Source organism: Marinobacter sp. UBA3604 (assembly GCF_002375325.1).
GTDB lineage: Bacteria > Pseudomonadota > Gammaproteobacteria > Pseudomonadales > Oleiphilaceae > Marinobacter > Marinobacter salarius.
Window position 1 is genome coordinate 1 of the sequence record NZ_DFMB01000037.1, and the last position, 96536, is coordinate 96536.

The window sequence follows — 96536 nt, forward strand, 5'->3', positions numbered from 1 at the left end:
TCCTGGAAGGGATGAACAACAAGGTTAAGGTCATCAAACGGATGGCCTATGGCTACCGGGACAACGACTACTTCTTCCTTAAGATAAAAGCAGCGTTTCCCGGTAAAGTGCGATGAACCAAAAAAAAGCCTCAGGCGGATTCGGATGAAGCCATCATCCAGACGCTTTTAAGCGCCGGCCCCGAATCGGTTACCAAACATGCCACCGTGCTTTCCCGGGCGGGCAAGGTTCTACAACAGGGCAGCGGCGAGTGGGTGTGCCGCTTCGCAGGCCTGACCGGTGACACACCAACCTGTCTGGATTCGCAGTCCCGTGCCTATTTCAAAGCCCGCTTCCAGGGTAAAACACCACAGGTCGAGCGCATTGGCCTCACCTACATGCTGCATGGCATGACGACAGACACCGGCATGCAGATGCCCCCGCACGTCATGGTGATCGTTCCCGACCCGACCGATCTGAAACAATTCCCCACCACGCCGCAAAGTGGAGCGCCCTGGGTCATGAAGGCGAATACCCCGTACGCACATCTGATCATACCGGTCGGCGGGCAGTCGATGGGCGCAATCACCCAGCCATCGGGCCAATGACTTTGGTATGAACGATAACGCGGCACAGACAGTCGCGGCTGCGGGTGGCGCTGAAGATATCCGCGCTGGCGATCGTCGCCTTTGATATCGGTATGGGCGTCACGATGCTGGTCGTGGCTTTTGTGCTGGGCTATCAGCCCACCACCATCGCGTTCTGGTTCGTCATGTGGGGTGGGTTACTGCTGGGTTTCATGACCGCCTACCCGATGGTGCGTTGGCTGCTCGGGCGAGGTGTCACGACGCCGGTGTGGCCAGTTCCGCCTGCACTTTCGGGGTTCTGAGCATCACACAGCCGCTGTTCAAAAAGGGCGCCTCCGCAGAGGCCTCGTTCGCCTTCAGCTTCGCTTCGACCAACCTGGTTATCAAGCTGGGCCTTCTGGTCTATGGCAAATTGGGCTGGCCGTTGTTGGTAGCCGAGCGGCTAGGTGGCTCCCTACTGGTCAGCATCCTCATGGAGCTCGTGTTCAGAAAACTTGGCTGGATTCCACCACGCCTAAGCGTTCAAGAGCTTCCTGGAAGTAAAATTTGATATCACGCTGGTAATGACTGTGTTCGTACTGCTTGGTACCTTTATTCTTCAGATGCTGAGGTATCCAACGTCGAACCGCTAGTTGGGCTGGGTTTTACCCTCGTAGTGAGAGTGACACTCAAGAATGCATTTGAAGCAGTATGGTCATTCAAGCATCCTCAACATTGAAGCGCTGCGGGGGAGCATCCTGATAGTGGTACACTTCTGTTTACTCAACGAATGTCAAGTCCGGATTTGAACGATGATAAAAATTGGCCAGGTCGTGCAGGCGTTGGCCATAAGCGCCGATACCCTGCGTTACTATGAAAAAATCGGGCTGATGCCCGGGGTTCACCGCAATAATGGTGGTGCGCGCTTATACAGCGACAAGGATCTTTCCCGTTTGCGATTTATTAAGCGGGCACAAAAGATGGGTTTCAGCCTGGATGAGATCGCTGGCCTTCTCAGCTTTCGGGACAATTCCAAAAATGCGAGACCCAATGTACAGAAATTGGCTCGTCTTAAGTTGGCCGAGATTGAACATCACCTGTCCGAGCTGGAAGCATTGCGAGATGAGTTGCGTTTGCTGACCAACCTTTGTGGAGCAAGTACTGATGGTTGCCCAATACTCGAATCGTTTGAACGGGCATATGGCTCCTGATACGTAAGCGCTCCTCCTGCCATCCTCACCCAGCACGATCACGCTCTTGCGGTTAATCCTGTGACGATTCCCAGCAGCGGATCTGATCGATTCCTCGGTATCGGTCGCAGGGCGAACCGGTCTGAACGCAGAGAGTGTTCTGTGCCGCCTGGTATTAAGGCAGCCATTGGGTTTCAGCTATGAACAACTGGCCTTTCACTTGTCGGATTCAGTGACCTATAGAACCTTTAGGGGGTCACCATGAAACGATTGCTGGCAATGCTATTCACTGATCCTGTTGCCCGGAGTTGGGCTAGCGGCCCCTGAGGCCAGGTTCTGGGCGACATGGCAGTCCTTCACATTACCCCGATGTCATCCGCATAGCGCTTGCTTTTGAAACCGAACTGTTTTTAAATACGAATGTAAACGATTACCATTTAAATCGTATTGCTTGCGGAGCTTATGTGCTTACAGTTAACCAGACACGCCAGAAGGTCGCCCAGGGCCGCTCGGCGTATGGACTACTTAACGCGGTGCCAACACCATGGATGGTAGAGATGATCGGCCATGCCGGCTATGACTTTGTCATACTGGACACCGAGCATATGTCCACGAACCCGGAGTCCCTCGAACACATGATTCGTGCCGCCGAGTGTGCCTCCGTCACACCTCTGGTGCGAGTGCCTGGGGTTGATCGTGCTGCGATTGCCCGAGCTCTGGACAGTGGTGCACAGGGGATCGTTGTTCCCCGTATCCGCAATGCCGAAGAGGCGCGCGACGTTGTTCAGATGGCGCGGTACGCGCCTGCGGGGCAACGTGGTATTACCGGCGGCCGGACAACAGGTTTCGGAACCCTCCCGCTGAAAGACTACCTCAGGCAGGCCAACCAGGAAGTCCTCATTGTGCTCATGATTGAGGATCAGGAAGGCATCGACAACCGCGAAGCCATCCTGGGTGTTCCCGGTGTTGACTGGGTGCTTCCGGGAGCGGTCGATCTGTCGCAATCACTGGGCTGCCCGGGTGACCCGTTCCATTCGTCTGTCAATCACGCCATCGCGGAACTGGCCGAGAGTTGCCGCGGGCGTCCAGTGGAATTTTGCGCTTTGCCCCGAAGTCCTGACCAATTGACGGAATGGCAGGAGTGGGGAGCAAGAGCCTTTCTCCTGGGAGAAGACCGCAGTTTGCTCTTTAAATACCTCAAGTCCCACCTTGCGACCTGCCGTGCCGAGTCGAGCCCGCCGTCTCCCTGAGGCAACCATTCTTCTTCAAGCCTGACAAGAGTTTTCTATGCGCGATACCGTACTTTTTCTTGCTCATGTTCCAACGGAAGCCTTGAATCGGGGATTCCTGCCTGCTGCCCAGTCGATGGGGCTGAAAGTGATCCTGCTGACAGACCAGGCGGCGACTCATCACCACTATTTCAGTCAACCGGACCTTCCCGCCTATCCGGAACAGATTCTCCAGTGTGATGTATTTAATCCCCTGTCTGTTCTCGATCTTCTCTCAGAACTCCCGGCCCCCGTGGGCGTGTTTTCCAACAGCGATCACCTGCAGACGGTGACCGCCCTGGCCGCAGCCTACCTGAATCTGCCGGGCAAAGACTGGCAAACCTGTTACCGGGCAAAAAACAAGGCAGCCATGCGCCAGTACCTGAAAGCGCTCGATGATGGCGCATGCTGGTTCAGGGCTGTGAATGATCAGACATCCCTGGGGAAGGTGATCGACGACGTTCCATTCCCGTGTATTGCCAAGCCCCGGGAGGGGGTTGCCAGCCTCAACGTCAGGCGCCTGGACAATGCTGCGCAACTGCAATCATTCTGTGATCAGTTCTGGCAGGAACAACCCGGGCAACCCCTGCTGCTGGAAGAGTTTCTGTCAGGCCCTGTTCACACTCTGGAAACCATTGGGGACGGAAACAGCCTGATTGCGCTCGGAGGATTTGAAGTGCAGCTTTCCGAGCCTCCCCATTTTGTCGAACTTGAAGCGGCGTGGGTGCCTTACCAGCCTGAAAGGCCTCACCTTCAGGAGATGTTCAGGCAGGTACGGCGCTTCGGTGTGGGCCTTGGCTCCTGCCATTCCGAATTTGTGATAACCGACAATGGGCCAAGACTTATCGAGATCAATTACCGAACGGTGGGGGATGGCCGCGAATTCCTGCTTGACCGTATGACGAATCATGGACTGTTCCATGCCATCCTTCAGGCCCATGTTGGCAACCCTCTTGAATTATCCCCGCCCACGCAGGCGGCGCAGATACGTTATCTCAGTGCTTCTACCAGCGGGCGGGTTCGCCGTTCAGCTCCTGAGCGCAGGGAGCCGTGCGGTGACGGCATTGCCGAGTTTGAGCCGTTGAGGGAAGTGGGTGATGACGTCCGCTTGACCCACTCAAACAAGGACTACCTGGGTGTGTTGCGGTTGTTTTCGAGCGATCCCTCCCGGGTGAAGGATACCTTGGCTGAATGGGCCACCGACCTTGAAGCAGAGTGGGAGATAGGCTGATGATCAGGAACACCGCTCTGTCTTCAACAGACCCCGGGCAGTATCTGACCCAGAGGCTGGTCGATGCCCTGATCCGCGAAGACGTGGCCGGCTGCCAGAGCGATTCTCAGGCAGTTGGGGTAGACAGCGTGCCCGGCTCCCCGGGAACGCCGGCGACCTGGTTACGGTGGACGCTGGCGCAAGGCATCCTGTGGTTGCCGGTCAATCCCGCAACCTTCATGCAGCGTTGGCAGTGGAGTGGCGACCCGCTCATCTGGCAGTCCGCAGACCAGGCCGGAAGCGTGTCAGAAGTGAATCACTACGAACAGGTTTTGGCGTGCCTCACCGCGGACGAACACGATGACTCTGGGGAGCAGTTGGAGGTCTATGCCGATGAGTGCAGAACGGCGGAGTCTCACGCCTCCTTCTGCCACGAGGAGCAGTCCAGGTGGTTTGACGAAATCCGCCATCAGGGGCAAAGCTGGAAGGATTTTCCCCGGCTATCCGAACGCTTGCTCCACTTCGATCGCCTCGCGGCTTTTCTCGATCATCCGTTTTACCCCAGTGCCCGCGCCAAGAGTGGTTTTGATAAGGCGGCACTGGCGGCGTACGCGCCTGAATTTGCCCCGCGTTTCCGGTTACGGTGGCTTGCCGTCCCCTGCCCGGAAGTCACTGCGGTGGGCGAGCTCCCGGGTTGCTGGCCGGATTTCAGCGAGGTAGGACTGGATAACCGGCTTGCTGACAGCCACTACTTGTTGCCGGTGCACCCTCATCTCTGGGACACCGCGCTGAGTGACTATCTGTCGAACACAGACATCGGTGCCAGCGTCATCCGGGCGCCAACGCCTGCGCTTTGGGTTCAGCCAACATTGTCGGTACGAACCCTCCAGCTTGAGGCAGCGCCGGAGGTCCACGTGAAAGTCCCTTTGACCATTCGCACACTGGGCAACCGGAACATTCGAACGGTCAAACCGAGCACACTTTATGATGGTCATACGGTTCAGCAAATCCTGCACGAGATAGCCGGCAAGGACCCGGTCCTTAAAGGGACCTTTTCTGTAACCGACGAATCCTCAGGCCTGCACGTTGGCGATCTGCCCTGGCTGGGCTGTATTGTGCGCCGGTTTTGCGGGTTTTCCGACCAGCAGCAGATTGTGCCCGTAGCCTCCCTGTTAGCCGACAGCCCGGACGGTCGCTGCGTTGCCCAGATGATGGCGGACGAGTTCAATAGTGGCGACCTGACGGAGTGGGTGCGTCAGTACGTTGCCTTAACGCTAACGGTGCACCTGCGACTGTGGCTTGTCTACGGCATTGCACTGGAATCCAACCAGCAGAACTCCATGGTGCTGCTCACGCCGGGTCGGCCACCGCAGCTGCTTTTCAAGGACAACGACGCCCCCAGGCTGTGGCCAGACAGGCTATGCGGCCAGATGCCGTCCATGGAGTCAAAAGTCGCGCAACTCCGGGATCAACGGATCCTGGTCAATAATGAAATACCCCTGGCTCAGATGTTTACCACCATAACCCTGCAACTGAACCTGGCGGTTATCCTTGAGGGTCTGGCCGCACGGGGGCTCGGATCAAGGGGCCACTGGTATAAGGTGCTTCGTGAGGAGGTGATCAGCGTCCTCGATCAGCTTGACGAAGAGGGCGTCAATACTCAGCCAGCGCGCAAGGTGCTGCTGGAGGATCGCCAGCTTTATACCAAGTATCTTCTCAGGGCAGGCAGCCTGGAAAGCAAGTCCCGCACCGGCGCCGCTGACATCAATAAATTCTATGGCAAGCTGGCTCCAAACTTTCTCGGGCAGGAGTCATGAGCCAGTCTGTTCTGCCGGTGATCCTGCTCAGCCACTTTACCGCGGCCTTGGTGGCGCTGGGGATGCCACCATTTTTTGGGCTGATCCTGACCGACACATTTGCGGTTGAACACACCGTTTGGGTGGGCTGGTTCTATATTATCCCGACGGTTTGCACGGCGTTGGCGGCGCCGTTCTGGGGAAGAATAGCGGACCGTTTCGGCCGCCGCTGGTCGCTGCTGCGGGCCCAGATTGGTCTGGCCGTGGCCTTCGTAATCGCCGGATTGGCGCCGGGCGTGGTCACCTTTGCCATGGCACTGATGGTTCAGGGCTTTCTGGGTGGAACCTTTGCCGCATCGAGCGCATACCTTTCCACCGTTGCTCGCGGTCAAAACCTGACCCAGTCACTGAACTGGATGCAGGGCTCGGCCAGGTCGGCCATGATACTGGCGCCCATCCTTTTCGGTTTCTTCATGACCTGGGTCCCAGCCCAGCGTCTGTACCTCTATATGGCCATCCTGCCTCTTCTGTCGGCACTACTGGTATGGAAACTCGCTCCCCCGGACCCGGTTTCGGGTGGGCCTCGTGACCAGAAACATTCCCGTGAAAGGGTTTCGGCATCCGCCAGTTGGCTGCGGTTGAGATTGCTTTACTTCGGTTTCAATTTCGCGCTGGTGGCCAGTTTTCCCTACTTCATTCCCTGGACCCAGGAACGAACGGGTAGTACCGCCGCTATGGCCGGAGTTCTCTACAGCCTCCCTCATGCCATCTACCTGATTATTCTGGTCAGCCCGCTGCGACGAAGCGTGTTTTTCGGTAACCCGTGGACCTTGCCCGCGGGCCTGACACTGTTCGCACTGTCCTACGTTATTCAGGCGACGGCCGGAACAACGGCCGCCATTCTCGCCGGACGATTGGTCATGGGGCTGGGCATGACGACCTGTCTTTTTGCCCTCAACGCCGAAACCGCACGTCTTACACGAACGGAAAACGCGGGCCAAAGCTTTGGCGCCCTTGACAGCGCTGGTAAATGGGCCGGTGTCGCGGCCGGTGTACTCGCGGGTGTCGCCGCGGGTATGAGCAGCCAGACTGCGCCACTCTGGCTGGGCGCTGCGGTGACCCTTCTTACCATCACCCTGAGCTCCTACCGGGCCAACATCCCCGCCATCGACCATCATGAACGCTTGAAGGAGGAATAGAGTCATGTCATTGACAGCTTCACATCATTATTTCAGGGATCAGCACTGCGACTATCAGGCGGACCAGGCCAGCATGGAGGCCCTGCTGAATTGTTATTGCCGGGATATTGCCGAGCCCTCCGGGGAGCTGTCTGTTCAGGGCGGCGAAAGGAGCCGGTCCTGGCCACAGGGGCTTCGGGTTCGCCTGGCGCTGGAGCCTGTCAGTGTACTGCACATCGGCTTCCCTGATTCCGAAGATTCCCTGCTGGTTCTGGTTGCAGGAGGCTCACGAACGTGCAACTACCGCTACCTGTCTGCGCCATACTACAAGTCTGCGCTCAGGGGATGGCGGGTGCTGGGGCTCGAGGAACTGGGCCGGATACTGCTTCATAAAATGTCGCAGCGTTTCGAAGAGCCTTTCAACAGCGAGCTCTACCGGCAGATTCTTCTCAGCCGGAACGTCATGCGGAGCATTCTCGAATACACCCGCGTTCCCGCCGATTGGGGGCAGGGGCTGGACGCCTTCCGCTGGTCTGAGCAATCCCTGAGTTTCGGGCACCGTTACCACCCGGCACCAAAATCCAGGGAAGGGTTCGACCCGGAGGATATCCTGCAATATTCCCCGGAAATGGGCGCGGGGTTTGCCCTCTATTACTTCGCGGTTCATCCGGGCGATCTTCGCACCCGCGGTGACATTGCCGGGCCGGCCTTCGGGTCAGACGCGAGCGTAGGGCTCGACCTGCCCGACGGATGGGTCACGATTCCTGTGCACCCCTGGCAGGCACGCTACCTCATGCGCCTGCCCATCGTCTGCAGCGCTATCCGCTCAGGGCGGATCTTACCACTGGGGCAGGCCGGCCCACGGTTCTACCCAACAGCGTCGGTTCGAACGCTTTACCAACCGGGCAACCCCTATTTCCTGAAATTCTCAACCCATGTCCGGCTGACCAACTGCATTCGGAAAAATGCCGTCTATGAACTGGAAAGCGCCGTTGCCCTCTCTGCAGCCCTCAAGGCTCACCTTGCGCCTTCACTGGCGCGGTGGCGCGGATTCCGTCTACTGTACGAGCCAGCCTACCAGACCCTTGATTTTGCCGATCACCCCGAGCCTGACCGCCGGAGCATCGCGGAGGGTTTTGGCGTTATTATGCGGGACAACCTCGAACAGTATCTGGACGCAGGCGTAACACCCGTGCTGGCCGCCGCGCTGTTCAGCGACGACCGCTTCGGTCGCTGCCCGGCCACGGAGGCCGCCGGAACACTGGCTGCCGCCACCGGCGTCAACGAACAGGACGCCAGAATACGATGGTTTGAACAGTATCTCGCCTTACTCATCCCTCCGCTCTTTGAGTCGCTGTTCCATCATGGTGTGGTTTTTGAACCACACCTTCAGAACGTGGTGGTTGGTATTCGGGAGGGATACCCCGTTCAGGTCTTTGTTCGTGACCTGGAGGGAACAAAACTGGTACCGGGCCGCTGGTCAGGAGGGCTGCCTGATACCCTTGATGAACAAACGCTGGCGTCTGTTCATTACAGCCAGGACAAGGCCTGGAAGCGGATCGCGTACTGTCTGTTGGTGAACCACCTGTTCCAGGCCGTGGCCTGCCTCTCCCGGGGGGAGAACCACATCGAACTCCGGTTGTGGAACGCGCTTGCCAGTGAAGTGCGCAACTGGCTCGCAGGCACCGACGATCCCTGGGCGGCCGATGTTCTGGGCAGGCTGTTGGCCGGCGAGCCCATTCCGAACAAAAGCAACCTGATGACCCGCCTTTTCAAGCGTCCGGATCGTGAGTCGCAGTACACCTGGGTACCAAACCCGCTGGCGATGCCTCTGCCCCGAGCCGTGGACAGCAGGGGAGGGCAGTGCAATGCCTGAAGTACCTGTTTCCGTTCAGCGAGCCATCAAGGAACTGAAAGGCCAGGACAGTGACCCGCTGTGCGCCTACGTGTATGACCTGCCTGAGCTCCGCCACCGAGCGCAGGGCATAGTCGAGTGTTTACCGCCCGGTTGTGAGATGTTCTATGCCGCGAAAGCGAATCCTGCCTTACCGGTGCTCGGCGCTTTGGCGCCCTTTGTACATGGCTTCGAAGTGGCATCTGGCGGTGAGCTGGACTGGGTGCGCCGACATTTTCCAGACACGCCTGTGATTTTTGGTGGTCCCGGCAAACTGGCATCCGATATGGAAAAGGCCATCGATCAGAACGTTGAACTGATCCATGTGGAAAGCCTGCTGGAACTGCAGCGTCTGTGCGACATTGCCGGCCGCAGGCAGGCTCACCAGGACATTCTTCTGAGGATCAATCTCGAACTGGCAGACACACCCTCTACACGTCTTACCATGGGCGGTGTGCCTACTCCATTTGGCATGGAAGAAGCCTGTATACCAGACGCACTTGCGTTGCTCGGGCGGCAGGACAGAGTCAGGCTGCGCGGCTTTCACTTTCATCTGATGTCGCATCAACTGGATGAAAAACGCCACCTCGGGTTAATAACACACTATCTGGAAACCGTCCGTGCGTGGGAAGCCAGGTACGGCCTGACCATTACCGAGATAAATGTCGGGGGCGGAATCGGGATAAATTACACCCGGCCCGACCAGCAGTTTGACTGGTCGGGGTTTTGTTCCGGCCTTGATGAATTGCTTCAGGCTTACTCGGATCGTGCCTGGAAAATCCGGTTCGAGTGTGGTCGTTTCATAACCGCTCCCTGTGGTTTTTATGTTGGCGAAGTTCTGGACGTTAAGCGATGCGGCGAGGAATGGTTTGCCATCTGCAGGGGCGGCACCCACCACTTCCGGACTCCGGCGGCCCAGGCCCACGATCATCCGTTTGACATTTTGCCCACCCACGACAGGGAGGCTGCAGCCCCAGTCGTTGCCAATCATTCCGTTACCCTGGTCGGCCAGCTTTGTACTCCCAAGGATGTGTTCGCCCGCCGGGTTGATGTCGAGTCGCTCGGGGTTGGCGATCTGGTGGTATTCCGTTACGCCGGTGCCTACGCCTGGAATATTTCCCATCAGGCGTTTCTGATGCATCCCCACCCAAAAGAACATTTCATCGAGTAGTCCGGGAAGCAGATTTTGAGGAAGGAATATTCTAATTTAATTGAAATGCGAATTATTATCAGTAAAATGCGCAATCAAATTTAATAATACGTGCTGGAGAATCCAATGTCGAAGTCCGAAGTTTCAACGCCACTGCGCCGCCATCGACTGTCTGTTGCTATAGCCACGCTCCCCGTGTCGTTTCTGGCGGCTGGCTCGGCGTCCGCTTTGGCACAGGAGCAGGCTGATGCGCCCACCCAGCTACCCGGCCTCAATGTTACCGCTGACTGGCTTGGTCCACCGACCGAAGAGTCCGAGAAGACCTATACAGGGGCCCGCACGGTGGTGGAGGAGGATCAGCTCCAGGCGACCGGAGCGCTGAATCTGAACGACGCCTTGCGCCCGGTTCCGGGGCTCACGGTGCTTGATGAAACTGGCACGGGCATCCTTCCCAACATCGGTGTGCGTGGTCTGAACCCGCTGCGCAGTGAACGGCTTCAGATTCTGCTGGACGGTTACCCGATTGCCATCGGCCCCTACAGCAACGTCGGCGTGTCGCTTTTCCCGGTTACACTTCCGAGCCTGGAAGTCGTGGATATTGTCCGGGGCGGCGCCTCCGTTCATTACGGCCCCAACAACGTGGGCGGCGTGGTGAATTTCGTCACCAAACCGATTCCGGCGGAAACCTCCCAGACCCTTCGTGAGCGGGTGACCATTGCGGAAGAGACCGGCAATGTCTTTACCGATACCTATTACCGTGTCGGCGGCCGGGCGACCGACAAGCTCGACCTGCAGTTCCAGGCCAACGTCCAGCGTGGCGACGGATTTCGCGATCACTCCGATACCGAAGTGGATAACCTGATCCTGGACGCCCGCTATTATCTGAACGACCAGCATGAACTGGCCACCCAGCTGCAATACTATCGCGTCGAGGCCGAACTGCCCGGTGCCCTGACACCGCAAGCCTATGAAGAGGATCGCACCCAGAGCCAGCGCCCACATGACGGATACGAAGCGGACATGAGCCGCGCGACCTTCACCTGGACATACACGCCGGCCGATAACGTGGAATTCCAGTGGCGCAACTTTGTGCACGATGCCGACCGCACCTTCTACTTCGGCCAAAACCTCAGCGGCACCGGCCACTGGGCGGACCCGGGGCTGGATTCCACCCATGTCGCGGATTCACCACGATTGTTCACCGTATTGGGCACGGAGCCACGGCTTGCTATTCGCCACGGCCGCCACGACATCACCCTGGGTGCACGATTTGTCAGCGAGGACGTGGAGTTCGACGTTAATCGCCTGGAATTTTCCTCCGGTAACCGTTCCGTGGCGCGCGATTGGCACCTGGACACCCGGGCCATGGCATTTTACATCAGTGATACTGTGTCGTTCCTGGATGACCGCCTGACGGTGACACCGGGCCTGCGCTATGAAGATGTCGACATGGACTTCCGTGACAACCTGACTGGCAACACCGAGGAAAACAACGCTGATGAGCTGTTGCCGGGCCTGACCGTAGGCTATCAGGCGTCTGATGACCTGTTTGTCTTTGCCAACAGCCAGCGCTCTCTGGTGCCGGTACAGATTGCCCAGACCACCCGTGACGGTGCAGTTGCCAATGAAACAGCGTGGAACCACGAGCTGGGCGCACGCCTGCAGGTCACCCCCGAGCTGCTGTCTTCAGCGACCTTGTTCCGCATCGATTACGAGGATCAGATTCAGTTTAACCGTTCGACCAGTCGTTTCGAGAACCTGGGAGAAACCCGTCACCAGGGTATCGAGCTGGCAAACCGCTGGAACCTCAACAGCCAGTGGGAACTGGGCCTTGGCTATACCTTCCTCGACACCGAACAGCTGTCCGGTGACAACGAAGGCAACGAGCTGCCCAACGCGCCCACCCATAAGGTCAGTGCTGACGCGACATACAGCTACCAGGCCTGGGACACCAGCCTGAACTGGGTGTACGTCAGCGAAAGCTACAGCGATGCGGACAACACCGAAGAAGAAACCAGCAATGGCAGTGCCGGTGAGTTGCCGGATTACCATCTGGTTACGGCCCGGGTCGGTCGCGATTTCGCGGTTGGCGGTGATCGTGTGCTGAACCTTGGCCTGGCGGTCAACAACCTGCTGGATGAAGATTACTACTTCCGGGGCGTGGACGTCAGCCCGGTCGGCCGTGTGCCCCAGCCGGGTCGAAGCTTTATCCTTGAGGCACAGCTCGACTTCTGATGGCCTGCTTACGTAACCGGATCGCAACGATCCTGCTCGTTGTTTTGCTGTCGCCTGCGTCAGGATGGGCGCAGGATGAGACTATCCGGTTGACGGATGACCGCGGGGAAACCCTGCGGTTGTCCGAACCGGCGGCCCGGCCCGCTGCGATTTCGACCTTTGGGGCCGATGTCGCACTGGCACTGGAAATACCGCCGGTTGCCGTCACCGATTACGGACTTCAGGGCGTGCCCGACTACCTGGCGTCACGGTTAGACGGTGTTACGGGGCTCGGCCCCCGACATCAGCCTAACCTGGAGGTACTGTCGTCGGTCCGGCCGGATCTTGTCATCGCCATTCGCCGTTATACCGAGAAAGACGGTGACCAGATCGAAGCCATCGCCCCGATGCTGGCCCTGGACCTGATCACCGTCCAGGACAGCCTGCGGGGGGTTGAGTTGGCGGGGCAGGCACTGGGTGCACCGGCGAAAGCCAGTGCACTCAACACCCGCTTTCTTGATCGCGTTCAATTACTCGCGGACCGCAACGAACCAAAGCCTGCCGAGACAGTGGCGCTGCTGACCAGCGGTAGTGAAACTCCCTTCGTCTATTACGACCATTTTCTGCCGACGGCGCTGCTGGAGCGTCTGGGCTTCGACAATGTCGGGGGCCAGCCGCCGAATCCTGACAGCGGCATCCCACTGGGCTACCGGATCAGTCTTGAAGCCTTGCTGGAACTTAACCCGGATACCATTCTGCTGTTGCCCACCAGCCGTCAGCGCGCGTTCACGATGAACCCCATCTGGCCCTATCTCAAGGCCGTGCGCACGGGCCAGGTCTACGAAGTACCGCACTATTGGAAAGAAGGGGCCGGTCCGATTGCCCGTGAGCGTATCCTGGATGACATACAGCGCCTGCTGCTGACATCGGAACCCGACAAATGACGGGTTCCGATTCAGCCATACGCCCGATGGGCCTCTACGGGGCAACGGTATTTCTCCTCGTGCTGCTGTTCTTCGCTGGCCTGATGGCGGGCTCCCGATGGGTGTCGCCGACCTTGTTGCTGTCAGCCATCGACGGCAGCAGCGACTTGCTGACGCGCATCACCGTGCTGGAGCTGCGGCTGCCGCGCAATCTGCTCGGTATTCTCGGTGGGGCGGCCCTCGGGGTTGCGGGTGCTGTCATGCAGGGCGTTACCCGGAATTCGCTGGCATCCCCCGGCCTCACCGGCGTGATTGCCTCTGCTGCCCTGGCGGTGGTGTCGCTTCGAACCCTGAGTTCGCCGGGCGCACTGTGGCTGCCGCTGATGGCTCTTGCCGGGGGGCTGCTCGGTGGTGCTCTGACGTTTGCCATTGCTGGCCGCCGTCAGCTTCAGCCCGAGCGTGTGGTACTCGCCGGCATCGCCGTCACGTCGCTGGCCACGGCACTGACCACGGGCCTTTTACTGGTTTCCGGGGCGGAGGCGGCGGAACTGTATTACTGGCTGGCGGGTAGCCTGATGGGGCGGGGCTGGCTTCAGCTCCAGATGGTGCTGCCCTGGCTGCTGCTTCCGCTCGGTGCCCTGATTGCGATGCAGAGACCCCTCCGCCTACTGCAACTTGATGATGATCTGGCGCTTGCCATGGGACTGTCGGTCGGCCGCTGGCGACTGATTTTTCTGCTGCTGGCTTTGCTGCTTGCCGCCGCGCTGGTCGCCTTCACCGGCCCGATCGTGTTTATTGGACTAGTAGCGCCGCACATTGCCAGGCGGCTGGCCGGCAACCAGATCCAGCACTGGCTGCCCCTGAGCGCTCTGTTTGGAGGGTTGTTGTTGCTGGCAGCGGATATCCTGGCTCGGCAACTGGCCTTTCCCCAGGAGCTACCCGTCGGTATGCTGACGGCCCTTATTGGGGCCCCTTGGCTGATCTATCTGCTTAACTCGCGAACCTCACCCCGGAGCGCATAACGTGAACCATCCGGCTACGACAACGCCTCGGGCAGACCGCCGTGGAATGCAGATTCCAGGCGCCGGCCCCGTTGCCCGGCTGCTTCTGGCTGGCGGGCTCAGCCTGGTTGTTGTCATCGTCGCGGGCGTCCAACTGGGGGCGGTGGACCTGACGTGGTCCCAGGTGTGGGCCGGGTTGACCGGCGACAGCACTCAACACGTGCAGCGAGTGGTCTTCGAATTACGGTTGCCCCGTACCCTGACCGGCGCCCTGATTGGTATTCATTTTGCCCTGTCAGGGTGGCTGTTACAGTTGCTTAGCCGCAATCCGTTGGCAGAAGCCGGCATTCTCGGCATCTCCGCCGGCGCCAGCCTGGTGGCGGTCGTCGCTTTTATTATCGGAGACTGGTTGGTGTCCAGTGCCGATCCCTACAACAATACGTCGTTTGCCCTTCAGTATTTGCCCCTGTTTGCCATGGCAGGCGGGCTGGTAACAGCGCTTGCGGTGTACTTCCTGGGCATGCGGCATGGCCAGCTGTCGCCGGTCAAAATGACGCTGACCGGTGCGGTCATTGCCGGTATGTTGCATGCACTGACCACCGGTGCGCTGGCATTCTGGGGCCACGCCCATACTGAACTGGTTGCCCAGTGGCTGGCTGGCTCACTGTACGGCGCCGAATGGCAGCACCTACACACGTTGCTGCCATGGACGCTTATTGGTCTGGTCGGTGTCGGCCTGCTAGTGCGTCCCCTGGAAGTCATGCAGCTTGACGATCAACACGTTCGCACTCTGGGCCTGGGCCTGAACCGCTGGCGCGCCTTTGCCCTGCTGATTGCCACCCTGCTGGCGGCCAGTGCCGTGGGCGTGGTGGGGCCGGTTGGCTTCATTGGTTTGCTGATTCCCCACATCAGCCGACGGCTGGCTGGGGCCAACCTTCCGGTCCAACTGGTGTTGTGTGTACTATTGGGAGCGGTGCTGGCGGTATTGGCGGATTTACTCGGCCGGACGCTGTTTACACCCTACGAAGTGCCCGTGGGTGTGGTTTCCGCCGTTCTTGGTGTACCGTTCTTTCTTTATCTGTTATCGCGACAACCCTGAGGCCGGGATTCTCCATGTTACGAACCGAGCAGCTCTCTCTTGCCTATGGCTCCAAACCGGTCGTGGACAACGTCTCGCTGGCCATTCCCGAGGGTGGGATTACCTGCCTGCTGGGCCCCAACGGTTCTGGTAAAAGTACTTTGCTGAAAAGCTTTGCGGGCCTGTTGCCGGCCCGGTCCGGTCAGGTCTACCTGGACGACCAGCCGGTTGACCAATGGCACCGGGGCAAACTGGCCCTCAGGCTCGCCATGCTGCCCCAGAAACCGATCGTTCCCGATGGCATTCGGGTTCAGGATCTGGTGGCGCTGGGTCGTTTCCCACACCGCAAATGGTGGCAGCGCAACCTCACCACCGACGACAACGCAACCCTCGATGCCATGGCAATGACGGGGGTCTCGGATTTGGCGGAGCGACCGGTAGAAGCGCTGTCCGGAGGGCAACAGCAGCGGGTATGGATCGCCATGGCCCTGGCCCAGGAAACCGACATTCTGCTGCTGGACGAACCCACCACGTTTCTGGACTGGGGCTACCAGCTGGAAGTACTGGAATTGCTGTCCAAGCTGAATCGGGAACACGGGCTGACGGTGGTGATGTCATTGCATGACCTGAACCAGGCCGCACAATTTGCCGACCGGATTGCGGTTCTGGCGGACGGCCGGCTCGAAACCATCGGCAGCCCCGGAGAGGTTATTACCGAGCCCCTGATCAACCGGGTCTTTCGGGTGCATACACACGTCACAACGGGGCGGGACGGCCGACCATTCTGTTCCGGATTTGCCGAGTCTTTCCGGGACAGCGGGACACCGAACCATCACGGTCTGATCCACGGGATGGCTGAGCATCAGACCACTTAATCCGGCTGCCACCTCCCGACCCGGTTGTCGGCAAAATTCACGCTCCACACTGCTCCATCATGGCAAACGGCAACTGCCATCGCCGTGTGGCCGGGGTTCTCCGGCTCGCTGCCAAATGCGGTGAGGTAACCCCCATCCGCCGCGAACTTCTGTATACGATCATTATAGAAATCCGCCACAAAGACATTGCCTTCGGGGCCAATCGCGATGGACGTCGCGGTGGTGAACCAGCCCTTGAAAGGCCCGTAAAGGCCCAGGGCAAACGGCCCTCCCCACTTGTGCAGGAAATCGCCGCCGGCGTCAAAAACCTGGACACGATTTCCGTAGCCATCGGCCACGTAGAGAGCCCCATCCTTTCCCAGCGCCACGTCGGTGGGATAGGTAAACTCGCCGGCACTCCTGCCAGTCTTCCCGGTTGTTCCCCACTGTTTGACGAATGAGCCATCCGCGTTTAAATGTTGCACACGGTGATTGTAAAAGTCCGCCACAAACAGATCACCGTCATTGGCCACTGCAACACCTCCGGGCGCGTTAAACTGGCCAGGCCCCTTGCCGGGGCTGCCAATGATCCTCAGCGGCTCGCCAGTCAGGCTGAACACCTGAATCCGGTCGTTCATGTACTCCGGCACGTAAAGTTTGTCGTTGTGAATGGTCAGGTTCATGGGGCGCCCGAGCTCACCGATCCCATCGCCGGGTGCACCGAATTCACGCCTGAATTGCCCCTGGTGATCGAAAACCTGGATACGCCCGTTGCGGGCATCGGAGATGAAAACCTCGGTGTCTGTTACCGCAATCCCGGTGGGATCATTGAATTGCCCTGGACCACTGCCTTTTTCGCCCCAGGCAAGCGTCAGCGAGTAGGGCGGTTCCTGGTTCCAGTTGATGGCTCCGCCCGCGCAGCCAAGCAGGGTGAGTGCTGCCACCAGCCCGAGCGTACTGTAGGTGAGCCATTTACCAACGTTTCTCATGATGCCCTCAACCCCTAGAAATTGCGGCGAAAGCCAACGCGTACAATGTAATCGTCCTGAATGGCATCACCATTGGGATCTTCGGCCACCGGCAGTTGTACCGTGCCCTCGACGACCCAACGCCGGGTGATGTATTGCAAACCGGGCGCCAGCAGCCATTGGGTACCACCGGAATTGGCATCGGTACCACTGCCGATCTCGTTGCGCTCGCGGTGAATGAGATTGGATTCGAGCAGGGCGTAGGTAAAGCCTGGAGTGCCGGATACACCTTCCAGGCTGAGTGGCCAGATCCGGTATTGCAGTGAGGCGTCGAGACGGGTCTCGTCGCCGTGGGCGAAGCCTTCGTGGCGCCCGTTTTCGCGGTAGAGCAACTGCGCGTCCATCTGGTACTGCAAAGTCTGATAGGTGGCCACCACGCCGCCAAACCCATCCCAGGCTCCGTCACCAACCTGCAATGGGCGTGGCAGTTCGCCGAAACGATCGCGGTCGTCACTGTCGCCGGTTGGTGCGGTGAGCCCGAAAATCGGCGCGACCCGGAAGGTGCCGCCGGTGAAGTCGTCCTGGTAAACCGTGTAACGCCCGAACAACGAGACGTCGCCGATGCCGCCGGTATCGCGCTCAATCCGGCCCATGGGCGTGGTGACGTCCAGTGTCTTGTTGAAAAAGTAAGGGACAACGCCGAACACCGCCAGCTTCGAGGTTATGCCATAACCCAGGACACTGCCCAGAGCCTGGACCGAGACCTCTCGATCCATGGGCCCATCATCGGAACGCTCTCGTAAGACCAGTTGCTCCCGCCAGATGGTTTCACCCTGGGGCACGGGCAGAGCCGTGTTGAAGGTGTTGGGTGCGGCTTGTGCCAAGGGCACACCGGTCAGTACCAGAGCACCGACCAGCAGGGACAAGCCTATTGACTGGTTGTTATTTCGCATCACTGCCTCCTGTTTCACCTTCGGCCTCTGAGTATGAGCGCAGCGTGAAGCCGGCCTCTTCAACAGCCTGACGTGCCCGCTCCTCAGAGAAAGGCTTGCCCTCCTGAAGGGTGACACGCACCGTACTTTTTCCGATGTCCACCTCCACGCCGGTGACGCCATCCACTTTATTCAGACGTTTCTCGATGCCATAGGCACAGAAGGGACAGGCCAGGCCGTCCACGCCCAATACGTAGCTTTTGTCGGCGGCCAGCGCGGCAACGCTGAACACCAACGCCGCTAACATCAGGAACCATTTTTTAAACATGACGAATCCTCTTTTCAGGGGGTAGCTTACAAACGAGTTGGTCAATTATTCACGCTCGCGACCGTATCGAAAAACAATGCCGGGCGTTGCCACAATGAATTAATGAAAATGGCTGTCACGCTGGCTGCCATGGCCACCATCGCCCAGACCGGGTAAATCAGCCCCGTACTGGCCAGCGGAATGCCGATACCGTTGAACAAAAAGGCCAGGCTGACGTTCTGGAGCATTTTGCGATAGCCCCAACGGCTGATGTCTATTGCCGTCACCACGGCGTCCACCCGGCTGTTGAGGATGATAATGTCGGCGGCGTCAATGGCGATGTCCGTGCCGCCACCCATGGCAATACCCACATCCGCCTGCATCAGGGCGGGGGCGTCATTGATGCCGTCGCCGACCATGGCGACCCGCTGGCTTTGCTGCATGGTTCGCAGCCGGTCCGCTTTCTGTTCAGGCAGCACGCCAGCATGCACCTCATCAATACCGGCCTGTTGCGCGATGTGGCGGGCAGTGCGTTCGTTATCGCCCGTCAACAGGGCGGTGCGGATGCCCATCGACTGCAAGCTGGCTATGGTGCCGGCGGCATCGGGTCGCAGAGCGTCACCGAGTGCGATGGTGCCCAACAAAGTGCCATCGCGGGCCACCACGATTACCGTACGGCCCTGGGCCTCGTCCGCTTCCACTGCATCGGCAACGGATGTCATTTCCACGCCAGCCGCTTCGGCAAAACGCGGGCTGCCCACCAGTACCTGCTTGCCATTCACCTGCGCGGTGACACCACGACCGGATTCGGCCTGAAAATCGGCGATCTCGGGGAAGTCCACATTTCTTTCAAGTGCCGCTTCAACGACGGCCCGCCCCAGCGGGTGCTCCGAGACCGCCTCCACGGCTGCAGCCAGCGCCAGCAGCGCATCGTCGTTGCCATCCACACTGTACAGAGAGCGTACAGCGGGACGGCCCTCGGTGAGAGTGCCGGTCTTGTCGAACACCACCTTGTTCACTTTGCGCAGGGCCTGAAAAGCCTCGCCGGTGCGCATCAGTACGCCCTTGTCCGCAGCTTCTCCTGCGCCACGTACGATGGATAGGGGTGCTGAGATGCCCACGGCGCAGGGATAACCCATGACCAGCACTGTCAGGGCGGCAAAAACGGCTCGTTCGAGGGCCGGCTCGCCGCCAATCAGTACAGGGCCGACCGACCAGAAGCCAAAGGCGAGCGCCGATATGATCAGCACGGCCGGCGTATAGATCCGCAGCACGCGATCCACCAGGTGCAGCAATCCCGGCTTGAGTGCACGCGCATCCTCAATGCTGCTGATCACTTGCTGGAGAAAGCTTTCGCTGCCGATGGCCGTTACCTGCAGAAGAAGGGTGCCGGAGCCGTTGATGGCGCCGCCCACGACGGTATCGCCAGTGGTTTTCTCCACCGGTAGCGGCTCGCCCGTGATCAGGGACTCGTCCACGGCCGAACCGCCTTCAACCACCTCGCCGTCCAGGGGAATGCGTTCTCCGGGCCTAATACGTACCCGCATACCAACCTCAACCTGGTCTGCGAGCATGTCACGCTCACCGTCCTCGGTGACGACGCGCGCCGTCTCCGGCTGCAGGTCCAGCAACCGCTTGACCGATTGCGAGCTGCGGGTCTTGACGATCAGCGACAGCCATTCGGAGAACAGATGATAGGTCAGTACCATGACGGAGACGGCGAAAAACGCCGCCGTGGGATAACCTTCGGGCGATACGATCAGGCCGATGGCGCCCCCGGTCAGCCCTGCGAAGGCACCGATTTCCACCAGTACGTGCTGGTTGAGGATGCCACGGCGTAACGCCTGAAAGGCCATGTTCAACATTTGCCGTGCCACGCCAAACACCATACCCAGTGCCAGCGCACCGACGGCCAATGGCTCATGGCCGCCCAAAACGCCGGCGGTGCGTAGCGCAAGGAAGGCCAGTCCGCCAGCCGCCAACAAGGCCGTGCCCGTGAGCGCGGCTGACCTACCCTGGCCGCGCAGCACCGCGAAGCCGAACAGAACCAGGCTGACGTACACCAGCGCGGAAAGCCCGAAGGTCCAGGCCGAGGTAAAATCCACGATCAGTCCGACCGCTGCCAGGCTCATGGCCAGGGCGACGACAAACCGATTGCGTTCAATCGCCAGCGCTTGCTCCTGGCGTTCGAACGGTTCCACCTTGCGCGGGTCGCTCAGGGTGTAGCCGATCTGCTGCAAGGTACCCATCAGAACCTCGGCGCTGTTCTCCCGAGAGTCGAACTCCACCAGCGCCTGCTCGTGAGTCAGACTCACCGCAACCCGACGCACGCCGGATTTCTTGCCCAGCGCGCTTTCAATCGTGCCGGTACACAGCGAGCAGTGCAGTCCACCGATATGGGCCTTGACCCGTTGAATGTCGGGGTCCGCCGTGGATTCCAGACTCCAGGGCTGGGTATCGTCGTCAGCGGTTGTCACTGCCGTGTTCATGATGCGTCCCCTTGATGAAATGAGGTCATGTTTCAAGGGTAGGCCCCGTACCAAGATACGGAGTCAAGTGATTGAGGAATATCAAACAGGTCAAACAGGGAAAGCTGTCAAAACAGGGAGGATGTACTTGGTCTTAAGGCCTAAGCCAGCGCCAGCCAAAAGGTCCAGAGGCCCAGCACGACCATTATGGCACCGGTCCATCGTGGCATGCGTCCCGCGAGCCGCGTGAGGTGTTCAAGCCAGCGACGGCCGCGGGCGGTAAAAACAATGAATAGCAGTGGGGCTGAAAACGCCAGTCCAAACACCATCAGGGTCGAAGCGCCGAAGATAACAGCGCCATCCGTTGCACCCCGGGTAGCGGCGTCGCCGAGCAGCACCGCAAGCAAGGGGGCCGCGCAGGCCGGCACGTTCAAGCCAAACACCACGCCTAATGCGGGCCCCCCAGGGATGCGGGTAATGCGTGGCAGAAACCGGTTCACCAGCGCAATAAACCACGAGGTGCCACCACTCAGGTAAAGCAGCCCAACCACCACATAAAGACTCCCGAGCACAGCCCAGAGGCCCTGCTGCAGCCCGGTGAAGGCGGTTCCAACGAAGATGGCAATCACGCCAAGCACGGCCATCAAAGAGGCCCGCGTCAGGGCAAAAAGCAGTGTGTGGGCAATCTTCATCCGCTGTGATAACCCCTTGAGGTAACGGATGAACAATAAGTGACTGCCTACGGAGCAGGGCTCAATAAAGGCCAGTAGCCCGAGGCCGGCGGCCAGAGGCAAAGCAACTGAAAATTCCAAGGAACTACTCTGTCGTCCGTGAATTAAGCCACAGATTAACACCCGTACCCCGATACAGGGTCAAGGGTTCTCAGCTGAGTGGCACAGAATGAACCCTGACCCATAGCGGTGAGTCATCCGGCATGCGGGAGGACTATTTTCGGGTGACCGATTCAATGTACTTCGCCACGGCACTGATCTGCCGCTCTGACAGTGAGTCACCGAAGGCCGGCATGATGCCAACACCACTCTTCACCGCGTTGCTGACCTGCTCCGCCGAGGGCTTGAGCTGGTCAAGATTGGGGCCGATCTCACCGGCGGAACCGGCATCGTTCAGCGTATGGCAAACCGTGCAGGATGGTTGTGCCTGCTCCAGGAACACTTTCTTACCCAGTTCGAGCTGCTCATCCGCCAATACAGGGCCAGTGGCGAGGGCAAAGATCGTCAACAACAGTGTGCGTAATAACATGGAAAATCCTGATTCAGTCAAGGGAACAGGCGGCCCGACCAACGGACCACCACAGGGTTAATACACTCAGGAAACGGTGACGGTCACGCCATGGTCTTTCCAACTGGCGTTGCCGTAACCGCGCTCATTCTCGGTGCGGGTGGGCGGCTGGGTGTTGCCCTCGGTGTCCGTCGCGCGGCTAACGATCCGATGGTCGCCGGCGCTCAGATCCATCGCCACCACAAACGGCCGCCAGGCGTAGCGCCCCATGTCCGGACCCAGGAAACGGGCACTCTTCCAGGTCTCGCCACCGTCGGCCGACACCTCCACCTGGTTAACGGCATTGATGCCGCCGAATGCGACGCCGTAAATCAGATTCCTGCCCTTGCTGGCCGTTGTCAGCGGGGCGGTGACCCAGGATTTGACCGGCATCTCCCACATCGACGGCTGACCGGGCGCGCCTTTTTCGCCAATGGGACGAATGCGGTAGCCTGAGGCCTGGATCTTGGCGTCTGACTGCCCCTCGGTAAACGCGACTCGGTCCACGTATTTCACGTTATTGACCCCGAAATAACCCGGAAAGACCATGCGCAGTGGGCCGCCATGAGCCAGCGGCACGGGCTCATCATTCATTTGCCAGGCCAGCAGCGCCTGATCCAGCGCCCTCACCGGAACGGAGCGCTCCACCATAATGGTTTTCGGGTCCAACCCTGCAGGCAGGGTCTCGCCGCCGGTGCTGGTGATGTAGTTCATGTCCGGCTTTACTCCGCCGAGCCGGGCCACAACGTCACGCAGCGGTACGCCGGTCCACACCAGGCAGCCTGCCGCGCCGGTGCCCCATTGGGTACCGCCCGGGCCGTGCTCAAAGTAGGCTCGCCCGTTGCCCGAGCATTGCAGAACGGTGGTTACCGTCTCAACACCCATTTTTTTCAGCTCACCCAGGGTCAGGGTCTGGGGCGAATTGACGCCTTCCAACGTGATTTTCCAAGCGTTCCGGTCCGCCACAATATCAGCATTGGGGGCTGGCAGGTTGTTACGGACATACAGTTTGTCACTGTTCGTCACCACACCACTGCCAATGGCGCCGCGCTCGGTTTCGATGGTGTTGGCGCTGTGCACGATCACGTCATTGGCGTTTTTCCAGCGCACGTAATCGGGCAGCGTTTTGGGTTCCTCCGACCTGGCAAGGGGGCTTAGCCCCAGCAGACTGACGGAGGCCATGGCGCCGGCAGAGCCCAGCAGCAGGCGCCGGCGACTTATCGGTAAAGAACTTTCGGGTGCACGGCGGGACGTTGAAGACGCATCGAAAACAGACATGGTTTTCCCTCGTTGATGTTTGTTCAGAACACTTGCCGACGGTGGTCATCGGTGCCGTGAATTCGTGACAAACCTGATTTTGATTCAGTGTATTTCATGGTCAAATAATCGCCGTTGACAGCGTGTCAGGAGGCCCCCGTCGTGGATTCGCTCACCGCCGGCATATTCCCGGCTGGCGCAACCACCAGCAATCCCGAGTCCTCCATGGGTAGCCCGAGCACCTCCAACTGATCGGCCCGGGTACGAAAGTCGCCGGCTCGGGCCACCGCCTGTCGCACATCCGGATTCCGGAAGAACACGCGCTCCGAGATACGATACTGGATGACTAGGCTGTTGCCCTGGCGTATGGCGTACGCCTGGGCAGGCTCGCCCCCCACTCGGGTCATCCAGGTTGCCAGCACCCGGCTGTTTGCCCACGGCAATGGCGGAGACACTTCCGAGTTGCCGGCCTGGGTAGGCAGCTCCTCAAGGGCGACACGCTGATAATCGTTCAGCACGTCACTGACCATGGGAATCCTGTTGATATTATCCGGCGTCACGCTGGGCATCAGCAGTACCGCTGCCAGTACCAGGGCAACGGCCCAACCGCCACTGCCAATTACAACCGACGGGCGAAGGCTGCTCAGCCAGCGTTTCAGATTCGTCATGCGGCGACGACCGGATGGGCGCTTGCCACCAGCGGGGGCGTTCGCAAGGGCGATATCGAGCCGCCCGTCAAAATCGGCGGACAGTCCCGGAGTGGGTATCATCTGCAGTCGTTCGGAAAGAATCCGCTGACGTTCGACATCGTGTTGGCAGGTCTTGCATCCAGCAAGATGGGCCTCGACCAGGGCGGTGTGATGCTCATCCAACTCACCATCCGCATAGCCCGCCAGCCAATCCTGGATTTCGGCGTGCAGGTCGGACCATTCGTGGGTGTTTGTGTTTTTGAGATCACTCATGAGGATTCACCGATGTGTATTTTGTGTGGCTGGTAGCCAAGGCGCTCGGGTTTGCCTTGATCAGTCGCTTAGCGAGCAGGCGCCGCGCGCGTGACAGGCGACTCATGACCGTCCCCGGTGCCAGATCCAAAATTTGTGCGATGTCCTGATAGCTCAGCTCCTCAAAGTCCCGCAACAGAATGACCTGCCGAAAGCTGTCCGGCAGGGCGTGAACCGCAGCCATGACCTGCGCATCGCTCTGGTTTTTCAGGACCTGATCGAAGGGGCCTGGGGCACTGCAGGGATACCCATTCAACACCGCGTCACCGGTGGTCAGCACCGGAGCCAGTTGCTGCCGGCGCCCATCCCGCCGATAGTCATCGGCGACCACCCGGTTGAGAATCCTTAGCAGCCAGGCGTAGGCCGCCACGTGATCGTCCAGTTGGTCAAAGTCCCGCCAGGCCCGGAGCAAGGTCTCCTGGGTCCAGTCCTCCGCCATTTCCTGTGAGGGGGCCTGGCGTTGCGCAACACCGTACAGGCGGTAGCGCCAGGGCCGTACCAGGGTGTCGAATTGCTGCCTGCTTCCAGTGCTGCGCATGGGGCTGCCCGCTACCTATTTATGGTTACTTTACTGGAGGGCGTCACCGGATCGCCTTTTATTCCCGACTTTTTTATGGATTGCCCGGTACTGCGAGCCAGAAGGGGAACTGGCCTCCAACTGGCTCCCGGCGGACCACCTCGAGGGACTGGGTATCAATAACGGCAATGTGGTTATCCGCCGTGACCGACGCGTAAATGAACTGGCCATCGCGGCTTGCCCGAACGCCGTGGGGGCCAACGCCCACGTCGACATTTTTGACAATTTTAAGGCTCTCGGAGTCGATTATAGTGACCACGGACGCAGAAATCGCACCGGTTGCGACGTATTGCTCGCCAGGCACCACGTCGATGCCGCCATGGCCACTACCCACTTTAAAAGTTTTCAGCATGGTTTCGCTAGCCAGGTCCAGTACCCCCACGTTGCCGGTAAAGTCGCGCAGCCATAGCCGTTGACCGTTGGCGCTGATGTCAATGTTGTGAGGCGTCTTGAGACCCGGAGTGGGGATCTGACGCTGTTTTTCCAGAGCCCGCATATCCACTACCGCCAGCGCGCCTTCGCCCTGCAGCGTGACGTAGGCGAGTGTGCCGTCGGCGCTGTAAACGAGGTTGTGGGGTACCTTGCCCACTGGAATTTTCCTGACCAGTTCAAGGGTATTCATATCGATCACCGCAACGTCGCCCTGGGTCGGCGCCACGGCGAGGCCGTAACGGCCATCCGGTGAGATTTTTACGCCCTGGGCCACCTCACCGATCGGCACGCTGGCCATCACCTCACCGCTGGCGGTATTCAAAACGTAGACATTGCCGGTTTTGAAGCCGGACACCATCAGCCGGGAACCATCAGGACTCAGGGCATCGTAGTGAGCGCCCGCGACGCCGGGCCAGGCCTGTTTTGAGGGTAGGACTTTCACGATGCCGCTGTTCTGGACCGCCACATACAGAGGGTCGCGAATGGACTTTTCCAGGCTTAGTTCGGGCGCCGACCGCACGGGAGTGGCTTTGTTCCGCGACTGCTCAGGCGATTGGCCCAGCAGGGTCTGCCGCAGCTGGTAAACATCCTTGCCGGACAGGTCCTTACCCGCAATCGCTTCGATGTCTTCAGGAGTGTAGGGCTGAAACTCACCAGCAATCCGCTTTTCATTGCCGAACGCCGTCAGCACGTAATTCAGCACATCCGCCATTTGCTGGCTAGTGAGCGCACCGCCCCAGGCCGGCATGTTGCCGTTGTAGCTTGTGCCGTCGACTTTGATGGGGCCGGTCAGGCCGTACTGCAGCACATGCCCCAGATAGCGGCGGCCACCGATACCGTCAGTGGCATTGTACATTTGAGCGGTGTGGTTTTTTTGCGGGGGAAACGACCCCGGTATGCCTTGACCCTGAGCCTGATGGCAGGCAGCGCACTGCTGGTTGTACACCTCGCTGCCGCGCTCAAAGCGGGTGTTTTCCGCCGCGCTCACGGGCACACTGACACTGAGCAGGGTTGCGGCGACGAATGATGTGATGGCATGGGGGATCGGTGGACGCATATTACAAACTCCAAAGGCTAAAAGAAGTTCGGCCGGACTCATGTGCTGGCAAGACCTCTTGCCAACAAAGCACCGGTCGAAAACGATCTCTGAAGCCAAAGGCGTCACCGGGCCGGGATTTATTCCCGAAACTTTCGGCCCGGCCCCTACCCGCAGACCAAGGCTCAACGAAGGCCAGTAACCCGAGGCCGGCGGCCAGAGGCAAGGCCGCCGAGAATTCCAAGGGGTTATTCTGTCGTGTTCATGATGTTTGCGGAGTACCCCGCACCACGCACAGCCTCCGCAAGTTGTTCGTCCGAAATCCTTGATTCGTCAACTGCCACCCGGGCTTCACCGCTTTCATGGGAGACGGAACACCCCTTGACGCCGGTTTGCTGTTCGAGAACATGACGAACAATTTCCTCGCACCCACCGCAGTGCATGCCGCCGATTGAAAGCCTGATTGTCTGCATGTCTGTCTCCTCACTTATGATCGGCCCGCCTGTAGGCCCCGCATTCTGCTCCAGGGCGTCAAATATGGAACAACACTGCAACGGCCCCTGTCCGGGACAACAGTCCACAAGTGCCGCCAGCCCCTGGCGGATTCGCCGTAACTGGTCAATTTTCTGGTCTACGTCGTGCAGCTTTGCCATCGCCCGCTGGCGTACATCACTTGCGTCTGCCTGGTTGCTTTCGGCATCACGCAGCGCGAGCAGCTCAGCGATCTCACGCAGTGAGAAGCCCAGCTCTTGCGCTCGACGAATAAAATGCAATCGCTTTACCGTGGTGTCCGAGTAGATACGGTAACCACCCTCTCTGGGGCGTGGCGGCTGTTTGATGAGCTTGCGTCGCTCGTAAAAACGAACTGTCTCGACACCGACACCCACCACGTTAGCCACTTTGCCAATGGTCATGTCAGTCATGACGGCATCCTCACCTCGCGAATTCTCAGCTCACATTAGTGCCCGTACCACGGTACGGGGTCAAGAGTGCTGAACATTCCATAGGAGTGCAGGGCTTGACTCCGTAGCCGACTACGGAAGTATTTTGAAGATAGCCAGCAAAGTCATGAAAGGAACCGTCGTAATGTCAGAGTTGAAATCAGAGTCCAAATCCGGTCGCGGGTCTTTAGTCGCAGGCGGGGTCGCAGCAGTGCTCGCATCGGCCTGCTGTCTTGGCCCCCTGGTCCTGATCGCCCTTGGTGTTTCCGGTGCCTGGATCGGCAACCTGGCCGCTCTGGAGCCTTACCGGCCGTGGTTCATTGGTGCTGCTCTGGTGGCGATGGTCTTTGCCTGGCGTCGGATATACCGGCCTGCACAGGATTGCGAGCCGGGCGAGGTCTGCGCAGTACCGCAAGTGCGCACCGCTTACAAGATCACCTTCTGGATCGTCGCGTTGCTCGTACTGATCGCGTTGGCATTCCCTTTCGTCTTACCGCTATTTTACTGAGAGGCCATACATCATGAAAAAGTCCCTGATCACTGCCGTACTGTTTACGCTGTTCAGCCTGCCTGCCTTGGGGGTGCAAAAAACCGTGACCTTGTCGGTTCCCGGAATGACTTGTTCGGCTTGCCCGATCACCGTCAAAGCCGCTCTCAAGAGGGTCGATGGGGTGAGTTCTGTGCAGGTCCGTTATGAGGAGCGTGATGCGACGGTTACTTTCGACGATGACAAAACCTCTGTCGACGCAATAACTCAAGCCACGACCAACGCGGGCTACCCGTCCACACTGAAACAGTCCGGGGCGAAACAGGAGTAGTGTTTATGAGTGATAACGATCTGCACATTGCCGTGATTGGCAGTGGCGGCGCTGCCATGGCCGCCGCCTTGAAGTCGGCGGAACGCGGAGCCCGGGTGACGCTGATCGAGCGTGGCACCATCGGTGGCACTTGCGTCAATGTCGGCTGCGTGCCCTCGAAGATCATGATCCGCGCCGCTCACGTGGCCCACATGCGTCGCGCCAGTCCGTTCGACGAGGGCATTGCCGCGGTCGAGCCTTCTATTCACCGGCCCCGGTTACTGGCCCAGCAACAGGCCCGGGTCGATGAGCTTCGTCACGCGAAATATGAGGGGATTCTCGAAGACAATCCGGCGATCACTGTCCTGCAGGGTGAGGCCCGTTTTACCGACGCCAATACGCTGACAGTGACTGGAACCGACGGCACGGAACGCGAGGTACGCTTTGACAGAGCGTTCATTGGTACCGGTGCGGGGCCTACCATTCCCCCGGTTCCGGGCCTGTCCGATACGCCGTACTGGACGTCCACCACGGCACTGGCCAGCGACACCATTCCGGAACGGCTGGTTGTCATCGGGGCGTCCGTCGTGGCAGTGGAGCTGGCACAGGCGTTTGCCCGGCTGGGCAGCGAGGTGACCATCCTGGCGCGTAGCCGGCTGTTTTCCCGTGAGGACCCGGCTGTTGGCGAGGCCATTGAAACCGCGTTCCAGGCCGAGGGTATCAAGGTTCTGAATGACACGCAGGCGAGCCAGATCCGCTATACCAATGAGGAGTTCGTGCTCGCCACAAACGTGGGAGAGCTGCGCGCCGATCGGCTGCTGGTGGCCGTGGGACGCACACCGAATACAGACAGACTGAACCTGGAGGCTATCGGCGTCGAGACTGCCCGCGGGGCGATTTTAGTCGATGACGGTCTGCGTACCACCGTGCCCGACATCTATGCTGCTGGGGACTGCACCGACCAGCCGCAGTTTGTCTATGTCGCCGCCGCGGGTGGCAGTCGAGCAGCAGTCAATATGACCGGTGGTGATGCACGGCTCGATCTCAGTGCCATGCCGGAGGTGGTCTTTACCGAGCCACAGATTGCGACCGTCGGTTTATCCGAGGCCGACGCCGAGGCAAGTGGCTACGTCACCGACAGCCGTACCCTGACCCTCGACAACGTGCCACGGGCCCTGGTCAACTTTGATACCGGAGGCTTCATTAAAATGGTCGCGGAACGTGAAAGCGGGCGGTTACTGGGTGTGCAGTCCGTGGCGGGTGAGGCCGGCGAACTGATCCAGACCGCGGTGATGGCGCTTCGTGCGCGCATGACTGTCAACGAGATTGCCGATGAGCTGTTCCCGTACCTGACGATGGTAGAAGGTTTGAAGCTGTGCGCTCAAACGTTTACCAAGGATGTCAAGCAACTATCCTGCTGCGCGGGATAAGGCAAGGCAACCCTTGGATAGCATGGGCAAATGCTCTATTAGTGACCTTGTTTGATGACGTAAACTGATGCCGTAGTCAACTACGGAGTAAGCCCGCATGGTGAATAAAGTAAATCCACTGACCATCGGTGGGCTGGCCAAGGCGGCCGGTGTCCATGTCGAGACCATTCGCTATTACCAGCGGCGGGGCCTGTTGTCGGAACCCCAGCGTCCTCCCGGTGGGATCAGACGCTATGGTTCTGCCGATATCGATCGATTGACGTTCGTGAAATCGGCGCAGAACCTGGGCTTCAGTCTCGATGAGATTATCGACCTGCTTCGGCTGGAAGATGGTGCCCACTGCCAGGAAGCCAGTGTCCTGGCCGAGCACAAACTGCAGTCTGTGCGTGGAAAGATCAAAAAGCTGGTGAGGATTGAGAGTGTTCTGAGCGATATGGTCGCTCGATGTCATGAGCAAAAAGGGGACATCGCGTGCCCTCTCATTGCGTCATTGCACACCGGAATCAGCAAAGTCCCAGAGGCAGATCTCTAACCATATGATTTTATTGCTGGCATGGTACCCCCGGCAGGACTCGAACCTGCTACCTTCCCCTTAGGAGGGGGACGCTCTATCCAGATGAGCTACGGGGGCTGATCGTCAGAAGGCGGGTATGATAGCGGGCTGAGTGATGTGTCTCAAGGGCTTGCGGGAATACTTCCGGAATAGAAGGAGATCGCTATGACAGAAATTCGGTTGAAGCGTGCCTATGATGAACCGGCCCGTTCTGATGGTCCGAGGCTGTTGGTTGACCGGGTGTGGCCGAGAGGCGTTGCCAAGGAAAAGGCCAGTCTGGCCGAGTGGTTGAAGGATTTGGCCCCATCCACTGAATTGCGTAAGTGGTTTGGCCATGACCCGGCCCGATGGGACGGGTTTCGTGAAAAGTACCTGCAGGAACTGGCATCGTCCGATCGTGCGGACCTGTGCACTCTGGCATCCTACGTTGATAAGCACGAACGAATCACGCTGGTATTTGCAGCCAAGGATACAGATCATAATAATGCGGTAGCGTTGAAACAGTTTATTGAGGCGAGGCAGCTACCGGTTTGATCGGGCACAGGGGATACCAGGCGCATTGAAGACACCAGCACAGCACACTTCCAAGACACCGCCCCAGCCGTTGCGTTTAAGCGTTATTGTGCCTGTTTGGCAGGAAGCCGCCACCATTCGCGACACCCTGGATCATCTGCAGCCGCTCAGAGCGGCGGGCCATGAAGTCATTGTGGTGGACGGTGGCAGTGATGATGGAACAGCCAGGCTGGCGCAGGGTCATTGTGACCGTGTCATCCAGTGTGGCCGTGGAAGGGCGCCGCAAATGAACGCCGGCGCACAAGCAGCCCGTGGCGATGTCCTTCTGTTCCTGCACGCTGATACCCGTTTACCGGATTCTGCGCTGGCGGCACTGGAGCAATTTAATGCAAGCCGTAAGGCATGGGGGCGGTTTGATGTGCGTCTCAGCGGCAAGAGAGTGCTGTACCGGGTGATCGCCTGGTTCATGAATCAACGCTCCTGGCTGACGGGTATCGCTACTGGCGACCAGGCTCTGTTCGTGCGTCGGCCGGTGTTCGAGGCCTTGCGTGGCTTTGAAGAGATGCCGTTGATGGAGGATGTGGAACTATCGTCTCGTCTGAGACTGGTGTCACGACCTTTCCGTATTACCGATCCCGTGGTCACGGATAGCCGGCGCTGGGAACAGCAAGGTGCCTGGCGTACCATCCTGCTGATGTGGCGATTGCGCTGGCGCTATTGGCGCGGCGACTCGCCGGAAACCCTTGTTACCCTCTACCGGTCGGATGTTCGTAATGCCCGTCAATCCTGATGCTTCAGTGCTGGTTATGCAGTTTTCCAAGTGGCCGGAGGCGGGCAGGGTGAAAACCCGTCTGATGCCGGCACTGGGCGCCGAGGGCGCTATGGCGGCACACGTCAGGCTCAGTCTGGCCGTGCTCGATAATCTGGTGGCCAGTGGTTATACCGTCCAGTTCCTGTGGGACCGGGCGCTGGAGAATGCGCCCACGGGTGCTGCTCCTGTACTGGAACGGCTTGACGTTCACGGCGTTGCTCAGGCTGTACAGGAGGGCGACATCCTTGGGGAACGCATGTCACAGGCACTGGACGCAGGGTTGCGTGGCTTTGGCAAGGCGATGATTGTGGGCAGTGATTGCCCCTCCGTGGATGCGGACTACGTGCGAACAGCCGTGGCTGCGCTGGACGAGGTGGACGTGGTACTGGGGCCGTCGGAGGACGGCGGCTATGTACTCATCGGTGCTCGCCGGGTCCTCCCGGGCATGCTGGCCGACGTGGCCTGGGGAACGGAAAAGGCGTTGTCGCAAACCTGTGACCGCCTTACGCAAGCGGGTTTGTCATTCAGGTTGCTTCCGCAACGATGGGACGTGGATGAACCCGAAGACTGGCACCGGTTCACGGGCCAGTCCTCAGGTTGAGAGCTGATCAGGCGTCGGGAACAGCGCTGCGTTGCAGCAACAGCTCAACCGCGCTGGCGTTGTTTTTTGCCTCGGCTGTAGTGAACACCTGCAGTGCCTGTTTACGGTCAATGACCTGCTTTTGCAAAGTATTAACCAGGGCTTCCCGGCTCACGCGTTGTATCGCCTTGGCCAGTTTCTCCCTTGATTTGAAGTCGGTCGCGCCGCGGTCGATTTCACGCCAGTAACGCTCCGAAATCTCACCAAGTTGCCGATCCTGTTCCATCAGTTGGCTGATGACAGCCTGTTTCTCTCGCGCCAGGTCCTGCTCCGAGAGGTTGGATAACGTGTCCTTGAAAGCCTTGGAAAATTCCCGCACCGCTTGGTCGATCTGGTCGCCACTGGCTTCCGGGGATTGCACCACGAAGCCCAGCGCCGGGGTTTCCAGCATTTCGAACGGGGTAGCGTAAACGATATAGCCAAGCTGGCGATTGGTGCGGAGCTCTTCATAGAACGGGCTGCTGATAATCTGCCCCAGCAGGCGGAATACGGCGCGTTCCTCAAAGCCGGTGTTATCGCCCTGTACATAGAGGGTATAGCCGGTGTCCGGATGGTCTACCTCCAGCGGTAACAGGGTTTCACCTTCCGGTAAGGCCCGAACGCGGCTGCGCTCGACCGTTGTCAGCTCACTGTCGTCCAGCACCATGGCATGGATACGATTGGTGAGGTTAAGGGCGGACGCTTGTGTCATATTGCCGTGTGCCAGCATCACCGGGTCGACCTGGGCCAGGAACGCCTCGGCGAAGGATTTGAGTTCATCCAGCGTGACTTCCCGGGCGGCCTTAAGCTTCTCTTCTGTACTCCAGGCGCCCTCGATCAGCAGGCTCTGAATGCGTTCAGAGGTCTGCTGCACAGGCCGTTCCTTGGCCTTGTTTAGCAGTCCATCGATCATGTTTTGCCGGGCAATGCGGAAGCGTTGCTCGGTGAGTGTGGGGTCCGCTACCTGGGTCAGGATGCGGGCCATCAGGGTGTGGAGTTTGTCACTGTAACCGCCGACGCGGACGGTTATGCCCCGAAGGTGGGGGTAGATGCTGTAGTCGAGTCCCGCCAGCTGGGCGGGATAGGCCCATGCGTTCACGTTGGTGTTGATGGCATCCACCAACAGCGACGACAGCACATTGCTGCGAGCGGATGCCCGTGTCGCCGGGGTTCGCAGGCTTAGGTACACATTGGCCTTCGGCGTCTCGAACCGGGTGTCCCGGGCGTACCAGACCTCCATGCCACTGACGGTCCCCATGGAAACGGGCTGCTCCATGGTTGCGCCGTCGATCATGTCGAGTTCTTCGGGAATAAAAGGGTTGTCGAGCGGCAGGGCCAGCCTGGACACCATGGGGTTGTCGTCCCGTTGCCGAATGTCCCGGATGGCGAGGGGCTTCAGTTTCCAGGCGGCGTCGTACCACTGGGTCAGGTTGGGGTCTTCAAGGTTCGGTTCTGTTTCCAGGACGGACACCAGCACGTTATCCGGAGTAAGCCGGTTCAGAATGTTCCGGTATTTATCGGGTGCATAGCTTTCCATCATCCATGGCGCCTGGAGTACGTCCTCTGGCGCCACATGCCGCATCTGTCGCGACAGATGCATCACTTCCTGCACTGGCTGGCTCTTCTCACGGAAACGGAAATCGATCTGTGCCAGTTGTTTCATTTCTTCGAAACGAGAGCGGGAAATGCCTTCCTCGCGCACCTTGTCGATGTAGGCAAAGGTCAGTTCCAGAATGGTTTCCTGATTATCAAGGCCCTCCGGGGTCAGCGCCATGTTCAGTTCCAGGGTGGCTTCCTGGCCGGTATCCATGCCGCTACCTGCGGACAGGCTTTCCACCAGGCCAGCCTTCTTCAGCACGTCAAACAGGCTGCCCGGGCCTTCGTGGCCAAGCAGGCTGGCAACGTAGTTGGCCGGCTTGTCGCGGTAGTGGTCTTCCTGAGACGGGATGGGGAAGGTGAGCGTCAGGTTGCGGATATCCTTCAGCGCATCCGCATGCACGCGGGCGGGTAGGGTGCCTGGGCTGAACAGTGGCTCGTCGTGGACCTTCGCGTTCAGGTTGCGGTTTTCGATGCGGTCGAAGCGGCCTCGTACCATGGCCTCGAGCTGATCCAGCGATTGCGGGCCGTAGACGGCAAGCGTCATCAGGTTGGACGAGTAATGGGCTTTCCAGAAGTCGATCAGGTCCGGGCGCAGGGGGCGCTCTTCGGTGTTTTCCAGGGTAGTCAGGTTACCGACGGCAAACTGATGGAACGCGTGGTCGGGATTGCTGACGGCCTTTTTAACGGAGTAGAAGCGACGGCTGTCGTCTTTCTGTTTCGAGCTGTACTCCGAGTGCACGGCGCGGCGTTCGCGATCCACCAGTTCTGGCGTGAACAGTGGCGCTGAAAATTGCTCGGCGAAGCGATCCAGGGCTTCCTTCAGATGCTCGGCCTGTACGTCGAAGAAGTAGTTGGTGTCCTGGAATGCGGTGAATGCGTTGTGACTGCCACCATGGCTTTTGATGAACTTCTGGTACTCGCCAGGGTCAGGGTATTTTTCCGTGCCCAGGAACAACATGTGTTCAAGGAAGTGAGAGAGGCCTTCGCGGTTGGCGGGGTCATCGCCACTGCCGACGGCAACGTTCATGGATGCTGCGGCTTTGTCGGAGCCCGGCGCGGAAATCAGAAGCACCCGCAGTTGGTTGTCCAACTGCACATAACGGTACAGGTTGTCGTCGTTCGGGCTTTTTACGGGCGACTGGCTCGCCAGGGCAACCGAACTGAAGGCCAGTACCAGCGCCAGGAGAAATCCTTGCTTCAGGCCAAGGAAACCTTGGGCAAATCCATGGATGCCAGGGTGCATACAGTCTCTCTTTACGTTGAAACGTTAATGAATCAGGGCGTTACGGGTACTTTCCGGTTGTTGATCCAGGGTTTTCTTCGCCAGGCTGGCGGCTGCATCGGCATCGAGTTGGCCAGAGGCGATGCGCTCAAGAACTGTCCCCATCACCGCAACGGACTGGCGATAATCCGCAAATTCGGCCTGAAAGGCGTGATCAATGGCCTGATACACCGCCTGGATTTTCTGTTCCCGGGTGCCGGCGTCGGCGGCTGTGTCGTTGATGGCCTTCAGACAGGCACGTGCAATGGCAATGTAGCGTTCAGCGTTGGGATCGTCTTTGTGCATGTTCCGGATTCCGAAGTGCGGGAAATGTAGAAAGTGTGTAAAGAGTATAGAGACAGAAACTGCCGTTGAAGGTTCCGATTATGTCACCGCCACCGTCAGGTTTCATTTCCTTCCGGTAATGGTAAGGATTTGCGGGCAGCCTGCCCACCTTGTGCTAGTCTCAATTTCAGCGTGTCGGTTAACCGAACAGGTTCCGGCGTGTATTGCATGCATGAACTAGAGTAAACGCTCTAATTAAAACAAGAACTTACAGAGTAAATACTCTAAAAAAAATCGATACATGAGTGTTGCAATTAAGTACAATGCCGGCGTGCATCGGCGGTATAAGACTTTGGTCTAATACTCTCGATGACAACAAAGGAAAAAGACAACAACTGAGCAACAAGCAGGGTGGACTATCAATGAATTACTTTCTGACGGGTGGCACCGGATTTATCGGCCGTTTTCTCGTTGAAAAACTGCTGGCTCGCGGTGGCACAGTGCATGTTCTGGTGCGCGAGCAATCACAGGAAAAACTGGACACGTTGAGGGAGCGCTGGGGCGCGGATGAGTCCAGGGTGAAAGCAGTGATCGGCGACCTTACCAGCCCGAACCTGGGCATCGATGCCAAGACGATGAAATCGCTCAAGGGTAACGTTGATCATTTCTTCCACCTTGCTGCGGTGTATGACATGGGGGCGGACGAAAAGTCCCAGCAGGCCACGAACATCGAGGGCACCCACAGTGCCGTCAATGCGGCAGCCGCTATGGAAGCCGGTTGCTTCCATCATGTTTCCTCCATCGCGGCGGCTGGCCTGTTCAAGGGCACCTTCCGCGAGGATATGTTCGAGGAGGCGGAAAAGCTCGACCATCCCTACCTGCTGACCAAGCACGAATCTGAAAAGGTGGTTCGCGAGAGTTGCACCGTTCCGTTCCGGATTTACCGCCCTGGTATGGTGGTTGGTCACTCAAAGACCGGTGAGATGGACAAGGTCGACGGGCCCTATTACTTCTTCAAGATGATCCAGAAAATCCGCCACGCACTGCCCCAGTGGGTGCCGACGATCGGCATCGAGGGCGGGCGCCTGAACATCGTGCCGGTGGATTTCGTGGTGAACGCCATGGACCACATCGCGCACCTGAAAGGGGAGGACGGTAACTGCTTCCATCTGGTGGATTCCGATCCGTACAAAGTGGGCGAGATTCTCAATATTTTCTCCGAAGCCGGTCATGCTCCCCGTATGGCGATGCGGATCGACTCGCGCATGTTCGGGTTTGTGCCGCCGTTTATCCGCCAGAGCCTGAAGAATCTGCCGCCCGTTAAGCGTCTGACTACCGCATTGCTGGACGACATGGGCATTCCGCCTTCGGTGTTGTCGTTTATCAATTATCCCACACGGTTTGACGCCCGTGAGACAGAAAGAGTCCTCAAGGACACCGGTATCGTCGTGCCGCGCCTGGAAAGCTATGCAGCGGTTCTGTGGGACTTCTGGGAGCGTAACCTGGACCCTGACCTGTTCAAGGACCGCACCCTACGTGGCACCGTGGAAGGAAAGGTCTGTGTGATCACCGGTGGTACCTCCGGTATCGGTCTGGCGACAGCCGAAAAACTGGCGGATGCCGGCGCTATCCTGGTGATTGGCGCGCGCAAGAAAGAACGCCTGATGGAGGTGGCTGCTGAACTGGAAGCCCGAGGCGGCAACGTTCATGCCTACCAATGTGACTTTGCCGACATGGATGACTGCGACCGGTTCGTGAAAACGGTGCTGGACAATCACGGCCATGTGGACGTATTGGTCAATAACGCAGGCCGTTCCATCCGTCGCTCACTGGCGCTCTCGTTCGACCGTTTCCACGATTTCGAGCGTACCATGCAGCTGAACTACTTCGGCTCCGTTCGCCTGATCATGGGTTTTGCTCCGGCTATGTTGGAGCGTCGTCGCGGGCACGTGGTCAATATCTCATCCATCGGTGTGTTGACCAACGCGCCCCGTTTCTCGGCCTATGTCGCGTCCAAGTCAGCGCTGGATACCTTCAGCCGTTGTGCGGCGGCGGAGTGGTCGGATCGCAACGTGACCTTCACCACCATCAACATGCCGTTGGTGAAAACGCCGATGATCGCGCCCACCAAAATCTACGACTCGGTGCCCACGCTGACACCGGACGAAGCGGCGGAAATGGTGGCAGACGCCATCGTGTACCGTCCCAAGCGCATCGCCACGCGTCTGGGCATTTTTGCCCAGGTCATGCAGGCGCTGGCGCCGAAGATGGGCGAGATCGTGATGAACACGGGTTACCGCATGTTCCCGGACTCTCCGGCCGCTGCCGGCAGCCGTTCCGGCGAGAAGCCGAAGGTGTCCTCCGAGCAGGTGGCCTTTGCGGCGATCATGCGGGGTATTTACTGGTAGTATTGCCCTTGGAGATCAAAAAAACCCCGCTTCGCGCGGGGTTTTTTGTGGCTGTCTATCAAGGTGCCTCTTCTGTGTCGTCCGGTATGGGCGGCGGTGGGAAGCCACCGATTTCGCGCCAGCGGTTGACGATGCCACAGAACAGATCTGCGGTTTTCTCTGCGTCATAGGCGGCCGAGTGCGCTTCCTTGTTGCTGAACGGAATGCCCGCCAGCTTGCAGGCTTGCGCCAGTACGGTATGGCCGTAGGCCAGGCCAGCTAGCGTTGCCGTGTCGAAGGTGGAAAACGGATGAAACGGGTTGCGGCGGATGTCTGAACGCAGGGCAGCGGCGAACACAAAGTTGTGGTCGAAGGTTGCGTTGTGGCCAACGAGCACGGCTCGTTTGCAATCGTGGGCTTTGACCGCCTTGCGGATGGGCCCGAAAATCTCGCTCATGCCTTCTCGTTCCGGAACGGCTTCCCGCTCCGGGTTCCACGGGTCGATACCGGTGAAGTCCAGCGCAGACTGCTCCAGGTTGGCGCCCTCGAAGGGGTCGATCTGCTGAACGTGGGTTTCAGCCCGCTTCAACCAGCCGTCCTCATCCATTGTCAGTATGACCGCAGCGATCTCCAGCAGGGCGTCCTTCTCAGGATTGAAGCCGCCGGTTTCCACATCCACCACAACCGGCAGGAAACCACGGAAGCGGCGGGACATGGGATGCGGTTCTTTATGTTCTTCAGTCACTTAAACTCCTGGAGTCTCTGGCCAGGGTTGCCGGCCTGGTACACAAATGATTGATAAGGAACGATTAACAGGGAACGGTTGGTCGGCTGATGTTCAGACAAGCCGCCATCTCAGGCTTTCGCCGGCCTTCAAAGGCACGATGGTACCGTCAGCCAGGGGCAGTTCGTCGGGCATCTCCCAGGATTCTTTCACTAGCGTGATGGTATCGCTGTTTCTGGGCAGGCCATAGAAATCGGCGCCATTAAAGCTGGCAAAGGCCTCCAGTTTGTCCAGCACACCCAGGTCTTCGAAAATCTCCGCATACAGGGGCATGGCGCTGAACGCTGAATAGCAGCCGGCGCAGCCACAGGCGGTTTCTTTCTTGTCTTTCGAGTGCGGCGCAGAATCCGTTCCCAGGAAGAAGCGGCGGTCTCCGCTGACCACTGCATCCCTTAACGCCTGTTGGTGCCGGTTGCGTTTGAGGATGGGCAGACAATACAGGTGAGGGCGAATGCCGCCGACCAGCATGTGGTTGCGGTTGTACATCAGATGTTGCGGCGTGATGGTGGCACCCAGATTGTCACCGTCATGGTCACGCACGAATTCGGCTGAATCGGCGGTGGTGATGTGCTCCAGAACCACCCGCAAATCCGGAAACGCCTCCATGGTCGGCGCCAGTACGCGCTTGAGGAAGATCTTTTCCCGGTCGAAGATGTCGATCTCTGCGTCGGTGACTTCGCCGTGGACCAGCAACAGCATGCCGCAGTCACTCATGGCCTCCAGTACCGGATAAATGTTGCGGATGTCGGTCACACCGGATGCGGAGTTGGTGGTGGCGCCAGCCGGGTACAGTTTGGCGGCAATCACGCCCGCAGCCTTGGCATCCCTGATTTGCGCAGGCGTAGTGGTTTCTGTGAGGTACAGCGTCATCAGCGGGTCGAACCCGGTGTCGCCGGCTGCGGCCAGTATCCTGCTACGGTAAGCCATGGCCTGTTCGGCTTCCGTCACCGGTGGCGCCAGGTTTGGCATGATGATGGCGCGGCCAAAGCAACGGGCGGTGGCGGGTACGACGTCCTTGAGAATGTCGCCGTCCCGCACGTGGAGGTGCCAGTCGTCAGGACGGGTGATGATCAGTTGTTCGGTCATTTACGGTTCCGGGATCTGCTGGGGCCCGTCAAACGTGAACCCCTGAAAGAAAAAATCTGGCGAAATTATATCAGAAGCCGACAGCGATTGTTTTGGCGGGCGTCCTAAAGAAAGACTGACTTCGGCCGTTACGAGGGTAGTGAATCTTTTCTGACGGATGGATGGTATGGCACGAATTTCCGCCTTCCTGCGTGGTGCAGTGGTTTCCAGTGCGATTGGTGCACTGACGGCAGGCTCTGTTGCGGTGCAGGCCGCCACCTTTGGCGCGGGTATCGAGAACAGCCAGTGGTACCTGTCGGAGTCCGTATTCGAGTGTACTTTAGTGCATCAGGTTCCGGGCTACGGCCGTGCCGTATTCCGCCACAAGGCGGGTGAGTCGCTGTCCTTCTTTCTGGAGTCGGAAACGCCGCTCATGCGTCCTGGTCAGGCTCAGTTGGTGATGGAAGCGCCGTCATGGCGCCCGGGAACCGCCCCCCGTCCCCTTGGTCGGGTTAACGTGGACGACAGTCGTCGGCCGCTGATGCTCGAGTCACGCCTCGCCATGGTGCTTGTCCAGAGCCTGCTGGAGGGGATGGACCCAACGGTTACGCGTGAGTCCTGGTACGACGGCAGCCTGGTTCGGGTGAAAGTGTCCAACATTAACTTTGCGGGCCAGTTCTCTGGTTATCGAAGCTGCACCGCCGGCCTGTTGCCGGTCAACTACGATCAGATCAAGCGGTCCCGCATTTCCTTTGCGTCAGGCAGCACCAGCCTGTCTGAAGCTGACCGTCGGTTTCTCGACAACATTGTGATGTACATCCAGGCAGATTCCACGGTGGAAAGGGTGTTCGTGGATGGGCATACCGACAGCAGCGGTAGCCGTATCGACAATCGCGCGTTGTCCGAAGAGCGGGCCAATGCGGTGGCGGATTACCTGATCGGGCAGGGCATTGATGCTGATCTCGTGACCACCAGGGCCCATGCGGACCAATACCCGGTATCACGCCGCGCGGCAGACAACCGGCGCACCACAATTCGCCTTCAGCGGGAAGGCGAACGGCCGGACCTGCAGCAAGCCAATGGCTACGAGGCCGCAACGCCAAATACCTGACATTGCGCGCGGCAATCTCAGTGGATGGCGTTGAGCACCTCAAGGTGAGCGTTGACACTCTCGGCCAGCGCCCTCAAATGATAGCCACCCTCCAGGGTTGAGACAATACGGTCGTTGGCATGGTCGCTGGCCACGCTGGTGATCATTTCCGTCAACCAGCGGTAATCCTCTACTTCCAGGTTCAGCTCCGCCATCGGGTCCAGTCGGTGGCCGTCAAAGCCGGCGGAGACTAGCACCAGTTGCGGGCGGAAGTCCTGCAGCCGTTTCAGCCACGCTGCTTCCACGATCTTCCGGTACTCGTCTGCCGGAGTGCCTGCCTGGATGGGCGTATTGATGATGTTTTCCGCCTGGCGATGCACGTGGGAATGTGGGTAGAACGGATGCTGGAAACTGGAACACATCAGGATGCGTTCATCACCGCCCACGATATCCACCGTGCCGTTGCCCTGGTGTACGTCAAAATCAATAATCGCTACCCGCTCCAACTGGTGAAAGTTCAACGCCCGCATGGCGGCCAGCGCGATGTTGTTGTAGAAGCAGAAGCCCATGGATTTACTGCGTTCGGCATGGTGCCCGGGTGGCCTGGCGCACACAAACGCGTTGGTGAGCTGGCTGCTGAGCACCATATCGACCGCTTCAATGCTGGCGCCAGCGGCAAGTCGGGCGGCTCTCAGGGTGTCCGGCATCATGGCGGTATCGGGGTCGGTATACACCCGTCCCCTGGTGGGCTGCATCAGATCAAGTTGGTTCAGATAGCGTTCGGGGTGCACGGTCTGCAACTGGTCCCGGGTGGCTTCGTCAGGTCGCACCCAGTCGAGATCTTGCCCCAGGCCGGTGTCGGCCAGGTAACTGGTGATGGCTGCCAGTCGCTCGGGGCACTCAGGGTGCTCCGCCCCCATATTGTGTTTCATGCAGTCGTCGTGAGAGAAGAATCCCGTTGTCATACTGGTCCCGAACACTCTGGTTGTGCTTGTATTTTGTCCGATATTATCAGGGATAGACCGGGCTTTCTGCGTTTCTTTGGTCTTATGGCGGAGATAGCCGTTTTACATCGTCAGGCAAGCGCCTAAGATAAGGTGTACACACGCCCGGTCGACTCGAATCAAGGAGTGAAACTTGAGCACCCGTTATCTGGAAAGCCTTTTCAACCCGTCTTCTATTGTGGTGATCGGCGCCTCGGAACGGGCAGACAACCTCGGTGGCATGGTTCTGCGGAACCTACTCGGTGGTGGTTATCCCGGCCAGTTGATGGTGGTTAACCAGAACGATTACGACAACGTCCACGGCGTACCCTGCGTCAAGAAAGTATCCCGCATGGGGTTCAGCCCCGATCTGGCGATTATCTGTACCCCTCCGGATACCGTGCCGAAGATGATCAAGCGACTGGGCGAGGCAGGCGTCCGCACGGCTATTGTGATGACCGGCGGCATGTCCAGGAGCCACAGTAAAACCGGTCAGCCATTAATGTATTCGGTTCGCGATGCTGCGCGGGAGACCGGCATACGCGTGCTTGGCCCCAATACTATTGGGCTGATGGTGCCAGCCCGCAGCCTGAACGCCACCTACGCCCACATGGGCGCCATTCCCGGCAAGGTGGCGTTCGTGGGCCAGTCCGGCACCATCGCCAGTTCGGTAATCGACTGGGCGTTCGCCCGGGGTGTGGGTTTCTCATACTTCCTGACACTGGGCGATGGGATGGATATCGATCACGACGACCTGATTGATTATCTGGCCCAGGACAGCCAGACCCGAGCAATATTGCTGCACATTGAGAATATTCCCAATCCACGCCGCTTCATGTCCGCCGTACGTGTGGCTTCCCGCACCAAGCCGGTGATTGCCGTGAAAAGCGGCCGTGTGCCGGAATCGGAATGGTTCCCCCACGAGCTGCCCGCCGGGCTGACCCAGAGTGACCCCATATACGATGCTATGTTGCAGCGTGCCGGTGTGCTGCGAGTGGATGGGTTGGGGCAGATGTTTGATGCGCTGGAAACGCTGACACGAATGCGTCCCCTGCGGCGGGAAACACTGGCCATTATGGCCAACGGCGTTGGCCCTGGGGTACTGGCGGTAGACCGGTTGGCGTATCTGGGTGGTGAACTGGCAAAGTTGTCGGGCAAGTCGATCGATTCACTGGCGGAACTGCTGCCACCGTACTGGACCCGAAAGAATCCTATCGACCTCGGTTACGCCGCCTCACCGGAGCTCTACGCCAAAGCAATCAAGATTCTTGCCAAAGACCCGGAAGTGGCCAACGTTCTCGTGATGTACGCGCCCAGCCTGACCGAGGACAGCCTGCGGATTGCCGATGCGGTGGTTCAGGCTACCAAGGGCACGCGCTTGAACGTCTTCACCTGCTGGTTGGGGCAAAGTACGGTGCTGGATGCCCGCGATGAGTTTTATCGGGCGGGCTTACCGTCGTTCTTCAACCCTGAGAAGGCCGTTATGGCGTTCATGCAGCACGTGCGACACCAGCGCGTGCAACGGTTGCTGACCGAAACGCCGGAGTCCTTTACCGACCACCTGGCCGACCATACCCAAACACGGCGTATCGTCGTGAATGCCATTCGCTCCGGTCGGGCGCACCTGTCCAACCAGGAAGCCCGCGACGTGATCCGGAATTACGGCATTAATGCCGTCGAGACCATGTATTGCGACGATATGGAGGAAGTGCTGGAGGTCTTCGCCGTGGAGCGTCGTCCGGTGGACATCACGCTGATCCATGAACAGGCCTGTCATCCGCTTGTGGAACTCAGCCCCGGACAGCGCCGTTACAAGGGCACGGTTCAGAAACTGAACAGTGAGGGGGCGATTATGGATTCCTGTCGCTTCCTGATGGACGAATACCAGAAACATTACCCTGACAGCGGTTTTCTGGGTTTTGCGGTGCAACGTTCCTACCAGCACGTCGGTGGCATCGAGTTCAGTGTGGGGATCACCCGGGACAAGTTGTTTGGGCCGCTGGTAGTCTGCGGCGCCTCGGGGGCGCATATCAACGTAATGACGGATCGACAGATTGCGTTGCCGCCGTTGAATATGGTGCTGGCCAGGGAGCTATTGCGGCGTACCTACATGTACAAGTTGCTGAAAGAACACAGCCTGAAGCCCGAGGAGGACATTCGCGCGGTCTCGGAAACCCTGGTGACTCTGTCCCAGATTGTGATCGATATTCCGGAGATTCGCGGGCTGGAGATCTCACCGCTGTTGTTCAACGACCAGGGCACGGTTGCGGTGAACGTGGCGATCGACCTGGCGGACAAGCCGGGGCGGCCGATTATCCAGCCGTACCCCAGGGAGCTGGAGGAGTGGATCGTGCTGCCGAAGTCCGGGCGCCGTGTCATCATTCGCCCGGTGCTGGCGGAAGACGAACCGGCGCACCGTGCGTTTCATGAACTCCAGTCCCCGGAGTCCATCCGTTACCGTTTTTTCCAGTACCGCAAGCACTTCTCCCGTGAAGACGTGGCCCAAATGGTGCAAATCGACTACGACCGGGAAATGGTCTTTATTGCCAATGCGCCAAGGGAGGACGGCGAGGGGGAGGAGACCCTGGGAACGGTGCGAACCTGGACCGATGCCGACAACCTGCGCTGTGAGTTCGCGGTGATGGTGCACGACAGGATGAAAGGCGAGGGACTGGGTGTGGCCCTGATGCAGAAGATGATCGACTATTGCCGTGCCAAGGGCACGGTGGAGATGGTGGGTGATGTGTTACCGGACAATCGTCCGATGCTGCAACTGGCTGAGCATCTGGGCTTCGAGATCCACTACAACACGGAAGAGGAAGTAATGGACCTGACGCTGGTACTGAACGAGCCGGAGAAGGATTGGCAGCGGGAACGCCTGGAACAGACGTCCCACTGAATATCCAGGTTCAGCTTTCTTCCACAATCGCGGAACGGTCTTCGCCGCCCAGGGCTTCCAGCAGGCCAGGAATCAGCCTGGCCAACTCCAGGGTCATCAGTGAAAATGCGGCGTCGAAGCGTGCTGCGGCGTCATCCGCATCCACATCGTCCAGCTTTTCCTGCAGGGTGTCGCCGAATTTCAGGCGACGGATGCCCAGTTCCTCGTCCAGCACGAATGACAGGTTGTCGTCCCAGGTGACAGACAGCTTGGTCACCTGCATGCCGGCGTCCAGATGACTGCGGATTTCATCACCCTGAAGATCCAGGCCTTTGCAGCGCACCACGCCACCGTCTTCGGATGTGTCTTTCAGTTCGCACTCGGTGCCCAGCTCGATGCTCACGGGTAGATCAATGGACTCGTTCAACCAGCCGGTGAAGGTGAAGGCGGGTGCCTGCTCCACGGCTGGCGGGCGAACGGGCAGGGAACCCAGGCTTTTGCGAAGTGTTGAGGCGAGATCTTCCGCCTGTTTGGAGGAGCCCGCGTCAACAACCAGTACACCGTCTGCCGGTGCCAGATAGGCGTAGCAGCGACGGTTCTTGGAAAATGCCCGGGGCAGCATTTCCAGCGTCACTTCTTCTTTCAGTTCGTCCTTTTCCTTGCGTCGCACCTTTCGGTGTTGTTCCGCTTCAATCATTTCAGCCTTCTCGTCCACCAGTTCCTTGATGACGGAGGCGGGCAGCAGCTTCTCTTCCTTGCGCAGGGCAATCAGGTGATAGCCGCCGGCGCTATGAACCAGCAGATCGCTGTGCTTACCCATGGGCGATACCCAGCCCTGGCGTGAGGTTTCCTGGGGACCACAGGGTTTGAAGGCGTCTTCCTGGAGTTTTTCTTCCAGGGCTTCGGCGGTTATTTCGAATGGCTTGGTAAAACGGAATACGCGGGCATTACGAAACCACATGGTCCGGATCCTTGTTGGTTATTCGATGATGGTGAGAGTCTGAAAAGGGTGGGGATGATACGGCCACGGGTCCGTGGCCGTAAAGTGACAATGCTGAAAACCTCATCTTGGGCAGTTAGAGATTCATAATCTCCACCATCACGGTCTTGATGATGAACCCCACCACGCCAGCACCGAGTATGGTGAACAAAATGATGGTGCCAAACCGCCCGGCCTGGGACTTTTTGGCCAGATCCCACACGATGAATCCCATCCAGACGATCAGGCCTGTGAGAAAGACCAGCATGGCGAGCTGGGAAAAAACGGCTTCACTCATTAATGTCTCCGGATTCAGTGAACGGTTTACGGCTTATCCCGTAGGAATACCCAGCTGTCCGCATCGGACTGCTCTTCGCTGAACCGGTAACCTTCCAGGTCAAAGCCTTTCAGGTCACTGGCCTGGGTGATGTTGTTCTGGATGGCGTAGCGACACATCAGGCCCCGGGCCTTTTTGGCGTAAAAACTGATCATCTTGTACTGGCCGTTTTTCCAGTCCTTGAACTGCGGTGTAACCAGGCGACCTTCAAGGTCCTTTTTGCGAACGCTCTTGAAGTATTCGTTAGAGGCCAGGTTTACCAGCACGCCATCATCAGCCTTCAACAAGCGGTTAAGCTCATCGGTGACCTTGCTGCCCCAGAATGCGTACAGATCCTTGCCCCGGCGGTTCTCGAACTTGGTGCCCATCTCCAGACGATAGGGTTGCATCAGGTCCAGCGGCTTGAGCACACCGTAGAGGCCGGACAGAATTCTCAGCCGCTTCTGGGCAATCTCGAATTCTTTCTCGCTGAAGCGTTCCGCATCCAGGCCGGTGTATACATCACCCTTGAAGGCAAGCACCGCCTGGCGGGCGTTATCCGGTGTGAAGGGGGTGTGCCAGGTGCGAAAGCGTTCAGCATTGAGCTGGCCGAGCTTGTCGCTGATCCCCATCAGGTTACTGATGTCATGGGGTTCCAGGTCTTTAAGCTGGTCTATCAGTTCACAGGCATCCTCGAGAAAGTCCGGCTGGGTTGTCTTTTGGGTCGCCAGCGGGCTCTCGTAGTCCAGTGTCTTGGCGGGGGATATCACCATCAACATGTCGGGCTGTCCTCATCGAAGAAAATTCATTAACTGGTCACTGGTGAACGGCCAGTCCAGTTCTTCACCGGTATCGTTACGGCGCAACACCGGAATCCGGGTGCCATAGCGTTCAACCAGTTTTTCGGACTGGGCAATGTCCACGGCGTCCACGGGCACCGGCTCCGGCATGGGCGTTCTGACCAATAGGGCTTCCGCCAGTTCGCACAAGTGGCATTGGGACGTGGTGTAGAAAATCAGTTCCATTATTTCGGCTGTGCGTCTATTTGTTGGCCATTCACGTCGTGGCTGTCCTTACCCATCAGGTACAGATACACCGGCATCAATTCCTCCGGTGCTGGATTCTGGTCCGGGTTCTCAGCCGGGTACGCGGTGGCTCTCATATTGGTACGGGTGGCGCCGGGGTTAAGACTGTTCACGCGGACGTTGTGGCGGTCGTCATCCAGCTCCTCTGCCAGCATCTGGCTCAGGCCTTCGATGGCGAATTTGGAAACGGCGTAGGCGCCCCAGTAGGGTTTGGCCCGGCGTCCGACGCCGGAGGCGGTGAAAATCACCGACGCATCGTCGGATTTGCGCAGTAACGGAATCATTGCCCGGCTCAGCAGGAAAGGCGCGGTGGCATTGACATGCATGACCTTGTTCCAGATTTCCGGATCGTACAGTTCGATCGGGCTGCGAGTGCCCAGAATGGCTGCGTTGTGGAGAAGCCCGTCGATCCGGTCGAAGTTGTCTTCAATGGTCATGGCCAGCTCTTCATACTCCTTCACCGCGGCGCCTTCAAAATTCAGCGGTACGATGGCTGGTTTGGGATGACCGGCCGCTTCGATCTCATCGTAGACGGATTCCAGTTTGGAGACGGTGCGGCCGACGAGAATGACGGTAGCGCCGTGAGCCGCATAGGCCTTTGCTGCAGCCCTTCCTATCCCGCTGCCGGCACCGGTCACCATGATGATGCGTTCTTTCAGTAGGTCGGCCGGTGCTTGATAGTCCTGCATTCTGAGTCTCCATTTGGGAAATGCTGAAATAGTGCTGCCATCGGCGCTATTGTAACAGTTTTGCCAGGTCGCTGACGGTGTCCGCAATAAGGTCGGCTTGCCACAGGTCAACGGTTTCCGGCTGCTCGATATAACCGTACCGAACCGCAATGGTTGTCATCCCGGCGTTGCGCCCGGCCTCGATATCGCGCTCATGGTCGCCCACGTATACGCCCGTTGTCGGTTCGACGCCCACTTCCTTGCAGGCAAGAAACAGAGCTTCTGGATGCGGCTTGCGGTGGGTGACATGGTCGGGGCAGACCACTGCTGCACAGCGGTTTGCAAGTCCCAGGGCTTCCACCAGCGGAACGGCGAAGCGAACCGGCTTGTTGGTGACAATGCCCCAGGGGATACCCCGTGCTTCGAGGCTTTTCAGCACGTTGTCCATGCCCTCGAACAGAGTGGTTTCCACGGCGACGCCGGCCTCGTAAAGGTCGAGAAACGCGGTGTGTTTTTCCAGGTAGTCGGGATGGTCCGGGTCGAGCCCGAAGCCAATCTTGATCATGGCCCGGGCCCCGTTGGAGACAGAGCGCCGGATATGCGGTGCGGGCAGGCCTGGTAAACCGTGAGAGAGTCGCAGCTCATTCAGGCAACGAATAAAGTCCGGTGCGGTATCGATCAACGTACCGTCCAGGTCAAACAGGACGGTCGACGGGGTTGCTGGCATGGCTGACTCTGGGGGTGTGGCGTTCACGACGGCGTACCGTCCTCTCGTGTGTCCATGGCGTGCATCATGTAGTTCACGTCCACATCCCGCCCCAGGCGGTAGGCTTTGGTAATCGGATTATAGGTCATGCCGGTCAGGTCGCGGATGTCCAGGCCAGCGTGGCGGAGATGGTCGGACATCTCGGACGGCCGGATAAACTTGCGCCACTCATGGGTGCCCTTGGGCAACAGGCGGAGCATATATTCCGCGCCGACGATGGCGAACAGGAACGATTTTGGATTGCGGTTGATGGTAGACACGAACAGATGCCCGCCCGGTTTGAGCATGGTGGCGCAGGCGCTGATCACCGACGCCGGGTCGGGTACATGCTCAAGCATCTCCAGGCAAGTCACCACATCGTATTGGCCCGCGTGTTCCGGGTCTTGCGCCAGCTCTTCCACAGTGATCTGACGGTAGTCCACCTCAATGCCGCTTTCCATACCATGGAGTCTGGCGACGGATAGCGGTGCTTCTCCCATATCAATGCCGGTGACATGGGCGCCACGCAATGCCATGCCCTCGGAGAGCAGGCCACCACCGCAACCGACATCCAGCGCGCGCTTACCGGCCAGGGGCGCGCGTTCATCGATGTAGTTGAGTCGCAGGGGGTTGATGTCGTGCAGAGGCCGGAATTCGCTGGTGGGGTCCCACCAGCGGCTGGCCAGTGCCTCGAACTTGGCGATTTCGTTCTGGTCTACGTTGTGGTTACTCATGTGCCGTTCTGCCTGGTCGCTGAGAGAGTGAGCGTCAACTGGTTTGCTGTTCGCGAATACGGTCGGCCCAGCCCTGGACGCGTAGCATCAGGTCCGGGACGTCAATGCGGGTGAGTTTGCCTTCCTGCACCTGGGGTACGCCGTTGATCCAGCTATGGCTTACCTGGCGGCCATGGTTGCTGTAAACCAGATGGGAGGCGGGATCATACACTGGCTGCAGGAACGGGTCGCCGAGATCCACGGCGATAATGTCCGCCAGTTTGCCAGCGGCCAACGATCCCAGCTCATGATCGCGCCCAAGAGCTCTGGCGCCCTGGATGGTCGCCATAGCCAGTGCCTCGTGGGCGGACAGTGCCGAGGCGTCGTCTGCGACCACCTTGGCCAGCATGGCGGCGGTGTTAAGCTCGCCGAACAGGTCCAGGTCATTGTTACTGGCCGCGCCATCCGTGCCAATGGCGACATTGACGCCGGCCTTGCGGAATGTTTGCACCGGGCTCAGGCCGCTGGCCAGTTTCAGGTTGGATTCCGGGCAGTGGATAACGTGGGCACCGGTCGCCTGGAGCAGCGCTATGTCTGACTCATCAATCTGCGTCATGTGCACGCACTGGGTGTTGGTCCCGAGTACTTTCAGCTCCGCCAGGCGGGCAGTAGGGCGCTTGCCGGACTTTTCCATGGCGTCCGCAACTTCGAAGGCGGTTTCATGCAGGTGAATCTGGATCGGGGCACCCGTCGCCTCCGATAGCGCTACGGCTTTTCTCAGTGGCTCGTCGGATACGGTGTAGGGCGCATGGGGGCCAATGGCCGGCATGATGAAGGCGTTGTCCTGCCACTGTTTTATGAACGCTTCGCCTTTGGACAGGTATTCATCCGGCCCGCTCCCCCAGGGTGTGGGGAAGTCCAGCAGCGGAAAGCAGATCTGCGCGCGCATGCCGGCGTCATGCGCAAGCTGGGCAACGATTTCCGGAAAGAAGTACATATCGGAAAACGTGGTGGTGCCGGTGCGCAGCATTTCCGCCATGGCAAGCTGGGTGCCATCGGCAATGAATGCTTCGCTGACAAACGCGCCTTCGGCGGGCCAGATATGGTCGTTAAGCCAGGTCATCAGGGGTAGGTCATCGGCCAAGCCACGGAACAGTGACATGGCGGCGTGGCCGTGCATATTGATGAGGCCGGGCAGCACCACATGGCTGGGAAGGTCGATCACTTCCTTGGCACGGAAGCGGGCATCCGCTTCGTCCTGCGATACGATGGCGGCAATCCTGTCACCCTGGACGAGAACCGCCTGATGTTCCAGAACCACATCGGCGGGCTCGATGGGAATCAGCCAGCGTGCGTTGATGCGAATGTCCGCTGCGGTAATGGTGTCTGCCGTCATTAACCCTACCTTTGTGCGTGCAGCCTGGAACGGAGCCACGCTGTCTTGAAATGTAGCCCGAAAGTATAGCGACCGGCCCGGTTGAGAACTACCCTGGGGGCTGAGTTTACCGTATTAACACAGGTATACTGCCGTTTTGTAACCCTCAGGAGTTAATGAATGAGTCGCGCCCCTGTTTCATCTGGTGACCGTGCTATCGGCACCGTAGCCATTCGCTGGCATGGCGGAAGTCTTGAATTGCTGGATCAGCGGCTGCTGCCGGACCAGGAACACTGGATTACGCTGGAGGGCTCCGCCGGGGTGGCTCAGAGTATCCGCAATATGGTGGTGCGTGGGGCGCCGGCGATCGGAATCAGCGCCGCGTACGGTGTTGCTCTTGCAGCCCGGCACGCTGGTGGCGGTGACTGGAAAGCGGAGATCAAGCAGGCCATTCGCGAACTGGCGGCCTCCCGGCCAACGGCGGTGAACCTGTTCTGGGCGCTGCAGAAAATGGAGCAGGTGTTCTCAGAATGTCACTCCCTGGAGGAGGCGGTAAAGCGCCTCTCCGAAACGGCGGTTCAAATCCATAAGGACGACCTGTCTGCCAATCTGGCAATGGCGGATTATGCACTGGCCCACATGGATGCCAGCAAACCGTTTTCGGTTCTGACCCACTGCAATACCGGGGCGCTTGCCACCGGCGGCTACGGCACAGCGCTGGGAGTGATCCGGCGTCTGCATGAGAAAAAGCTGTTGAAGGATGTGTTTGCCGATGAGACCCGGCCTTGGCTTCAGGGTAGCCGATTGACCGCCTGGGAACTGGCAAGGGATGGAATTCCGGTGACGCTCAACGCAGATGGGGCGGCGGCGTCGATACTAGCGGCGGGTCATGTGCGTTGGGTGATTGTCGGCGCGGACCGAATTACGGCCAACGGTGATGTGGCCAACAAGATTGGCACCTATAGCCTGGCGGTCCTGGCCCGGCATCATAAAGTCGGTTTTATGGTGGTGGCACCGTCCAGTACGGTGGATATGGCCCTCGCATCGGGGAAGGACATCCCGATTGAAGAACGCGAGGGGGAGGAGCTCAGGCAGGTTCGGGGCGTTCAGATCGCCCCCGCCGGCGTGAAGGCGTTTAACCCGGTGTTCGATGTGACGCCGGCCAGTCTGATCGACGTCATCGTCACTGAGAAGGGTGTGGTCAGCACCCCGAACCTGACCGGTATGGCGGGATTGTTTAGCTGAAACCCTTTACTGGCCTGACTTGCCGCTCAGCGTGTTCGCCTGGGCGGTGATCTGCTTGGGAGCCAGGATGGACGCCATGCGCTGATCCAGCTCAAGCATATCCGCCATGATGTTACCGCCTTCGCGGATAATGAAATCCAGTTCGTCGTCTGCGCCGTCTGGTTCCGCCGCCTGCTCGTCCTGCCAGTCGTCCAGCGCGTCCAGGCTTTCGAAGGCTTCTTCACCGTGTATGGCGCGGCGTGCGTTGGCGATGGTCAACCGGGTGCTCTCAATCTGTGACTGATATTCCTTGCGCTTTTCAAGGTTCAGGCTGACGTATTCCTGTTCGCGTTGTTGCTTCAGGAATTCGATTTCCTTCTGCAGCAAGCTGAACTCCGGGTTTTCCTCAAACCGGGTATCGTGGCGCTTCCGGAGTTCATCGATAACACCGCTGAAGTCGAAGTAGCGCGCATGTGGCACGGCTTCAATCTGGTCCCAGGGCAGGGCGTGGTCCAGCGCATCCTCGCCGATACGGGTCTTGTCCACGCGCGACGGAATTTCTATGTCCGGAATCACGCCTTTGTGCTGGGTCGAGCCGCCGGACACGCGGTAGAACTTGCTCTGGGTGATTTTCAGCTGGCCGTGATTCAGCGGCCGAACAGCCTGTACCGTGCCTTTTCCGAAGGTCTGGGAGCCAACCACAAGGCCCCGGCCGTAATCCTGGATGGCACCGGCAAAAATCTCCGAGGCGGAGGCACTCATTCGGTTGACCAGCACCACCAGCGGCCCGTCATAGGCAACGGATGGGTCCTCGTCGTTGAGTACCTGTACGTCGTTGTTGGAGTTGCGAATCTGTACCGTTGGGCCTTCCTCGATGAACAGGCCGACCAGGTCGTTGGCTTCATGAAGTGCGCCGCCGCCGTTATTGCGGAGGTCCATCACCACGCCATCGACGCCATCTGCCTTCAACTCGTCGATCAGTTTGCGAACATCCCGGGTGGTGCTTTTGTAGTTGGGATCGCCATCCTGCATCGCCTTGAAGTCGGCGTAGAAGGTGGGAATGTTAATGACGCCGATGCTGTAAGTGGTATTGCCGCGTTCGAACTCGATGACTTCCTTGCTGGCGCTTTGTTCCTCCAGCTTCACTTTGTCCCGCTCAATGGCGATGGTTTCAGTGACGGTTTCATCCGGGGCATCGGCGGGGATGACTTCCAGGGTCACCGTGGATTCGCGGGGGCCGCGAATCAGATCCACAACCTCGTCGAGGCGCCAGCCGATGACGTTGACGGGCTTTTCCTCGTCGTTCTGTTTGACCGACACGATACGGTCTGCCGGCTCAAGCTGGCCTTGCTTTGAGGCAGGCCCACCCGGTACCAGGCGAACCACCTTGGTGTATTCGTTGTCTGATTGCAGCACTGCGCCGATGCCCTCGAGGGACAGGCTCATGTTGATATTGAAATTCTCGGACGTGCGCGGTGAAAAGTAGGAGGTATGCGGGTCCCACATGCCCGCGAAGGCGTTCATGTAAGCCTGGAACGCGTCCTCGCTACGTGCCTGGTAGGCGCGCTTCAACTGGCCTTCATAGCGCCGCTGCAGAGCCTCCTTGATGGATTCGTCATCGGAATCGTTGAGGCGTTGTGCCAGGACGGCGTTCTTGATCCTTTTTACCCACAGGTCGTCCAGTGCTTCCCTGTCGGCGGCCCAATCGGCGTCGGAGCGGTCCAGCAGGATGCGTTCGTCGGCACTGAAGTCGAGCTTGTCGATGCCGTTGTCGATCAGGTCGAGAGCGAACTCGAGGCGTTCAATGATGCGTTGCTGAACCAGGTTGTAGATATCAAAACCCGGTTGCAGTTGACCGGTTTTGAGCGCCGATCCGAGCCCAAGCCGAATCGCACTGAGCTTGTCGATGTCTTTCTGTGTCAGGTAGACGCGCTGGCCATCCAGGTAGTCAAGATAAGCGTCAAACACATCCCCAGACAGCGAGTCGTTAATGCTCAAATCGCGGAAGTGGGTGAACTGCAATTGGCGGGCAATCAATATGTTGGCGCGAGCCTGCTCCACCGTTGGAGACACCGGCTGGTAGACCTTGTCGGTATCCAGATTGGCCGATACAGGCACAGCGAGTGCGAGCGTGAGAGCCAGGGCAAAGGTTTTTTTGCCGGGCATGACTCCACCCATGGTCGTGCTGTAACGGGTGACAAATCGTTCCGCGATGCTCATAAGCTTTGTTACCTGACGGTGTGGACGATACCCTGCGCTGCGGAGAGGGACCCATGATGAGCGGCCGCTGGCAGTTGATTAAGCGCTTTTTGGGTATCGCTGGATTGGCTCATGGTTTTATTGTAGGCAAGCACAGAACCGGTTGCCATAGTGGGGAAGTTTCGATACGTGACAATCTGTCCATGAAGTCGTCAGATTTGTGAACGCGGGGGCCGGCGGAAAGCCAGCGAGAAACCTTTGGTGACCCCCTTGCCGGAGCGCGCAGGTGCAGCTCCGGCAAGGGAAGGGGTTGATTACTCGAAGACCGCGTTGCGTTCTGCCTTGTCCAGCAACAGACGGGGTGGGTTGAATCGCTCACCAAAGCGCTTGGCCAGGACTTTTGCCCGTTCTGCAAAGGCTCTGACACCGTATTGGTTGATGAACTGGATGGCACCGCCGGTCCAGGGGGCAAAGCCAATACCGAATATACTGCCGATGTTGGCGTCTTCAACGGTCCGGAGTACGCCTTCTTCCAGGCAGCGTACGGTTTCGATGGCCTGGATGAACAGGATGCGGTCTTTCAGCTCCTGGAGGTCCGTGTTCCGGGCTTTTTCCCGATCGACAAACAGTGTGTCCAGTTCCGGCCAGAGGTGCTTTTTCCCGGATTGCGGATACTCGTAGAAGCCGGCACCGGCGGCCTTGCCCTTGCGGTCGTGGCTGCCGACCATCTGGTCGATGACGGCTTCCGCCGGGTGCGCGTTCCAGGTTTGACCGGCCGCTTCCGTGTCTTTTTTGCTCTGGTCGCGGATATGTTGCATAAGGGTCATGCTGACTTCATCAGAAATCGCCAGCGGGCCGACCGGCATGCCGGCCAATACGCCTGCGTTTTCGATGCTGGACGGATGGATACCTTCACCCAGCATGGCGATGCCTTCATTGACGAAGGTGCCAAACACCCGTGAGGTGAAGAACCCGCGGCTGTCGTTGACCACAATGGGGATCTTGCCGATCTGCTGGACGTAATCAAAGGCGCGGGCGAGGGTGTCGTCAGATGTTTTCTCACCCACGATGATTTCCACCAGTTGCATCTTGTCCACCGGCGAAAAGAAGTGCAGCCCAATGAATTTTTCGGGCCGAGCCGAGGCCTTGGCCAATTGGGTAATGGGAATGGTGGAGGTGTTGGACGCAAAGAGACCGTTCCCGGCCAGTTTCGCTTCCGCTTCCTGGGTGACTTTTGCTTTCAGGTTGCTGTCTTCAAAAACGGCCTCGATGACCAGATCGCATCCTTCCAGGTCGTCCGCGGAACCAGTGGCCTTAATGCGGTTCAATATCTCGGCTTTCTGTTCTTCCGTCATGCGCCCACGGCTGACTTTTTTCGCCAGCAGTTTCTCGGAATAGGCCTTGCCTTTTTCCGCGTTTTCCGTGGAAACGTCCTTGAGGACCACATCCAGGCCTCGGGTTGCGGTGGAGTAGGCGATGCCCGCGCCCATCATGCCGGCGCCAAGGACGCCCACTTTGCGGAAGGTTTCCTTCTCAACACCCTGCGGGCGGCTTTCGCCGGCGTTGACCGCGTTAAGCTGAAACCAGAAAGTGCCGGTCATGTTCTTGGCGACCTGACCAATAACCAGTTCCGCGAAATAGCGGGTTTCGATCAGGCTGCCATTGTCGAAGTCCACTTGGGCACCTTCCACGGCGGCGGACAGGATACGCTCCGGGGCGGGGTAGCAGCCTTTGGTTTTCTGCTTGAGCATTGCCGGCGCAATAGCCAGTTTCTGGGCCATGGCGGGGTGGTGAGGCGCGCCGCCAGGAAACTTGAAGCCTTTCTGGTCCCAAGGCTGCTGGCTCTTTGGATTGGCGTCGATAAAGGCCCGTGCCTTGGCCATCATGTCGTCGGTGGACGAGGCCAGTTCATTAACAATGCCGGCCTTAAGCGCCGCTTTTGGGTTTACCTTTTTGCCTTCCATCAGGAAGGGGAAGGCCGCTTCCAAACCGATCATACGGGGCAGGCGTTGAGTGCCGCCGCCACCGGGCAACAGTCCAAGGGTGACTTCCGGAAGGCCCAGTTGAATCTTGTCTTCGTCCAGAACAACCCGGTGATGGCACGCCAGGCAGATTTCCAGACCACCACCGAGGGCAGAGCCATTGATGGCTGCCACGATGGGTTTGCCGCTGGTTTCGAGGACGCGCATCTCGGCTTTCATGCCGTTGACCATGTCTTCAAAGGCACCGGCGTCTTCCCGGGTTACTTTGTACAGCTCTTTCAGGTCACCGCCGGCAAAGAAGGTTTTCTTGGCGGAGGTGACAATAATGCCGCGGATATTGTCGAGATCGCTTTTAACCTTGCCCACTGTCTCCGTCAGTGCCGCTCGAAAATCGGCGTTCATGGTGTTGGCGGACTGGCCGGGCATGTCGATGGTCAGGGTCAGGATCTGGTCTGAACCCAGGTCGTAGTGAATGGCGCTCATAGTTGGTTCTCCTCTCAGAATCAGTCGTCGGCTCAGACGCGCTCAATGATGGTGGCAATACCCATTCCACCACCCACACACAGGGTGGCCAGGCCGTAGCGCAGTTCTCTCCGCTCCAGTTCGTCGAGCAGGGTGCCCAGGATCATAGCGCCAGTGGCCCCCAGTGGGTGGCCCATGGCGATAGCACCGCCGTTCACGTTCACTTTTTCGTCCGGAACCGACAACTCCTTCTGGAAGCGCATCACCACGGAGGCAAACGCTTCGTTTACTTCGAACAAGTCGATCTGGTCGACTGTCATGCCAGCTTTTTCCAGCGCCTTGCGAGCCGCCGGGGCAGGGCCGGTCAGCATGATAGTGGGGTCGGTGCTGGTGACCGCTGTGGCCAGGATACGTGCTCGGGGTTTGAGCCCCATGGCCTTGCCCTTGGCTTCGCTGCCAATAAGGAGCGCCGTGGCGCCATCCACAATGCCGGAGGAGTTGCCGGCATGATGTACGTGATTGATTTTCTCCACGTAGTGGTATTTTTCCCGGGCGACGCCGTCGAAGCCCATTTCACCCATCATCTGGAACGAGGGCTTGAGGCTGGACAGGGATTCCACCGTGGTGTTGCCGCGTACATGCTCGTCACGATCCAGGATCATCACGCCATTCTGGTCGGTAACCGGAACGATGGACTTTGAAAAATAGCCTTTTTCCCAGGCGTTGGCGGCCTTTTGTTGTGACTTCACCGCAAACCCGTCTACATCCTCCCGGCTAAAGCCTTCCAGTGTTGCAATCAGGTCCGCGCCGATGCCCTGTGGCATGAAGCCAGTGTGCAGGTTGGTGGCCGGGTCCGTGGCCCAGGCACCGCCATCGGAACCCATGGGAACGCGAGACATGCCTTCAACACCGCCGGCAACCACCAGGTCTTCCCACCCGGAACGAACCTTCATCGCCGCCAGGTTGACGGCCTCAAGGCCGGATGCACAGAATCGGTTCAGGGTGACACCGGCTACAACTTCGTCCCAGTCCGCGGCCAGGGCGGCGGTTTTGGCAATATCCGCACCCTGGTCGCCAACCGCGGTCACGCAGCCCATAACGATGTCGTCCACCTGGGCGGTGTCCAGGCTGTTTCTCTCCTGTAGCGCCTTGAGAACGGTGGTCAGCAGGGTAATGGGTTTAACGCTGTGCAGGGCACCGTCTTTCTTGCCGCGCCCCCGGGGCGTACGAACCGCATCGAAGATATAGGCTTCGGTGGTCATTTCCTGTCCTCTGTTGGTCGTTGACTCAGTAATAGCATCGCGAAGGTTAACCATAGCGGGTCCTGACGGGTAAGCGTAATGACGAGCACTGCCAATCGAATTGGCGAAACTGCTCAATCCGGTCATGACAATTTCAGGGTAGGGTTCTATGGTGTAGACAGGTACCCATCACAAGCAGGAGCAAGGCGATGTCCCTGAGAGATGCCATCGATAACTTTTACGAGCCGCTGGTTGCGGAAGCCATTGATGAAACAAGAGGGGATGGTGACAGCCAGGATTACCTGACCGACGTGATGTGTGTGGCGCTGAATCGGCTACCAGCCAAATATTACCGCCACAGCATCGATATGATGTTCTACCTCGCCGACGGCGAACTCGAAACCATGAAAAAACAGGCCCTGACCGCCGTTCGGGAGTCCAGGGAGTTTGTGAAGAGCCATCAGCGGGAATGAAGACCTATCGCCCGCCATCACCGGTGATAAGACCGCAGCGAAGCGGAGGGTTTGGCATCTGGTGCATGGTTATGTGGTGGCTGACCCCAAAACTGTAAGACCATGCACCTACCAGCCATCCAGTTTGATCCGATTTTCCTGAAGAAACTCTCCCTCTCTTTCGAGATAGCTCTCCGTACGACGAGTATAGTCCTCTCCTTCTTTCTTGTGATCGTAGGGTTTTGCTTCGTACCGCCCAACCTCAATCGCATTCTCGCCCCGGTTCATAATCCACACTACAACGGTCCCGCCCGGCGCCAGCCCAAAAACCAGGGCATCCCGAGGGTATTCCGCTATCTCTCCAAAGCTCTCGAAAGGTGCAATTTCCTTCATCTTTTCTTCGATTTCGTCAGCGTTTTTCAGGTGAATCAGTGCTTCATACGATTGCTGTTCGGCAAAGGAGAACCACTTGATCAAGACCAGTTCTGGCATAGCTTGCCACTCAGCATGCTTGCCCGATGGTTCTCTCCAGCAACACGTGATAATTCCAATAGGAGCTCTCCAACCAATATCCTCGGAACGAGATTCAAAAATCAACGTATCGACCCACGCATCGTAGTGCTTGGGTACCACAACCGCGATACTTCTATACGTGGACTCTGGACCATTCTGAGTCCCTTCGGACCCTACTTGCTCCGAGCACCCCAGAAGCACCAAAACACAGAGGCTGACCGCCAGATGTTTAATACTCATGATATTGCCCCTCAATCCACCGTCCTTCATTCGGATGCACGGCCCGTTTGCCGTATTTGGCTGGCTTGAAGGGATAAAGCGGCCCAAGCTTCAAGTAATGATCCGAATGGTGAATGTATCGTTGCTTAAGCAACGCCTGGGATTCTGGGGTCATCAGTAGGTCGCTGCCATGCCAGACATGGGCGGCCAGATTTCTGGCAACGGTAAACAATTCATCAGGAAGAGAAAGCGACGAGTCTTTAGGGTCAATAACATCGAAAGGCACTCCGGCATCCACTGCCAACTTATGCATCAGGTAGAGCGGGATACGGGAATATTCGCCACGAACTTCGCGGTCCAGCCAAAGACGAAGCGTTATATCACCGCCCGGCAAACCGGGTGCGCGCTCCGGTTCGATTTCAAGCGTGGCAAGTGGATTCAGTGGCCCGATCCAGCCTTCATTTTTGATCAGCGCACGATCCTGCAACATGCGCGAAAATTCAAAACTGGCTTCGGGATTGCGGCGGTCTTTCCCCCTGACCACTAGAGGCGGGCGAACTTCAACACGCTCGTGGAAGCTATCCGGGTAACCACCGCCAATATCAGAATGAGCCCCCGGCAGCGTCCATTCGCTGAAGTGATCCGGCAGGTTGCCGGACTCACTCCGTAGACTGTTCAGTGAAAAATTGTGGCGGCGCTCATCCCGCGCCGCAAACTGAACAACCCTTTCAGCATCTTCCGGCCTCAGGTTGATGTTAATGTGACCCGTTTCCGCATCGTGTGCAGAGAAATCCAGATTGCCAAGATCGGCAATTCCCGCAACGGTGTCGAACAGGCCCAAAAAGCGAACGGTGATCTTCTTCGGCCATGGAAAACCCGCTTGCTTGAAGGCTTTGGCCAAAGCCCCGCTTTCACCGTTTACCTCCCGACTGATAAAATGTCGGGCCGTAGCCGCTCCACGACTAAAGCCAAACACATCGAGAACCAATTCATCGATTCGATCAGTAACGTTACGCTTTAGTTGAAAGAGAAAGTTATTGCAGCCTTCGTCAAGTTTCTTGAGTATCCCTTGCTCTCCAAGGCCAAGCCCCATGCTAGGGCCATCGTCTGGTTGGCCGGACTTTGTACCTACACCTGAAACGTAGGTTGAAATGTGGTGGAGTTGTTCCCACTCGTCACTCTGGAATCGCCCCTGCCGATACATGCGCTCCGCCTTGGAAACATTGGTTTCAGCGTTGAGGTAACTACCCTCCATAATCTGCGACACTTCACTACTGCAATCTTCTTCTGACATGGCCCCAGCAGCATTTGCCGTCAGGCATTCATCTACCTGCTTTTGATAGGTCTGAGTGTTGTTTCGGTTGTTACCTGTGCCATCAAAAAAGAATCCTGCCTCTACCCGGACTTTGGGGCGCTCCTTTTCTTCGGGCGGATCATCCGGTGATTCGTCCGGCAAACCTTCATCAATCAACGCGCCTTTCTGCGCAGCTTTCCGCACAAACGCCTGTGGATCTTTATCCAGCAACTCTTTGGCGGCAGGAGTAAGCTGACCTTTGTCATCCAGCGCACCAGCCATGGCGAAGTCCACAACCGGTGCGGTGTTGGTGGCAACACCCAAAATCACTCGTGGATTACCGCTGACAATGGAACCACCATGACTGCTGGGGCTGCCAAGGTAGGCCACCGGCATACCATCGGCCAGTGCCAACGGGTAGCCTTGGGTAATGATGGCACCGCATCCGGTGACATCGCCCACCCGGGCAATGGGTTTACCTTCCACAAGAATGCTGGAGCCGTTTGGCATGATAGGGGAAGAGCCGTGCCCTTTGATCGGGCAAACATGCATGTCGCCGACGCAGGCGGCAATCAGATTGCTCATAGTCAGAGTTCCTTTCTCTGAAGAGTAGCGTCCTGGCTACCCGTGTGCCCGTGGTTAAACGTTGTTCAAAACTAACGAACCTAGCATGGTCGGTACCACATAACGCCCGCTATCACCGGTGACAAAACCGCAGCGAAGCGGAGGGTTTGGCATCCGGTGCATGGCATTGTGGTGACTGACTCCTAAGCTACCAACCTTCATATCGAATTCCATGTTCTTCCAAGTAATCCCCATGTCTTTCAAGGTAACTCTCGGTGCGGAGTGTGTAATCCTCTCCCTCCTTTTCGTGATCATACGGCTTGGCCTTGAAACGCCCAACTTCGATAGCATTCTCATGCCGGTTCATAATCCATACCACAACCGTTCCCCCCGGAGCCAAGCCAAGAACCAAAACGTCTCGCGGACGCTCTACTATCTTGCCATAGGCTTCAAATGAGACAGTCTCCTTCATTTTTTCCTCGATTTCATCCGGGTTTTCCAGCCGGATCAAAGCCTCATAGGATTGCTGCTCCGCGAACGAGAACCAACGAATTAAAAAGACCTCTGGCATGGTTTGCCAATCCGCCATTGCCCCAAACGGTTTGTCCCAGCAACAGGACACGATACCAATAGGTGCCCGCCACCCAATGTCTTTGGAAAGGGATTCGATGAAAAACTTATCCACCCATACATCGTAGTGTTTCGGTGCCACGACGCCGATACTTCGGTGGGTGCCATTGGGACCATATTTTTGCCCTTCTGATTCCGTTGATTCCGAACACCCGGCCAGCACCAAAATACAGAGACTGACCACCCAACCCTTGATACTCATAGAAGTCTCCATTTATTCACTGATTTTATTCGGGTGAACAGCCCGACAGCCATTTTTCGCAGGCCTGAACGGGTAAAGCGGCCCCATTTCCAGATAATGATCGGAATGATGAATGTACCGTTGCTTGAGCAGGGCTTTGGATTCAGGAGACAGCCGCAAGTGTTGGCCGTGCCAGACGTGAGCTGCGAGGTTTCTGGCAACAGTTACAAGTTCTTGAGGTAGAGAATAAGAAGCGTCTGTCGGATCAATTTGATCAAAAGGCACACCGGCATCGACAGCCAGCTTGTGAATCAAGTACAGGGGAATTCTGGAGTATTCGCCCCGAACTTCCCGATCAAGCCAGAGGTGCAAAGCGACATTGTTTCCGCTCAGGCTCGGCTGAGTGGGTAGCATGGGCAAGCGTTTCTGTTCAATCTCGAGGGTCGCCAACGGATTGTGCGGTCCGATACAGCCCTCGGCCTTGATCAGGGCTCGTTCCTGCAACATGCGAGAGAACTCAAAACTGGCCTCTGGATTTCGACGATCCTTGCCCGTGATTACCAACGGCGGACGCACTTCAATTCGCTCGTGAAACCGTTCTGGATACCCGCCGCCAATGTCCGAGTGAGCGCCGGGCAAAACCCATTCGCCAAAATTCCCAGGTAAATTACCCGATTCACTTCGCAGGCTGTTTAACGAGAAGTTGTGGCGGCGCTCATCCCGGGCCACAAGCTGGACCGCCCGCTGAACATGCTCTGGTTTTACATTGACATTGATACGCCCCGTTTTTCCGTCGTGAGCGGAGAAATCCAGATTGCCGACATCGGCAACGCCGGCAACGGTGTCGAATAACCCCAGGAACCGAACCGCCACATTCTTGGGCCACGGGACGCCTTCCCGCTCAAATGCCCTGACCAGTGCTCCCTTGTATTCGCCATGCAAGGAACCTGTCGTATCGTATACCTCCCGGCTGACAAAGTGCCGTGCCGTCGCGGCACCCCGACTAAAACCAAAGACATCCAAAACGAGCTCATCTATTGGCTCGTAAACAGAGCGAGTCAGTTGTAATACGAAGTCAGCGGCACCTTCCTCAATTTTTCTGAGGATGCCCTGTTCCCCAAGACCGAACCCCATACTCGAACCATCGTCGGGCTCACCGAACTTGGTACCCACTCCTGACACATAAACAGACAGCCGGTGAGTTGGGGTACCGTCTTGCTCTATGGTGTCCTTAAAGTAAAGCGTTTCCAACTTCGAGATGTTGGTTTCGGCATTGAGGTAACTGCCTTCCATCACCTGCGAGAGTTCATTACTGCATTCTTCTTCCGAGATGGCTCCGGCGGCATTGGCGGTCAGGCATTTGTCAAGCTCCTGCTGGTAAGCGCGGGTGTTGCCACGGTTATTGCCTGTGCCATCAAAAAAGAATCCTGCCTCTACCCGGACTTTGGGGCGCTCCTCTTCTTCGGGCGGATCATCCGGTGATTCGTCCGGCAAACCTTCATCAATCAACGCGCCTTTCTGCGCAGCCTTGCGCACAAACTCCTGTGGATCTTTGTTCAGCAACTTTTTTGCGGCAGGGGTAAGCTGACCTTTGTCATCCAGTGCCCCAGCCATGGCGAAGTCCACTACCGGTGCGGTGGTGGTGGCAACACCCAAAATCACTCGTGGATTGCCGCTGACAATGGAACCACCATGACTGGTGGGGCTGCCAAGGTAGGCCACCGGCATTCCATCGGCCAGTGCCAACGGGTAGCCCTGGGTAATAACCGCACCGCAACCGGTGACATCGCCCACCCGGGCAATGGGTTTACCTTCCACAAGAATGCTGGAGCCGTTTGGCATGATGGGGGAAGAGCCGTGCCCTTTGATCGGGCAAACATGCATGTCGCCGACGCAGGCGGCAATCAGATTGCTCATAGTCAGAGTTCCTTTCTCTGATGAGTAGCGTCCTGGCTACCCGTGTACCCATGGTTAAACGTTGTTCAAAACTAACGAACCTAGCATGGTCGGTACCACATAACAACAGAGCTTTTAGCTCTCGCGCAGTACAGCCTCCAACGCCTTGCCAAGCCGTTCAGCCAGGGGCTCACTGACAACATCCACTGGTTGAACCACACACCAGTTGGCAACCAGCATTTCCAGTTGCCTTGATTTGTCGCTATCCGAAGAAGCGTTGCCCATGCCTTCGGCAAGTCGCTGTACCTGAATTTCCATGCGACGGCCCTGGTCTTCCGCCGGTGACGGCACTTCCGCCAGTATCTCCGCCCGAATCACCAGTTCTACCGGGTCTGGCTGGCCCACATCGGCAGCCAGACCGGCCCAATGCTGTGGCAGTGCCTCGCTGTCCAGGGTGCTTGAACTCCGGGCGTTGATCCAAGTTTTCCAGGTATCTATCTGATCCTGCAGCTGGCGGGTCGAAACCAGCCCTGAAAGGCGACTGCGTTCCTGGCTGACTCGCTCTTTGCTGCCCGCAGACAATGGCTCGTTTCTGAGCGAGTCAAGTTCAGCCAGTGTCGCTTTGAGCACATCAAGGCTGCTATCGGAGCCCGCCGATTGGCAGGCTTCAAGCACCGGCCCCGCTTTTTCATCCGCCTCACGGGAAAGCTGTTCCTGCTCATTCTTGCGGGCATCCCTTTGCGCGAAGATCTGGTCGCAGGCTTTGCGGAACGCTTGCCACAGTTTTCGGTCTTCGCGGTGTCGGGTAATGCCAATGCTCGTCCACTCTGTTTGCAGGGCTTTCGCCTGGCTCATGGCATCGCCCAGGGGCTCGTGTTCAATCAGGGCTTCCGCTCGCTCAACAATGCCCTGTTTAAGAGCTTCGTTCTTCTTACGCTCGGTATCCAGCGGCGCCTCGAGCTGTTTCAGCAGGTCGTCGAACCGTTTCTGAACCGGGCGATTGTCGCGAAATTCCACGGGCCAGGCCGCTTTCCACTCTTCACGTGCGGTCTGGTGTATGCGTTCGGCCGCTTTCCAGTCAATGTTATTCCAGTCGGCGTTGTCGAGGAATGTGCCTAGCTGATCGCAAATCGTCTTGCGGGTTTCCAGGTTTGCCTGTTTCAGCCCGGACTTGGCAGAGAAATAGGCCTTGCAGGGCTCATACGCCTGATCCGAGGCCTGCTTGAACCGTGACCACAAGTCGCGATCGGAAGAACCTCCCAAACCCCGCCACTCATTCTGCAGTTCCTTGATTCGCTCAGCCTTGGCTTCCGGTTCCATGGGCTGGTTTGCCAGGTATTCCATCTGTTCGCAGAGCGACTCCTGTTTCGGGCGCGTTGCAAAGCCCTGCCAGTCTGTCAGTTCGCGAAGCTGGCCTCCGAGCAGGTGCATTCGTGGTTGCAGTGATTTGCCGTGGCGATGATCAAGGCCTTTTGCGAGTTGTTGTGCGGCCTTGAAGTGCTGGCGGGACTCCTTCAACTGCTTGGATTCGAGAGCTTCCTCCAGCTTATCCAACACCTGCCGAAGCGAATCAGCCAAGGCCTTCTGTTCTTCCGAGTCTGGCTTGTTGGTTTTTGCAGGGCGGGGTTTTCCCGCAAGGCGATCCAGAGCGTCCAGCACGGTGGGGCGCCTGAAATCGCGGGGCCAGTCGACGGTTTCCAGTATCGCACTGGCTTGGTCGGTCTGCTTGCTATCATCGGTGTCACTGCTATCGGTGGCCTGCAGTGTCATGATCTCGTCGCGGTGCTGGCCGAGGCGCTTGACTGCGGATATATAACTTCGCAGCGACTGCATCAGGTTCTCGTAGGTTTTCTGTTCCTGTTTCTCCACCTGGGTGTCCCGGGTGGCTTCCAGCCAGCGGTTCTCCTGGGTTTTCTGCAAGGCATCCAGGGAGGCCAGGGAGGGTTCCAGGTCCGGATCCTGATGTTTCAGTTCGTCAAGGGTGTCTTCCAGTAAGGACAACGTTTCCGCCCGTTGGCTCTTTTGCTCTTGCTGATGCCTCAGCTGATCCTTTTCGGCCTGCATCTCGCGCAGCCGTTCGCGGCATTGGTGAACAGCCTGCAGGAACTCCGTGGTTTGTTCCTGTGAGGCCTGAGCTTCAACATCAGCCCACTTTTGGAGGAGTGCGTCCAGACGCGCCTCAAATAACTTCGTGTCGTCGCTGCGGGCCTGCTCAACCGCATGACGCACGATGGTTTGAATGGTTTCGGCCAGTTTTCGTTGTCGATCTTCGTCGTCGCGAATACGTTGCAGCTTCTGGCGAACGATTTGATAGACCCCTTTGTCCTTGCCTTTGGCAAGCTTCTGGACGCGCTGCAGGGTGGCTTTTTCTGTCAGTGCTTCCGCCGCCTCGCTGCGTATACCAGCTGTCAGGCCGCCAATGGCCAGTTCCTCGAGTTCGCCTTCGGACGGGTTGGCTTTCAGTGCTTCTGCCTGCAGCTCTCGTTGGTCATCCTGCCTGCTTGTCTTGTCGGCCTCTTCCTTCGTAGCTTCCTTGCGAGGGGTAACGGCAGTCGCGGTTGCTTTGCGATTTCCAAACAGTTTCTGGATGAATGCGGCCATGGGGTTATCCTTTGATATTGAAACCAGTTCCCGGTGCCGGCAAAGTAAGCAGGCACCAGCCATCGGCGTTGTCCGGAGTTCCGGGTGCCGGGTACGTCAGCTGATCGATCCATGGAATTGAACGGTCAGCTGTATCAGGTGGGGGCTAGTCTAGCGTTTTGTCGGCATTTGCGGGAAGAGTCTGAATGGGAAAAGCATCAAATCCGGAAGATCAGGACCACAAGGCGCGTTCCGCCGCGTTGCGACTGCTCGCCAGACGGGAGCACAGCCGTTTGGAACTCGCGCTTAAGCTCAAGCAGAGGAAGATCGAATCGGATGTTATTGAGCAGGTTCTGGACGACTATGAAACCGAAGGTTGGTTGAGTGATGAGCGATTCGCGGAGGTCTATGCCCGGCAGCGGATGGATCTGGGCTACGGGCCGCTGAGAATCCAGGCTGAACTCCAGCAAAGGGGTATCCAGGAGACGCCGTCCTGCGTCCGGGAAATGAACGACACGGACTGGTCCGACCGGGCGACGCTGCTTCGGGAGAAGCGGTTCGGGCTCAGCGATATCCGCGATGACTGGGATGAAAAAGCTCGCCAGGCCCGCTTTCTTGCCCGTCGGGGGTTTTCCTCCGAGCACGTGGAAAACGCGCTTGAGCAACGGCTATAGCGTTGGTGGGACGAAACCGAATTCCTCTGGCAGCGACGCCCTGATGTCGCTGTTGTTTTCCTTGCCATCGACGGGCCCGACAATCTTTTCCATACCCTCCAGCTCTTTGAACCAGGGCTTTTCCTCAGTTTCCGCTACCTTTGTTGGCTCCGTCAGCCAGGCCAGGAAATCGTAGTAGCGGCGTATGTTCTGAACGTAAATCACCGGTTCATGCCCCCTGGCGTAGCCAAACCGCGTTTTGGAATACCATTCCTTCTGGGCCAGCAGAGGCAGGAATTCCTTGACGTCCATCCAGCGGTCAGGGTTTCTGCCGGCCCCCTCGGTCAGTCTGCGGGCATCCTCCACGTGCCCCCAGCCAACGTTATAGGAGGCGAGGGCAAACCAGGTCCGGTCCGGTTCGGGAATGCGATCGGGGACCCGGCTATGCACGATGGTGAAATACTTTGCGCCACCCTGGATGCTTTCCTCGGCATCGAGACGATTATTGATGCCGATATGGCTGGCTGTGTTCCGCGTTAACATCATCAGGCCGCGAACACCGGTCGGCGAGACTGCATTAGGGCGCCAGTGGGACTCCTGGTAGCCCATGGCGGCCAGCAGTCGCCAGTCCAGTTCGTAGGTCTTGGCGTAATCGCGAAACAGGCTTTCGTACTTGGGCAGGCGGTTTTCCACGTGATGAACAAAGGTCCGCGCGCCAACATAGTCCAGGCGGTCGAGATGACCGTAGAATCGCTCGGAAATATGCGCCAGTGTGCCGTCGTCCCGCAGCTCCTGAATAAACTGTTCTGCGGCATTGGCCAGACTCTGGTCCTGCTCGCTGGGAAAGAGCCACAGTAATGGTTCGGGCTCTCCGAGGCTGAACGCGCTCTTGACCTTCGGGAAGAACACATGGTTCAGCTCGAGTTCGTTGGAGGATACGATGGCCAGCGGGAACTCGCCGGACTCCACGCGTGAGAGGATGCCAGCCGCGTCCAGGCCGGCGTGCATGGTCCACTGCAGGCCGCTGTTGTTGGCGCTGAACTGTTCCAGTTGGTGTTCGTGATTGCTGTCCGCCACCAGATGAATAGTCTGCCCCTCAAGATCCTCCAGGGATTCCGGGCGGTCAACTTCGCGGTTATAGACCACCACGGATTCGGCTTCGATGCCGTTGGCAACCTTCTGGTAGCGCTGCTGAAAATCGGGGCGCGAGGACAGCCCTGCCAGACCGATGTGGGCGTAGTCCTGATCGAGTATCGACAGCACGCTGGTGTTGTCCTTCGCAACGCGAACCTTGAGCTCAACGCCCAGGTCCTCTGCGAACAGGCGCGCCAGTTCGTAGTCATAACCAGTGGGGCCATCACGGCCTTCAAAATAAACCGATGGCGCATTCCGGGTGATAACGTGGAGCACACCCTCGGAACGGATCTCCTGAAGAGTGCTTGGCCTTGAGCATCCTGCAACTGTCAGGATTATTGACAGTAGGCAGGTGTATTTCGCGATGGCCGTGTACGGCTGACGACGGTTCTTAGGCAAATTCCTGAACTCCCTTGATGCAGGACGCTGAGTGTTACGGTGTTTCCCCTGATGTCCGATCACTCCCTGCTACCTCGCTCGCACTTCTTGCGTTACTAAAAAGCAGCAAGTGGCATGCCAGCACAGCTTTGGGGAGTTTAACCGATGTTCACTCAATACGGAGCCTCCCTGGCTCATCTGTAATGATCCCCGGTCGTACTGGGGTGGTCAATGAATCTGCTCAGTTAATGTGCAAAACAATGTAAATTATAGCGGCCGGTTTATAACCTTTTGACGCTGTATCCCGGTGCGTGTTTCAAGTATCATTGCGGCCTTTCAGATGGCCGGCCTTTTCCTGTTTGCCTTGTACTCCGTCGATACGGAACACAGGATGCTGCACCGGCTCCCAGTCTCGCGCGTACAGGTTTTGATCATGCTTGAACTTCGCGGCGCTCCCGCGCTCTCGCCCTTTCGTTCCCGCAAGCTGCATACTCGCCTCCAGGACATCGTGCCTGCGGTGGAACATGTGTATGCCGAGTTCATGCACTTCACGGATCTTGAATTCCCGCTGTCCGAATCCGATCAGGCGGTACTTGATCGCCTGCTGACATACGGTCCCAGTGTTTCCGCCGAAGAGCCTGATGGCGTACTTTTCCTGGTGGTTCCGCGTCCGGGCACCCTTTCACCCTGGTCAAGCAAAGCGACGGACATCGCCCGCAACTGTGGCCTGCGGCAGATTCGGCGGATTGAGCGGGGTATCGCCTATTACGTGAAAGCCAATCGCAAGCTGAGCCTCGAGCAGCGGGAGAAGATTGCGGCGTTGCTTCACGACCGCATGACCCAGAAAGTCTTCCACGAGATGGGCGGTGCGGAATTGTTGTTCCATACCGACGAGCCGCGCACCCTTAACCGTGTTCCGGTGCTTTCTGGCGGGCGTCAGGCACTGGTAGATGCCAATCGCTCACTGGGCCTGGCGCTGGCGGAAGACGAGATCGATTACCTGGTGAAGGCCTTCTCGGACCTGGAACGTGATCCCACCGATGTTGAGTTGATGATGTTCGCGCAGGCCAACTCGGAACATTGCCGCCACAAAATTTTCAACGCCTCCTGGGATATCGACGGCGAAGGGCAGGAGAAATCCCTGTTTGCGATGATTCGCAATACCTTTGAGATGAACAGCGAGGGCGTACTTTCCGCTTATAAGGACAACGCGTCGGTCATCGCCGGCAGCCGTGGGGGGCGTTTCTTCCCGGAGCCCGAAACCGGTGTGTATCGCTATCATGAGGAAGATATCCATATCCTGATGAAAGTGGAAACCCACAACCATCCGACCGCGATAGCGCCGGCGGCTGGTGCTGCAACCGGTTCTGGTGGTGAGATCCGTGATGAAGGGGCAACCGGGCGTGGTTCCAAGCCGAAGGCGGGCCTCAGCGGGTTCACGGTATCCAACCTTAACATCCCGAATGACCCGCAGCCCTGGGAACTTGGTTACGGGAAGCCGGAACGAATTGCCTCGCCTCTGGATATCATGATTGAAGGTCCCATTGGCGGTGCTGCCTTCAACAACGAGTTCGGCCGTCCCAATCTCGCCGGGTATTTCCGGACCTTTGAGGAAGTGGCGCCCGGTGCCGGTGGCGAAGAGGTACGCGGTTATCACAAGCCCATCATGATCGCTGGCGGCCTGGGTAATATCCGGGCGAACCATGTGGAGAAAGGCAATATTCCTGTGGGGGCCAAGTTGATCGTCCTCGGGGGCCCGTCCATGCTGATTGGTCTGGGCGGCGGCGCTGCATCGTCCATGGATTCCGGATCCAGCAACGAGAACCTGGACTTTGCGTCGGTCCAGCGGGATAACCCGGAAATGGAACGTCGCTGCCAGGAAGTGATTGATCGTTGCTGGCAAATGGGCGACGACAATCCCATATGCTTTATTCATGACGTAGGGGCCGGCGGCCTGTCCAACGCCATGCCGGAACTGGTCAAGGACGGTGGTCGCGGTGGCCGTTTCGAACTGCGTGACATTCCCAGCGACGAGCCGGGCATGTCGCCCCTGGAGATCTGGTGTAACGAATCCCAGGAACGTTACGTGATGGCGGTGGCGCCGGAGAACCTTGAACAGTTTGATGCCCTTTGCCGCCGTGAGCGTTGCCCCTATGCGGTGATCGGCGAAGCCACCGAGGCGCACCATCTGGAACTCGGGGATTCCTATTTCGACGATCGCCCTGTTGATTTGCCGATGGACGTGCTGTTCGGAAAGCCGCCCCGCATGCACCGCAGCGTGTCACGCTCCTCATTCACCAAGCCTATTTTTGATTCCACAAAGATTGATCTGAAGGATGCGGTAAGCCGTGTTCTGAGGCTGCCGTCCGTGGGTTCCAAGAGTTTTCTGATCACCATTGGTGACCGGACCATCACCGGGCTTGTCGCGCGGGACCAGATGGTGGGCCCCTGGCAGGTGCCTGTCAGTGATGTGGCAGTTACCTCGTCGTCTTTTGATGTGAAAACAGGCGAAGCCATGGCCATGGGTGAGCGCACACCGGTTGCGGTTATCGATGCGCCCGCATCCGGGCGCATGGCAGTGGGCGAAGTGATTACCAACCTGGCGGCCGCCCCTGTCGCCAAACTGTCAGATATTCGGCTGTCCGCCAACTGGATGGCCGCGGCAGGGCACCCGGGTGAGGATGAAAACCTCTATGAAACCGTTCGTGCGGTTGGTATGGAGCTTTGTCCTGCACTGGGTATCACCATTCCGGTGGGCAAGGATTCCATGTCCATGAAAACGGTCTGGGAAGAGGATGGCGGCGAGCAAAAAAGTGTTACGGCACCGTTGTCGCTGATCACCAGCGGTTTCGCACCGGTGACGGATGTGGACAGAACATTGACCCCTCAGCTGGCGACAGATGCGGGGGATACGGATCTGATTCTGGTTGATCTTGCGGCGGGACAGAACCGCCTCGGTGGCTCGGCACTGGCGCAGGTCTACCGGCAGGTGGGTGCGGTAGCACCGGATCTGGACGACCCGGAAGACATCAAGGCGTTTTTCGCGGTTATCCAGGGCCTGAACGCAGACAGCAAGCTGCTGGCGTATCATGACCGTTCGGATGGTGGCCTGTTCGTCACCCTGGCTGAGATGAGCTTTGCCGGGCACACCGGTATCGACATCAAACTCGATGGTCTTGCGGAGGATGCGTCCCAGTTCGCTCGTGAGCTCTTCAATGAGGAACTTGGCGCCGTGATCCAGGTTCGTCGGGAGGATACCGGGTTTGTACTACAGCAGTTTTCGGCAGCGGGTCTTGGTGACCACACCTCAGTGATCGGTACCGTCAATCAGGACGACCACATCCGCTATACCTTTGAGGGACAGTCGGTCATATCCCGACCGCGGGCGGACCTGCAGCGTCTTTGGGCGGAAACCAGCTATCGCGTGCAGTCGCTCCGTGACAACGCCGATTGCGCTCAGGAGGAGTTCGACAACCTGCTGGACAGCAGTGACCCGGGGCTTCACGCGGAACTGACGTTCGACCTCAGCGACGATGTTTCCGCGCCATACATCAACACAGGGGCCAGGCCTCGGGTGGCGGTGCTGCGGGAGCAGGGTGTTAATGGACAGGTTGAAATGGCCGCCGCCTTTGACCGTGCCGGGTTCGAGTCCGTGGATGTTCACATGAGTGACCTGCTCTCCGGCCGTGTTTCCCTGGAAGGGTTTAACAGCATGGTAGCCTGTGGTGGCTTCTCTTATGGGGATGTTCTGGGTGCAGGTGAGGGCTGGGCCAAGTCCATCCTGTTCAATGATCGGGTTCGTGATCAGTTTGCCGCATTCTTCAACCGCCAGGACACCTTGGCACTTGGCGTTTGTAACGGTTGTCAGATGCTGTCCAACCTGCACGAACTGATTCCCGGCAGTGAAGGCTGGCCGCGTTTCGTACGTAACCAGTCGGAGCAGTTCGAAGCCCGGTTGGTGATGGCGGAGGTGCCCGCTTCTCCGTCGGCGTTCATGGAAGGCATGGCCGGCTCCAGGATGCCGATAGCGGTTGCCCATGGTGAGGGCAGGGTTGAGTTCCCGGCTGGAACGTCTGCAGGCCAATTGAGTGATAGCGAGCTGATTGCGCTGCGCTACGTGGATAACCGCGGCGAGGTCACCACACGTTACCCATGGAACCCTAACGGATCTGAGGCGGGCATAACCGGTGTGACCACAAGGGATGGACGGGTCACCATCTTGATGCCCCATCCCGAACGGGTATTCAGAACCTCCCAGCTTTCGTGGCACCCTGCCGATTGGGGTGAAGACGCGCCATGGATCCGAATGTTCCGTAATGCGAGGCGTTGGTTCAGCTAAAGCCATAGCCTGAGCTAAAAAAGCCGGCCCCGGACGCACCATAAAGGTGACTCCTCCAGGGCCGGCTTTTTTGTTTCTGGCGACGGGAGTTTCAAGAATTTTCAAGGGAAATTTTTGTTTATAAGTGCGAAAATCCCCTTGACTCAAACGGTTTATGCACATTCCCGGTGCCATGCTGTGTGCAATGTGCACAAAGCACTGGGTTTAGGTTCATTTTTTGTTCGACAACTATAACTATATGAAATATAAGAACTTAATTAAGTAGGTGAATTTGTCGCCAATTTAACAAAAGTGCAGTAATTCCGGGGGATGGGGGCATGTTCCCCAAAACTTTCCCCAGAGTTATCCACAGATTCTGTGGGTAAGTGGCTAAATGCTTAATCTGTACAAAAATTATCCGTTGGAAGGGTGTCGGAATGGCCCGATTCTGTTCTGACACAACGGTGTTCAAGGGAGGATCTGACGAATGTACAAGATGTGTTATTTCGTGCCTGAGAGTCATCTTGAAACGACCAAAAGCGCCCTTTTTGAAGTGGGTGCCGGGCGTATTGGAGATTACGATTGCTGTGCCTGGCAATGTAAAGGTCAGGGGCAGTTTCGTCCGCTTGATGGCAGCCAGCCTTTTTTGGGCCAGGCAGGGGAAATTGAGCGGGTGGACGAATTCCGCGTTGAGTTGGTGTGCAAGGACGACCTTATTGAGGCGGCAGTTCGAGCGTTGAAACAGGCGCATCCATACGAAGAGCCCGCCTACGAGGTGTTTCGGATGGAAGCGCTGTAGCGGCGGCCGGGCGTGGATATTTAGGCACGAGGCCCCATCCGGTACCGAATGTCGTCCACATGCACTGGGAAGTGCTCATTGCGAACGTCTTCCACATAAAGCTCAAGGGTGCGACGGACAGTGGGGAACGACAGTTCATCCCAGGGAATGTCTTCCAGCGCAAACAGCTGGGTTTCCAGCGACTCTTCGCCGGCGCCAAAATCTTCGCTGGTGAGGGTGGCGCGATAGAACATGTGCACCTGATCAATGTGTGGCACATGAATGATGGTGTAGAGGTTGTCCACTGTCACTTCGGCAAGCGCCTCTTCCCGGGTTTCCCGGGTGGCCGCTTCGAGGGTGGTTTCCGAGTTTTCCATAAACCCTGCAGGCAGTGTCCAGTAACCATAGCGGGGCTCGATAGCACGGCGGCATAGCAGAACCCGCCCTTTCCAGACGGGAACCGTACCGGCGACGATGCGGGGATTCTGGTAGTGTATGGTTTCACAACTGATGCACACGTAGCGGTGGCGATTGTCGCCTTGGGGGATGCGCTGTTCGACAGGGTGGCCGCATGTGCTGCAGTATTTCATCTGTTTCACCATATACTGGACAAATGTGTGTTGGTAGCAAGTGTAACTATCTGCGCTGCCGGTGTCTCATTCAACAGTCAGAAGTCTTAACGGAGCCGTGTTTTGCGCGACCTTCTCACCAAACGCCTGTCAGGCTATGTACCCCGTTTGTTGACATTGGATTACCCCGAAGCAGCCGTACTCGTCCCGGTCACTAATGACCATGGAAACCCTGAAATCGTGTTTACCCTGAGGTCGGAAAACCTGAGTACCCACCGGGGGCAGGTGTCTTTCCCAGGCGGCCGGCGCGATCCGGAAGACCATTCCCTGGCCGATACCGCGCTGCGCGAGACCCACGAAGAAATCGGGCTGCCACCCGACCAGGTGGAACTGATTGCGCCGCTGAGCCAGGTCATGTCGCTGCATCAGATTCTCGTAACGCCTTACGTAGGGGTGATACCCGGCGATCACCCTCTTCAAGCCAATCCGGCGGAAATCGATAGTATTTTCCGGGTGCCCATTGAGTTTTTCCTGGACGATAATCGAGAGCGCACAGATCCGCTCAACTTCCTCAACAATACCTTCTATGTGCCCTGTTATCGCTGGGAACGCTATCAGATATGGGGCCTGTCTGCGGTCGTTCTGGTGGATTTTCTCAATGCGGTTTACGACGCCGGTATTGATTTGCTGGAGCCACCGCCGAAACGCTGAACAGCGTCTCCTGATCCCTCCTTTCGAGTTCTCCTTTTATCAGCGGGCCCATTTCTTGGGCCCGCTGACGTTTTATGTGCCCCCTGAATGATCAAGCATTAGACAAAGGTCTAATATGATTATAAATCGATCAGGTATTACATGTTGAATACTGTATGCAAACGACAAAAAGGAGTTGCGTCGTGGGGTGCGATCAATGAAAAAAATTCAGACCGAAAAAAACTTGCCGGAGTTGATCTACGACTCTGTGGTCAATGCGATCGTTGAAGGTTTGCTTAAGCCGGGTGAGCGGGTCACACAGGAGACGCTGGCCGAGAGGCTTGATGTGTCGCGGTTGCCGGTAAGCCAGGCTATGCAGCGTCTGCGTGATGACGGGTTTCTGTCAGCGGTAGGGCGTCGGGGCCTGATGGTGTCGGTGCTTGATGAGAGTTTTGTGGCGCAGCTGTACGAATTCCGGTGTGGGATCGATCTGGTGAGTGCCGGGCTTGCCGCCCAGCGAGTGGATGCCGGGGCGCGAAAACGAGGTGAGGACATCATTGCCGAAGGTTTCGCGGCAGGGAAAGCGCATGATCTCCCCGCTCTGATCGATGCTGACATGCGCTTTCATGGCTTCATCTACGAGCTGGCGGGTAACACCTTTATCCTTGATTCAATGGAGGCGCACTGGAACCACGTAAGGCGCGTCATGAGTGACATTCTCATTGTCGAGAAAAACCAGAAACAGATCTGGGAAGAGCACGAGGCAATACTGAACGCGGTATTGGCCGGTGATGCACGGACAGCTGAAACACTTGCCAGAGAGCATGTGGAAACCGCATCAAAATGGCTTCAGAAAGAGATTCAAGTCTGCCGTGAACCCCTGAAAAGAAGCGGGAGCACGATTAGTTAATCCAAGGAGAACGCGATGCAAAACAATGACAAAAATGCAGCTGTGATTCGGGTAATGTTGGCAAAAATCGGTCTGGACGGTCACGATCGCGGCATTAAAGTGGTCGCTCGTGCACTGCGTGATGCCGGCATGGATGTGGTCTATACCGGACTGCATCGCACGCCTGAGGAAGTCGTGGACGCTGCCATTCAGGAAGACGTGGACATCCTCGGCATCAGCCTGCTGTCCGGCGCGCACATGCACATTTTCCCCAAGGTACTGGAGCTCCTGAAAGACAAGGAAGCCGAAGACATGATCGTTGCCGGTGGCGGTGTTATCCCCGACGACGATGTCAAAGAACTCTACAAGATGGGCGTCCACAAGATTCTTCTTCAGGACACTCCGCCACAAGAAATCATTGATTCGTTCCGGCAGATGGTCGCAGATCGAGGTGCCCGTTAGTCAGGGCCCTGGCCGCAGATTTCCTCAGACGACAACCAATAACAATATCAGGAGTCTCCGATGGAAGAGTGGAATTTTCCCCCCAGTTATCGCAACGACTATTTTCCGGACGCGAACAGTCCCTACTGGTTCCGGGACCGGGAGACGATGGACCCGGAAAAACGCGATGAGTTGATTGTTGCGCGCATCCGCGAGGTGATGGCCTATGCCTACGACCACTCGCCATTTTACCAGCGCAAATGGGATGAGGCCGGTATAAAGGCCAATGACATCCGTACCCTCGCAGACTTCGAGGAAGTGCCCGTCGTCACCAAGCAGGAGCTGCGCGATTCCCAGGCGAAAAATCCACCTTTCGGGGATTACCTCTGCTGCCCCGAAAGCGACATCCATCATATTCACGGCACTTCTGGTACCACCGGCCGGCCGACCGCATTTGGCATTTCCAGGCGTGACTGGGAAACCATTGCCAACAACCATGCCCGGATCATGTGGGGTATGGGGTTGCGCCCCGGTGATACGGTATTTGTGGCGGCGATCCTGAGCCTCTACATGGGGTCATGGGGGGCGTTGATCGGAGCTGAAAGACTGGGTTGCAAAGCCTTCCCCTTCGGCGCTGGTGCGCCCGGGATGACTGCGCGAGCGGTAACCTGGCTCGGAATGATGAAGCCAGCCGGGCTCTATTCAACGCCGTCTTACGCGTTAAGACTGGCGGAAGTGGCCCGCGAGGAAGGGGTAGACCCGAGAGAATTCGGCATCAAAGTGCTGTTCTTCTCCGGCGAACCGGGAGGCTCGATTCCGTCCATCCGCGACAAGATCCAGGAGATCTACGGTGCCAAGGTAGTTGACTGCGGAACGATGGCAGAGTTGACCCCCTGGATGCATGCCTCCGGCAGCGCAGACACCGAGGGCATGCTGCTTTGGCAGGACATTGTCTACACCGAAGTGGCAGACCCAAAAACCAATCGCCGGGTGCCATACGGCGAACAGGGAACGCCTATCTACACGCACCTCGAGAGAACGTCCCAGCCGATGATCCGGATGGTTTCCGGCGATCTGACCCATTGGGTGATGGAAGACAATCCCTGTGGTCGCACCTATCCCAGGCTGCCAAAAGGCATCTACGGCCGGATTGATGACATGTTCCAGATCCGGGGTGAAAACGTGTATCCCAGCGCCATTGCGGAAGTTCTGGAAGGCCTGGCTGGTTATGGCGGCGAGCACCGGATCATCATTTCGCGCGGTGGCTCTATGGACGAGCTGGCGGTAAAAGCGGAGTTTAACCAGGAGGTCGCAGGCAAGGGGCCGGATGCGGTCAGATCCCTCGGTGAGAAGGCAGAGGCTGAACTGAGCCGGGTTCTGGGCGTGCGGGCACGGGTTGTCATGGTTGACCCGGATACCTTTCCTCGCACGGACTTCAAAGCCCAGCGTGTCGTTGATGACCGGGACCTTTACCAGAGCCTCAACCAGAAGCGAGGAGGTTAAATGATTAACCGCATACCCTCGATGAAGCTCGCTGAACGTGTGCGGGAAGGGCATCTTCGCGCCATCGCCAGACTTATTACCCGCGTTGAAAGCGGCGGTGATGCTGAGGTGCGCGAAGCCCTGGCCGAGCTTTACAAAGCGACCGGCAACGCCCATGTGGTGGGTATTACCGGTGTGCCAGGAGCCGGGAAGTCCACCCTTGTCACGCAACTGGTCCATGAGTACCGGGCCAGCGGTCGCAAGGTCGGCGTTGTTGCAATTGATCCCTCCAGCCCGTACTCCGGCGGTGCGATCCTCGGTGACCGTATCCGCATGGGCGACCTGGTGTCCGACCCCGGCGTTTTCATCCGCAGCATGGCCACCCGGGGAACCCTGGGCGGCCTCGCCAGGCCAGCCCTGGATGCGGTTGATCTTCTGGATGCAGGCGGCTTCGACGTGGTCCTGATCGAGACGGTCGGGGTGGGGCAGGACGAGGTCGATATTGTCCGTGCCGCCCACACGACCGTGGTCGTCAACGCGCCCGGCCTGGGCGACGACATCCAGGCCATCAAGGCCGGTGTTCTGGAGATCGCCGATGTTCATGTGGTGAGCAAGGCGGACCGGCCGGATTCCAACAAAACCATTCAGGAACTCAAGGCCATGCTGATGATGAGCCTGGAGCCGGGCGAGGGAATCTGGCGGGTGCCGGTGGTGCCCACCAGTTCCGAAAAACATACCGGTTTTGACGACCTGATGGCTGCCATTGATCGTCACGCTGAGCACCTGGAAAAAAGCGGCGAAATCACCCAGCGGCGGCACCAGATTGCATTAACCCGGGTAGTGAAGGTTGCTGAAGAGATTGTCCGGGATAATTTTGCACGTGACAGCAGGTCGCAGACCGAAGAGCTGCTCAAGAAGGTTACCCAGCGCGAACTGGACCCCCATGGAGCCGCAGTAACCTTGTTAAAAGCCATGAAGGAGACCATTCATGAAGCGCACTGACCAGTATGACCCCGCTGCACTCAAGCACATTGAAAAAGAGTTCGACCAGTGGGAACTGAACGAGGTGTCGTCCTTTATCAAGCGGGCGCCGGAGAGCAAGACGGAATACACCACCGCCTCGGGAATGCCGACGAAACGTACCTACACGCCACTGGACCTGAAGAATACGCCCTTTGAGGATATTGGTTTCCCTGGGCAATACCCGTTTACGCGGGGGCCATACCCCACCATGTATCGGGGCAGGAACTGGACCATGCGCCAGATTGCCGGCTTTGGTACGGCAAGGGAAACCAACGGTCGCTTCAAGTACCTGATCGCCCAGGGCCAGACCGGTCTGTCCATCGACTTCGATATGCCGACGCTGATGGGTTACGACTCCAGCCATGCCATGAGCCAGGGTGAGGTGGGCCGAGAAGGCGTTGCCATCGACACCCTTGCCGACATGGAGGAGTTGTTCGACGATATTGATCTGACCAAGATCTCGGTATCCATGACCATCAATCCGTCCGCCTGGATTCTCTATGCCATGTACATCGCCCTGGCGCAGAAGCGGGGATACGATCTCAATGACCTGTCGGGCACCATCCAGAACGACATTCTCAAGGAGTACATTGCCCAGAAAGAGTGGATATTTCCGGTGCGGCCGTCGGTTCGCCTGGTGCGGGACTGCATCCAGTACGGCTCCGAAAACATGAAGCGGTACAACCCTATCAATATCTCCGGCTATCACATTTCTGAAGCCGGTTCGACGGCGGTTCAGGAAGTGGCGTACACCATGGCAACCACCATGGAGTACGTCAGGACCGCCATCGACGCGGGCGTGGACGTGAATGAGTTCGGGCCACGCCTGTCCTTCTTCTTTGTCAGCCAGGCGGATTTCTTCGAGGAAATTGCCAAGTTCCGCGCAGCCCGGCGGGTTTATGCCAAGATCATGCGCGAAAAATTCAACGCCACCAAACCCGAGGCCAGCCGGCTTCGTTTTCACGCCCAGACTGCCGCGGCCACCCTGACCAAGCCGCAATACACCATCAACCCGATCCGTACCGCGCTTCAGGCACTGTCTGCGGTACTGGGTGGCGCCCAATCCCTGCACACCAACGGCATGGATGAAGCGTTCGCCATTCCAACGGAAGAGGCGATGCGTATTGCCCTGCGAACCCAGCAGATCATCGCCTACGAGACCAACATCACCCAGGTGGTGGACCCATTGGGCGGTTCCTACTATGTCGAGAATCTTACCGATGAGATCGAGAAGGAAGTCTGGAAGATTCTCGACGAAGTGGAAGAGCTCGGTGGCACGCTGCAGTGCATCGACGACGGCTACTTCCAGAGGGGCATCTCCGATTCCGCCTACGATTTCGCGCTGCGCAAGGCCAGCGGTGAGCGTCCGGTTATCGGCGTCAACATGTTCGTGCAGGACGAAGAGGATGTTGAAATCGAAACCCATCCCCACGATCCGGAAACCGAACGCCGGCAGATTGAACGCCTGAATAAGGTCAAGGACAATCGCGACGAGGAGAAAGTTCAAAGCATGCTCAAGCAACTGAAAGAGCAGGCCGAGGACGAATCGGCCAATCTCATGCCCATCACCATCGAACTGGTGAAAGAGGGCGCCTCGATGGGCGATATTGTTGAAACCCTGAAAGGGATATGGGGAACCTATCGCGAAAAACCTGTAATCTGACCGGCTTTGAATACTGACAGAACCGGTTCACGGGAGACATGAATGGTCAGGCTCACCAAGATCTATACGAAAACCGGAGACAAGGGCGATACCGGTCTTGGCGACGGCAGCCGCGTCGCCAAGCATGACCTGCGTGTGGAAGCCTACGGTACGGTGGATGAGGCCAACGCAGTGATTGGTCTCGCGCGACTGCATGTGGACGACGAACTGGACGTGATACTGGCACGCATCCAGAACGACCTGTTTGATGTCGGGGCGGATCTGTGTACCCCGATCGTGGAGAACCCGAAATACCCGCCACTGAGGCTTGCCGAGGGCAAGACCGTTGAGCTTGAGCAGGAGATCGACCGGTTCAACGCGGATATTCCGTCGCTTCGCTCCTTTATCCTGCCCGCGGGCAATGCGGCCGCAACGTATCTACATCATGCGCGTACCGTGACGCGGCGCGCTGAGCGTATCATTGCTCAGCTACAGGAAGAGCAGGACATCAGCCCGTTGGTTCTGGCATACATGAATCGGCTGTCTGATTTGCTGTTCGTCCTTGCCAGACACGCCAACAACCAGGGTAAGGACGACGTGCTTTGGGTGCCGGGAAAATAATGCTGGCCCGAGACCAGGGTATTGAAGCGTGAATTTGTCGCCGCTGGAACATGGAGGCCGGCTACGGGCCGCCGCAAAAACGTGGGGCACCCCGCTGGATCAATGGCTGGACCTGTCCACCGGTATCAATCCGCATGGGTGGCCGGTTCCGGCGATCCCGGAAGAGGTCTGGCGTCGCCTGCCGGAGCCAGACGATGGCCTGGAGCCACTCATCAGGCAATGGGTGGGTGCACCGGATGGCGCCGCATGTATGGCCCTGGCTGGTAGCCAGGCGGCAATCATGCACTTGCCCCGTTTACGAAAGCCGTGCCGGGTAGGTGTGCCCTCTCCGGGGTACCAGGAGCATGGTCATAACTGGGCTGCTGCCGGTCATCGGGTGATCGAGATTGGCAATGATCAGCTAGAGGAAGATGACGAAAGCTGGCTGGACGAGCTGGACGTGCTGGTGTGGATCAATCCAAGTAATCCCACTGGCCAGGTTGTTGATCCGGACCGGTTGCTGAGCTGGCATCAGCGACTTCAGCGTCGTGGTGGGTGGCTGATTGTAGACGAGGCGTTCGTCGATGCCACTCCGGAACTCAGTGTCGGGCATGCGACCGATAAACCCGGTCTTATCGTCATGAGATCCCTGGGTAAGTTTTTCGGCCTGGCGGGCCTGCGGGCCGGGGCTGCGGTGGGAGACCCGGATATTGTTCGCCGATTGAGCGCAGTGATCGGGCCCTGGTCAATCAGTGGCCCTGCGCGATTTATCATGGGCCAGGCGCTGGCGGACACCCAGTGGCAGGCGGCGACGATGGAGCGGCTGCACAGTGAAAGCCAGCGGTTGGCGGACTGCCTGTCGCGGCACGGCTTTGAAGGCGTTACTGGAACGGCGCTTTTTAGATACGTTCGGCATGGCCGCGCGGCGGAGTTTGCAGGCGATCTCGCACGGCGGGGAATCCTCGTTCGGGAGTTTGAGAAGCCTGCTGCACTGCGGTTTGGACTGCCCGGCTCTGAACCGGAATGGACCCGGTTAGACCAGGCATTGTATTTGAGTCATCTGTATTGATTTAGCACATAAGGGCTGCTAGTTTGGCGCCCGATTCGATGAACACCGTGTTCAGGTAACGCTTTTTTGCGGTATCCCCGCCGGAAAGCGTAAAACGGGAAGTCGGTTAAAGTCCGACGCTGCCCCCGCAACGGTAAGCGAGCTAAAGGCAATCGAAAAAAGCCACTGTGCGTCATGCATGGGAAGGTGATTGCCCCGGACCGGCCCATCGGCTGATCCACTCGCAAGCCCGGAGACCGGCCTGAATACACACCGGAAGTTGCGGAGGGCGACGGCGGTGGGAGAGTTGCGTCGGTCTCACACCCGTACCCTGACTCGTATCCTGCCTCCCCAATCTCATACTCAAACTCCGCAACACAATAACCATCACGCGGGTGCGCGTGGTTTGCCAGCGAGTGTTGATTATGAGTGATCTGAAATCCGTGCCGGTTCTGTTGTTCGGCCTACCCTTCGTTTTCCTGCCAGTTTCCGACGCACTGGCCGATGAGGAGTATACCGTTGCTGCCCTTGATCCCATTGTTGTAACGGCTACGCTCGGCCCGAAGACCCGGGGCGAGAGTGACTCCTCTGTCACTGTAATTGATGACGAAGATATCCAGCGCCTGCAGCCCCAGACATTTGAGGAGCTGCTGGTGGGCCAGCCTGGTCTGGACATTACCAGCAATGGTTCTTTTGGTAAGAACATCAGCGTTTTCACCCGGGGTACCGGCAGTGAATCCACTGTATTCCTGGTGGATGGTGTGCGCCTTCGCTCCGCCACTACCGGCAGTACCGCCTGGCAATATTTTCCACCACAGATGGTGGAGCGGGTAGAAATTGTTCGTGGCTCCCGCAGTAATCTCTACGGGGCCGATGCCGTAGGCGGTGTTATCCAGGCCTTCACTCATAGTGCAGAAACGGGGAATGAAGGCTGGGTTCAGGCTGGCGGTGGCAACTTTAACACCCAGGAGTATGTGGCCGGTGCGGCCGGTACGGAAGGCCGGATGAAATACAGCCTGAGCGCGAGCCATCTGGAAACCGACGGTACGGCCGTCGTGGAAGGGGGTGAAGACAAAGGCTATAGAAACACGTCTGCGCTTGCGTCCGTTGCTCACCAGTTCGACTCCGGTGGGGAAGCCGGCGTTGTCCTCATGCGTGCCCAGGGCAACACTGAATTTGAGGGTGGTGACACCGATTTTACCATCCAGACCCTCGGTTTCCGCCTGGACACACCCATCAGCGACTATTGGCGCAGCCGCATACTGCTGGCGGAATCCCTCGACGAATCCGACAACCGCGATACCTTCGGCAACAGCACCTTCGATACTAAAACTCGCAGCGCGCGCTGGGAGAATCAGATCAGTATTGGGCGTCACGAATACATCGTTGGTGGCGAACTGCTGGTAGATGAAGTTGACAGTACCACCGAATATGACGAATCCAGCCGCACCAATGCCGCCGTTTTCGGTCAGGCTCTGTTGAATTTCGGACCGACCGACTTTCAACTGAGCTTGCGGGCGGACGACAACGAAGCTTTCGGACGTGAAGAAACCGGCGCCGTTGCCATGGGGGTTGATCTGGACCGGAATCATCGGGCTCGGGTGAGTTACAGTACGTCTTTCCGGGCGCCCACCTTCAATGACCTCTACTTCCCCAATTTTGGTAATGCGGATCTGCAACCGGAAACCGCCGGTAGCGTCGAGCTCGGTATTGGCGGGAATTACACACGTTGGTTCTGGGATGCCGCGATTTATCAGACCGACGCTGATGATCTGATTGTATTTACCTTCAAGGACGGACGGTTTGCACCGTTCAACGTAAACGAAGCACGTATTCGGGGGATAGAGCTGAGTGCTGGTCTGGAATTGGAGGAGTGGACGGTTCAGGCAGCTGCCTCGGTCACCGACCCTCGCAACCGTGAAACCGACAATCGAATTCGTCGCCGTAGCGCCAAACAATTCCGGGTCGATCTGGATCGGGACTTCGGCCGTGTGTCGCTGGGGACCACTGTGAAAGGCCAGGGGTATCGCTACGACGACGCCGATAATGAAGAGCGCATCGCGGGCTTTGTCACTTGGGACCTGCGGGCTAAGTGGGAAATTGACAGCCACTGGACCACGAACCTGACAGTCGACAATGTGCTGGACAGAGAATACTCCACGGCGCAGCGCTTCGACGGACGTGCATACATCGCCGCTGGCCGCACCGCAATGTTGACGATTCGCTACGACCTATGATCAGCCATGGTGAGAGGTAGGGGCATGATTGAGCGCCTGTATCGAACTCTGAGCCGCCCGTTGTTCGGCTGCCTTTCCGGGCTTCTGTTGATGCTGTCCCAACCAGTGTCCGGCGCCACGGTATTTGGGGTAGTGTCTGAGCGTTCCGCTGCGGAGATGGCCGCTGGTGCGGAACGCTTCCTGGCAGCCCAGCCAGATCACCGCATTATTCTGCGGACTCCTGAGCAGTTGGCAAACCTGGACAACAGCGCTCTCGACGATCTGGTGAGCCAGGCCGATGCCTTATTGATGGCGGCGGTTTTCGGAGAGCAGGTGGGCCGGATTGAGCGTGCTGTGGGCGAGCAGGCCGCCGTTCGCGAGTTTCCGGTTCTGGGGGTGAATGGCGACAGGGCGCTGACTGTGCTGTCGCGGTTACAGGGGCGCAAGCCCCTGGAAGGGCTGGATGCCACGACCCTGAACAACCTGATGAAAGCGCCGGACCCCGGCACGGACTTGAAAGCCCATCAGGCAGAGCTTAAGGCCCGCTTCCCCGAACAGGAACCCTGGCTTGAAGGCCGGGCCCTTTACCAGGGACGTACCTCGCAACACCTGGATGCCTTATTGCGTTGGTTGCTTGTTCAGGCGGGCGAAGAGCTTGACGTGCCGGATCTGCCGCCCCGGTCGCTGATCCGCTATTACCGTTATGGGGAAGCTACGGATAGCGCGGCGAACCTTAATCTGCAATCCGGCCCTGTGGTCGCACTTCTGGACCTTGACAGCGGTGACCGCCCCGGCGATCGGTCGCTGCTGGACGCAACCTGTGCAGCCCTGGAATCCAGAGGGATGCAATGCTTTGCAATTCTGTCCCGTTGGGGTGGTGCCAGCCTGGAGGCTGTTCGTGCCCTGAGTGAGACGGTAGGCCCGGCGACACTATCCGGTATTGTCAGTCTTCAGGACTTTATTGTTGGAGGCGGTGAAGGTCGGCGTCAGGTCACGGAAGCGTTGGTCCGGTTGAATGTGCCGGTGATCAAGGGCTTGCGCCTGGCCTCCCGCACCACCAACCAATGGCAATTGTCGATCGACGGTATTCCGTCTGACAAGGTGCACTACAAATTGGCGATGCCCGAGCTCCAGGGGGTCAGTCAGCCTATGGTGCTGGCTACGGCGGAGCCGGAAGTGATTGACGAAAACACCGGTGTGGCTCTGACGCTTACCCAGCCTGTGCCGGAGCGGGTGGACGCCGTTGCGGACCGCCTGAAACGCTGGCAGGCCCTGCAAGCCAAGGGCAACGCCGACAAGCGCGTGGCCATCATCTACTACAATCATCCACCGGGCCGGCAGAATATTGGGGCGGACAATCTCGATGTGCCAGCTTCCCTATACGAAATGCTGCACTGGCTTAAAGCAGAGGGCTACGAAACCGGCCCACTGCCGGAGAGTCCGGAAGCCCTCACCGACCTCCTCCAGCAACGAGGCGTGAGCCTGCCGGATGATCCTCGCGCTCTGAGGGACATGGCCGGTGACGTTGCCTCAATGGCGGGCAGTACCTACCGTGAGTATCTCGAAACCTTGCCCAGGGTTGTCCAGCAGGAAATGGTTCATGGCCCCCTGGGCTATTTGCATGAGCGACTTGAGCAGGCGCATAGGTTGGGCGAAAAAGAATTGGCAACCGGTCTGTTGAGCCGGGGCATTCGTGACTTGCGGCACCTGATTGAACACCTCCAGCACCCGAACCGAAAGGCGGCCCTGAGCCGACTGGACGAGTACGAAGCGCTCTGGCAAGCACGTCTCGATGAAGGTGGTCACAGTGCGAAACTGGATGACAGCCGGGTTGCGCTGGCCGATACGGGCATTCCCGGACTCAAGGGGTGGGGAGAAGCGCCGGGCCAGTCCATGGTGGTGGATAACAGGCTGATTTTCCCTGGGCTTCGATTCGGTAATATTTACATCGGTCCGCAACCGCCCCGGGGCTGGGAAGTGGATGAAGAATTGTTGCACGCCAACACCACCTTCCCCCCGACCCACCAGTACGTGGGTTTCTACCACTGGTTACGGGATCACTACCAGGCTGATGCGCTGGTCTACGTTGGGCGCCACTCAACCAGGGAATTTCTGCCACGCCGCCGTGCTGGTTTGACGAGGGATGACTACCCGGACCTGCTGGGGGGCGACCTGCCATTGATCTATCCATACATCGTCGACGGTGTGGGCGAGGGCATCCAGGCCAAGCGCCGGGCGCTGGGAGTCATGATCAGTCACCTGACGCCGCCGCTGGCCGCAACGGAGCTTTATGACGAACTGCTGGAGCTCCGACAGCTCGTGGAAACCTGGGAGTCCGCCAATGAGCCCGACAGTCCTACAAGAGAGCGGGCGCTAAAGATGCTGCGGGAGAAAATCCAGGTGCTGGATATCTCCGACGATCTCGAACAGGAAATCGCTGGCGAGATGGGGTTGTCGGTAGAAGAGGTTTCCCTCGATGAACTTTCACCCGACTTGCTGGTTCACGAAGCCGGCCACTATGTCACTGATATGCAGGAACACTTTATGCCCCTGGGGCTGCACGTGTTTGGCCGGGACTGGAGCACAGACATGGTGGACACCATGCTCGACTCCATGGCGGGTAAGGCCGGCAAGCCAGAGCCAGCCTGGCGCACCGATCTTGAAGCGTCTCCTGCTTCTGAGCGCACCAGCTTTCTCAACGCGTTGAATGGCCGGTTTGTTGCTCCGGGGCAGGGCAACGATCCATTGCGAACGCCGGCGGTATTGCCAACGGGGCGCAATTTTCACGCCTTGTCGGATGACCTGATTCCAACCCGTGTGGCCTGGTCGCTGGCCGAAGAACTGGTCGAGGAGGCCAGGGCCACAAAAGACGGCACCTCAGAACAAAGCGATGCATTGGTGCTCTGGGCCTCGGATACGGTGCGAGACGAAGGGGTCATGATCGCCTTTGGCATGAAGCTATTAGGTGTGCGCCCGGTGTGGAACAGTCGGGGCATCGTGAAAGGCCTGGAGCGTTTGCCCGCCGGCCCGGGAACCGATACACCCATTCGTCGCAATGTGGTTTTCACCACGTCCGGCTTGTTCCGGGATCTTTATGAAAGCCAACTGGAATGGCTGGATATGGCATCGCGTTACGCCTTGGCGGGTGCGGCGGGATCCATCAGGGCCGAGCACCCGGAGCTGGACGAGGCACTGGAGCAGGCGTTATCGGTTCTCCCGGCCGACATGCGTAAGCCGGGCGAGGAATCCCTGTCTACCAACGGTGTTGCCGCTCACTGGGTCGCTGATACACGGGTACTGCTGGCCGCAGGTGCGTCGGCCCGGGATGCGGGGGCAAAGGCCGCTTACCGGGTCTTCGGTACGGCTCCGGGCGCATACGGTGCAGGGGTTAACCGGCTTGCTACCCGGACTGGCGCCTGGCAGGACCGGGGACAACTGGGTGATGCCTATCGCCGGCGCATGGGGCACGTCTATGGCAAGGGCAGCCAGGGTGAACCGGCACACGACGCTTTCGACCGCCAGTTGCGGTCGGTGAACCATACCTATCTTGGGCGGGCCAGCCACCTCTATGGCCTGCTGGACAACGATGACGGTTTTGATTTCCAGGGCGGGCTGTCCAACGCCGTGGAGCACTTGCGCGGCGAGCCACCGCAGAACCGGGTGCTCCAGTACGCAGACCCGCGAAATCCCCGGGTGGATTCGCTTCAGCGAGCGCTGCAGGTAGAGCTGAGAGCCCGTAACCTGAACCCGCAATGGTTGGCCCCACTGATGGAGCACGGCTATGCCGGTGCCCGCACCATGGGCAGTGATTTTCTCGACAACCTCTGGGGCTGGCAGATCACAAGCCCACAAGTGCTTCGTTCCAGTGTGTGGGACGAAGTCAATGAAGTGTACTTTCAGGATCGCCACGGCCTTGGCCTGGACGACTTCCTGGCAGAGGGCCACAACGTGCATGTCAAAACCCACATGCAGGCGATTGCGCTCCTGGCCGCGAAACGGGGGTTCTGGGAGGCGGACGTCTTCACCCGTCAGGCCCTGGCACGTGACTTCGCCGGAAACATCATCGACCATGGCCTGCCCGGCAGTGGCCACACCCGTCCGGATCACCCGCTGATGGATTGGGTCGCGGACCAGTTGGACCCCCGGCAGCGGGAAGCCTTCGAATCCGCGCGAAAAGGTGGGTCGGCCGACTTTCCCCCGTTAGGCGCTGCCAACGATGATTGTCAGACTCCCGGAAACCAGAGGGCCTCATGTTGAAATCGTTCCGGCATACCGCTGCGCTGATGTCGTTAGCTCTGGCCATGTCACCGGGGGCTGTGGCCGGTACTGAGCGATGTGCAACCGACGACACCGGCCAGGAAGTCTGTCTTGAACAACCGGCCAGCCGGATCGCGGCCTTGTCTCCCGGAGCGACCGAACTTGTCTGGGCTGCAGGCGCCGGTGATCAGGTCATCGCGGTGGTTTCGTACAGTGATTACCCCGAGCAGGCGAAGCAGGTCACCTCTGTGGGTAGCCACACTCGCATGGACCTTGAGCGCCTGATGGCACTGAAACCTGACCTGGTCATTGGTTGGGTGACAGGCAACCCGCCGGAACAGATTGCGGCCCTGAAGGACCTGGGGTTGCCGGTGTTTTCCATTGAGCCCCGGAGTTTTGAGGGCGTTTCAAGCACCATCGAACGGCTGTCGATTCTGGCGGGTACCGAAGATAAAGGCCTTGCCGAAGCGGATCGTTTCCGCAAGGGAATGGCCGCACTGGAAAAACAATATCAGGGTGCGGAGCCGGTCTCGGTGTTCTATCAGGTGTGGGATGAGCCTCTGATGACCGTGAACGACGAGCACCTGATTGGTAAGTTGATCACGCTATGCGGAGGCGTGAACGTATTCGGTGATCTTGATCGCCTGGTGCCGAGGATCAGTGCCGAGGCGGTTATCGGCGCCAACCCTGAGGCCATTCTGGCCGGTGGCATGGGTGAAGAGAATCGGCACTGGCTGACCCGCTGGGAGGCTTTCCAGAGTATCGATGCCACCGCGAAGAAGAATCTGTATTTCGTTCCACCGTCGCTGATCCAGCGCCCGACGCCGCGTATTCTGAAAGGTTCACAACTGTTTTGCGAGAAACTGGATGATGCCCGTGCCAAACGTTAGTGGGAGACAGACCCTTTGAGCAGGCCTCTGACCATGCCACTTGTGTTGTTGGCTCTGGCCAGCCTGGCCGCCATGATGTTGTCGGTGGGTGTTGGCAGTGTCAGCGTGGCACCGGGAGATGTTGTCGCCGTCATTCTGGGTGAGGGCAGCAACCTGCAGCAAACTTTGGTGCTGGAATTGCGCCTGCCACGGACACTGTCTGCTTTCGCAACGGGCGGTTTGCTGGCCGTGGCCGGGGCTCTGATGCAGGTGCTGTTACGCAATCCGTTGGCGGACCCCTACGTTCTGGGGCTGTCTGGTGGTGCTGCCGTCGGGGCCTTGTTTGCGATGCTGGCGGGCCTGGGCGGTTTGATGATTTCGGGATCGGCTTTTGCCGGTGCGTTGTTGGCCACACTGATGGTGTTCGGCCTGGCCCATGGCACCGGAAGCTGGACGCCGTCGCGTTTGTTGCTCACCGGTGTGGTGGTCGCCGCAGGCTGGGGCGCGGTGATTACCCTGATGCTGGCGATCAGCCCGGCCCAGCGCTTGCCGGGAATGTTGTACTGGTTGATGGGCGATGTGTCCTACGCTAGATCGCCCTGGCCCGCACTGGTTTTCCTGGTGCTGGTGTGTCTTTTGGTGGTGCCCCTGGGGCGGAGTCTTAACGTACTGGCACGCGGCCCCATGCAGGCGGCAGCCCTTGGAGTGGCGGTGAGACCGCTGGAATGGACGATCTATATCCTTGCCAGCCTGCTCACGGCCACCGCGGTCACCATGGCTGGCAGTATTGGTTTTGTCGGTCTGGTAGTGCCCCACATGTTGCGGCTGGTCCTCGGTAATGACCAGCGCCTGATCCTCCCTGCCTGTGCACTGGCTGGCGGCACCCTGCTGGTGCTGGCGGATACCCTGGCACGGGTAGTGATTGCGCCCGAGCAGTTGCCGGTAGGTGTGATTACGGCCTTGCTGGGTGTACCCACCTTCCTTTACCTGTTGTACCGGAGCCGCTGATGAATCCGTTGCAGGCTAGACAGTTGGTCATCGACATTCCCGGGCGGGGCGATGGGGAAGCGCTGAACTTTGCCGTGGAACCCGGGCAGATCTGGGGCGTTTTGGGGCCAAATGGTGCCGGCAAGACGACGCTCTTGCACACACTGGCGGGGTTGCGAGCGCCACGTCACGGATCGGTTTGCCTGGGAGAGCATCCTTTGGCAGACCTGAAGCGCAGGACAATATCGCAACAGCTGGGGATGGTTTTCCAGGAACGGCAGGACGGTTTTCCCGCGACGGTACTGGAAACGGCGCTGATCGGGCGCCACCCCTGGTTGTCACCCTGGCAGATGGAATCCGGCGCCGATGAACGTCTTGCGAGAGGCGCTCTGGAACAGCTGGATGTGGGCCATCTCAGTGATCGGCTGGTGAACACACTTTCCGGCGGTGAACGCCAGAGAGTAGCCATTGCCACAGTGCTGACCCAGGCACCTGATACCTGGCTTCTGGATGAACCCACCAATCACCTTGATCTGCACCATCAGGTGTCGGTACTCCAGTTACTGACCGAGCAGGCGCGTAGTGGGCGTTCCGTCTTCATGTGTTTGCACGATCTGAATCTCGCGGCACGATGGTGTGACCATCTGTTGTTGCTGTACCCCAACGGCGAAGCGTGCTGGGGGCCTGCAGAACGAATGCTCGTGCCGGCTGCGCTTGAACGGCTTTATGATCAGGAACTTCTGACAGTGGACGTGGATGGTGCGCCGCTATTTGTCCCTGTTAAGTATTGAACGTAGGAGCTATATGAAAGCAACCGTACCAGCCGCAATGATTACCGCACCAGGTTCTGGCCAGGGGAAGTCCATGGTGACCGCAGCACTGGCGAGATTGCATAGGAATGCCGGACGAAAGGTACGGGTGTTCAAGCACGGCCCGGATTACCTGGACCCGATGGTGCTGGAAGTCGCATCCGGACAGCCGGTGTACCAGTTGCATCCGTGGATGACGGGCGAGGGCGAGTGTCGCTGGCGTCTGGCGGAAGCCGCGCAGGATGCCGACCTTATTCTGGTGGAAGGATCAATGGGATTGTTTGACGGTGACCCTTCCAGTGCGGACCTCGCCAAGCTGATGGGGATTCCTGCGTTGCCGGTCATTGACGCTCGGGGCATGGCGCAAACGTTCGGCGCTATTGCCTTGGGAATGGCGAACTTTGATCCGGCGTTGCCGGTTCGACAGGTAATCGCGAACCGAATAGGCAGTGCCCGTCACGGGGATATGTTGCGGGAGAGCCTGCCGGATGGAATCGAACTGTTGGGGGCGATTCCCCGCAACGAAACCATGAACATTCCGGACCGGCACCTGGGACTGGTGCAGGCTGGGGAGCTGAATGGCCTGAACCAACGCCTGGACGCCGCTGCTGAGGTTCTGGCGGAGGCAGGGCTGGATGGTTTACCGCTTCCGGTTACGCTGGAAGCTGAGAAACCTGAGCCCCCACCAAAGTTATTAAATGGCGTACGCATTGCTATCGCCCGGGACGCGGCGTTCAGCTTTGTCTACCGCGCTAATCTGGACCTATTGCAGACCATGGGCGCGGAACTGGCATTCTTCTCACCGTTGGTGGATTTGAATTTGCCAGAGGCAGACGCGCTCTGGCTTCCGGGCGGGTACCCAGAACTGCACGGCGCCATCTTGGCAGGCAACCATCCGATGCTGGAGGCTATTCGCAACCACTACAGCGCCGGTAAACCCATGCTGGCCGAGTGTGGCGGGTTAATGGCCTGTGTGGAGGAACTGGCGGACCACGACGGAGAGATCCACAACCTGCTCGGAATTATCCCGGGTCGAGCCAGTATGGCCGGCCGCCTGCAGGCGCTGGGTCTGCAGAGCCTGAATACCGAGCAGGGGCAGTTGCGGGGGCATACCTATCATCACTCGCGACTGGAAACTGACTGGCAACCCCTGGCCCGAACCCGCAAGGTTGCGGGCACCGAGGCTGAACCGGTGTATTGCCGGAAGGGGCTGGTGGCCAGCTATTTCCACGGCTATTTCCCCTCCGCACCAGAACTGGTGGCCGGAATTTTTCGCGGGCAGGCCATTCGCCCGCTTATCGATAAGGAGCCTGACCATGCGTGAACGCGCCAAAGACCCCGAACGCCATGCCCGCCGCATGGACGCAAAGCAGAAGATCATGCAGGAGCGCATCGCCCGTGCCCAGAAAGAACAGGGTGTGCTGCTGGTGCTGACCGGCCCGGGCAAAGGCAAGAGCAGTTCCGGTTTTGGCATGGTGGCCCGGGCGCTCGGCCATGGCATGAAAGTGGGTATTGTCCAGTTCATCAAAGGCGCATTCAGCACCGGTGAAGAAGCGTTCTTCCGCGAATTGCCCAACGTGAGTTATCACGTGATGGGCCAGGGCTATACCTGGGATACCAAGAACCGGGAGCAGGACGTGGAGGCAGCCAATGCCGCCTGGGATGTGGCCGCCAACATGTTGAAAGACGACAGCTACGACCTGGTCCTGCTGGACGAACTCAATATCGCCCTGAAGTACGACTATATTGATCTCGACCGTGTTCTGGACGACCTCCAGGGCCGCCCGGAGATGCAGCATGTGGTAGTGACCGGTCGGTCGGCACCACAGGAACTGGTGGACCTGGCGGACACTGTCACGGAAATGGGCGTGGTCAAGCATGCCTTCAAGGACCAGGGTGTGAAAGCCCAGAAAGGCGTCGAGCTGTAACAGAGGCGGCTATCCATGACCACGTTGATGATACAGGGAACGACTTCCGATGCCGGCAAAACGACGGTCGTCGCCGCCCTGTGTCGGTGGCTGGCGCGGCAGGGTGTTTCCGTAGCGCCTTTCAAACCCCAGAACATGGCCCTGAACAGTGCGGTTACCGTCGACGGCGGTGAAATAGGCCGTTCCACGGCACTTCAGGCATTGGCCTGCGGGCTCGCTCCGCATAGCGATATGAATCCGGTGCTGCTCAAGCCCCAGAGTGACTGCGGTGCCCAGGTAATCCTGCGAGGCAAGGTTCACGGCAATATGGACGCTCTGGATTACCATGCCTACAAGGCCGAGGCAATGGCCTCTGTGATGGAGGCATGGCGTGCCCTGAGTGCCCGCTATGACGTGATCATTGCCGAAGGGGCCGGTAGCCCCGCCGAGATCAATTTGCGTGCGAATGATATTGCCAACATGGGCTTCGCCGAAGCGGCCGATTGCCCGGTGCTCCTCGTCGGCGATATTGACAAGGGTGGTGTGTTCGCCCAACTGGTGGGCACGCTTGAACTCATCACCGAGAGCGAACGAGCGCGCACGAAAGGCTTCGTTATCAACCGCTTTCGGGGCGATATTGACTTGTTGAAGCCAGGCCTGGATTGGCTGGCCGAACGCACTGATAAAGCCGTAGTTGGCGTATTGCCGTATCTGCATGGCTTGGTGATTGACGCAGAAGACAGCGTTGGCACCAGTGGCACCAATGAACCCGATGCACTGAATGTGATCGTCCCGGTGTTACCCCGCATCAGCAACCACAATGACTTCGACCCCCTTCGTCTGCACCCGGGCGTCAACCTCCAATTCATCGGCCCCGACCAGCGGATTCCCCCGGCTGACCTTATCCTGTTACCGGGCAGCAAAAGCACCCGGCATGATCTGCAATGGCTGAGATCCCAGGGCTGGCCCGAGGCTATTCAGAAACACCTCCGTTATGGCGGCAAGGTGTTAGGCATATGCGGCGGCTTTCAGATGATGGGGCGGGAGGTATCCGACCCGGACGGCCTGGAAGGGGATGCCGGTACCACGCCTGGCCTTGAGTTGCTCAACATGACCACACGGATGGTTGCCGGCAAAACGCTGAAGGACGTTTCCGGAGAGTTAACGCTTGGCAGTGGAAGGGCGGGGTTCACAGGTTATGAGATGCATAACGGTATTTCCTGTGGCCCCGCGCTTGTACGCCCCGTGGCGACACTGAATGGACAGCCAGAAGGCGCAGTGAGTGAGGACGGTCAGATAATCGGAACCTATGTTCACGGCATTTTCGATCAGCCTGATGCGACCCGTGAGATACTCGAATGGGCGGGCTTGAGAGCTCAGCATCAGGCCGTAGACTACAAGGCACATCGCCTGGAACAGCTGGATCGCCTGGCGGATCTCGTTGAGGAGTGTCTGGACACGGGGTTTCTGAAGCATTTGCTGGGACTCAACCGACGGCATTAGAGGCAAAGAATGACAGACCACAGAACCCACCGGCCAAATCAGAATCGCCCCTTTAGTGATGAAGAAACGAGCGGGCTTTATCGTGCGATCCATGAACGCCGGGATGTGCGCTCGCAGTTTCTTCCTGATCCGATTCCCCCTGATGTCCTTGCCCGACTGCTCGACGCGGCCCACCACGCACCCTCCGTCGGTTTTATGCAGCCGTGGGACTTTCTCGTGATCGATAGCAAGTCAGTGCGCAGCGCAGTGCTTTCCATTTTCGAGGAAGAAAACCGGAAAGCCGCGGAAAATTATGAAGGCGAGCGCAATACACAGTATAAGAGCCTGAAGCTCCAGGGCATCCTGGAGAGCCCGATTAATCTATGCATCACCTGTGACCGAAGTCGTGGTGGTAGCCATGTGCTGGGACGTAACTCGATCGTCGAAACGGATCTTTTCAGTACGTGCCTGGCGGTACAGAACTTTTGGCTGGCAGCAAGGGCTGAAGGGATCGGTGTGGGCTGGGTCAGTATTCTGGATCAGGAAAAGCTGGCGAAGACACTGAAGCTCCCCGAACACGTATACCCGTTGGCCTATCTGTGCCTTGGCTTTGTCAGCGAGTTTCTTGAACAGCCTGAACTACAGAAAAAGGGATGGCGCTCGCGGTTGCCTCTGGCTGATCTTGTGCATGGAAGCACCTGGGGTGAGTCGTTGACGGAACCGGCGTTAGAAGCAGAGATCAGGAAAGGTTAAAGTAGTGGCCAAGACGTTAGGTGAGGTTGCGGAATGAAAGTGGCTGATAAGGTGCGCTCGCCCTGTGTGAGTATTTGCGCCCTTGATGACAACGATATGTGTGTTGGGTGCCATCGCAGTGGTGATGAGATCACGCGATGGTCCCAGATGAGCAATGAAGAGCGCCAGGAAGTGCTGCGCAAAGTGGCCGAGCGTGAAAGCAAATTTTTGATCTAGGTCTTTGACCCCCCGATATCAGGAAAGGCAGAAACTTTCATGACTGACACAGTTCGTATTGGTACTCCGCTGAAAGGGAATGCTTTCAGGGTTCTCTTCTGTGGCTCGGGAGAGCTGGGCAAGGAAGTTGTGATTGAACTCCAGCGCTTTGGCGTGGAAGTTATCGCAGTCGACCGTTACGCCAACGCCCCGGCCATGCAGGTGGCCCATCGGAGTCACGTTGTCGATATGCTCGATGGCGCTGCCTTGCGCAGCATTATTGAAGCGGAAAAGCCAAACCTCATCGTGCCGGAAATTGAGGCGATTGCCACGCCGGAGCTGGTAAAGCTCGAGCAGGAAGGCTATCGGGTGATTCCCACCGCAAGAGCCGTCAATCTCACCATGAATCGGGAAGGTATCCGTCGCCTGGCCGCCGAAGAGCTCGGGCTTGCAACGTCGCCCTATCGATTTGCCGAGTCGAAAGAAGAGTATCTTGCGGCCGTCGAAGCCATCGGAATGCCTCTGGTGGTGAAGCCCGTTATGAGTTCCTCAGGAAAAGGGCAGAGCACGGTCAAGTCCGCCGATGATATTGAGGCCGCTTGGGATTATGCCCAGACCGGTGGTCGAGCCGGCAAGGGAAGGGTGATTGTCGAAGGGTTTGTGGATTTTGACTACGAAATTACCTTGCTGACCGTGAAACACCGCGACGGTATTTCATTCTGTGATCCTATTGGGCACCATCAGGAAGACGGCGATTACCGTGAATCCTGGCAGCCGCAACCAATGAGTGACAAGGCGCTGGCCCGTTCCCGGGAAATCGCGGAAGCGGTTGCCAGCAATCTGGGTGGCTATGGTGTCTACGGTGTGGAATTGTTTGTGAAAGGCGATGACGTATGGTTTTCAGAAGTGTCGCCACGCCCTCACGACACGGGGTTGGTGACCCTGGTTTCCCAGGATCTGTCGGAGTTTGCCTTGCACGCCCGCGCCATCCTCGGGTTGCCGATACCGGCGATCCGTCAACAGGGCCCCTCAGCCTCCGCAGTGATATTGCCGGAGGGTGATTCGGATGCGGTTGCCTATACAGGGCTTGAAAAAGCGTTGGCTCAACCTGACATCTTTCTCAGGCTCTTTGGGAAACCTGAACTGAAGGGGCGGCGGAGAATGGGGGTCGCGCTTGCGTCCGGTAGCTCGATTGACGAGGCCAGGGAGAAAGCAACCCAGGCTGCGGCCGCTGTGAAAACCGAGCTTTGACGATAAATCGTCAGGTTTCCTGAAAAAGTTATAACGAACCGTTGACAGTCCGAGTGAGCTCTGTAGAATACGCATCTCTTTCGAGGGGCACGCCACTGAGGCGGGCCAGAAATTGAAAGACAACCGTTTGAATTGATTGAAGATTTCGAGTTTCAAAATTCTTCAGAAAGCGGTTGACAAGGCGGCGATTCGATGTAGAATACGCCACCTTGATCGGGCAAGCCCCGAACGCTCTTTAAAAAGTTAACCAAGCAATTCGTGTGGGCGCTGGCCGAGGTATTTCGGATACGAAAG

The 96536-nt window shown here is 58.3% G+C and carries 84 protein-coding genes, 1 tRNA gene, 1 pseudogene and 1 riboswitch; of the genes and pseudogenes, 51 read left to right on the forward strand and 35 right to left on the reverse strand.

Going from position 1 to position 96536, the window contains the following annotated elements; genetic code table 11:
- The 17 genes and pseudogenes from B2590_RS10680 to B2590_RS10760 all read left to right on the forward strand — a co-directional run.
- On the forward strand, positions 1-116 hold a 116-nt coding region (locus B2590_RS10680), incomplete at its 5' end, for a transposase (protein WP_286847947.1).
- Between the two features lie 90 nt (positions 117-206).
- Complete coding sequence (locus B2590_RS10685; RefSeq protein ID WP_041334575.1) at positions 207-587, forward strand: hypothetical protein; 381 nt, start codon at positions 207-209, stop codon at positions 585-587.
- A gap of 38 nt (positions 588-625) precedes the next feature.
- Positions 626-868, forward strand: a complete 243-nt coding sequence (locus B2590_RS10690) for a DUF4396 domain-containing protein (RefSeq protein WP_286810030.1) — start codon at positions 626-628, stop codon at positions 866-868.
- Positions 835-1116 carry a permease gene (locus tag B2590_RS10695; protein ID WP_286810029.1) on the forward strand — a complete coding sequence of 94 codons (282 nt, stop codon included), beginning with the start codon at positions 835-837 and terminating at the stop codon, positions 1114-1116. The genes B2590_RS10690 and B2590_RS10695 overlap by 34 nt, the downstream gene beginning before the upstream one ends.
- Positions 1117-1357: 241 nt before the next feature.
- The gene (locus B2590_RS10700) at positions 1358-1756 is read left to right on the forward strand and encodes a heavy metal-responsive transcriptional regulator (RefSeq protein ID WP_286810028.1); all 399 of its coding nucleotides are present in this window, start codon (positions 1358-1360) and stop codon (positions 1754-1756) included.
- A 73-nt stretch (positions 1757-1829) separates the two neighbouring features.
- Positions 1830-1997: pseudogene (locus B2590_RS10705) on the forward strand (ISNCY family transposase); the annotation flags it as partial.
- A gap of 202 nt (positions 1998-2199) precedes the next feature.
- Positions 2200-2985 carry an HpcH/HpaI aldolase family protein gene (locus tag B2590_RS10710; RefSeq protein WP_075194559.1) on the forward strand — a complete coding sequence of 262 codons (786 nt, stop codon included), beginning with the start codon at positions 2200-2202 and terminating at the stop codon, positions 2983-2985.
- Positions 2986-3022: 37 nt separating this feature from the next.
- On the forward strand, positions 3023-4234 hold the full coding sequence (locus tag B2590_RS10715) for an ATP-grasp domain-containing protein (RefSeq protein WP_286810027.1): 1212 nt from the start codon (positions 3023-3025) through the stop codon (positions 4232-4234).
- Positions 4234-6030: an IucA/IucC family protein gene (locus B2590_RS10720; protein WP_286810026.1), complete on the forward strand. Its 1797-nt coding sequence runs from the start codon at positions 4234-4236 to the stop codon at positions 6028-6030. Before B2590_RS10715 ends, B2590_RS10720 begins: the two co-directional genes overlap by 1 nt.
- Positions 6027-7208: an MFS transporter gene (locus B2590_RS10725; protein ID WP_286847941.1), complete on the forward strand. Its 1182-nt coding sequence runs from the start codon at positions 6027-6029 to the stop codon at positions 7206-7208. The genes B2590_RS10720 and B2590_RS10725 overlap by 4 nt, the downstream gene beginning before the upstream one ends.
- A gap of 4 nt (positions 7209-7212) precedes the next feature.
- Entirely contained in the window at positions 7213-9063 is a 1851-nt protein-coding gene (locus tag B2590_RS10730; RefSeq protein WP_286847942.1) for an IucA/IucC family protein, read from the forward strand.
- Positions 9056-10252, forward strand: a complete 1197-nt coding sequence (locus B2590_RS10735) for a type III PLP-dependent enzyme (protein WP_286810023.1) — start codon at positions 9056-9058, stop codon at positions 10250-10252. The genes B2590_RS10730 and B2590_RS10735 overlap by 8 nt, the downstream gene beginning before the upstream one ends.
- 105 nt (positions 10253-10357) lie before the next feature.
- Positions 10358-12466 (forward strand): TonB-dependent receptor family protein, encoded by a 2109-nt coding sequence (locus B2590_RS10740; protein WP_286847943.1) that lies wholly within the window; start codon positions 10358-10360, stop codon positions 12464-12466.
- Positions 12466-13389, forward strand: a complete 924-nt coding sequence (locus B2590_RS10745) for an ABC transporter substrate-binding protein (protein ID WP_286847944.1) — start codon at positions 12466-12468, stop codon at positions 13387-13389. Before B2590_RS10740 ends, B2590_RS10745 begins: the two co-directional genes overlap by 1 nt.
- Positions 13386-14390, forward strand: coding sequence for a FecCD family ABC transporter permease (locus tag B2590_RS10750; RefSeq protein ID WP_127400871.1), 1005 nt, complete (start codon positions 13386-13388; stop codon positions 14388-14390). The genes B2590_RS10745 and B2590_RS10750 overlap by 4 nt, the downstream gene beginning before the upstream one ends.
- 1 nt (position 14391) lies before the next feature.
- The gene (locus B2590_RS10755) at positions 14392-15468 is read left to right on the forward strand and encodes a FecCD family ABC transporter permease (RefSeq protein ID WP_269400121.1); all 1077 of its coding nucleotides are present in this window, start codon (positions 14392-14394) and stop codon (positions 15466-15468) included.
- A gap of 14 nt (positions 15469-15482) precedes the next feature.
- Entirely contained in the window at positions 15483-16322 is an 840-nt protein-coding gene (locus B2590_RS10760) for an ABC transporter ATP-binding protein (RefSeq protein ID WP_269400122.1), read from the forward strand.
- Here B2590_RS10760 and B2590_RS10765 read toward each other — a convergent pair.
- The 11 genes from B2590_RS10765 to B2590_RS10815 all read right to left on the reverse strand — a co-directional run bounded on the left by B2590_RS10765 (position 16319) and on the right by B2590_RS10815 (position 27480).
- Positions 16319-17290, reverse strand: a complete 972-nt coding sequence (locus tag B2590_RS10765; RefSeq protein ID WP_286810205.1) for an NHL repeat-containing protein — start codon at positions 17288-17290, stop codon at positions 16319-16321. The genes B2590_RS10760 and B2590_RS10765 overlap by 4 nt on opposite strands.
- Before the next feature lie 14 nt (positions 17291-17304).
- Entirely contained in the window at positions 17305-18222 is a 918-nt protein-coding gene (locus B2590_RS10770; RefSeq protein WP_286810204.1) for a transporter, read from the reverse strand.
- Entirely contained in the window at positions 18212-18529 is a 318-nt protein-coding gene (locus tag B2590_RS10775) for a heavy-metal-associated domain-containing protein (protein ID WP_199448948.1), read from the reverse strand. Before B2590_RS10775 ends, B2590_RS10770 begins: the two co-directional genes overlap by 11 nt.
- A gap of 41 nt (positions 18530-18570) precedes the next feature.
- Positions 18571-20997 (reverse strand): heavy metal translocating P-type ATPase, encoded by a 2427-nt coding sequence (locus tag B2590_RS10780; protein ID WP_286810203.1) that lies wholly within the window; start codon positions 20995-20997, stop codon positions 18571-18573.
- A 140-nt stretch (positions 20998-21137) separates the two neighbouring features.
- Positions 21138-21788, reverse strand: coding sequence for a cytochrome c biogenesis protein CcdA (locus tag B2590_RS10785; RefSeq protein WP_286810202.1), 651 nt, complete (start codon positions 21786-21788; stop codon positions 21138-21140).
- A 133-nt stretch (positions 21789-21921) separates the two neighbouring features.
- Positions 21922-22236, reverse strand: coding sequence for a c-type cytochrome (locus B2590_RS10790; RefSeq protein ID WP_127400877.1), 315 nt, complete (start codon positions 22234-22236; stop codon positions 21922-21924).
- Positions 22237-22302: 66 nt separating this feature from the next.
- Complete coding sequence (locus B2590_RS10795) at positions 22303-23532, reverse strand: sulfite oxidase (protein ID WP_127400878.1); 1230 nt, start codon at positions 23530-23532, stop codon at positions 22303-22305.
- 125 nt (positions 23533-23657) lie between these two features.
- Complete coding sequence (locus B2590_RS10800; protein WP_127400880.1) at positions 23658-24473, reverse strand: anti-sigma factor family protein; 816 nt, start codon at positions 24471-24473, stop codon at positions 23658-23660.
- Complete coding sequence (locus tag B2590_RS10805) at positions 24466-25050, reverse strand: RNA polymerase sigma factor (protein ID WP_127400882.1); 585 nt, start codon at positions 25048-25050, stop codon at positions 24466-24468. The genes B2590_RS10800 and B2590_RS10805 overlap by 8 nt, the downstream gene beginning before the upstream one ends.
- 73 nt (positions 25051-25123) lie before the next feature.
- Entirely contained in the window at positions 25124-26578 is a 1455-nt protein-coding gene (locus tag B2590_RS10810; RefSeq protein ID WP_185906433.1) for a cytochrome D1 domain-containing protein, read from the reverse strand.
- Positions 26579-26805: 227 nt separating this feature from the next.
- Positions 26806-27480: a MerR family transcriptional regulator gene (locus B2590_RS10815; protein WP_221886044.1), complete on the reverse strand. Its 675-nt coding sequence runs from the start codon at positions 27478-27480 to the stop codon at positions 26806-26808.
- A gap of 163 nt (positions 27481-27643) precedes the next feature.
- Here B2590_RS10815 and merT point away from each other — a divergent pair, with 163 nt between their 5' ends.
- The 4 genes from merT (at position 27644) to merR (ending at position 30257) form a co-directional block, all read left to right on the forward strand.
- On the forward strand, positions 27644-28006 hold the full coding sequence (gene merT / locus B2590_RS10820; RefSeq protein ID WP_199448944.1) for a mercuric ion transporter MerT: 363 nt from the start codon (positions 27644-27646) through the stop codon (positions 28004-28006).
- Between the two features lie 13 nt (positions 28007-28019).
- Positions 28020-28316, forward strand: a complete 297-nt coding sequence (gene merP, locus B2590_RS10825) for a mercury resistance system periplasmic binding protein MerP (protein WP_199448943.1) — start codon at positions 28020-28022, stop codon at positions 28314-28316.
- Positions 28317-28321: 5 nt separating this feature from the next.
- A complete protein-coding gene (gene merA, locus B2590_RS10830; protein ID WP_199448942.1) occupies positions 28322-29725 on the forward strand; it encodes a mercury(II) reductase in 1404 nt (467 codons plus the stop codon).
- A gap of 97 nt (positions 29726-29822) precedes the next feature.
- On the forward strand, positions 29823-30257 hold the full coding sequence (gene merR / locus B2590_RS10835; protein WP_036206363.1) for an Hg(II)-responsive transcriptional regulator: 435 nt from the start codon (positions 29823-29825) through the stop codon (positions 30255-30257).
- Positions 30258-30279: 22 nt separating this feature from the next.
- Here the strand turns inward: merR and B2590_RS10840 are convergent.
- A tRNA-Arg gene (locus tag B2590_RS10840) sits at positions 30280-30356 on the reverse strand.
- A gap of 87 nt (positions 30357-30443) precedes the next feature.
- On the opposite strand from B2590_RS10840, the gene B2590_RS10845 reads away from it, so the two are divergent.
- Genes B2590_RS10845 through B2590_RS10855 form a run of 3 tightly spaced genes read left to right on the forward strand, consistent with a single transcriptional unit; the run spans position 30444 to position 32203 of the window.
- Entirely contained in the window at positions 30444-30812 is a 369-nt protein-coding gene (locus B2590_RS10845) for a DUF488 domain-containing protein (RefSeq protein ID WP_075194573.1), read from the forward strand.
- A gap of 25 nt (positions 30813-30837) precedes the next feature.
- A complete protein-coding gene (locus tag B2590_RS10850; protein WP_227664155.1) occupies positions 30838-31581 on the forward strand; it encodes a TIGR04283 family arsenosugar biosynthesis glycosyltransferase in 744 nt (247 codons plus the stop codon).
- Positions 31565-32203, forward strand: coding sequence for a TIGR04282 family arsenosugar biosynthesis glycosyltransferase (locus B2590_RS10855; protein ID WP_075194574.1), 639 nt, complete (start codon positions 31565-31567; stop codon positions 32201-32203). The genes B2590_RS10850 and B2590_RS10855 overlap by 17 nt, the downstream gene beginning before the upstream one ends.
- A 7-nt stretch (positions 32204-32210) precedes the next feature.
- Here the strand turns inward: B2590_RS10855 and B2590_RS10860 are convergent, their stop codons facing one another.
- Together B2590_RS10860 and B2590_RS10865 are read right to left on the reverse strand one after the other, a co-directional pair.
- On the reverse strand, positions 32211-35063 hold the full coding sequence (locus B2590_RS10860; RefSeq protein WP_075194575.1) for an insulinase family protein: 2853 nt from the start codon (positions 35061-35063) through the stop codon (positions 32211-32213).
- 24 nt (positions 35064-35087) lie between these two features.
- Positions 35088-35387 (reverse strand): hypothetical protein, encoded by a 300-nt coding sequence (locus B2590_RS10865; RefSeq protein ID WP_007151678.1) that lies wholly within the window; start codon positions 35385-35387, stop codon positions 35088-35090.
- A 401-nt stretch (positions 35388-35788) separates the two neighbouring features.
- Here B2590_RS10865 and B2590_RS10870 point away from each other — a divergent pair, with 401 nt between their 5' ends.
- On the forward strand, positions 35789-37774 hold the full coding sequence (locus B2590_RS10870; protein ID WP_075194576.1) for an SDR family oxidoreductase: 1986 nt from the start codon (positions 35789-35791) through the stop codon (positions 37772-37774).
- Between the two features lie 58 nt (positions 37775-37832).
- Here the strand turns inward: B2590_RS10870 and rnt are convergent, their stop codons facing one another.
- Both rnt and pyrC read right to left on the reverse strand, forming a co-directional pair.
- Positions 37833-38468, reverse strand: coding sequence for a ribonuclease T (rnt, locus tag B2590_RS10875; protein WP_036206941.1), 636 nt, complete (start codon positions 38466-38468; stop codon positions 37833-37835).
- 123 nt (positions 38469-38591) lie between these two features.
- The gene (pyrC, locus tag B2590_RS10880; RefSeq protein ID WP_075194578.1) at positions 38592-39623 is read right to left on the reverse strand and encodes a dihydroorotase; all 1032 of its coding nucleotides are present in this window, start codon (positions 39621-39623) and stop codon (positions 38592-38594) included.
- 166 nt (positions 39624-39789) lie between these two features.
- Between pyrC and B2590_RS10885 the strand changes: the two genes are divergently transcribed.
- The gene (locus tag B2590_RS10885; RefSeq protein ID WP_075194579.1) at positions 39790-40713 is read left to right on the forward strand and encodes a flagellar protein MotY; all 924 of its coding nucleotides are present in this window, start codon (positions 39790-39792) and stop codon (positions 40711-40713) included.
- 17 nt (positions 40714-40730) lie between these two features.
- On the opposite strand, the gene B2590_RS10890 is transcribed toward B2590_RS10885, so the two are convergent.
- The gene (locus B2590_RS10890; RefSeq protein WP_075194580.1) at positions 40731-41657 is read right to left on the reverse strand and encodes a histone deacetylase family protein; all 927 of its coding nucleotides are present in this window, start codon (positions 41655-41657) and stop codon (positions 40731-40733) included.
- A gap of 172 nt (positions 41658-41829) precedes the next feature.
- Between B2590_RS10890 and B2590_RS10895 the strand changes: the two genes are divergently transcribed.
- On the forward strand, positions 41830-44574 hold the full coding sequence (locus tag B2590_RS10895; RefSeq protein ID WP_036206438.1) for a GNAT family N-acetyltransferase: 2745 nt from the start codon (positions 41830-41832) through the stop codon (positions 44572-44574).
- A gap of 10 nt (positions 44575-44584) precedes the next feature.
- On the opposite strand, the gene rdgC is transcribed toward B2590_RS10895, so the two are convergent.
- The 8 genes from rdgC to B2590_RS10935 form a co-directional block, all read right to left on the reverse strand.
- A complete protein-coding gene (gene rdgC / locus B2590_RS10900) occupies positions 44585-45514 on the reverse strand; it encodes a recombination-associated protein RdgC (RefSeq protein ID WP_075194581.1) in 930 nt (309 codons plus the stop codon).
- A 115-nt stretch (positions 45515-45629) separates the two neighbouring features.
- A complete protein-coding gene (locus B2590_RS10905) occupies positions 45630-45830 on the reverse strand; it encodes a DUF2788 domain-containing protein (RefSeq protein WP_036206443.1) in 201 nt (66 codons plus the stop codon).
- Between the two features lie 26 nt (positions 45831-45856).
- Positions 45857-46627 (reverse strand): peroxide stress protein YaaA, encoded by a 771-nt coding sequence (gene yaaA, locus B2590_RS10910; RefSeq protein ID WP_041334634.1) that lies wholly within the window; start codon positions 46625-46627, stop codon positions 45857-45859.
- 12 nt (positions 46628-46639) lie between these two features.
- On the reverse strand, positions 46640-46873 hold the full coding sequence (locus B2590_RS10915; RefSeq protein WP_007151668.1) for a glutaredoxin family protein: 234 nt from the start codon (positions 46871-46873) through the stop codon (positions 46640-46642).
- Positions 46873-47622: a YciK family oxidoreductase gene (locus B2590_RS10920; protein WP_036206452.1), complete on the reverse strand. Its 750-nt coding sequence runs from the start codon at positions 47620-47622 to the stop codon at positions 46873-46875. The genes B2590_RS10915 and B2590_RS10920 overlap by 1 nt, the downstream gene beginning before the upstream one ends.
- A 46-nt stretch (positions 47623-47668) precedes the next feature.
- Complete coding sequence (locus tag B2590_RS10925) at positions 47669-48328, reverse strand: HAD-IA family hydrolase (RefSeq protein ID WP_041334637.1); 660 nt, start codon at positions 48326-48328, stop codon at positions 47669-47671.
- A 23-nt stretch (positions 48329-48351) separates the two neighbouring features.
- Positions 48352-49080 carry a bifunctional 2-polyprenyl-6-hydroxyphenol methylase/3-demethylubiquinol 3-O-methyltransferase UbiG gene (gene ubiG / locus B2590_RS10930; RefSeq protein ID WP_041334640.1) on the reverse strand — a complete coding sequence of 243 codons (729 nt, stop codon included), beginning with the start codon at positions 49078-49080 and terminating at the stop codon, positions 48352-48354.
- A 34-nt stretch (positions 49081-49114) separates the two neighbouring features.
- Positions 49115-50455, reverse strand: coding sequence for a TRZ/ATZ family hydrolase (locus B2590_RS10935; protein WP_036206461.1), 1341 nt, complete (start codon positions 50453-50455; stop codon positions 49115-49117).
- A 159-nt stretch (positions 50456-50614) separates the two neighbouring features.
- Here B2590_RS10935 and mtnA point away from each other — a divergent pair, with 159 nt between their 5' ends.
- Positions 50615-51679, forward strand: a complete 1065-nt coding sequence (mtnA, locus tag B2590_RS10940; protein WP_075194582.1) for an S-methyl-5-thioribose-1-phosphate isomerase — start codon at positions 50615-50617, stop codon at positions 51677-51679.
- 6 nt (positions 51680-51685) lie between these two features.
- Here mtnA and B2590_RS10945 read toward each other — a convergent pair whose 3' ends face one another.
- The 3 genes from B2590_RS10945 to B2590_RS10955 all read right to left on the reverse strand — a co-directional run bounded on the left by B2590_RS10945 (position 51686) and on the right by B2590_RS10955 (position 57563).
- Complete coding sequence (locus B2590_RS10945; protein WP_177190614.1) at positions 51686-53878, reverse strand: carboxy terminal-processing peptidase; 2193 nt, start codon at positions 53876-53878, stop codon at positions 51686-51688.
- Positions 53879-54171: 293 nt separating this feature from the next.
- Complete coding sequence (locus B2590_RS10950; RefSeq protein WP_075194584.1) at positions 54172-56322, reverse strand: 3-hydroxyacyl-CoA dehydrogenase NAD-binding domain-containing protein; 2151 nt, start codon at positions 56320-56322, stop codon at positions 54172-54174.
- Positions 56323-56354: 32 nt separating this feature from the next.
- Entirely contained in the window at positions 56355-57563 is a 1209-nt protein-coding gene (locus tag B2590_RS10955) for an acetyl-CoA C-acetyltransferase (RefSeq protein ID WP_075194607.1), read from the reverse strand.
- A gap of 188 nt (positions 57564-57751) precedes the next feature.
- On the opposite strand from B2590_RS10955, the gene B2590_RS10960 reads away from it, so the two are divergent.
- The gene (locus B2590_RS10960; RefSeq protein WP_273063215.1) at positions 57752-58015 is read left to right on the forward strand and encodes a late competence development ComFB family protein; all 264 of its coding nucleotides are present in this window, start codon (positions 57752-57754) and stop codon (positions 58013-58015) included.
- Between the two features lie 108 nt (positions 58016-58123).
- On the opposite strand, the gene B2590_RS10965 is transcribed toward B2590_RS10960, so the two are convergent.
- From B2590_RS10965 to B2590_RS10985, 5 genes are all read right to left on the reverse strand, one after another.
- Positions 58124-58747 (reverse strand): DUF2931 family protein, encoded by a 624-nt coding sequence (locus tag B2590_RS10965; RefSeq protein ID WP_273063213.1) that lies wholly within the window; start codon positions 58745-58747, stop codon positions 58124-58126.
- Positions 58737-60605, reverse strand: a complete 1869-nt coding sequence (locus B2590_RS10970) for a phospholipase effector Tle1 domain-containing protein (RefSeq protein ID WP_286810199.1) — start codon at positions 60603-60605, stop codon at positions 58737-58739. The genes B2590_RS10965 and B2590_RS10970 overlap by 11 nt, the downstream gene beginning before the upstream one ends.
- Positions 60606-60792: 187 nt before the next feature.
- Positions 60793-61416 (reverse strand): DUF2931 family protein, encoded by a 624-nt coding sequence (locus B2590_RS10975; protein WP_273063210.1) that lies wholly within the window; start codon positions 61414-61416, stop codon positions 60793-60795.
- A 12-nt stretch (positions 61417-61428) separates the two neighbouring features.
- On the reverse strand, positions 61429-63312 hold the full coding sequence (locus tag B2590_RS10980; protein WP_286847945.1) for a phospholipase effector Tle1 domain-containing protein: 1884 nt from the start codon (positions 63310-63312) through the stop codon (positions 61429-61431).
- A 114-nt stretch (positions 63313-63426) separates the two neighbouring features.
- Positions 63427-65892, reverse strand: a complete 2466-nt coding sequence (locus B2590_RS10985; protein ID WP_286810197.1) for a DUF349 domain-containing protein — start codon at positions 65890-65892, stop codon at positions 63427-63429.
- 185 nt (positions 65893-66077) lie between these two features.
- Here B2590_RS10985 and B2590_RS10990 point away from each other — a divergent pair, with 185 nt between their 5' ends.
- The gene (locus B2590_RS10990) at positions 66078-66545 is read left to right on the forward strand and encodes a regulatory protein RecX (protein WP_085681149.1); all 468 of its coding nucleotides are present in this window, start codon (positions 66078-66080) and stop codon (positions 66543-66545) included.
- Here the strand turns inward: B2590_RS10990 and mltF are convergent.
- Positions 66540-67934 carry a membrane-bound lytic murein transglycosylase MltF gene (mltF, locus tag B2590_RS10995; protein WP_319830334.1) on the reverse strand — a complete coding sequence of 465 codons (1395 nt, stop codon included), beginning with the start codon at positions 67932-67934 and terminating at the stop codon, positions 66540-66542. The genes B2590_RS10990 and mltF overlap by 6 nt on opposite strands.
- Before the next feature lie 535 nt (positions 67935-68469).
- On the opposite strand from mltF, the gene purL reads away from it, so the two are divergent.
- Both purL and B2590_RS11005 read left to right on the forward strand, forming a co-directional pair.
- Positions 68470-72375, forward strand: a complete 3906-nt coding sequence (gene purL, locus B2590_RS11000) for a phosphoribosylformylglycinamidine synthase (RefSeq protein WP_127400898.1) — start codon at positions 68470-68472, stop codon at positions 72373-72375.
- A 466-nt stretch (positions 72376-72841) separates the two neighbouring features.
- A complete protein-coding gene (locus B2590_RS11005) occupies positions 72842-73153 on the forward strand; it encodes a YqfO family protein (RefSeq protein WP_127400899.1) in 312 nt (103 codons plus the stop codon).
- A gap of 20 nt (positions 73154-73173) precedes the next feature.
- On the opposite strand, the gene B2590_RS11010 is transcribed toward B2590_RS11005, so the two are convergent.
- Positions 73174-73722: an NUDIX hydrolase gene (locus tag B2590_RS11010; protein WP_036206490.1), complete on the reverse strand. Its 549-nt coding sequence runs from the start codon at positions 73720-73722 to the stop codon at positions 73174-73176.
- 102 nt (positions 73723-73824) lie between these two features.
- On the opposite strand from B2590_RS11010, the gene B2590_RS11015 reads away from it, so the two are divergent.
- The 19 genes from B2590_RS11015 (at position 73825) to purT (ending at position 96242) form a co-directional block, all read left to right on the forward strand.
- The gene (locus B2590_RS11015; protein ID WP_041334654.1) at positions 73825-74412 is read left to right on the forward strand and encodes an NUDIX hydrolase; all 588 of its coding nucleotides are present in this window, start codon (positions 73825-73827) and stop codon (positions 74410-74412) included.
- A gap of 196 nt (positions 74413-74608) precedes the next feature.
- Positions 74609-75301, forward strand: coding sequence for a GntR family transcriptional regulator (locus tag B2590_RS11020; RefSeq protein ID WP_036206493.1), 693 nt, complete (start codon positions 74609-74611; stop codon positions 75299-75301).
- A gap of 15 nt (positions 75302-75316) precedes the next feature.
- Positions 75317-75742 carry a cobalamin B12-binding domain-containing protein gene (locus B2590_RS11025; protein WP_127400901.1) on the forward strand — a complete coding sequence of 142 codons (426 nt, stop codon included), beginning with the start codon at positions 75317-75319 and terminating at the stop codon, positions 75740-75742.
- 60 nt (positions 75743-75802) lie between these two features.
- A complete protein-coding gene (locus B2590_RS11030; RefSeq protein ID WP_041334660.1) occupies positions 75803-77224 on the forward strand; it encodes a phenylacetate--CoA ligase family protein in 1422 nt (473 codons plus the stop codon).
- On the forward strand, positions 77225-78205 hold the full coding sequence (gene meaB, locus B2590_RS11035; protein WP_082040558.1) for a methylmalonyl Co-A mutase-associated GTPase MeaB: 981 nt from the start codon (positions 77225-77227) through the stop codon (positions 78203-78205).
- Positions 78192-79889 carry a methylmalonyl-CoA mutase family protein gene (locus B2590_RS11040; RefSeq protein ID WP_286810196.1) on the forward strand — a complete coding sequence of 566 codons (1698 nt, stop codon included), beginning with the start codon at positions 78192-78194 and terminating at the stop codon, positions 79887-79889. The genes meaB and B2590_RS11040 overlap by 14 nt, the downstream gene beginning before the upstream one ends.
- Positions 79890-79931: 42 nt before the next feature.
- Positions 79932-80489: a cob(I)yrinic acid a,c-diamide adenosyltransferase gene (locus B2590_RS11045; RefSeq protein ID WP_286810195.1), complete on the forward strand. Its 558-nt coding sequence runs from the start codon at positions 79932-79934 to the stop codon at positions 80487-80489.
- Between the two features lie 28 nt (positions 80490-80517).
- Positions 80518-81537 carry a threonine-phosphate decarboxylase CobD gene (gene cobD / locus B2590_RS11050; RefSeq protein ID WP_286810194.1) on the forward strand — a complete coding sequence of 340 codons (1020 nt, stop codon included), beginning with the start codon at positions 80518-80520 and terminating at the stop codon, positions 81535-81537.
- Between the two features lie 47 nt (positions 81538-81584).
- Positions 81585-81786, forward strand: a riboswitch (cobalamin riboswitch).
- Between the two features lie 155 nt (positions 81787-81941).
- Entirely contained in the window at positions 81942-83753 is a 1812-nt protein-coding gene (locus B2590_RS11055; RefSeq protein WP_199448829.1) for a TonB-dependent receptor plug domain-containing protein, read from the forward strand.
- A 24-nt stretch (positions 83754-83777) separates the two neighbouring features.
- Positions 83778-87989 (forward strand): cobaltochelatase subunit CobN, encoded by a 4212-nt coding sequence (locus B2590_RS11060; RefSeq protein ID WP_286810193.1) that lies wholly within the window; start codon positions 83778-83780, stop codon positions 87987-87989.
- Entirely contained in the window at positions 87983-88879 is an 897-nt protein-coding gene (locus B2590_RS11065; protein ID WP_286810192.1) for a cobalamin-binding protein, read from the forward strand. Before B2590_RS11060 ends, B2590_RS11065 begins: the two co-directional genes overlap by 7 nt.
- A gap of 33 nt (positions 88880-88912) precedes the next feature.
- Complete coding sequence (locus B2590_RS11070; protein ID WP_349678087.1) at positions 88913-89866, forward strand: iron ABC transporter permease; 954 nt, start codon at positions 88913-88915, stop codon at positions 89864-89866.
- Complete coding sequence (locus B2590_RS11075) at positions 89866-90636, forward strand: ABC transporter ATP-binding protein (RefSeq protein ID WP_085681135.1); 771 nt, start codon at positions 89866-89868, stop codon at positions 90634-90636. The genes B2590_RS11070 and B2590_RS11075 overlap by 1 nt, the downstream gene beginning before the upstream one ends.
- 13 nt (positions 90637-90649) lie before the next feature.
- Positions 90650-91978: a cobyrinate a,c-diamide synthase gene (locus B2590_RS11080; RefSeq protein WP_286811424.1), complete on the forward strand. Its 1329-nt coding sequence runs from the start codon at positions 90650-90652 to the stop codon at positions 91976-91978.
- The gene (cobO, locus tag B2590_RS11085) at positions 91971-92582 is read left to right on the forward strand and encodes a cob(I)yrinic acid a,c-diamide adenosyltransferase (protein WP_007154796.1); all 612 of its coding nucleotides are present in this window, start codon (positions 91971-91973) and stop codon (positions 92580-92582) included. Before B2590_RS11080 ends, cobO begins: the two co-directional genes overlap by 8 nt.
- 15 nt (positions 92583-92597) lie before the next feature.
- A complete protein-coding gene (locus B2590_RS11090; protein WP_286811425.1) occupies positions 92598-94064 on the forward strand; it encodes a cobyric acid synthase in 1467 nt (488 codons plus the stop codon).
- Positions 94065-94073: 9 nt separating this feature from the next.
- On the forward strand, positions 94074-94796 hold the full coding sequence (bluB, locus tag B2590_RS11095; protein ID WP_286811426.1) for a 5,6-dimethylbenzimidazole synthase: 723 nt from the start codon (positions 94074-94076) through the stop codon (positions 94794-94796).
- A gap of 33 nt (positions 94797-94829) precedes the next feature.
- Positions 94830-95012, forward strand: a complete 183-nt coding sequence (locus B2590_RS11100) for a DUF1289 domain-containing protein (RefSeq protein WP_007154793.1) — start codon at positions 94830-94832, stop codon at positions 95010-95012.
- Positions 95013-95051: 39 nt separating this feature from the next.
- Positions 95052-96242: a formate-dependent phosphoribosylglycinamide formyltransferase gene (gene purT, locus B2590_RS11105; protein ID WP_199448824.1), complete on the forward strand. Its 1191-nt coding sequence runs from the start codon at positions 95052-95054 to the stop codon at positions 96240-96242.
- Positions 96243-96536 lie beyond the last annotated feature (294 nt).

Bases quoted from the DNA above. Each gene is read 5' to 3' on its own strand.
- B2590_RS10800 (WP_127400880.1), bottom strand. From the start codon at position 24,473: ATGAGTGATCTCAAAAACACAAACACCCACGAATGGTCCGACCTGCAC.
- purL (WP_127400898.1), top strand. From the start codon at position 68,470: ATGCTTGAACTTCGCGGCGCTCCCGCGCTCTCGCCCTTTCGTTCCCGC.
- B2590_RS10965 (WP_273063213.1), bottom strand. From the start codon at position 58,747: ATGAGTATTAAACATCTGGCGGTCAGCCTCTGTGTTTTGGTGCTTCTG.
- merR (WP_036206363.1), top strand. From the start codon at position 29,823: ATGGTGAATAAAGTAAATCCACTGACCATCGGTGGGCTGGCCAAGGCG.
- bluB (WP_286811426.1), top strand. From the start codon at position 94,074: ATGACAGACCACAGAACCCACCGGCCAAATCAGAATCGCCCCTTTAGT.
- B2590_RS10925 (WP_041334637.1), bottom strand. From the start codon at position 48,328: ATGCCAGCAACCCCGTCGACCGTCCTGTTTGACCTGGACGGTACGTTG.
- B2590_RS10730 (WP_286847942.1), top strand. From the start codon at position 7,213: ATGTCATTGACAGCTTCACATCATTATTTCAGGGATCAGCACTGCGAC.
- B2590_RS10700 (WP_286810028.1), top strand. From the start codon at position 1,358: ATGATAAAAATTGGCCAGGTCGTGCAGGCGTTGGCCATAAGCGCCGAT.
- B2590_RS10750 (WP_127400871.1), top strand. From the start codon at position 13,386: ATGACGGGTTCCGATTCAGCCATACGCCCGATGGGCCTCTACGGGGCA.
- B2590_RS10745 (WP_286847944.1), top strand. From the start codon at position 12,466: ATGGCCTGCTTACGTAACCGGATCGCAACGATCCTGCTCGTTGTTTTG.
- B2590_RS11005 (WP_127400899.1), top strand. From the start codon at position 72,842: ATGTACAAGATGTGTTATTTCGTGCCTGAGAGTCATCTTGAAACGACC.
- B2590_RS11090 (WP_286811425.1), top strand. From the start codon at position 92,598: ATGACCACGTTGATGATACAGGGAACGACTTCCGATGCCGGCAAAACG.
- B2590_RS11045 (WP_286810195.1), top strand. From the start codon at position 79,932: ATGGTCAGGCTCACCAAGATCTATACGAAAACCGGAGACAAGGGCGAT.
- B2590_RS10890 (WP_075194580.1), bottom strand. From the start codon at position 41,657: ATGACAACGGGATTCTTCTCTCACGACGACTGCATGAAACACAATATG.
- B2590_RS10920 (WP_036206452.1), bottom strand. From the start codon at position 47,622: ATGCAGGACTATCAAGCACCGGCCGACCTACTGAAAGAACGCATCATC.
- B2590_RS10970 (WP_286810199.1), bottom strand. From the start codon at position 60,605: ATGAGCAATCTGATTGCCGCCTGCGTCGGCGACATGCATGTTTGCCCG.
- ubiG (WP_041334640.1), bottom strand. From the start codon at position 49,080: ATGAGTAACCACAACGTAGACCAGAACGAAATCGCCAAGTTCGAGGCA.
- B2590_RS10955 (WP_075194607.1), bottom strand. From the start codon at position 57,563: ATGACCACCGAAGCCTATATCTTCGATGCGGTTCGTACGCCCCGGGGG.
- B2590_RS10740 (WP_286847943.1), top strand. From the start codon at position 10,358: ATGTCGAAGTCCGAAGTTTCAACGCCACTGCGCCGCCATCGACTGTCT.
- B2590_RS10905 (WP_036206443.1), bottom strand. From the start codon at position 45,830: ATGAGTGAAGCCGTTTTTTCCCAGCTCGCCATGCTGGTCTTTCTCACA.
- purT (WP_199448824.1), top strand. From the start codon at position 95,052: ATGACTGACACAGTTCGTATTGGTACTCCGCTGAAAGGGAATGCTTTC.
- B2590_RS11030 (WP_041334660.1), top strand. From the start codon at position 75,803: ATGGAAGAGTGGAATTTTCCCCCCAGTTATCGCAACGACTATTTTCCG.
- B2590_RS10985 (WP_286810197.1), bottom strand. From the start codon at position 65,892: ATGGCCGCATTCATCCAGAAACTGTTTGGAAATCGCAAAGCAACCGCG.
- B2590_RS10950 (WP_075194584.1), bottom strand. From the start codon at position 56,322: ATGAGCGCCATTCACTACGACCTGGGTTCAGACCAGATCCTGACCCTG.
- B2590_RS11040 (WP_286810196.1), top strand. From the start codon at position 78,192: ATGAAGCGCACTGACCAGTATGACCCCGCTGCACTCAAGCACATTGAA.
- B2590_RS10975 (WP_273063210.1), bottom strand. From the start codon at position 61,416: ATGAGTATCAAGGGTTGGGTGGTCAGTCTCTGTATTTTGGTGCTGGCC.
- rdgC (WP_075194581.1), bottom strand. From the start codon at position 45,514: ATGTGGTTTCGTAATGCCCGCGTATTCCGTTTTACCAAGCCATTCGAA.
- B2590_RS11100 (WP_007154793.1), top strand. From the start codon at position 94,830: ATGAAAGTGGCTGATAAGGTGCGCTCGCCCTGTGTGAGTATTTGCGCC.
- pyrC (WP_075194578.1), bottom strand. From the start codon at position 39,623: ATGACCGAACAACTGATCATCACCCGTCCTGACGACTGGCACCTCCAC.
- B2590_RS10780 (WP_286810203.1), bottom strand. From the start codon at position 20,997: ATGAACACGGCAGTGACAACCGCTGACGACGATACCCAGCCCTGGAGT.
- B2590_RS10720 (WP_286810026.1), top strand. From the start codon at position 4,234: ATGATCAGGAACACCGCTCTGTCTTCAACAGACCCCGGGCAGTATCTG.
- rnt (WP_036206941.1), bottom strand. From the start codon at position 38,468: ATGTCCCGCCGCTTCCGTGGTTTCCTGCCGGTTGTGGTGGATGTGGAA.
- B2590_RS10945 (WP_177190614.1), bottom strand. From the start codon at position 53,878: ATGAGCATCGCGGAACGATTTGTCACCCGTTACAGCACGACCATGGGT.
- yaaA (WP_041334634.1), bottom strand. From the start codon at position 46,627: ATGTTGATGGTGATATCCCCCGCCAAGACACTGGACTACGAGAGCCCG.
- B2590_RS10990 (WP_085681149.1), top strand. From the start codon at position 66,078: ATGGGAAAAGCATCAAATCCGGAAGATCAGGACCACAAGGCGCGTTCC.
- B2590_RS10855 (WP_075194574.1), top strand. From the start codon at position 31,565: ATGCCCGTCAATCCTGATGCTTCAGTGCTGGTTATGCAGTTTTCCAAG.
- B2590_RS11060 (WP_286810193.1), top strand. From the start codon at position 83,778: ATGATTGAGCGCCTGTATCGAACTCTGAGCCGCCCGTTGTTCGGCTGC.
- B2590_RS11065 (WP_286810192.1), top strand. From the start codon at position 87,983: ATGTTGAAATCGTTCCGGCATACCGCTGCGCTGATGTCGTTAGCTCTG.
- B2590_RS10870 (WP_075194576.1), top strand. From the start codon at position 35,789: ATGAATTACTTTCTGACGGGTGGCACCGGATTTATCGGCCGTTTTCTC.
- B2590_RS10775 (WP_199448948.1), bottom strand. From the start codon at position 18,529: ATGTTTAAAAAATGGTTCCTGATGTTAGCGGCGTTGGTGTTCAGCGTT.
- merP (WP_199448943.1), top strand. From the start codon at position 28,020: ATGAAAAAGTCCCTGATCACTGCCGTACTGTTTACGCTGTTCAGCCTG.
- B2590_RS10735 (WP_286810023.1), top strand. From the start codon at position 9,056: ATGCCTGAAGTACCTGTTTCCGTTCAGCGAGCCATCAAGGAACTGAAA.
- B2590_RS10865 (WP_007151678.1), bottom strand. From the start codon at position 35,387: ATGCACAAAGACGATCCCAACGCTGAACGCTACATTGCCATTGCACGT.
- merT (WP_199448944.1), top strand. From the start codon at position 27,644: ATGTCAGAGTTGAAATCAGAGTCCAAATCCGGTCGCGGGTCTTTAGTC.
- B2590_RS10845 (WP_075194573.1), top strand. From the start codon at position 30,444: ATGACAGAAATTCGGTTGAAGCGTGCCTATGATGAACCGGCCCGTTCT.
- B2590_RS10815 (WP_221886044.1), bottom strand. From the start codon at position 27,480: ATGACTGACATGACCATTGGCAAAGTGGCTAACGTGGTGGGTGTCGGT.
- B2590_RS10935 (WP_036206461.1), bottom strand. From the start codon at position 50,455: ATGACGGCAGACACCATTACCGCAGCGGACATTCGCATCAACGCACGC.
- B2590_RS10725 (WP_286847941.1), top strand. From the start codon at position 6,027: ATGAGCCAGTCTGTTCTGCCGGTGATCCTGCTCAGCCACTTTACCGCG.
- B2590_RS11080 (WP_286811424.1), top strand. From the start codon at position 90,650: ATGAAAGCAACCGTACCAGCCGCAATGATTACCGCACCAGGTTCTGGC.
- B2590_RS10885 (WP_075194579.1), top strand. From the start codon at position 39,790: ATGGCACGAATTTCCGCCTTCCTGCGTGGTGCAGTGGTTTCCAGTGCG.
- B2590_RS10810 (WP_185906433.1), bottom strand. From the start codon at position 26,578: ATGCGTCCACCGATCCCCCATGCCATCACATCATTCGTCGCCGCAACC.
- B2590_RS10805 (WP_127400882.1), bottom strand. From the start codon at position 25,050: ATGCGCAGCACTGGAAGCAGGCAGCAATTCGACACCCTGGTACGGCCC.
- B2590_RS10770 (WP_286810204.1), bottom strand. From the start codon at position 18,222: ATGCGAAATAACAACCAGTCAATAGGCTTGTCCCTGCTGGTCGGTGCT.
- B2590_RS10915 (WP_007151668.1), bottom strand. From the start codon at position 46,873: ATGGAACTGATTTTCTACACCACGTCCCAATGCCACTTGTGCGAACTG.
- B2590_RS11010 (WP_036206490.1), bottom strand. From the start codon at position 73,722: ATGAAATACTGCAGCACATGCGGCCACCCTGTCGAACAGCGCATCCCC.
- B2590_RS10790 (WP_127400877.1), bottom strand. From the start codon at position 22,236: ATGTTATTACGCACACTGTTGTTGACGATCTTTGCCCTCGCCACTGGC.
- B2590_RS11070 (WP_349678087.1), top strand. From the start codon at position 88,913: ATGCCACTTGTGTTGTTGGCTCTGGCCAGCCTGGCCGCCATGATGTTG.
- mtnA (WP_075194582.1), top strand. From the start codon at position 50,615: ATGAGTCGCGCCCCTGTTTCATCTGGTGACCGTGCTATCGGCACCGTA.
- merA (WP_199448942.1), top strand. From the start codon at position 28,322: ATGAGTGATAACGATCTGCACATTGCCGTGATTGGCAGTGGCGGCGCT.
- B2590_RS11020 (WP_036206493.1), top strand. From the start codon at position 74,609: ATGAAAAAAATTCAGACCGAAAAAAACTTGCCGGAGTTGATCTACGAC.
- B2590_RS10765 (WP_286810205.1), bottom strand. From the start codon at position 17,290: ATGAGAAACGTTGGTAAATGGCTCACCTACAGTACGCTCGGGCTGGTG.
- B2590_RS10980 (WP_286847945.1), bottom strand. From the start codon at position 63,312: ATGAGCAATCTGATTGCCGCCTGCGTCGGCGACATGCATGTTTGCCCG.
- cobO (WP_007154796.1), top strand. From the start codon at position 91,971: ATGCGTGAACGCGCCAAAGACCCCGAACGCCATGCCCGCCGCATGGAC.
- B2590_RS11025 (WP_127400901.1), top strand. From the start codon at position 75,317: ATGCAAAACAATGACAAAAATGCAGCTGTGATTCGGGTAATGTTGGCA.
- B2590_RS10715 (WP_286810027.1), top strand. From the start codon at position 3,023: ATGCGCGATACCGTACTTTTTCTTGCTCATGTTCCAACGGAAGCCTTG.
- B2590_RS10860 (WP_075194575.1), bottom strand. From the start codon at position 35,063: ATGCACCCTGGCATCCATGGATTTGCCCAAGGTTTCCTTGGCCTGAAG.
- B2590_RS10960 (WP_273063215.1), top strand. From the start codon at position 57,752: ATGTCCCTGAGAGATGCCATCGATAACTTTTACGAGCCGCTGGTTGCG.
- B2590_RS10760 (WP_269400122.1), top strand. From the start codon at position 15,483: ATGTTACGAACCGAGCAGCTCTCTCTTGCCTATGGCTCCAAACCGGTC.
- B2590_RS11075 (WP_085681135.1), top strand. From the start codon at position 89,866: ATGAATCCGTTGCAGGCTAGACAGTTGGTCATCGACATTCCCGGGCGG.
- B2590_RS11055 (WP_199448829.1), top strand. From the start codon at position 81,942: ATGAGTGATCTGAAATCCGTGCCGGTTCTGTTGTTCGGCCTACCCTTC.
- B2590_RS10795 (WP_127400878.1), bottom strand. From the start codon at position 23,532: ATGTCTGTTTTCGATGCGTCTTCAACGTCCCGCCGTGCACCCGAAAGT.
- meaB (WP_082040558.1), top strand. From the start codon at position 77,225: ATGATTAACCGCATACCCTCGATGAAGCTCGCTGAACGTGTGCGGGAA.